This window comes from Nonomuraea sp. NPDC049504, from assembly GCF_040676845.1.
Lineage (GTDB): Bacteria > Actinomycetota > Actinomycetes > Streptosporangiales > Streptosporangiaceae > Nonomuraea > Nonomuraea salmonea.
This window is the reverse complement of sequence record NZ_JBFAPT010000011.1, coordinates 1-109364: the sequence shown is the minus strand read 5'-3', so window position 1 is coordinate 109364 and position 109364 is coordinate 1. Positions and strand designations below refer to the sequence as shown.

Sequence of the window (109364 nt, the reverse complement as noted above, 5' to 3'; positions counted from 1 at the left end):
CCGTGATGCGTGCGCACGGGGCGACGGTGACCGCCGGGGACGACGGCGCCCTGTCCGTCCGTGACCTGGACGCGGCCGAGATCGGCGTGCTGGCACTGTCCGCGGGGATCGCGCTGGCGGAGCTGTCTCCGCGCGGCGCGTCCCTGGAGGAGGCGTTCATGCGGCTCACCGAGGACGACACCGAGTACAGGACCGCGCCGAAGGAGGCTGCCCGATGATCGACGTGATCGCTTCCGAATGGCTGAAGCTCCGCACGCTCCGCTCGAACCTCTACCTGCTGGCCTGCTCGGTGGCGGCCGTCCTGGCCTGCGCCGGGATCGCCTTCATGATCGGCCGTGGCTTCGACGGCCAGACGATGGACGAGAGGATGGCCTTCCCTCCCAACGGGGACGGCATCGGCAACGGGATCGCGGTCGCCTACTTCGTGTTCGCCGTGCTGGGCGCCCTGGCGATCACCTCGGAGTACGGCACCAAGGCGATCCAGACGAGCCTGGTGGCCGTGCCGCGCCGGCAGGTGCTCCTGCTGGCCAAGGTTCCGGGCCTGGCTGCGGTCGCGCTGGTGGCGGGTCAGGCTCTGGCGTTCCTCATGCATGCGGCCTCCATGGCGGTGCTCGGCGACCGGGCCGGGCAGCTGCTGCGCGACGGGGTGACGCTGGGCACGTCGCTGTCGGAGCCTGGCATGCTCGCCTCGGTGGTCGTCGCCGGCCTGTCGATGGCCGCGGTCGCGCTGATCGGGCTCGGCGTCGGGGCCGCCGTCCGCTCCACCCCCGGCGCGCTGGTGGTGCTGACTCTGATCATCGTGGTGCTGCCGGTGGCGGCCAAGACGCTGCCCATGCCGCTGCGCGCGCAGGCCGGCTCCTTCATGATCGAGAACCTGCCGCTCCAGATCGCGGAGGTCGGCGGCGGGATCCTGCCGCCTGCCGCGGCGGCGGGGCTGCTGGTTGCGTACGTGGTCGCCGCGTTGACTGCGGGCGCCACGATGATCATGTTGCCCGGGCGCCGGATCAAGGTGCTGGCGGTCGGCGCGGCCGCGGTTGTCCTGGTTTCAGCGATGCCCGCCGCCGCGGCCGGCTCGCCCGGCTCCGGCCCGTCCACGCTGGCCTGGGCCGACTGCCCTGACCTCGTCAAGGAGATGCGCTGCGCCTCGATCACGGTGCCCCTGAACTGGGCCGAGCCGTCAGGACGGAAGATCGACCTGACCGTCGGCCTGCTGCCGGCCACCGGCGCTCAGCGCCGGATGGGCACGGTGTTCGCGATCCCCGGCGGGCCCGGCGGCTCGGGCTTGACGGCTCTGAGCAAGAACGCGGGCAGCTTCGCCGAGCTGCGCGGCCGTTTCGACGTGGTCAGCGTCGAGCCCCGCAACACCATCGACAAGGGTGTGCTGCCGTACGACTGCCTCGTCTCCGGGCCGTGGATCACCTGGCCCGACACCCGTGCCGAGTACGCCGAGCTGGGCAGGCGCAACCGGGCGGCGGCGGAGCGATGCCGCGCCGCCGATCCCGAGTTCTTCGACCACCTCGATTCGGCCTCCGTGGCGCGGGACATGGAGGCAATCCGCGTCGCGCTGGGAGAGGAGCGGCTGAGCTTCATCGCCAACTCCTACGGCGGCATGCCCGCGATCGCCTACTCCCGGCTGTTCCCCGGCCGCGTGCGCGCGATGGTGTTCGACGGCTCGGTCAACCCGTACGCGGACCGCGCGTGGAGCAGGCTCTCCCATGAGGAGTCCTTCACCCGCTTCGCCGCCTGGTGCGCGGCGAACACCACCTGCGCGTTGCACGGCCGGGACGTCGGCGAGGTCTGGCGGGCGCTGGTGGCCCGGGCCGACCGCGTCCCGGTGCCGGTCAAGGGCGAACCGCCGCACGCCGCCTACAGCGGGTTCGACATCAAGGAGGCCGCCGCACCCAGCATCATCGAGCCGGGTCCGGAGCCCGAGTTCCCCCGATGGACGGAGCTCGCCGAGGCGATCGAGCTTGCCGCCGATGGTGACGCCTCAGGGTTCGCTGACTACGTCCGGCGGAGCACGAAAAGCCCGAAGGTTCCGTCGTTCACCGGGATGAACATGACCCATTGCCTCGACGGCGTGGGATTCCGCGACTACGCGGAGTACCGGCAGAAGCGCCGTGAAGGTGAGCGCGTGCTGCCGAACCTCGCCGGGATCGAGCTCTGGCACCCGCTCGCCTGCGTCGGCTGGCCTGCTCCCGTCACCAACCCGCCCGCGCCCCTGCCCGCCGATGAGCTGCCGCCTTTCCTGGGGGTCGGCTCCTGGACCGACTTCCACGGGGTCGCGGACCTCGTACGCCGGGTGCCCGGCTCGGCCGCGGTCCAGTATCAATGGCACGGCCACGGCCTCTACAACAGCGGCAACTCCTGCATCATCTCCCACGTCAACCGCTATCTGATCACACTCCGCCTCCCCGCCCCCATCACCGTCTGCCCCAAAACCGCCCCCTAAGGATCCCCTTCTCAAAGAACGCCAGCCCATCCTCTCCTCCCCCTCAACAGACGCCCGCCCGGGCAGTGGCGCGGTCAGCGGCGCCCCGTTCGCGGTACGTACCCCTCTCCCCTTTCAAAGGACGCCCGCCCGGGCGGCGGCGGTGGCGGCGGCGAGGGCGGCGGTGGCGGCGCGGTCGGCGTCGTGAGCCCGGGGGCCTACACCTCCTCCTCGTTCATACCGCCACAGTTGGGGAGGTCGGGGATCTCGCCGAGCTGCCGCAGTCCCTCGGCCGGAGCGGAGGAGGGGATGGAGTAGCGGCCCAGGACGTTGAGATGGGCGTGGCCGACCGGGACAGCCGGGCGGCGTTCTCGTCCTTCACCGGGACGGCGTCGGCGCGCAGCTGGTCGATCGCGGCCGACAGGTGCTTGGAGTTCCACAGTGCGACCGCGTTGACGACCAGCCCCAGAGCGGTCAGAAGCCGAGCAGCTCCGGCCCGTCCGTGAGCCGCCCCAGCATGCCCGGCACCGCCGCCCGCACCGTGGCCATGCTCTCGGCGGGCAGGTCGAGGCGGACCTCGAAAACCGTCTCGGTCCGCAGGCGGTCGGCGGCCTGCGGGGTCAGCTCGGCCCGCAGCGTCGCACCGTCGAGGGTCAGCGAGCGCAGGCCGTCGTCGGTGGCGCCCGCCGGATGGCGCGCCAGGTAGTACGTCCCCTCGTGCACGGTCAGCACGACCACCCCGGCGTCGGGGTCGTCCGGCCGCTCGCCCAGCCAGAGCAGCCGCCGTCCCGGCACGGGCTCGGAGTCCTCGTGCCCGGCGACGCGGGCGGTCATGCCGGCGGCAGGGGCGTAGGACACCTCGCCGGTGATCGGCGGGGCCGGCCGGCGCTCGTCGAAAGGAGAGTGCCACGGCCGCTCGTCCAGCAGCGGAACGGGCAGCCCGAACGGCATGGCGGTCGGCAGCGCCGCGATCAGCCACTCCGGCGGCACGTCACGGGGGAACGTGGTCAGCTCCCCCAGCGCCGCCGCAGGCTCCACCAGCGCGAACGGCATCACCTCGCCGTCGGCCCGGCAGGCGTAACCACGGCTGCCCGCCGTGAACTCCAGCTCACAGCTGAACCAGGTGCCCTTCCCCTTGCGATAGGACAGCTCGCGCAGCCGTTCAAGAGGCTCGTCCAGGCCATCGACCGTGCAAGGCCGCCCGTCGCCCGTCACGGTCGTCACCCCGAACGCTCCCAGCTGGGCCCGCCGCACCGTCACCCGCGAGGCGTCCGGGACGGCGGCGCGCACCAGATCGCCGATGTGCATACGCGTGTCGTGCCCCTCGTCCATCTGACGGGGAAACCTGCGGTGCGCCATCATGCCCCTTCCCGAGCGACGTCCGCCGACGTGTCGGTGGTGAGCAGCGCGTGCAGGGCCCGCAGCTCGCTCAGCAACGCGCTGCTCCCCCTGCGCGCCGCCAGGTCGCGCACCCGCGGGATCTCCCCGCGCGCCCCGCACCACCCCGCGACGGTGCCGGCCAGCGCGACGAAGGCGGCCGACCCGTTGCGCGGCCGCGCCCCCGGCTCGGGCAGCACCACGGGCAGCGCCGCCGCCATGATCTCCCACACCTGCGCGTGCGCGCCCCGCTGCGCGGCGGTGTCGAGCGCGGCGATCATGTCGCTCATCTTGACCTCGCCGCTCGCCAGCAGCAGCCCGGCCTGCCTGCCGACCTCGGCCGCGGGTAACTCGCCGCGCACGGCCACCTCCAGCAGCACATCGACCGCCTCCGTCTCCCGCGGGCCGCCCAGCACCCGCGCCAGCACCGCCGCGAACGCCGCCCCGGCCGGCCCGCCGGCCCGCGCCAGCGCCCGCGCGTGCTCCGCCTGCACGTGCGGCCGGCCGTAGGAGTGCACGACGTAGGGGCCGAGGTGCGCCGCGGCCGTCTCCCGATGGAAGGGCAGCATGGCGGGCCACCAGTCGAGATGACGCACCTCGGCGTCGGAGGAGATGGCGGTCTCGAAGCGGTTGAGCAGGAAGTCGGCCAGCGGCTGCCCGGTGCGCGCCGCCCGGCGGACGAGCAGGTGCGGCGTGGTGTAGTGGTGGTGGTCGCGGGCGTGCCAGTCGTGCTCGGGCCCGTGGTCGCCGCACCGCCACTGCAGGCCCAGCTCGGTCTCCGGGTGCCGCCAGGCGGCCAGGATGCGCCCGGCCGGCGACGTCAGGTGACCCGCCTCGACCGGCTCATCGGGAGGCAGCCGCAGCAGCGCCTGCTGGAAGTCGGCGGCCAGCGGCTTGGCGCCCGCCGCCTCCAGCACCTCGAGCCGGCGCACCAGCTCGGCCGCCGCCACGTGCCCGGTGTCGTGGGTGGGGGTGGCCAGCAGCAGCGGCGGCAGCGTGCCCTCATCCAGGGCGCGCAGGATCTCGGCCGCGCGATGCAGCAGCACCCGGTGCGGGACGGCCAGCCGCCCCGGCGGCATCAGCCTGCGCCACGCTTGCTGCTCGGGGACGACGCCGACGACGTGCTTGACCGCGCCGCTGAACCAGTCGTCCACCGAGTCCCAGGACGAGGACTGGTATTGCCAGTGCCACCACGGCTGCCTGAGACCCTCCAGCCGGGCGGCCAGGCTCGCGCGGTCGCGGCCGGCCAGCGTGACGAACCCGGCCAGCAGGCGTTCCCACGTCTGCCACGTCCGGGACATGGACACCCACAGCGTCACCAGCTCGTCGGGAGTGGCGGGCGGCTCGTCGAAGGGCCGGGCCCGCTCGGGCACGGCGGGCAGCGGCGGCGGCACGAAGACCGGCTCGGCCACCGCCGCACCGCCGAAGGCCGCCGCGAGGCGGCCGCCCAGCCGGGGCGGCAGCAGCTCGATGGCCTCGCGCACGGTCGCGCGCCCCTCCTCGTCCATCGCCGCCGCGTGGGTCAGCGCCAGCTCGGCCGCCTTCTCCTGCAGCTCGGCCGACTCGGCGGCGAACGCCCTGGCCAGCGGCGCGGCCACCACGCCGGCCAGCTCGGGCTGGCGGCGCACCGCCGCCTGCAGCCACGACAGCCCGGCCCGCACCAGCTTGCGCTCCTGGCGGAACAGCAGCGACTCCCACGCCTCGGCCAGGTCGTCGGGCGTCGGCGCCGAGCAGTCGCGCAGGCGCTTGGCGGCCGATTCGGCGACCTGGCCGGGCGCCGCGGGCAGCAGCCGCAAGTAGTCGCGGGCACGGCTTTCCACTTCGTCGGGCCCCGGATCGAGAGCCTCGTGCAGGTGAACGAAGAAGCGCAGCTCGGCGGGGGCGCCGCCGAGCAGGAACCGGCGCAGGCAGCCGTCGAGGAGATCGGCCCGCCGCACCCGGCCGCTGTCGGCGAGGTCGAGCAGCGCGCCGAGCCAGCCCTGGTCGGGGTCGGTCTGCCACTGCAGCTCCCGCCCCACGCCCTGCGCCTCGAACAGCCGCGGCAGCAGGTGGTCGAGCAGCGGGTCGTCGGCCAGACCCTTGGGCGGCTCGGACACCCAGCCGGCCACCAGCACGTCGTGCGGCGGCGGCTCGATGCCGGTCTCGCGCAGCAGGGCCAGCGCCAGCCGCATGCCGCGGTCGTCGGCGGTGCGCAGCCGCAGCGTCAGCCGCTCGGCCAGGTCGGCCCGCCAGGCGGCGGGACGGTCGGCGATGACGGCCAGGACGAGATCGACGTCGTTGTCGGGGCCGGCCCACTGGGGCGCGAAGGCGCGGCGGTAGAGCCAGGACGCGACGGCCGCCGCGCCGCCCAGCGTGGCCGCGCCCGCCACGCGCAGCGCCGGGCCGAAGTCGGTCAGCCCGTCGCTCTCCCACCGGCTGAAGGTGGCCGTCAGCTCCTTCAGCAGCTGTGGCAGCTCGGCCGCGACCCGCTTGCGCGCGGGCTCGTCGAGGGCCTTGACGCGCTCGGCGAGCCGGTCGGCGTGGCGCTGCCAGATCAGCTTCCTGATCTCGTCCTCATGATCCATGGCGGGGACGGTAGCGGGCCACGCCGACAATTCTCCGGGTCAGGACTCCAGGAAGTGCAGGATCGCCAGGACGCGCCGGCTGTAGCCGGTGATGTGGGACAGGTCCAGCTTGTCGAACAGCGAGTTGACGTGCTTTTCCACCGCGCTCTGGGAGACGTGCAGGGCCTGGCCGATGGAGGCGTTGGTGAGCCCCTGGGCCATGAGCTCCAGCACCTCGCGTTCGCGGGCGGTGAGCCTGGACAGCGGGTCCTGCTGGGTGGTGCGGGCGAGCAGCTGGCGCACCACCTCGGGGTCGAAGGCGGCGCCGCCCGCGCCCACGCGTTCGAGCGCGTCGAGGAAGTCGCCGACCTGGCCGACGCGGTCTTTGAGCAGGTAGCCGACGCCTTCGACGTCGGAGCTCATCAGCTCGGTGGCGTAGCGCTTCTCGACGTACTGCGACAGCACGAGCACCTTGACCGACGGCCGGCGCTTGCGGATCTCCAGTGCCGCGCGCAGGCCCTCGTCGGTGTGGGTGGGCGGCATGCGCACGTCGACCACCACGATGTCGGGCTCGTGCTGCTCGACGGCCTCGATGAGCGCCTCGCCGTCGCTGACGGCGGCGGGGACCTCATGACCCTCCTCCAGCAGCAGGCGTACGAGGCCCTCGCGCAGCAGCGTGGAGTCCTCGGCCAGGATCACCCGCACGGCAGCACCGCCATGACCGTGGTGGGGCCGCCGGCGGGGCTGTCGACCTCGAAGTGGCCGTCCAGCGCCGCCACCCGCCTGGCCAGCCCCGACAGGCCGCCGCCCGTCGGGCGCGCGCCGCCCGAGCCGTCGTCGCGCACGCGTACGACCACCGCCGCTCCCTCCTTGTGCACCGCGACCGTGATGGCCGCCGCCCCGGCGTGCTTGGCGGCGTTGGTCACCGCCTCGCACACCACGAAGTACGCCGCCGTCTCCACCGCCATCGGGGGACGCTCCGGCAGCCGGCAATCTACCGTGACCGGCACGCTCGAGCGTTCCGCGACCCCGGCGAGCGCCTCGCCGAGGCCGAGCGAGTCGAGCCCGCTCGGGTAGACGCGCCAGGCCACCTCGCGCAGCTCGGCCAGCGCGTGCTGGGCTTCGGCGTGCGCCTGCTCCAGCAGCTCGGGACGGCCGCGGCGGGAGCGCCCGATGAGCATCGACAGCGCCACCAGGCGCTGCTGCAGCCCGTCGTGCAGGTCACGCTCGATGCGGCGGCGTTCGGAGTCGACCGCCGCGACGATGCCGGCGCGGCTCTCGGCCAGCTCGGTGATGCGGCGCTGCAGCTTCTCGGTCGGGTCGGGGCCGAGCAGGCGGACGGCCAGCCGGCGTTCGAGCGCGTGCACGCCCGCCACACCGGACAGGTCCAGGAAGAGCAGGACGAAACCCCCGGTCAGGATGTACGCCACCAGCGGCGGCGTCGGCTCCATCCCGTCGAACGGCCGGCCCGCGGTCCAGGCGGCCAGCAACGCCACCGCGACCTTCACCCCGGCGACCAGCAGCGCGATCACCAGCCCGCCGAGCACTCCGACGGGCACCCGCGCCGCCAGGTAGCGCGCGGCTCTGCCGCCCCGCGCCTCCTCCAGGGCGTCCAGGTGGGAGGTGTCCAGCCGCAGGCGGCGCGCCTCCAGGCGGGCCAGGCGGCGGGCTGAGGCAAGGACGTTCGGGTGGCCGAGGAACGGCAGCGTCAGCACCAGGAACACCAGCTCGGCGAGCGCGGTCACAGCCCCTGCCGTGACCGCGGCGGCCACCCGCAGACCCTCAGCGACGACTCGCATGCTTGCCCTTGCGCCGCTCGGCCAGGCGGACCCCGATGAACACCAGGATCGCCAGGACCACGACGGCGATCACCACGTTGGTGCCGACGCCGACGTAGGTCTCGACCAGCTCCCACTGCTCGCCGAGGAGATAGCCGGCCATGACGAAGAGCGTGTTCCAGATGGCGCTGCCGGCCGTGGTGAGCAGCGTGAACTTGATCAGCGGCATGCGCTCGACGCCGGCCGGGATGGAGATGAGGCTGCGGAAGATGGGGATCATGCGGCCGAAGAAGACGGTCTTGCCGCCGTGACGCTGGAAGAACGCCTCGGTCTTCTCGATGTCGGAGATCTTGATCAGGGGCAGCTTGCCGGCGATGGCCAGCGTGCGTTCCCTGCCCAGCAGCGCGCCCACCCCGTAGAGGGCCAGTGCGCCGATCACCGAGCCCAGCGTCGTCCAGACGAGCACGTCGAGCAGTTGCATCTTGCCCCTGCTCGCCGTGAAACCGGACAGTGGCAGGATCACCTCGCTCGGAAGAGGAGGAAAAAGGTTCTCCAGCGCGATGGCGAGACCGGCCCCGGGTGCTCCGAGGCGGTCCATGAGTCCTACCAACCAGTCAGTCATGCGGTCCAGGCTATGGAAGATCGGGCCGAGTGCGGAATGTGGTCGGTGCCCGTTCGGCACTGCGGTAAACCACACCCTCAGCGTACCGTACACTGTACGGCCGTGAGCTCTCAGACGGATCTGGCCCGGCACCCTGCGGTCTTCCAGCCCGGCGACCCGCCCAGGACCGGGCACATCGCCTTCCTCGACCCCGCGGGTGACAGTGTGCTGACCGTAGCAGAGGAACGCGACGAGGGCGTGGCCACGCGCGCCGTCCCCGCCACCCTCGTGCCCGTCGGCGAGGCCGTCGCCGCCCTCGCCAGAGCGCGCAAGGACCCCCACGCCCACCCGGCCGCCCGCTTCTGGGGCGCTGCCGCCCTCATCGCGCTGCAGCTCGTCACCCGGGGCCGCATCCTGCCCGGCGTGTCGGCGGGCGAGCACGACTCCTGGAGGGCCGGGCCCCTCGACGCCGACGACGCCCGCCGCGTCCGCGAACTGGCCGCCGCCATGCCCGCCACCGCCCGCGCCGTCCCCCTGCCCGCTGACGACGCCCTGTCCGCTGACGACGTCCTGCCGCCCGACGCCCTGCCGCCAGTCCCCCTGCTGCCCGACGCCGAGCCGCTCGTGCGGGCCTTTCTCGACGCCGTCGCCGACGCGATGCCCCGCTCGCCCGGCGCCGTACGCGCCACCGGCCTCACCGCCTACGCCGCCGCGAAGCCCGTCAAGGTGCCCCACCTGCGCGGCTGGGCCGAGGAGGTCTCCGCAGGGCTCGACGCGGGCCTGCGGCTGTCGCTGCGCATCGAGGCCGATGACCCCGTGGCCGCCGAGTTCCGCGCCGTCGCCCAGCTGCACAGCCTGGCCGACCCCTCGCTGGTCGTGGACGCCGCCGACCTGTGGCGCGGCGGCGAGGCCGGCTTCGGCCCCGGCGCCAGGATCGAGGCCACCCTCGCCGTACGAAGAGCCGCCCGCGCCTGGCCCCGCCTGGAGGAGCTGCTCGACAGCGCCGTGCCCGACGAGCTGACCCTGTCCGACGGCGACGTGGCGGCGCTGCTGGCCGGAGCCGCCGACCGGCTGGCCGCGGCGGGCGTGGACGTGCACTGGCCGCGCTCGTTCGTGCGCGGCCTCACCGCCCGCGCCGTCGTCGGCGACCGCGACCCCGCGCCGTCCGACCTGCCCTCCTTCCTCGGCGGCCACCACCTGACCAGCTTCGACTGGCAGCTCGCACTCGGCGGAGAACGCCTGACCGCCGCCGAGATGGACCAGCTCGCCGAGGCGCACCGCCCCGTCGTACGCCTGCGCGACCAGTGGGTGCTCATCGACCCCGACCTGGCGCGCAAGGCCCGTACGCGCGAGCTCAAACCGCTGACCGGCATCGAGGCGCTCGGCGCCGCGCTCACCGGGACGGTCGAGGTCGAGGACGAGCAGGTGCCCGTCGAGCCCACCGCCTGGCTCGACGAGCTGCGCCGCCGCCTGGCCGAGCCCGCCGACGTGCCGCCGCCGCCCGGCCTGGCCGCGACCCTGCGCGACTACCAGTACGCGGGGCTGCGCTGGCTGGCCAGGATGACCTCGCTCGGCCTCGGCGCCTGCCTGGCCGACGACATGGGCCTGGGCAAGACCGTCACGCTCATCGCGCTGCACCTGCACCGCGCCTCAGGGCCGACGCTCGTGGTCTGCCCCGCCTCCCTGCTGGGCAACTGGGAGCGCGAGATCACCAGGTTCGCGCCGGGCGTCCCGGTGCGCCGCTACCACGGCGGCAACCGCACGCTCGCCGACGAGGGTTTCGTGCTCACCACGTACGCCACCATGCGCCTCGACGCCGAACGCCTGGCCGCGCACCCGTGGGGCCTGCTGGTCGCCGACGAGGCCCAGCACGTCAAGAACCCGGCGTCCGGCACCGCCAAGGCGCTGCGCGAGATCCCCGCCGCCGCCCGCGTCGCCCTGACCGGCACCCCCGTCGAGAACAACCTGTCGGAGCTGTGGGCCATCCTCGACTGGACCACCCCCGGGCTGCTCGGCCCGCTGACCCGGTTCCGCGCCCGCTGGGCGAGGCCGGTCGAGTCCGGCGACACCGGCACGGCCGAACGCCTGTCGCGGCTGGTCGGGCCGTTCCTGCTGCGCCGCCGTAAGAGCGACCCCGGCATCGCGCCCGAGCTGCCGCCCAAGACCGAGACCGACCGTCCCGTCGCGCTCACCACCGAACAGGCCGGCCTGTACGAGGCCGTCGTCCGCGAGATCATGACCCAGATCGCCGACGCGCGCGGCATGGCCAGGCGCGGCCTCATCGTCAAGCTGCTCACCGGGCTCAAGCAGATCTGCAACCACCCCGCCCAGTACCTGCACGAGAGCGACCCGCGCCTGCCCGGCCGCTCCGGGAAGCTGGAGCTGCTGGACGAGCTGGTCGACACCATCACCGCCGAGGACGGCTCCGTGCTCGTCTTCACCCAGTACGTCGCCATGGCCCGCCTCCTGGAGCGCCACCTGACCGGCCGGGGCGTCGCCACCCAGCTCCTGCACGGCGGCACCCCCGTCGCCCGCCGCGAGGAGATGGTCAGGCGCTTCCAGGACGGCGAGGCCCCCGTCTTCCTGCTGTCGCTCAAGGCCGCCGGCACCGGCCTCAACCTCACCCGCGCCGACCACGTCATCCACTACGACCGCTGGTGGAACCCGGCCGTCGAGGACCAGGCCACCGACCGCGCCTACCGCATCGGCCAGACCAGGCCCGTCCAGGTGCACCGGCTCATCGCCGAGGGCACGATCGAGGACCGCATCGCGAAGATGCTCACCGCCAAACGGTCGCTCGCCGACGCCGTGCTCGCCTCCGGCGAAGCCGCCTTCACCGAACTGACCGACGCCGAACTCGCCGCCCTGGTCGAACTCCGATGACCACCCCGATCCTGGAGCCCCGATGACCCCCGCCCGCGGCTTCCCCGCCTTCCCTCGCCAGCGCGCCGGCGCCCGCTTCGCCACCTCCTGGTGGGGACGCGCCTGGATCCAGGCCATGGAGGACACCTCCCTCGACCACACCCTGCTGCGCAAGGGCCGCGCGTACGCCAAGACCGGGCAGCTCGGCCCGATCACCGTCAGCCCAGGGCGCCTGGCCGCGGTCGCCGAGCACGAGTACGACGTGGTCGTGAGCGTCGAGCAGCTCACCGACGACGCATGGGAACGCTTCCTCGACCAGGTCGCCGCCAAGGCCGGCCACATCGCCGCGCTGCTCGACGGCGACATGCCGCACGACCTGGTCGACGCGGCCGAGTACGCGGGCGTGCCGCTGCTGCCCGCCGTCGGCGACCTGGAGCCCGAGTGCTCCTGCCCCGACTGGGGCCACCCCTGCCAGCACGCCGCCGCCCTGTGCTACCAGGCGTCCTGGCTGCTGGACGCCGACCCGTTCGTCCTGCTGCTCCTGCGCGGCCGAGGCCAAAGCGACCTGGTCGAAGCCCTGCAGGCACGAAACGCGGCGGGGGCCGCCCCGCGTGCGGGGCGACCGGAGGATGCCGCCCGGCCGTCCGGCACGCCGGCGGCGGTCGCGTTCGCGGCCGGGGTGTCCCCGCTGCCCGACCCGCCGCCGTACGACGTCACCTACACCCCACCCGCCCTCGAGCCGGCGCCCGGCGTGGACGTGGCCGCCCTCGCGGTGCTCGCCGCCTCCGCCGCCGCCCGCGCCCGCGACCTGCTGCTGCACGAGCGCCTGCCGCACCTGACCGAGCACGAGGACCACGTACGGCTGCTCGCCGACCACATCCTCGACCAGCCAGACGACCGAGGCGAACAGGAGCTGGGGGCGGCCGTGGCCGCCTGGCGGCACGGCGGCGCCGACGGGCTCGCCGCGCTGGAGCACCCCTGGACGCCGCCCCGCCACGACCTGGCCAGAGCGCGCGCCCGGCTCGAAGCCGCCTGGGACGGCGCGGAACCCCCGCCCATGGAAGCCTGGCGCAACCGCTGGACGCTCGGAGAGCTCCAGCTCCGCTACGGCCGGGACGGCCGCTGGTACCCCTTCACCCGCCGCGACGACCGGTGGTGGCCCGCCGGCCCTCCGGACCGCGACCCCTCGGCCCTCATCGGCTGAGCCTCACGTCGCCACCGACACCACGTGACCCGCCGACGTGCCGTCCTCGATCAGCTTGAGCATGCAGTCGGCGAGGTCGGCGCGGGTGGTGGTGTGGCCGCCGCGGACGCTGAGGTCGCGGGCCGTGCGGTAGCGGTGCGTGCGGCCGGCGTCGGTGAGGCGGGCGGGCCGCACGATCGTCCAGTCCGTACGGGACTCGCGCACCAGCCGTTCGGCCACCGCCAGGTCCGCGTAGACGTGGCGGAGGAAGCGGCGGACGATCGGCTTGAGCGCGTACCGCGAGAAGAGGCCGTCACCGGCGTCGCTCTCCAGCCCGGCGGCGCTGACCATGAGCAGGCGCCGCGTCCCGGTGCGTTCCATGGCGGCCAGGATGGCGCGGGTGCTGCCGGAGCAGACGGTGGTGGGCCCCGTGCCGCGGGGGCCCATCGCGCTGAGCACCGCGTCGCGGCCCGCGACGGCGGAGGCGATGGCGTCGGGGTCCATCACGTCGGCCTGGACGACGTCTGCCCGCTCGCGCAGCTCGGCGGGCAGCCGGTCGGGGTCGCGGACCACGGCGGTGACCTCGTGGCCCAGGTCGAGGCCCTGGCGTACGAGCTCGAGCCCGCTGCCGCCGGTCGCACCGAGAACGGTGATCTTCATGGGGCTCCCTCCAAGGGGTGAGTGAGTACTCACTACCCTACTCGGAGGGGCCCGCGGGTCACTCGGGGGCGTAGAAGGCGGTGGTGGCGGCCACCGTCGCGGCCACCAGATCGGGCGAGCCGCCCGCCGCCCGGTGCGCCTCGCCCCACGCCTTGCTGCTGGTCACGATGCAGCGCCGGCCCTCGTCGGTCTCGTGGAAGGTGTCCGCGTCGGGCTTGACGCCGCCGGTCAGGTGCAGGGCCAGGCCCAGCAGCCCCAGGTCCCAGCCCACCCCCGTGGCGCCGGGGCCGAACTGCGCCCACATCTCCTCCGGCACCTCCGCCGTGTGCCGCAGCTCCAGCACCGTGCCGCCGTCCTTGGCGGTCAGGCTCACCTCGACCTCGGAGAAGCCGGGGGCGGGGCCGAACAGCCAGCTGATCGCGAACATGCTGGGCGGCTCGCAGCGCAGGATCTCGCCGTGGGCGTTGCCCTCCAGCTGGTAGTGGCCGCCCAGCCGCAGGTCGCCGGTGACCGGCAGGAACCAGCGGGCGATGCGGTCGGCGTCGGTGACGGCCTGCCAGACGTCCTCGATCTCGGCGTCGTAGTGGCGGCGCAGCACCTGCACCTTGCGCTCACCGTCGATCAGCTCGCGGTGCGTCTTGTTGATCTCGTCGACCATGTCCATCAGGAATCCTCTTTCTCTTTTGTGATGCGGCGTTCGCGCTTGCCCCGGGCCAGCTCCGTCGCCAGCGCGTCCAGGCGCTGGTCCCAGAAGGCGCGGAAGCGCTCCAGCCAGGCGTCGATCTCGCGCAGCGGGCCGGGCTCGACGGCGTAGAGGCGGCGGGTGCCCTCCGCCCGTACGCTCGCGAACCCGCTGTCGCGCAGCACCCGCAGGTGCTGCGAGACGGCCGGCTGCGAGATGCCGAACTCCTGCCGGATGACGGCGGTGACCTCGCCTGAGCTCAGCTCGCCGGTGGCCAGCAGCTCCAGGATCCGGCGGCGTACCGGATCGCCGAGGACGTCGAAGGCGTGCACCACCAGAGTGTTTCAGGACCTGCTTATATAAGTCAAATCTTAATCATCGTCGTCGAGCCCGCGGGCGCTCAGCGCCTCGCCCAGCGCGTCGGCGTGCCGCAGCGAGCTGACCACCAGCGGCACCGCGAACGCCCGCAGGCTGCGCTCGACGCCCCTGGCCCGCTGCGCCTCCCTGACCCGCGTGGCCAGCGACGCCACCACCGGCACGCTGCGAATGGTCAGCGACAGCAGCAACGACAGCCGGAACGGGTCCAGCCCCACGAACCTGACCGGCGACAGCAGCCGCTCCAGCGCCGCCATCATGGCCGCCGACCGGGTGGTCAGCGTCACCAGCCCGGCCAGTGCCACCGCCAGCACCACCCGCAACGTCGTGGCGGCGGCCGCGGCCGGCCCGGCGAAGACGAGCTGCACGCCGAACAGCATCACGGCGAACCAGCGCACCGGCTTGACCTGCGCCCACGCCGCCGCCGCGCCGACCCTGGCCAGCGCGTACAGGGCCGCCACCACGACCCCCGCCACGGCCAGCGCGAGCGGCGAGCGCAGCAGCACCAGCGCCGTGCAGGCCAGCGCCAGCGCGGCCAGCTTCGCGCCGGCCGGCAGCCGGTGCAGCGGCGAATCTCCGGGTACGTAGGCGCCGGTGAGGCTGTTCACGCCATCAGCTTCCTGTAGTGGGCGATGGCCTCGGCGGGCGTGCCGTCGGCGGCCACCCGGCCCCCGTCGATCACCAGCACCCGGTCGAACCCCGACAGCAGCGGCAGGTCATGAGTGACCAGGAACACCTGCTGCGGCATCTCCTCCAGCAGCTCCGCCACCTGGCGCGAGTGGCGCAGGTCGAGCAGCGTGGTGGGCTCGTCCATGACGAGGATCTCCGGCTCCAGCACCATCACCGAGCACAGCGCCAGCAGCTGCTTCTGCCCGCCGGACAGGTGGTGCGCGGGATGGTCGGCGTGGCCGGCCAGGCCGTAACGGCCGAGCACCTCGCCCACCCGCCGGTCCACCTCCTCGCGCGTCAGGCCCTTGCGGCGCAGCGAGAACGCGACGTCCTCGGCCACCGTCGGCATGACGATCTGCGCGTCGGGATCGGTGAACAGGAACCCCACACCGCGCCTGATCTTGGCGCCGTCGCGGCGGGTGTCCATGCCGAGCACGGTGACCTGGCCGGACGACGGCAGCGCCAGGCCGTTGACCAGCCGGGCGAGCGTGCTCTTGCCGGAGCCGTTGGCGCCCACCACGCCCACCCGGCGCTCGGGCAGCGCCGCGGTGATGCCGCGCAGCACGTCGCGCGTGCCCAGCCGGACGTGCACGTCAGTGAATTCGATCAACTCTCACACCACCTCGAACAGGGCTGCCACGCCCATCCCGCCGCCGACCGCGGCCGCCGCCAGGCCCAGCGTGCCCTTGGGAGCCGCGGCGCGGACGAGCCCGCCGAACAACCTGGTCACCACCACCGCGCCGGTCGCACCCCACGGATGCCCGAGCGCCAGCGCACCGCCGCCGGGACACACCCGCTCGTCGTCGGCGCCCAGCGGGTCGAACCCGAGCGCGTCGGTGACGGCCAGCACCTGCGCCGCGAACGCCTCCACGATCTCCACCACCGCGATCGACTCCATCGCCACCCCGGTACGCGCCAGCACCCGGCGGATCGCCGGCACCGGCCCCCACCCGGGCAACTCGGGATCGCACCCGGCCACGGCCCCGGCCAGCAGCCGCAGGCCCGGCCGGCCGTCGCGCAGCCCCTCCGGCACCAGGGCCACGGCGGCGGCGCCGTCGCTGTTCGGGGAGGAGTTGCCGGCCGTCACCGTGCCACCCGGCACGAACGCGGCCGGCAGCCGGGCCAGCGACGCCGCCCGCAGCGGGCGCGGACGCTGATCGTCGGTGCGGCCCGCGACGGGCACGATCTCCTCGGCGAACCGTCCCGCCGCGCGGGCGGCCAGGGCGCGGGCGTGGCTGCGGCAGGCGTAGGCGTCCTGCCTCTCCCGATCGACGCCCTTGGCCGCGGCCAGCGCCTCGGCCGCCGGCCCCATGTCCGGGTCGGGGCTGCCTTCCGGGGTGAACGGCGCCCGCTCGTACGGCGTCCCTGCCCCTCTGAACGTGCGCAGCGGCGCGGTCGAGGCGCTCTCCACGCCTCCGGCGATCACCAGGTCCGCCTCGCCCGCGCGGACGGCCTGACCGGCCAGCAGGATCGCGGCCAGGCCGCTGCCGCACTGCCGGTCCACCGTCACCCCTGGCACCTCGTGCCCGAGGCCGGCCGCCAGCGCGGAGACCCTGGCGATGTTCCCGCCGGGTCCCATGCAGTTGCCCAGCATCACGTCATCGACCGGCCGCCCCTTCAGGTCGCCTGCCACGGCGGCGATCACGGGGGCGGCCAGGTGTTCGGCGGTCAGCGACTTGTACGCGTGCCCGGCCGTGCCGATCGGCGTGCGCCGGGCCGACACCACCACGGGGGTCAGGTCCATGGTCACGTCAGCCGCCTGATGGCCGGGTCGCCGCTCGCCAGCCGGGCCGCCACCAGCGCCCGCGCCGGCTTGCCCGTGGGCGTGCGGGGCAGTTCGGGCACCGCGTACCAGCGGCGGGGCCGCTGCGCCCAGTCCAGCCCGCCGCGCGCGGTCTCCTCCAGCAGGGCGCGCGGGAGCGGCTCGGAGAACGGGGTCTCGATGACCGCCGTCACCACCGCGCCGAGGGAGGGGTGCGGCGAGCCCACCACCACGACGTCTTCCACACCGGGCACTTTGCGCAGCACCTCTTCGACGTCCTCGGGCACGACGGTGGCGCCGCCGGTCTGGATCGCGCCGTCGCCGCGCCCGCGTACGCGCAGCACGCCGCCAGCCCGGTACGGCTCGGCCACGTCGCCCACGCTCACCCAGCCGTCCTCGTCGCGCCGCAGCGGCCCGGCCGCCGCGCCCAGGTAGCCCTCGGCCAGCCACGGCGAGCGCACCCACACCTCGCCCAGCGGCCCCTCGCCGCGCACCTCGATCTCCACTTCGGGAAAGGGACGCAGCCCGCCCCCGTCGGTGTCGGCGGCCACGAACGACAGCTCGGTGGCGCCGTAGTAGGCCACCACGCGCACGCCGGCGCGTTCTGCGGCCTGGCGCGTGCCGGGGGCGAGGGCGGCGCCGCCGACCACGGCCACCCGCAGCGAACCCGGCCGTTCCAGCACGTCGGGCAGCCGGTGCGGCACCAGGTGCACCACGCTCGCCTCCGCCAGGTGATCGGCCAGGTCGCGGCCCGGCCAGCGTCCCGGCAGCAGGGCCGTGGCGCCGGTGGCCAGGGTGTGCAGGGCGGCGAACGCGTACAGGGAGGAGACCAGCGGGCCGGGCACGAGCACGACGTCGTCGGGGCCGATGCCGGTCAGCGCGTTCAGATGGTGGTAGGAGCCGGTCCAGGAGGCCCGGGTGCGGACGATCGCACGCGGCCGCCCGGTGCTCCCGGAGCTGAAACAGGCCCAGGCGGGATCGTCAGGCCGGGCGCGCCGCCGCGCGGGGGGCCCAGCCGGGTCGGGCGGGGGCGCAGCGCGCGGCGTCGTCGTCGTCAAGGAAGCGTCGATGGGGGCGGTCTGCACCGGAGCAATGACCGGGGACGCCGGCAGCGGCGTGCCGGTCGGTGATGTGGGCAGCGGTGTGGTGATGGGGACGGTCGGCAGGGGGACGGTGACGGTGGTCCAGCGGGTGTGGTCCCAGGTGTGCTCGCCCACCAGGGGTGTCGCACCGGCGAGGTCGGCGGCCAGGACGGCGACGAGCAGCTCCACCGGGTCGGCCAGGCCGATGGCCGCCGTCACGCCGGGGCCGACCCCGTTGCCCGCGAGGTGCCGGGCGGCGGCTTCGATGCGGTCGGCGAGCCGCGCGTAGGTCAGCTCGCCGCCGGGTCCGCGCACCGCGAGCCTGGAGGGCTGCTCGGCGGCGTGCGTCAGCACGTGTTCTGCTACGGGCATCGAGCGGTCAACGCCCCCCGCCGAGGCGTTCGCGGTGCACGGCGGGCACCGCGTCGGGGTAGGCCCGCTGGACGCCCCTGACCACCACCGCCGTCAGCGCCGCCTTGATCAGGTCGCCGGGCAGGAACAGGCCGGTGAAACCGGCCGCCGTGCTGAGGGAGACCCCGGTCACCAGGGCCTGCACCGGGATGCCGAACAGATAGATGACGCCCATGCCGCCCGCCACGGACGCCACGAACAACTGGAGCACGCTCGGGCTGCGTCCGGCCCGCTCGACCAGCCAGCCGGTGACGGCCGCGCCGGGCAGCCAGCCGATGAGGAACCCGGCCGACGGCCCGGTGAACACGCCCAGCCCGCCCCGCCCGCCGGCCAGCAGCGGCAGCCCGGCGGCGACCAGCACGTACAGGACCAGGACGGCGAGCGCGCCCCGCCACGCGCCGAGAACAGCGCCGGCCAGCATCACGCCCATGGTCTGCAGCGTGATCGGGACGGCGTTGCCGAAGACGTTCAGTGTGCCGGGCAGGCCCATGACCGCGATGAGCGCGGCGAAGACGGCCACCCGCGCCAGCGTGCCCGTCGCGAGCCTCCTGCGCTGTTTCCCTTCATCCTTCATGGCGTCGATCCCACACCAGAACGGGCGTGCTCAGGCATGGAGGTATCCCACAACATTCCCTCCGATCATCTGCTGGCGATCGATACCGCGCTCACGCGCCGTCCCTGCCGCACGGCGCGGCATCGAACGCGGCAGTTATCCCGTTTTGCTGGGCTTTCAGGTCGTCGGCGCTCAGTGTACGGTTCGGCAAGGTGAAGGTGACCGGCCGGGATGCCACCTTGAGGCTGACGCGGATCGTGTCGGGGGTCAGGGTCGTGCGGTCGGGATAGTGCAGGCGTACGCGGTAGTCGCGCACCTCGCCGCCGTCCTCCAGGCAGGCGCGCGCGCCGTTCTCCACCCGTTTCATCAGGCCCTGGTTGATCTGCCTGCCGCGCATGGGCACCAGGTTGTAGCGCATGCTCGCGCCGCGGAAGGAGGCGGCGATGAGGTGACCGCCCTGCCAGTCGCCGCTCCCGCCCCAGTCGCCGACCTTGCCCTCGCACGAGCCGCGCGGGGCGTCCCGGTCGACGAGCGTCTTGGCCACGGCTTCTGCGGGGCGCCCTGCGGCGTCGGTGGTGAAGGTGTGCTCGTAGGCGCGGTAGGTGGCCGACGCTTCGAGCAGTCGCGCACAGGGGGCGGCGTCGGGCTTGAGCACGGGGGCGGAGGCGGCGGCGGTGAGCAGGAGCGCGGTGGCGCTCGCGCCGCCCAGGACACGGCGAAGTCGGGTCGCGGGCACGGCGGGAGTCCTCTCGGAGCAGGGGGTCACCGCTCAGGAGAGGGGAGGCCGACGGCGTTGAACCGCCCGATCGGCCACCTGTCGGCTTTGTCGCGACTTTCCTGCCCGTGCGAACTTTCACATAACGTTACCGTTCCGCTACTTCACGTGGTTCTCGCAGGTAGGTCAGGCTGCGAGCCGCAAAGCCCTGGCCACCTCCCCGGTCGCCGCCGAGGTCTCGGTGGCGGTGTAACCGCCGCGCAGCGAGGCGTCGAGGTCCTTCAGGCCGTTGCCGCTCAGCGTGATCACCACCCGCAGGCCGGGCTCCAGCCCGCCCCTGGCGTGCAGGTCGAGCAGCCCCGCCACCCCGGCCGCCGACGCGGGCTCGGCGAAGACGCCGTCGCGGCGGGCGATCAGCCGGTACGCGGCGAAGATCTGCTCGTCGCTCACCGCGCCGATCAGCCCGCCCGACTCGTCCCTGGCCGCGATCGCGCCCTCCCACGTCGCCGGGTGCCCGACGTTGATCGCACTGGCCTCCGTACGCGGCTCGGACACGGGCGCGCCGTGCACCAGCGGAGCCGCCCCGGCCGCCTGGAAGCCCCACATGCGCGGTAGCTCGCCCGGGGAGTAGGCGCGGTAGCCGGTCCAGGTCGCGGTGATGTTGCCGCCGTTGCCGACCGGCAGGCAGTGCACGTCGGGCGCCGCGCCCAGGGCGTCGACGATCTCGTACGCGACCGTGCGCTGCCCGGCCAGGCGCAGCTCGTTGCCCACCGAGTTGACCAGCGCGACGGGGTGGTGGGCGGCCAGCTCGCGGGCGACGCGCAGGCAGTCGTCGAACGTGCCGCCGACCTCGACGATCTCGGCGCCGTACCGTACGGCCTGGGCCAGCTTGCCCAGCGCCACCCGCCCCTTGGGCACGAGCACGGCGGCGCGCAGCCCGGCGCGGGCGGCGTACGCGGCGGCCGAGGCGCTGGTGTTGCCGGTGGAGGCGCAGATCACGGTCGCGGCGCCGGCCTCGGCCGCCCGGCTGATCGCCACTGTCATGCCCCGGTCCTTGAACGATCCCGTCGGGTTCGCGCCCTCGACCTTCAGCCAGACCTCGCAGCCCGTCAGGTCGGACAGGTGGGCCGAGCGCAGCAGCGGCGTGTTGCCCTCGTTGAGCGAGATGGCCGGGGTGCCGGGGGTGACCGGCAGCCAGCGCCGGTAGGGACTGTCGATGAGGCCGTTCCAGGTAGTCATGCCCGAAACCGTAACATTCGTTTCGCTTCCTCGGAATGATGTAACATTCGTCAGCATGGAGAGCGACGCGATCGTGGCCAGGCTCAGCGCCGTCTACGCCGAGCTGCCGCCAGGTGAGCGGGCGGTGGTGCGGGTGCTGCTCGACGACCACCCGTTCGCGGCGCTCGGCTCGCTGCGCGCGCTGGCCGAGCGGGCCGGGGTGAGCCCGCCGACCGCGTCACGGCTGTTCGACCGGCTCGGCTACGCCGGCTTCGCCGACTTCCAGACGGCTGTACGCGACGGCGCCAGAGACCGCTCACGCCTGCTCGAATACGTCACCCGCCCCGAAGACGAGCCCCCGGGCGAGCTGGGCGAGGCGGCCGAGGAGCTGCGCGCCGGCCTCGACGGCACCCTGGCCGCCGTCCCCGCCCAGCTCTGCCATCGCGCCGCGGGAGTGCTGGCCGAGGCCAGGACCGTCTGGGCGCTCGGCGGGCCGCTGAGCGAGCTGGCCGCCGACTACCTCATCCGCCAGCTCGCGGGCCTGCGCCCCGGCGCGCACCGGGTGCCCGAGCCGGCCCACGCGCGCGCACGTACCGTGCTCGACCTGGGCGCGGCCGACCTGGTCGTGGCCTACGACTTCCGCCGCTACTCCCCCGCCACCGCCCGTTTCGTGCGGGCCGCGCGCGGTCGCGGCGCGCGGCTGATCCTCGTCACCGACACCTGGGGCTCGCCGCTGGCCGCCGAGGCGGAGCTGCTCATCGCGCTGCCGCGCGAGGCCGCGGGGCCGATCGCGCCGCTCACCCACGAGATCGCGGTCACCGAGCTGCTGCTCGTCGCCACCGCCGCCCGCCTGGCCCCGGCCGATCGGCTGGCCGACCTCGACGCGCTCACGCAGTCGCTGTGAGCCGCTTGTAGAAGAAGCTGCACTCGCGCAGCGTGCCGTCGGGCGAGCCGGCGTAGTCAGGGACGCTGCCGAAGCGGGTCCAGCCGCAGGTCAGATAGACGTGCTCGGCCGCGCTGCCGGTCTCGGTGTCGAGCATCAGCAGGTCGAGGCCGGCCGCCGACGCCTCCCGCTCGGCGACGGCGAGCAGGGCGCGCGCGTGGCCGCGGTTGCGCGCCTCGCGGTGCACGATGAGCTTGATGATCTCGCCGCGGTGGCGGGAGTTCGCCTTCGGCGAGGGGACGAGGCCGACAGTGCCCACGACGGCGCCGTCCTCGCGGCAGGCCCACACGATGAGCTCCCCGGCGGCGACGGCGGGGGCCTGCGCGCGCCACCAGGCGGCGGCGTCCTCGATGTCGAACGGCGTGACGAACCCCAGCGAGAAGCCGCCGTCCACGGCGTCGGCCAGCAGCGCGGCCAGCTCCTTGACGCAGGTCTCGAACGCGGCCGGGGACAGGCGGGTGATCGTGCGCATGCGGGCTCCTCCTAGGGCAGGACGACGAAGATCGCGTACCGGACCGGGCCGGGGCCGGGGCAGCGGAACCTGGACGGCCCCCACAGGCGGAAGCGCAGGCAGTCGCCGGCCTCCACGGCATGCGTACGGCCGTCGAAGGTGATCTCCACCGACCCCTCCAGCACCCAGATGTGCTGCTCAAGGCCAGGGACGGGCGGCGCGTCGTAGGCGATGTCGGCGCCCGGCCGCAGCCGCCCCTCTACGACCTCGCCGCGCAGCCCGGGGTGAGGCGGCGAGACGGAACGGCGCACGAACCCGGATGTTTCGTCCCGCCACACCTGCTGCGCCCCGGCCGCCACGACCTGCGGCGGCTCGGTTTCGACCTCGGCCAGCAGCCGCGACATCGTCCGCCCGTGCACCTCGCACAGCTTGCCGAGCAGCGCCGCCGTCGGGCTGATCTCGCCGCGCTCCAGCCGCGACAGCGTCGAGCGGCTGATGCCCGACCTGCTCGCCAGCTCCTCGAGCGACCAGTCACGCTCGATGCGCAGCTGGGCGAGGCGGTCGGCGAGCCGGCTCTCCACATCCTCTCTCATATCCGGGATGTTATCCCAGATCTGAGAATCAGCGCCGGCGGATCTTGATGTCGCGCATGTCCGTCACGCCGATGCGCAGCACCTCGTACGGCTGCCCGTACGCCTCCAGCGCCGTCATCGCCCCCAGCGCCGCCTCGTCATCGCCGTCCTCCGGCTCGGCCGGCACCTGGCAGCGGAAGGTGAACACCGACACGCTCTGATCGTGGGTGAAGGTGCCCGCCTCGGTGAACGCCGTCCCGGCCGCCGCCCGCACCGCCTCCCGCCCGGCGTCGTCGAGCCCCTGGAACTTCCCGCTGATCGTCACCCGGAACATCACGTCACTCCCCTCGTACGGCATAGGCCAGCACCTTCTCGCCGAGCACGCTCTCGGCCGCGTCCAGCAGCTCCAGCACGGCCTCGGCGATGGCGTCCGGCCGCTCGCCCGCGGCCGTGCGGCGGCCGATCTCGCTCAGCGCCAGCGCGTGCAGGCTGCCGATGTGCCAGGCGACCACGCGGGGCAGCGGATCATCCGACCCCTCGCCGCACTCCTCGGCCAGCAGACCGGCCAGCTCGCCGGTCATGCGCCGGCCCAGGTCCTCCAGCCGCGCGGTCAGCGTGGGCGCGGCCCGCATCATCTCCAGCACCCGCCCGAACCCCGGCGTCAGGCCCACCCGGCGCTCGCGCTCGCGCACCTCCTGCCGCAGCCGCGCCAGCACCGCCCCGGCCGCCGACTCCCCGGGCGCGCGCCCGGCCACGATGTCGGCCAGCCGGCGGGGCGAGGCCTCCTCCGGCGGCAGCACCAGGTCCTCTTTGGCCTGGAAGTAGTTGTAGACGGTGTTCACCGACACCTCGGCGGCGGCCGCGACCTCGGCGATCGTCACGTTGTCGAAACCGCGCTCGACGAACAGGCCGACGGCCACCTCGGAGATGTGCTGCCGCGTGCGGCGCTTCTTCCGCTCGCGCAGTCCTTCAGTCATGCCGCTGGAGCGTACTGTAAAGTTGCAATCCACTGCAATTTTCATCCGCGCACGCTGAAGGGGGCACGTGATCAGCGGTGAGAGAGGTCGGCTACGCCGAAAGCTGTGGCGCCGGGCCCGGACGCAACGTCAGCATACGTCCGGCGTGTCCCTCATGTCACAAGCGGCACGCCGGACGTCCGCGTCAGTTCAGCAGCGCGACGAGCTGCTGCTCCTCGTAGTCGAGATGGGCCTCCAGCTCCTTGGTGAGCCGGTCCACACCCGCGATCAGGTCGGCGGGCGCGACGTCGTCGGCCGACAGCAGTGACTTGAGCTCCTCCAGCAGCCGCGCCACCACCTCGTGCTCGGCCCGCAGCCGCCGCATCGCGGGAGCCAGCTCCGGATACTGCCGCTCCAGGCCGGGGAACAGGCCGTTGTCCTCGTGCGAGTGGTGCATGTGCAGCCCCGCGCACATGGTCAGGCAGTTGATCCGCAGCTGCGCTGCCAGGCGCGGCCCCGAGGCGGCGGCCTCCCTGCGGATCAGGGCCAGCTCGCGGCGGAAGGCGTCGTGGATGTCCTTGAGCGCGTCGCCCATGCGCCGCCCGGCCGGCGGCCCGAACTCGGCCTGCACCAGCGCCACCACCGGCAGCGTGCGGCCCGAGCGCTCCTCGTAGGCGGCCCAGCCAGGGTCCATCTCGACGGCGCGGGCGAACACGCGGTCGCGCTCCTCGCCCTCCAGGACCACGGCGTCGGCCGCGTACGTGAAGATGCCGTCCTCCACGGTGACCCGGGGGTCGGCGCGCAGGTTGTGGTACCAGGCCGGGTGCTTGGGCGAGCCGCCGGCCGAGGCGATGACGAGCACACGGTCCTCGTCGGGAAGGTAGCCGAGCGGGGTGGTGTGCGGGGCGCCGGACTTGGCGCCGACGGTGGTCAGCAGCAGTAGCCTGCCGCCCTCGAAGGGGCCGCCGACCTGGCCGCGGTTGGCTCGGAACTCGTCGATGACCTGCTGATTGAAGTTTTCCGGCATGCTGAAAGAAGGCTCCCTGATGATCGGTGTTTTGGACATGCTTCGACCCGCGCGGACATGCCGGCGCGCGGGTGCTTACGACACCGCAACAGGCATGGGAAGACGCACGGGTGCGGTGTGCTCAGGCACGACCGATGGTGTGAGTGTCCACGGCGTCATCCCCCTTGATTCGGCGCCTCCATGCCTCGACCGTCCTCCCGGCCGGCGACACGCGACGCGACCGCCATTACGCCCATATCGGCCGGAGTCTGTCAACCGATCCCGATCATCGGGAGCCTGAGTACAGTAATGAAAGTGAGTAAGACCGATCAGGACGAGCCGGCCTGCTCCATCGAGCGCAGCCTGCAGATCCTCGGCGAGCGGTGGACCCTGCTGATCCTGCGCGAGATCTTCCGCGGCAGGCACCGCTTCGCCGATATCAGAGACTCCCTGGGCATCGCGCCCAACCTGCTCAGCGCCCGGCTGAAGACGCTGGTCGCGGGCGGGGTGCTGCGGACGTACACCTATCAGGAGCCGGGCAGCAGGCAGCGCCGCAGCTACCACCTCACCCCGGCCGGCGCCGACCTGCGGGTGGTGCTGGGCGCGCTGCAGCAGTGGGGCGACGAGCACCGCCCGCGCCCGTCCGGGCCATCGGCCCTGCGCAGGCGACGCTCCACCGGCGAGCCGGTGCACGTCGCGTTCATCGACGGCGAAGGCCGCGAGGTGACCGGCGAGGACGTGGTGATCGACCTCCGGCCATGATCGGCGGCATGGCTTTGCCCGAGGTTGAGATACGGCGCGGCCCCACGGGGCAGGCCCACCCAGCACGCCTGCGGCCTCGGCGGGCCAGCGGAGAAAGGAAAGCGCCATGACCTCTGTGCGGGCCGACGCGTCCGGCCAGTTCACGATCGAGAACGTTCTTCCCGTCAACCGGCTCGGTTACGGCACCATGCAGCTCACCGGGAAAGGGGTGTGGGGGCCTCCGGCCGACGAGGACGAAGCCGTCCGCGTGCTGCGCCGCGCGGCCGAGCTCGGCGTCACGCTCTTCGACACCGCCGACTCCTACGGCCCGCTGGTCGCCGAGCCGCTGCTGCGACGGGCCCTCGCGCCGTACGACGAGAGCGTCGTCATCGCCACCAAGGCCGGGCTCACCCGCCAGGGCCCCGACCAGTGGACCCCCGTCGGCCGGCCCGCCTACCTGCGCCAGCAGTGCGAGATGAGCCTGCGCATACTCGGGCTCGAGCGCATCCCGCTGCTCCAGCTCCACCGCGTCGACCCCGAGGTGCCGCTCGAGGACCAGGTCGGCGAGCTCAAGGCGCTCCAGGACGAAGGCAAGATCGCCCACATCGGCCTGTCGGAGGTCAGCGTCGAGCAGATCGAGCAGGCCCGCGCCGTCGCCCCGATCGCCACCGTCCAGAACCTCTACAACCTGGCCGACCGCTCCGCCGAGAGCGTGCTCGACCACTGCGAGCGCAACCAGATCGGGTTCATCCCGTGGTTCCCGCTGGCCACCGGCGGGCTGGTCAAGCCGGGCGGGCCGCTCGACGCGATCGCCTCGCGGCTCTCGGCCACGCCGTCGCAGCTCGCGCTCGCGTGGCTGCTGCGCCGCTCCCCGGTGATGCTGCCGATCCCCGGCACCTCCTCGATCGCCCACCTGGAGGAGAACGTCGCCGCCGCCGGCCTCGAGCTGACCGACGACGACGTCGCCGAGCTGTCGGCCGCCGTCAGCTGACCGAGCCGATCCGGCCCGCACGTCCGGCGAGCACCGCCGCACAGGCGGCCACCGGCGCGGCCCTGGCCGCCCTCCCCCAGCCGCCCCAGCACGCGGTGGCCGCCGATGTGCGCCGGGTCACCGCGGCTCGGCACCGGAAGATCCTGCACGATCCGTCACCTCTCTCGAGCTCGGGCGGTGGCCTCGCGGCACCATCGGCCGGCGCGGCGGCGCCGGCCTGGGGTCGGGACGGTCATCGCGGGCTCCTCGGTAAGTCGCCTTCGACCCCTGATGTACTCTTCGACGGCCGGTAACAGCAACGTGACCAGGTCACTTACGGGTGACGCGGAAACGGGGGGCCGATGTCGCATCAGCGCGAAGCCGACAGGGTGCTGCGTTCGCGGGGCAAGGCGTGTCTCGACCACGATCCCGACGTGCTGCGGTCCGTCCTGGACCGGGTGGCCGATCGGTGGAGCCTGCTCCTGATCGGGCTGCTGGAGGAGAGGCCGATGCGCTTCACCGAGCTGCTGCGGGTCGCGCCCGGCATCTCGCGCCGCATGCTGTCGGTGACGCTGCGCGGCCTGGAGCGTGACGGGCTGGTCAAGCGAGTGGCCTATCCGGAGATCCCGCCCAGGGTCGAGTACGAGGTCACGCCGTTCGGGCGCAGCCTGTCGGAGCCGGTGCTGGCACTGGCCCGCTGGACGCTCGACAACCAGGACACCATCCGCGCCAACAGGGACGCCTTCGACGAGGCGACCGGCGACTGAGCCTGTTACGCCCGGGTGACCACGGTTCTGTTGAAGTAACCGATCACCGGCCTGTAGTCAGTAGTGCGAGGTCGGCGCGGCGCATGACGCCCACCTCGACCTGCGACGTCTCCCCCCGCCACCGCCCTGCCTCCAGGGCCGCTCCGGCTACGCCGCGTCACGGGCCGCTCGCACATCGGAACCTTCGAAAGGACCCCGTGATGACCCGTATCGGCATCATCCTCGGCAGCACCCGTCCCGGCCGCAACGGCGAGCAGGTGGCGCAGTGGGTGCTCGAGCACGCCTCCCGCCGCCCCGACGCCACCTTCGAGATCGTCGACCTGCTGCACTACCCGCTCCCCCACCTCGACGAGCCCATGCCACCGGCCTACGGCCAGTACCAGAACGAGCACACCAAGGCGTGGGCGGCCAAGATCCGCTCGTTCGACGGCTTCGTCATGGTGACGCCCGAGTACAACCACTCCACCTCGGGGGTGCTGAAGAACGCCATCGACTACCTGTTCGCCGAGTGGAACAACAAGGCGTTCGGCATCGTGTCGTACGGCAGTGTCGGCGGCGCCCGCGCGGCCGAGCACCTGCGGCTGATCGGCGGTGAGCTGAAGCTCGCCGACGTGCGGACCAACGTGACGCTGTCGCTGTTCGCCGACTTCGAGGGCTTCACCAAGCTCGCGGCGGGCGAGCACCAGGTGGCGGCCTTGTCGACCATGCTGGACGAGGTGCTGGCCTGGAGTCGCGCCCTCGCCCCGCTCCGCCAGGCCGCGCGACCTGCCGCCTGACCCGCTGTCCGCCCTGGCCGGGCCCCCGCCGGCCGGGGCGGGATGTGCAAAAGTGAATCATGAGCGATTCCACGTGGACGATCGACGATCACCTGGCCGGCAAGCCCGACGAGTCCGTGGCCTTATATCGCCGCTTCATCGACCTCGCGCAGGGCTTCGGGCCCTTCACCTACGCCGTCTCCAAGAGCATGATCACCCTCAAGGGCACCCGCCGCGGCTTCGCCGGTGCCCGTCCCGACGCCCGGGGGCTGCGTGGCTACATGGACCTGCAGCGCGTCGTCGAGGACCCGCGTTTCACCAGCGTGTCGCCGTACACGAAACGCCTGTTCGTCCATGCCTTCCGCATCACCGGGCCCGAGCAGCTGGACGAGGAGTTCGCCGGGTGGCTGCGGGAGGCGTACGACGTGGGGCAGGGTCGCCACCTGCTCACGTGAGGCACGTCAGGCGCGGCGAGGGAAACGTTCCCGCCCTCATCTGAGTTGCAGTTCTCAACTCAGCTCGCGGAGCGGACCATGGACGCCCTGCTCGCCGGCCGCGCCGAGGTGCCGGCCGGCGAGCGCGGCAGGAACGCCAAGGCCGCCCTGCCCCAGCCGGCCGGCGCCTGACCGGTTTCCGCCGGCCGGCCCTACGGCTCGTCCCTGTCGTTCAGCCACCCGGACGGCGACGGCTGGGTGCCGCAGGAGGTCACCACCCGGCTTCCCGGCCGGGTGCGACGGGCGCGCCGAACCAGCGCGCGAGGCAGTTGTCCAGGTCCCGCTGGTCGTCGCCGATCCAGGCGACGTGGCCGTCCGGGCGGAGCAGGACGCACGGGGCGTCCAGCGCCGCCCCCGGATCCGTGAGCTGATCGACGCGGTCCGACCAGGGGCCGGTGGTGAGGCGTTCCGTGCGGTCGAGCAGCAGGCCGCGGCCCTGACGCAGCAGGGGGTAGAGGCGGCCCCGCTTCAGCTCCAGATCGGGCAGGCGGCGGCCGAGCAGGCCGGGGCCGGGGCCGAAGTCGTAGCGGACGGCGAGGCCGGTGATCTTCTCGATGAGGTGACGGTTGACCTCGTCGAAGGCCACCAGCTCGGTGAGCAGCCGCCGCACGGCGCGCGGGCCGGGCTCTGGGGAGGCCAGCTCCGCCTGGGCGCGGGTGTTGTCCAGCACGTCGGCGGCCACCGGATGGCGTTCGGCGTGGTAGGTGTCGAGGAGCGGGTCCGGCGCCCAGCCGCGGATCCGCGCCGCCAGTTTCCAGCCGAGGTTGACCGCGTCCTGGACGCCCAGGTTGAGTCCCTGCCCGCCGAACGGCGGATGGATGTGCGCCGCGTCCCCGGCCAGCAGCACCCGCCCCACCCGGTAGCGGTCGGCGAGGCGGGTGGCGTCGCCGAAGCGGGACAACCAGCGCGGCGCGTGCACGCCGAAGTCGGTGCCCGCGACAGCACGCAACTGCCGCCGGAAGTCGTCGAGCGTGGGCGGTTCCGACCGGTCGCTGACGTCCGCCGCCGGGACGACGACGCTGTACGTCGCGCCGCCGCCGAAGGGCCTGATCCAGAAGGGCCGGTGGGACCCGGCGACCGCGGCGACCGTGGCGGCGATCTCCTCCTGCGGCACGCCGGCCTCCATCTCGCCCATGAGCGTGTCGTTGCGCGAGGGCTCGCCGGGGAAGGCGACGCCGAGCCGCTTGCGTACGGTGCTGCGCGCCCCGTCACAGCCGACGAGGTAGCGCGAGCGCACCCGCTCGCCGCCGGACAGCTCGACGGTCACGCCATCGTCGTCCTGCTCGAAGCCGGTCACCGCGCGCCCGTGCCTGACGTGGGCGCCCAGCGCGACGGCGTGCTCCTCCAGCAGGCGGTTGATGACCGGTTGCGGGATGCCGAGCAGGTAGGCGTACGGGGAGTCGAGGCCCTCGGGCTGGGGCGCGGGGATGGCGGCGAAGAAGCCGGCCGCCGGGCGGCGCCGGCCGTGCGGGAGCAGCCGGTGGAGCAGGCCCCGCATGGCCATCAGCTCCAGGCTGCGGATGTGCAGGCCGACGACGCGGACCATCGATCCGGGTTCGGTGTCCTGCTCCAGGACGAGGACCCGTACGTCGTGCAGCCGCAGCTCGGCGGCGAGCATCGCGCCGGTGGGCCCGCAGCCGGCGATGACGACGTCGTAGGGGGAAGCGTGCATGGGTGGTGCCTTTCGGGAGTGCCTTCGGGGCGGCGCTCCCGGCGGCACCTACGTCGGCCGCCCGACCGTGGCGGGAGGGCGGAGCGCCCACGTCGCTACAGCGTTCATGGGTCTCACCTCCTCCGGCCGGGTCACGGTCACCGGCACGCTACAAGCCAGGCAACCGGCCCGTCCAACGCTTTTCACGACAGCGGCCAGGTGCGCAGCGCGGCGTCGGCCATCGCCTGCAGCTCGTCGCGGCCGACGCCGCTCGCGGCCTGCACGGCGATGCCGAAGGCCAGGGCCGTGACATAGCGGGCGAGCACCGTGACATCGGTCTCCGGCGGCAGGTCGCCCTCCTCGACGGCGCGCTGGAACCGGTCGCGCACGCGGCAGCAGCCGTCCTCGCGCCAGGCGACCAGCAGCTCGCGCACCTCGCGCCCCGAGTCGCTCGCCGCCAGAGCGCCCTGGACACCGAGGCAGCCCGGCGGGCCGGCGGAGCGGGTGGTGGTGCGGACGGTGCCGGCCAGGATCGAGGTGGCGACGCCGAGCGCGGTCGGCTCCTCCAGCGCGCGGGTGAGGTAGCCGCCGGGGCCCTCGGTGTAGCGCTCCAGCGCCTTGCGGAACAGCTCCTCCTTGTTGCCGAAGGCGGCGTACATGCTGGTGGTGGAGATGCCCATCGCCTCGGTCAGCCTGCTGAGGCTGGCCCCCTCGTAGCCGTGCTCCCAGAACACGAGCATGGCCCGCTCGAGTGCTTCGTCGGCGTCGAACGCGCGTGGCCGGCCGATGGGGCCGCTCTGCCTGGTCTCCACACGAGCAGTCTACCCCTTTTGTATCGATCGCTTCAGAAGTGCTACCGTGCGAGTTCCGCATCGATTGATGCGGAAGTATGAGGAGGTCATAGGCATGAAACTGCTTGAAGGCAAGACCGCGCTCGTCACCGGCGGCAGCACCGGCATCGGACGGGCCACCGCCGTCCGGATGGCGGCCGAGGGCGCCCACGTGTTCGTCACCGGCCGCCGCAAGGCCGAGCTTGACGCCGCCGTCGCCGAGATCGGCGACGCCACCGGAGTGGTCGGCGACATCGCGAACCTTGCCGACCTTGACCGGCTCTACGAGGCGGTCCGCGCGCGGGGACGCGGCCTGGACGTGCTGTTCGCCAACGCGTCGGTGGCCGAGTTCGTCACGCTTGAGCAGACCACGGAGGAGCATTTCGACCACATCTTCGGCATCAACGTCCGGGGTATGGTGTTCACCGTCCGCAAGGCGCTGCCCGTGCTCAACGACGGCGCCACGGTGATCCTGAACGGCTCGACCAACGCGGACTCGGGCGCGGCGGCGTTCGGCGCGTACGCGGCCAGCAAGGCCGCCACCCGCTCCTTCGCCCGCACCTGGGCCAACGAGCTGAAGGAGCGCGGCATCCGGGTCAACACCGTCACGCCGGGCCCGATCCTCACGCCGGGCCTGTCGGGGCTGACCGACGACCCGGAGGGGTTCGAGCGGAACATGGCGGCGCAGGTGCCGCTGGGCCGGCTCGGCAGCCCGGACGAGGTCGCCGCCGCCGTGCTCTTCCTGGCCAGCGGGCAGAGCAGCTTCGTCACCGGATCCAACCTGTACGTCGACGGCGGCCTCAACCAGATCTGAGCTTGACCTTGACGCCACGTCAACGTCTTAACTAGGGGGTATGCGGATCGGAGAGCTGGCCGCGCTGCTCGGGGTGACCACCCGGACGGTGCGCCATTACCACCACCAGGGCGTCCTGCCGGAGCCGCCGCGCCTGGCCAACGGCTACCGCGAGTACGGCATGCGCGACGCCATCGCCCTGGCCCGCGTACGCCGGCTGGTGGGGCTCGGGCTCAGCCTCGACGAGATCCGCGACGTCATGGCCGAGGAGCGCTCCAGGGAGCTGCCCGAGATCCTCGCCGAGATCGACGCCGACCTGGCCGCGCAGGAACGCGACATCCGCCTGCGGCGGGCCAGGCTGGCGGAGGTGCTGCGCCGGGCCGAGGATGGCACACTCGGCCCGGACGACACCGCGTCCCCCGACCTGGTGTCGTTCCTCAAGGTCATCGACGTGCCGGCCTCGGCGTCGGCGGCCTGGGACCGCGACCTGCTGGTGCTGGTCGACAGCGCCTCCAAGACGCCGGACGGGCGCGCGTTCACCGTGCTCGACGCGCTGGCCGCCGACCCCGAGCTGACGGCGCGCGGCCACGACTTCTACCGCAGGCTGGACGAGCTGGCCGGCGCGGAGCCCGACGACCCGCGGGTGGGGCCGATGGCCGAGGAGCTGGCCGCGTTCAGCCTGGACCACGTGCTGGCAGGCCAGACGCGGGACGGCTGGCGCGCCGACGCGGTCGAGCCGTTCCTGGACGGCCTGGCCCCGGCCCAGGCGGAGGTGATCCGCCGCGCCATCCGCCTCATCGGCGACCGCCTGCCCCGCTGAAGGCGTTCCGGTACGCCGACGGCGACGTGCGCATGATGGCGGCGAAGTGGTGGCGGTAGGTGACGGCCGTGTCGGAGCCCACCGCCCTGGCGACCTTCTCGATCGGCGTGGCCGTCGTCTCCAGGAGGGCGAGGCTCGCCTGGACGCGCTGCTGGATCAGCCACCGGATCGGGGTGGTGCCGGTGGCACGGGCGAAGTGCCGCGGGTAGGTGCGGGCGGACATGTGGGCCTGCCCGTACCTAGCCGCTCGACGGTGATCGCCTCGCCGACTGCTGAGGGTCAGGCCGTGTGCGCCCGCAGCCCGGTCAGGTCAGGGGCCACCTCCGGCCGGAGCACGAGGTTCCCGTCGTAGTCGCCGCCGTTCTGCGTCCGGTACGGGATCGGCTCGGTCTCCGGGATGGCGAGCAGGCGTTCGGTCAGCTCCTTGGCCGCCGTCCGGCCCTCGCCGGGCGTGAACCGGTCGGCGCCGAAGATCAGCACCGGGGGCAGCACCTGCGCGCCCGCGTAGAACAGGGTCCCGTGCTGCAGCGGGAACAGCAGTTCGTCGACGGCGCCGTGGATGCCCCGCGCGCCGTAGAACCAGCCGGGCCCGCCCATGGTCACCACCGCCATCGCGCGCTTGCCCGCGAGGAAACCGTCGCCGTAGCCGATCCACTCGCCGTCCGGGCCGCGCAGCCCGTACGCGTAGCCCTGGTGCCAGACCCGGTCGAACCAGCCCTTGAGGATGGCGGGCATCCCGAACCACCACATCGGGAACTGGACGACGAGCGTGTCGGCCCGGTCGATCTTCTCCTGCTCGGCACGGATGTCGGGGCTCAGCGCGCCGCTCTCGTACGCCTGCTTCGCGGCGGCGGCGACCTGGAACCGCTCGGCCGGGTCGTGGGCGTAGCCGGCGGGGTCGACGACGGGGTTCCACCCCATCGCGTACAGGTCCGACACCTCGACGCGGTGGCCTTCCGCGCGGAGGGCGCGCTGCCCCTCTGCGGCAAGGTGGCCGTTGAGCGAGCGAGGTTCGGGGTGGGCGAGGATCCAGAGGACGTTCATGGCGTCCATGCTGGTCGTGCGGCGCCCGCCCGCACGACTGGCCTGATGGACAACATGTGCGAAGATCGGGCCATGTCCGTTTTCTCCGGAGATGGGCGGCACCGGGTGGCCGTGCTGGCCCGTGACCGGGCGCTCTCCTTCGAGCTCGGCATCGTCCACCGGCTCTTCGGCCAGGCGCGCTCGGCCGAAGGCGTCGCGCTGTACGAGGTCGTGACCTGCGCGGCCGAGCCCGGCGAGCTGCGTACCGACGGAGACTTCACCCTCACCGTCGCGCACGGCCTCGAAGCGCTGGCCGAGGCCGGCACCGTCGTCGTGCCGGCCTCCCTGAACGACTTCGAGCACGACGACTTCGAGAACGACTTCGAGAACGACTTCGAGCGCCCGGACGAGCCGCTCGATCCCGCGATCGTCGCCGCGCTGGAGCGGATCCGGCCCGGCACCCGCGTCGCGGCCATCTGCACGGGTGCGTTCGTGCTCGCCGCGGCCGGTCTGCTGGCCGGGCGGCGGGCGACCACGCACTGGCGCTCGTCCGCCCGGCTTCGCGAGCGTTTCCCCGACGTCGTCGTCGACCCCGACGTGCTCTACACCGACGACGACGGCGTCCTCACCTCGGCGGGCGGGGCGTCGGGCGTCGACCTGTGCCTGCACATGATCCGCACCGACCACGGCGCGGCCGTCGCCAACGACGTGGCGCGGGGCTCCGTCGTCCCGCCGCACCGCGAGGGCGGGCAGGCGCAGTACGTGCGGCGGCCGATGCCGGACCCGAAGATCTCCTCGACCGGCCGGGCGCGCCGCTGGGCGCTGACCAACCTGCACCGGCCCATCACGCTGCGCGAGCTGGCCGCCCAGGAGGCGACGAGCACGCGCACCTTCACCCGGCGCTTCCGCGACGAGATCGGCACCTCGCCGGGGCGGTGGCTCACCCGGCAGCGCGTCGAGCGGGCCTGCTCGCTGCTGGAACGCACCGACCTGCCCGTCGACGAGATCGCCGTCGCCGCGGGCTTCGGCACCGCCGGCTCACTGCGCCTGCACATGAAGGCCGAGCTGGGCGTCTCCCCCACCGCCTACCGCGCCACCTTCCGCGGCCCCTGACCGGTGCTCACGGCGCGCCCGCCAGAGCACGTGCCAGGGCCCGCGGTTACTCGCCGACCCGTTCGAGCCAGGACCCGCTCCTGCGGGCTCGCGTGCGAAGGGCGCGCTGGTCCCTAGCCGCTGAGGCCGTTCAGGCGGGTGAGGTCGTCGGCGGTGAGGCGCAGAGCCCCGGCCGCCACGTTCTCGGCCAGGTGGTCGAGGTCGCCGGTGCCGGGGATGGCGAGGACGTGCGGGCCCTGGGCGAGCGTCCAGGCCAGGCGGACCTGGGCGGGTGACGCGCCGTGGGCGCGGGCGACCTCCTCCACGGCCTCGTGCTCGCTCGTCCCCGTCCCCGACTCGCGGCCGGAGCCGGCGATCGCGAAGAAGGGCACGTACGCGATGCCCTGCTCGCCGCAGCCGCGCAGCAGCTCGCGCTCCTGTGCGGGGGCGCCGACGCCGAAGGCGTTCTGCACGCACACCACCGGCGCGATGGCCAGGGCCTCGGCGAGTTGCTCCGCCGTGACGTTGGAGACGCCCAGGTGCCGGATGAGCCCGGCGTCGCGCAGCTCGGCCAGCGCGCCGAAGTGCTCGGCGATCGAGCCGTCCTGCGCGCTCGGGGGTACGCGCAGGTTCACCACGTCGAGCCGGTCGCGGCCGAGCGCCCGCAGGTTGTCCTCCACCTGGCCACGCAGCTGCTCGGGCGTGGCCCACCACCATTTGCCGTCCGGGTGGCGGGCCGGCCAGACCTTGGTGGTGATGACGAGATCGTCCGGGTACGGGGCCAAGGCTTCCCTGATCAGGTCGTTGGCCGCGAGGTCGCCGGTGAAGTAGAAGGCCGCGGTGTCGATGTGGTTCACGCCGAGCTCGACGGCCCGCCGCAGCACCGCGATCGCCTGGTCACGCCCGCGCTGGTCGGACCCGAAGGCGACCCGCCCGGCCAGGCGCATCGCCCCGAAACCGATCCTGTTCACGGTCAGGTCGCCGAGCCGCCACGTCGCACTCATCTCAATCTCCATCAGAGAGGGTTCGCCCGGTTTCCGGGCACAAAAAAAGCCTCCTCGCGGCGGGCGAGGAGGCTGACAGGTGCTTGATCAGCATACCAGTCCCCCAGGGGCCGGTGGCGCGTCCCGTGGGTTCCATGCCACACTCACTGTTATAGAACTCTCGGAGGAGTTCTATAACGAGAGGAGTTCGGCATGGACGACGTGCTGCCCTGGAGAGACCCGGCCCCGCCCGGCACGACGATGAAAGAGCCCCAGGAACGCGGCAGGTTCGGCGCGTACGGCGGCAGGTACGCCCCGGAGTCCCTGGTGGAGGCCTGCCGCGAGGTGGACGAGGCGTTCCGCGCCGCCTGGGCCGACCCCGGCTTCCGCAACGCGCTGGCCACACTGCTGGCCGTGCACGCCGGCCGCCCCACCCCGCTCACCCCCGCCGCCCGTCTGTCGGACGAGCTGGGCGTGCGGCTCTACCTCAAGCGCGAGGACCTCACCCACACCGGCTCTCACAAGATCAACAACGTGCTGGGCCAGGCGCTGCTGGCCACCCGCATGGGCAAGACCAGGCTGATCGCCGAGACCGGCGCGGGCCAGCACGGCGTGGCCACCGCCACCGCCGCCGCGCTGCTCGGGCTGCGCGCCACGGTGTTCATGGGCGCCCGCGACATCGAACGCCAGGAGCTGAACGTCTTCCGCATGCGCGTACTCGGCGCCGAGGTGGTGCCGGTGACCACGGGCAGCCGTACGCTCAAGGACGCCACCAGCGAGGCCATGCGCCACTGGGTGGGCACCACCGGCGACTCCCACTACTGCATCGGCTCGGTCGTCGGGCCCGACCCGTACCCGTATCTGGTCAGGGAGCTGCAGCGGGTCATCGGCGACGAGGCGCGCGCCCAGTGCGCCGCCGAGCTGCCCACCGGCGTCCCCGAGCACGTGGTGGCCTGCGTCGGCGGCGGCTCGAACGCGGCCGGCACGTTCGCCGGGTTCGCCGACACCTCGGCGCGGCTGGTCGGCGTGGAGGCCGAGGGCGGCGCGGGAGCCGCGCGCGGCCGGCTCGGCGTGCTGCACGGCGCCCGCTCGCTGTTCCTCCAGGACGGCGACGGGCAGATCACTGAGGCGCACTCCATCGCCGCCGGGCTCGACTACCCCGGCGTCGGCCCCGAGCACGCCCACCTGCGCGACCTGGGCAGGGCCCGCTACGTCACGGTGACCGACGAGGAGGCGGTCGCCGCCGCCGTACGGCTGGCGCGCACCGAGGGCATCCTGCCCGCGCTCGAATCGGCGCACGCCCTCGCCTGGATCATCCGCGCGGCCGCCGACGGCGACCTGCCGGCCGGATCGACGGTGCTGATGACGCTGTCCGGGCGCGGCGACAAGGACATGGCGACGTTGAAGGAGCTGCTGTGAACGACTCCGTCCTGGTCTCCGGAGCGGTCGAACGCCACCTGCGGGCCGCCCGTGACACCGGCCGCGGCCTGCTCATGCCGTACGTCACCGCCGGCATCACACCTGACTGGACCGACTACCTGCACGCCTTCGCCGAAGCGGGGGCGGACGCGATCGAGGTCGGCCTGCCCTTCTCCGACCCCACGCTGGACGGCCCCACCATCCAGCAGGCGAGCCAGACCGCGCTGGCCAGAGGCGCGAACACCCGCGGCATCCTCGCCGTGATGCCCGACGTGGGCGTGCCCCTGGTCGTCAGCACCTACTACAACCTGGTGCTGAACGCCGGTCCCGAGCCGTTCTGCGCCGCGCTGCGCCAGGCGGGCGTCGCCGGCCTGATCGTGCCCGACCTGCCGGTGCACGAGGTGGACGAGCTGACCGACGCAGCTACGGCGACCGGCATCGAGCCCGCCCTGCTCGCCTCGCCGACCACGCCGGAGCCGAGACTGGCCGAGATCGGCGCCCGCAGCCGCGGCTTCGTCTACGCCGTGTCGCTCATGGGCACCACCGGTGAGCGGGCCACGCTCGCCGGCTCGGCGGAGCGGCTCGCCGCGCGGCTCAGGCGGGTCACCGACCTGCCGGTCTTGCTAGGATTCGGCATCTCCACCCCGGACCAGGCCCGCGAGGCCCGCCGGCACGCCGACGGCGTGGTGGTCGGCGCCGCCGTCATGCGGCGGGTGCTCGACGGTGCGGGGCCGGATGACCTGCGGGCCTTCGTCACGAGCCTGCGGGAGGCCCTCGACCAGGAGTGATGCACCACGATGACCGCCGAAGCCGGGCACGAGGCGAGATACCGCGCCATCGCCGCCGACCTCGCCGCGAAGATCCGGTCCGGCCACTACGCCCCTGGCGAGGCGCTGCCGCCGCAGCGCGAGCTGAGCGCCTCCTACGGGGTCACCCTGATGACGCTGCGCCAGGCGTTGCGGCAGCTCAGCGACGAGCGGCTGATCGTGCAGCGGCCTGGCAAGGGCACGTTCGTCGCGCCGCCGCATCTGGCCTACCAGCTCGACTCGCTCCGCAGCCTGGCCGACGACCTGCGCAAGCAGGGCCACGACGTACGCACCGTCGTCGTGGGCCGGGCGGTACGCCGCGCTCCCGCCAGGATCGCCGCCGAGCTGCGGCTGCCGCCCGGCGAGAGCGCGCTGCGTCTTGAGCGGGTCCGCGAGTTCGCCGGCCGCCCGGCCGTCCACCAGGTCTCCTGGGTACGCCGGCCGATGGCCGACCACATCCGCGACCGCGACTTCACCGAGGTCTCCCTCTACACCGCGCTCGCCGACGCGGGCGTGGCGGTCGCCCGCGCGTCGGAGGTGGTGCGGCCCGGCCTGCTCGACGCCGCGGCCGCCCGTCACCTGCTCGAGCCGGAGGGCAGCCCGGTGCTGATCAGCACCCGCGTCACCGCGACGCTCGACGCCACGCCCGTGGTGTCCGACCACGCCACGATCCTGGGCAGCATGATGGAGATCCGCACCGAACGCGCCGCCACCGGCCTGTCCCTCACCTGGGGCGCCACCACCTGACCTGCGCTCCTGCGTAGGCTTGCCGAGTTGTCAAAATATGAAGACCGGTCTACTTTTTCTGGCATGGGACGTAAAGGCGCGGAGACGCGCGGACGGCTGCTCGACACCACCCAGGAGCTGATCGAGGCAGGCGGCTACTTCGGTGCCGGGCTCAACCAGGTGATCGCGGCCAGCGGGATGCCCCGGGGCTCGCTCTACTTCCACTTCCCCGGCGGCAAGGACGAGCTGGTCGCCGAGGCGCTGCGGCGGGCCGGGCGAGAGATCGCCGCCGCCGTGGACGGGCTCGCCGCCACGGCGCCCGACACGACGGCCCTGCTCACCGGCATGATTACGCTGCTCGGTGACCGGCTGGAGGCGTCCGGGTGGCGCAAGGGCTGCCCGGTCGCCACCGTCGCGCTGGAGCTGGCGGCCACTCATGACGTGCTCCAGCAGGTGTGCGCCGAGGTCTACGCCTCCTGGGAGCGCATCCTGGCCGACCGGCTCGCCGCCGACGGCCACCCCGACGCCGACGACACCGCCACGACCGTGCTCGCCCTGATCGAGGGCGCGCTCCTGCTGGCCAGAGCCCGCCGCTCCCGCCGCCCCCTCGACGCCGCATCCCGCCGCGCCACCCTTCTGCTCACCACCCACTGAGGAGAACCCCCGTGCCCTCCGACTCTCCCAGCCCTCTCGACCAGCCCGACTTCTCCGGCCCCTTTGATCTGCCCAGCTCTGCCAGCCCTCTTGATCCGTCCGCTGGATCGCCGGACTCCGTCGTCTTTGGTGCGGGCGGTTTCATCGGCCGTTTCGTGGTCGCCGAGCTGCTGCGCCGTGGGCGGCGGGTCGCCGCCGCCGTTCGCGGCGACGCCGACCGGCTTACCTCCTGGCTGGCGGGTCAGGACGTGCCGCTCGGCGGGCTGAGCGTCATCCGCGCCGACATCACCCGGAGCGGCCTCGGCCTGCCGCCCACCGGCCTGGACGGCGTGCGCGACGTCTACAACTGCGCGGCCCGCTTCGCGTTCGGGCTGAGCGTGGCCGAGGCGCGGGCGGCGAACGTGACCGGCGCGCTCAACGTCCTCGACTGGGCCGCCGGACTGCCGGCCCTGCGGCGCGTCGTGCACGTCAGCGGGTACCGCGTCAGCGCGGACGGCTCTGCGGACGGCTCTGCGGACAGCTCTGCGCCCGACTACCGGCGGCTGGGGGCGTACGAGGCGTCGAAGAAGGAGGGTGACGCGGCGGTGCGGGCCCGCGCCCGCGCGCGTGGCATCCCGCTCACCATCGCCAACCCCTCCACCGCCGTCGGGCCCGGCCAGTACGTCGGGTTGGCGTCGGTGGTGGCGGACCTGTGGCACGGCCGCCTGCCCGCCTTGCCGGGCGGGCGCGAGGTGTTCGTGCCGGTCGTGGACGTCGGCTATCTCGCGGCGTTCATGACCCGGCTGCCCGAGCACGAGGAGACGGCCGGCCGGGCGTACTGGATCCTCGACGACCGCACCCCCGTCCTGCCGGACCTCATAGCGCTGCTGGCCCGTCACATGGGCGTGCGAGCGCCCCGGCGCTCGGTCCTGGTCGGCCTGCTGCGCCGCCTCCCCCGGGCGCTGACCGGTGTGAACCCCGAGACGCTGTCGTTCCTGTCGGCCGACCGCTACGACACCGCGCCCGCGCGGGCCTTCGCCGAAAAGGCCGGCCTCAGCCAGCCACCCACCGAGACCGTGCTCACGACCTGGGCCGACGCCCTGGTGGCGGCCCGCTTCGGCACCGCCTCGCCAGCCACCGCCCGCTACGGCTATCAGGACGTGGCAGGCGTCCGCACCTGGCTGACCGGCGACCGGGAGCGACCCGGCCACGTCCTGCTCCACGGCCTCCCCCTGGACGCCGGCTCCTGGACCCAGGTCACCGCCCGCCTCGACACCCCGGCCCTGACCGCCGACCTCCCGGGTCACGGCAGATCCGCCATACCGCCAAATCCCGCGGCGGGCCAGGCTCAGGAAGAGGGAGCCGGCCAAAGGGCAACGGTGGGCCAAGCTCGGGCAGAGCAGGCGGCCCCGAGTTCAACGGCGAGCCGGGCTCGGGCAGAGCAGGCCAGTCCGAGGGTAACGGCGGGTCGGCCTCGGGCCGGGCGGACCGACCCAGGGGCAACGGTGGGCCAAGCTCGGGCAGGGCGAGTCGGCGCGAGGGCGTTGGATCCGGGCGCGTTGGAGGGGTGGATGGCCGAGCTGTTGGGGCCGGTGACGACGCGGCCGGTGCTGGTGGCGCACTCGTTCGCCTGCGGCCCCGCACTCCGCTACGCCGTTGCCCACCCCGGCGCGATCTCCCGTCTGGTGCTGGTGGCTCCTGCGTTCCTGCAGAACCCCGCCTCCCGGCTGCTGCGGTCGTGGGCGGCGGTGCCGCTGCTGCGCCACTTGCCCGCCGCCCGCCTGGCCAGGACGCTGGGTGTCCCGGAGGGCAGCACGGCCGACCTGGCCCGCCCCGGCCGCGCCCGTGCCGTCGTCGCCGCCCTGCGTGCCGCCCACGCCCAGCGCGACGAGCTGCGCCGCCTCCTGGAGCGCGTCGACGTGCCCGTGGAGATCGTCGTCGGCTCGGCCGATCCGCTGACCACCGCGGTGGACGTCCCCGTGACCACGATCGACGGCGCCGGCCACTACCCGCAGCTCACCCACCCCACGGAACTCGCCACCCACCTCGAAGCCAAGGTGGGCTCGCGCTGATCCATACGCCTGCGGACATCACGTCATCGACCCGGGCGCCTTGGACGTATCGCCCCTGGTCCTCCCGGTCCCCGAGGACATCGAGCGGCTGCGCGGGGTGGACGCCGGTGCCGCCAAACCTGGCGGCATGCGGTCCGCGACGTGCTGGGCGGCCGCCCCGCTGCCGATGCGCCGGGCCGCGTCCAGGCCGGCGGTGAGCTCGCCGAGCCCGCGCCGGGCGGCGGGCAGGAGTTGACGCCCGGCGGCGGTGCGGGCCACCGTGCTGGGCCCCTTGGTGAACAGCGGGTGCCCGACCTTCGTCGACGTATTAGACATATAACGGCTGGTTGTCTACCTTTTCGCCCCATGACGGAACGACGCGTGATCCTCAGCGGGTCCACCTTCGAAGAGCAGATCGGTTACGCGCGGGCGGTGATCGACGGCGACCGGGTGCACGTGTCCGGGACGACCGGGTTCGACTACGCGACCATGACGATCTCCGACGACGTGGTCGAGCAGGCCGAGCAGTGCCTGCGCAACGTGGAGTGGGCGCTGGCCGAGGCGGGCTGCTCGTTCGCCGACGTCGTGAGGGTCCGCTACCTGCTGCCCGCTCGCGCTGACTTCGAGCCGTGCTGGCCGGTGCTGCGCCGCCGCTTCGGCGACGTACGGCCGGCCGCGACGATGATGGTGTGCGGACTGTCCGATCCCCGCATGAAGATCGAGATCGAGGTGGACGCACGACGGCCCGGCTGATGAGGTGGGCACGTGGCTGCTCGGCGGCGCCGCGAAGCTGGTGACGCGCCGCCACGAGGTCGCCGCCGCCCTGGGCTCGGGCTGATCCTGGGTGGCGGCGTCGCCAACGCGTCGCTGCTGCCGATGCAGCTGGTCACCAGGTGACGGGCAGCTCGTGCATGCCGTAGACCGCGGCCTCCTCCTTGAACGACAGCTCCTCGGCCGGGACGGCCAGCCGCAGGGTCGGCACCCGGCGGAACAGCGTGCTGAAGAAGATCTCCAGCTCCACCCGCGCCAGGTTCTGGCCCAGGCACTGGTGGGCGCCGTAGCCGAAGGCGAGGTGGTTGCGGGCGCCGCGTTCGATGTCGAACCGCTCGGGGTCCTCGAACACCTCGGGGTCGCGGTTGCCGGCGTTGGCCAGCATGAGCACGCCCGACCCGGCCGGGATCACGGTGCCGCTCAGCTCGACGTCCTCCAGCGTGACCCGCGCCATCGCGAACTCGGCGATCGTGAAGTAGCGCAGCAGCTCCTCGACGGCGTGCTCGGCCTTCTCGGGGTGCTCGCGCAGCGCGGCCGCCGCCTCGGGATGCTCTTGGAGCAGCAGGTACGTGCCCAGCGAGATCATGTTCGCGGTCGTCTCGTGACCGCCGATGAGCAGCAGGAACGCCAGGCTGATGAGCGCCTGGTGGTCCACCGTGCCGGTTTCGCGCTGCTTGACGATCTGGCGGCCGAGCAGGTCGTCGGTGGGCTGCTGCTCCTTGGCGGTGATCAGCTTGTCGAGGTAGATGGCCAGCTCCAGCACGGCGTGCTGGCGTTCCTGCTCGCTGGCGCGCCGGTTGAGCAGCTGCGCGGAGTTGGTCTGGAAGAAGTCGTGATCGTCGTACGGCACGCCGAGCAGCTCACAGATCACCAGCGACGGCACCGGCAGCGCCACGGCGTGCACGAGGTCGGCCGGGCGCGGACCCGCCAGCATGGCGTCCAGGTGCTCGTCCACGATCTGCTGGATGCGCGGCCGCATGGCGGCGATGCGCCGCAGCGTGAACTCGCCGACCACGGCCCGGCGGACGGGTCCGTGCTCGGGCGGGTCCATCTCCAGCATCATCTTCGGCAGCGGCGAGGACGCGGGCTGCTCGCTGCCGTCGTTGACCAGGCGCGGCGCGGCGGGATGGCGGCGGTTCGCGCTGAAGCGCGGGTCGCTCAGAACCGTCCTGATGTCCTCGTAGCGGGTGGCCACCCAGGCGTCGCGGCCCGTGGGCAGCTTGACCTTGGCGACGGGCCGCTCGCGCAACAGCCGCACGTGCTGCTCGGGCGGGGCGAACGGGCACCCGCGCGCGGTCTGCAGCGTCTCAGCGGACTCAGCGGAGTCAATGGTCAAGACTCTCCCCCTTCATCACGGCTCATCGATGTGACGGAAGCGGCGCTCACGGCCTGGGCAGCAGCGCGTCCACGGCCTTGCGCAGCGGTCCGGCCAGGTCCTCGTCCGAGGCTGTGGCCAGGGGCCGCAGCCCGGTGGAGACCCGCAGCGTGGCCACCCCGACCGACAGGGCCAGAACCAGCTGGGCGCGCAGCATCAGCTGCTCACCCTCCGGCGCGTCGGGCCGCCATCCTGCCGCGGCGGCCAGGTCCTCGCTGGTGGACCTCAGCAGCCCGACGCGCATCCGCTCGGTGCGCTCGTCACCGGACGTGCGCAGCAGGAGCAGCAGCACGTCGGTCAGCCGCCCCTCGCCGGTCGCGGTGATGACGTGCCTGATGGCGTCAGGGATGGGGGCGTGGTCGGCGATGCGGCGCAGCTCCTCGGACGCGGCCTCCAGACACGCCTCGAACAACCCTTCCTTCGACTGGAAGTAGCGGTTGACGAGGGCGACGTTGACACCGGCGTCGTCGGTGATGTCGCGGACGGTCGTCGCGGCGTAGCCGTCGTGCGCGAAGCGTTTGAGCGCCGCGTCGAGCAGCCGCTGCCGGGTCCTGGCCGCGTCGCGGCGCCGGACGACCTCGGTGCCGCCTCCGGTCATCGATGTCCCTTTCCGTTTACTCCGGCAGGATAGCGGCGGCCGGCCACGGATGTAAATCGCTGTTGACTTATCGGTGCGCGTAGTCGGGGCCGAGGACGTTCAGCAGCGCCAGGGCCTCGGCGTCGGCTGATCCTGGAGGCGCGCTGTAGAGGATGAGGTGCTGGTCGCAGTCGGTGAGCGCGAGCGAGTCGCAGTCCACGGTGACGGAACCGACGACCGGGTGGTGGAAGGTCTTGGAGAGCGTGGGCGCGGGCTGCACGTCGTGCCGCTCCCAGAGGCGGGCGAACTCGGGGCTGCCGGTACGCAGCTCCTCGACCAGCTCGGCGATCTCGGGGTCGGACGGGTAGCGGGCCTGGGTGCGGCGCAGCTCCATGACGACGTGCTGGCGGAAGACGCCGGCGTCGGAGATCCCGTACGGGCGGGGCCCCTCCAGTGTCCAGGGCAGGAAGGCCCGGCGCGCGACGTTGCGATCCTTCGGGGCGAGCTTGCCGAAGTCCTCCATGAGCGCGGTGGCCAGGTGGTTCCATGCGAGCACCTCGAACGCGGCAGAGGTGACGAAGGCGGCCGTCTGCGGCAGCCGCTCCAGCAGCGCGAGGATGCTCGGGCGCACGTCGCGCGGATGCAGCCCGGTACGGCTCTCCGCGGTGCCCGCCAGCACGTGGAGGTGGCGGGACTCGGCGTCGGTGAGCCGCAGCGCGGCGGCGATCCCGGCCAGGACCTCACCCGACGGGCGCGGCGCCCGGCCCTGCTCCAGGCGGACGTAGTACTCGGTGGAGATGTGCGCGAGCACCGCCACCTCCTCGCGGCGCAAGCCGGGTGTCCGGCGGCGCGGCCCCGAAGGCAGGCCGACGTCATCCGGGCGGAGCCGCTCCCGCCTGCTGCGCAGAAAGGCCCCAAGTTCCTGTTTGTCCATATCTCCAGTGTGCCTGTCGCGAGGCCGCGTAGCCTGGTACCGGTTGTGCCTGCATCCGCTCCGGCTGCCCGGCTGACACTGGTCGCATGACCAACACCACTGTTTCCGCCCCTGTCGGCCTGCTCACCGGCAAGGTGACGCTCATCACCGGCGCCAGCCGCGGCATCGGCGAGGCCGCTGCCCGGCTCTTCGCCCGCGAGGGCGCCGCCGTCGTGCTCGCCGCCCGCAGCGCCGGCGTACTGGACAAGATCGTGGCCGAGATCCGCGAGGACGGCGGCGTCGCCGACGCCGTGGCCGTGGACCTGGCCGACCGGGCGAGCGTCCGCGCGGCGGTCGAGCGGGTCGAGGAGCTGCACGGGCGGCTGGACGGCGCGTTCAACAACGGCGCGGCGATCCAGCAGCCCGGGCCGCTCGACACCACCAGCGACGAGGACATCGACCGGCAGTTCGCGGTGAACTTCCGCGGGCACTGGACGGCCATGACCGCCGAGGCCGCGCTGATGCGGCGCGGCGGTGGCGGCGCCATCGTCAACACCTCCAGCATCGGCAGCCGCCGCGCCAACCCCGCGCTGCCGGCGTACGGGGCGATGAAGCGGGCGCTCAACAGCATCACCGAGACCGCCGCGGTGAGCTGGGCGTCCGACGGCATCCGGGTGAACGGCATCACCCCCGGCGCCACCGTCACCAAGATGATGGACGAATGGGAGGCCAAGACGCCCGGCGTCCAGAAGCAAGCGACCGCCATGACCCCGCTCGGCCGGATGGCCGAGCCCCGTGAGGTCGCCGAGGTGGCGGCGTGGCTGCTCAGCGACCGCGCCTCGATGGTGACCGGCGCGATCGTCCCGGTGGACGGCGGCGCCGGCGCCTGACCCGCGCGGGTTTCCGACCCGCACGCGGCCCGGCCCGCGCGAGGGTCGAAGCAGCCTGATCCCGGCTTGCTCGGGCGGTCAGAGGAGGCGTCGCTGGACGATGTCGGCGATCACCGTGCTGACCATGGCCGCCACCGCCTGCTCCTCGGGCGGCCCGGCCGCACGGTCGGCGAACAGCAGGTGCCCGGCCCCGATCAGGGTCAGCGCGTGCGTCGCCGCGTCGGTGTCGGCGGCGACCCGGCCCAGCTCGCACTCGCGGGCGAGGTAGGCGCGCAACATGGCGGCCCCCTCGGCCAGCAGCGGGACCCCGGACGGCGTGGACTCGCGCAGGCGGGCGCGCAGCTCGTCGCGGAAGATGATCAGGCCGGCGATCGACACGGTGACCGGGTCGAACAGCTCGATCAGCGCGGCGGTGAGGTTGCCCGCGACCGTGCCGGTGCCCGCGGCGGCGACGAGCGCGGCGGCCTGGGCGTCGAGGCGGGCGACGCGGTCGCGTACCAGCTCGACGAGGAACGCGTCGAAGTCCGCGAAGTGGCGGTGCAGCACCCCCTTGGCGACCCCCGCCTCCGCGGTGACCGCCCGGCTGGTCAGGCCCTCGGGCCCGGCCCGCAGCAGCACCCGCTCGGCCGCCCCGAACAGCTGCGCGCGGACATCGCGGATGGCAATGCCGGTCGGCATCGTCCGTCTCCCTCTCGATGTGCGGTGAGACCGGCGGGTCTCACAGGTCGGCCACGAAGTCCAGCGCGATCGCCCAGGCGCGCTCGGCCGCCTCGGCGTCGTAGTCGGGCAGGTCGGGGTCGGTGAACAGGTGGCCGGCGCCCGCGTAGCGGAACACCTCGACGTCGGCCCGCGCCCTGCGCATCTGGATGTACCAGGCGTTGAGCCAGTCGGCGGGCTCGCTGGTGTCGGGGTCGGCGACGTGGAGCTGCACCGGCAGGTCGTCGGCCGCCACACCGTCGGCCATGTCGGAGGTGCCGTGCATGAGCAGCAGGCCGCGCGAGCGCTCGTCGCCCAGGGCGAGGTTCTGTGCCAGCGCGGCGCCGAGCGAGAAGCCGGCGTAGACCAGGCCGTGCTCCGACAGGGGGGCCGCGGCGGTCACGGCTCGCTTGAGCAGCTCGTCGCGGCCGATCTCCTCTTTGATCGCGATGCCCTCCTCAGAGGTGCCGACCACCCGGCCGTCGTAGAGATCGGGCACGTGCACCTCGTGTCCGGCCGTCCGCAACCTGTCGGCGGCCTGGTGGACGGCGGGCCGCAGGCCGTACATCGAGTGCAAGAGGAGAATCCGTGCCATGCGCGCAGCTTAGCCGCCCCGGCGGGGCGGCTCACGCGGGCGCGGGGGCGGCGGCGCGCAGCCACTGCTCGACCGCCGCGCTCATCCGCGCGCCGGCCTCCAGCGCCGCCGCCTTGCCCGCCACCGGGTTGGTGCCGGCCGCCTGGCCGAGGATCACGCCCAGCACCAGGCGGCCTTCCACCCGGGAGGCCCACATCAGGTTGCCGCCCGCCGCCGTCCCGGAGCCGGTCTTGACGCCGATGACGCCGTGCCTGCCCAGCAGCGTGTTGGTGCTGGGCAGCCGCCCGGAGTCGCCCGGCACGGCGGTGTCCTTCTGTGCCACCACCGCGCGGAAGACCGGGTCGCGCATGGCCGCCCCGGCCAGCTTGAGCTGGTCGGACGCGGTGCTGACCGTGCTGTCCTCGATGCCGCTGGCCCCCGTGTACGTGGTGGCGCTCATGCCGAGGCGGCGGGCGGCGGCGTTCATGCGGACGGCGAAGCGCTCCTCCGAGCCGGCGTCCCACCGGGCCAGCAGCCGGGCCGCGTTGTTGCCGGACGGCACCAGCATCAGCTCGAGCAGCCGCCGCAGCCGGATCCGCCGCCCCTCGACCAGCGGGACGGTGGACTCCTGCGGCAGGAAGGACTCCTCGGCCGCCGTCCGATCCACGGTGATCAACGGGCCCTGGCCGGACAGCTTGAGCGGGTGGCGGCGCAGCAGCACGTACGCGGTCATCACCTTCGTCACGCTCGCGATCGGCACCGGCTCGGCGCCCCCGCTGGAACCCAGCCTGCCCACGCCCACCACCTCCACCGCGGCCTGCCCCTCGTCCGGCCACGGCAGAGGCACGTCCGTCCCGGAGGCGACCCCGCACCCGGACAGCGCGCACACCAGCACAAGCATCACGATTCTCCGCATGCCGGCCAGCGTGCGGCACCGATGTCTCCAGCCCGCGATGAGCGCGTCTCCGCCGGGCGGCGACCGTGCGTCAGGTGTGTAGCAACGGCCTCAGCCCGGACGGCGAAGGGTGCGGCGCACGGCCAGCCCGCCGAGTGCCGCCGAGGCCAGCGTCAGGATCGCCGCCTCCGTCCATTGGAAGCGCCAGAACCGGGACGGCGGGTGGTAGTACACGGCGTAGCGGTAGCCCTTGCCGAACAGGCACGCCTGCCACGCCTCGGCGTTCCTGCTGCTCTGCCCCGCGTCCAGGCGGCGCGGGCAGCCGGTGTTCGAAGGGTCGTCCACCTCTTCGCCCGACGGCTCGACCCAGGTGCCGCGCACCAGCCGGGCGTCCTGGTCGGGCAGCACCACCGTGCCGGCCAGCTCGGCGCGGGCCGGCTCGGCGTAGTGGTCGCTCAGCTGGAACAGCGTGAACATGGTCACCACCACACCGGCCACGACCAGCGCCATCGCGGGCAGCGTCCGCCGGAACATGGTCCCGGCGAGCGTGCCGAGCGCGTACGCGTACAGCCACCACGCCGCCGGCACCACGCCGACCATGTTGAACACGCCGATGTTGCCGAACGCGGAGTCGATCCCCGTCCTGAACACCGGCCGCCACAGGCTCACCATGAGGGAGAGCAGCAGCCCGCCCGCCACGACCGCCCCGCCCAGCACCGACAGTTTGATCGCCAGCCACCGGCCCACGGACACGGACTGGGTCCAGGCCAGGCGGTGGGTGCCGCGCTCGTACTCGCGGCCGAGCAGCGGCGCGCCCCAGAACGCGCCGATCAGCGCGGGAGCGACCAGAGGCATCCAGCCGAACACCGAGTACACCGCGTCGTAGCGCTGCCCGAGCGCCACGGCCAGGTCGCCGCAGGCCACGGCGGGGCCCGGGCAGCCGGGCGGTGCGTGCTCGGCGACGTACCGGCCGGCCTCCACCCCCGAGCCGAGCAGCAGCACGCCGAGCACTGCCAGGAAGCCCGCCGTCACGAGGATCTGCGCCCGGTGCTGGCGCCACGTCACCCAGATCACGCGCGCACCCCCGCGAGTCCCGGCAGCGCCGCCGACTCAGGGCTGCGCAGGTAGCCCATGACCAGCTCGCCCAGCCCTGGACGGCGCGCCTGCCAGCGCGGGTCGGGCGGTAGGGCGCCCCTGACCAGCAGGCTGACCTGCCTGCCGGTACGGCTCGCGGTCACCACGTGGGTGCCCGCCGTGGACGCCTCCTCCGGCCCGGTGAGCACGAAATGCCCGTCGAGCAGGTCCTCGATGTCGCCGCTCACCTGCAGGCTGCCGCCGTTGAGCACGATCAGCCAGTCGCATGTCTCCTCCAGGTCGGAGACGACGTGGGAGGACAGCAGCACGGTCAGCTCGCGCCCGGCCACCTCCGCCATGATCGAGCGCATCACGTCGTGGCGGGCCAGCGGGTCGAGGTTGGCCAGCGGCTCGTCCAGCACGAGCAGGTCGGGCCGGCTCGCCAGCGCCAAGGTGACCGCCACCTGCGCCTGCTGGCCGCCCGACAGCCGGCCGGCCTTGCGATCCAGCGGGATGCCCAGCGCGGCGAGCCGGTCTCTCGCGGCGGCGTCGTCCCAGTGCCGGTTCATGCGGCGGCCGAAGGTGAGCATCTCGGCGACGGTGAAGCCGTCGTACAGCGGCTTGTCCTGGGCCACGAACGCCACCTCGCCGGCCACCCGCACGCCGCCCAGCGCGGGCCGCAGCAGGCCGACGGCCGCGTGCATGAGCGTCGTCTTGCCGGCGCCGTTGGGGCCGACGAGCGCCGCCACGCGGCCTGCGGGCAGCGACAGCGAGCAGTCGCGCAGCGCCCACGCACGGCGGTAGCGGACGCCCAGCCCGGTCGCCTCCAGCGCGGGTTTCATGCCGCGCCCTCCTTCGCGACGTCGGCCACGACCACGGTGAACAGCGCCCGCAGGTCCTCCTCGTCGAGCCCCGCCGCGCGGGCGTCGCGCACCCACGACTCCAGGGATCGCCGCAGCCGCGTGTGGTCGGCGAGCGTCGCGCCCGCGATGCCCTGCCGGACGAACGTCCCCATCCCGGGCCGCCCCTCGACCAGCCCTTCGCGCTCCAGCTCCCGGTACGCCTTGAGCACGGTGTTGGGGTTGATGGCCAGGCGCTCGACCACCTCTCGGGCGGTCGGCAGCTGGTCGCCGGGCCGCAGCGTGCCGAGCCGGAGGGCCTGTTTCACCTGGTGCACGAGCTGCAGGTAGGTCGAGACCCCTGAGCCGCGATCCAGGTTGAACTCGATCAAACCAGAATCACCCTTTCACTATTTAAGTAGTGAAAGGGTGATGGAGGAGATCGCTGGTTGTCAACTCGTACGGGTCAGGAGGCGGAGGCGTCGAGGTCGGTGCCGGCGACCGTCAGCACGCCGTCGATGTCCATGAGCGTGCTCGCCAGGTCGCTGATCGACCCCGGGCCCTGCACCACGAGCCAGATCGACACGCCGCCCTGCTCCCGGCGTTCGCGGTCGATAGTCAGCTCCGCGATCACGAACCCCTTGTCCGTGCACGCCGACAGCACCCGCCGCAGCGCGCCCCGCCCGTCCAGGTACGTCAGGCGCAGCGGGGTCTGCGCGTACTTCGAGCGCGGCAGCAGGCCGGTCAGCGGGGTGAACGCGAACACCACCAGGAAGTGCCCGACCGTCACGGCGATCGCCAGCACCCACAGCCCGGCCCCGGCCGCCATGCCGACCGCGCAGGTCAGCCACACCACCGCGGCGGTCGTCAGGCCGCGCACCGCGTCGCGGCGGACGAAGATCAGGCCGCCGCCGATGAAGCCGATGCCGGACACGATCTGCGCGGCCACCCGGGACGGGTCGAGGGCGACGTTGTCGCCCAGCACGTCCGCGAAGCCGTACTTGGAGACCAGCATGATCAGCGCAGAGGCGAAGCCGACCAGCGTGTGCGTCCGCAGCCCCGCGCTCTTCTGCCGGATCTCGCGCTCCAGCCCGATCGCGGCGGACAGCAGTAACGCCAGCCCCAGATCCCCGAGTTGTCCCCATCCCTGACCGTCGAACACCCCAGCCGTCAACGCAACTTGCATTCCGCTGACCCTGCCCGCTCTCCCGCGTCCGCACACCTGCGGTGAGCTGGGCTCTCACGGTCGGCTCACGCGTCCTGCCGGACCCTGGCGGCACGTTTCCAGGCAGTTCACCAGGAGGGGAAGCAGCATGCGACACTCGTACAAACTCGCCGCCGCGCTCGCTCTGACGGCGGCCGTGGCCGTGCCGGCCGTGCCGGCGGCGCAGGCGGCCACGGCGACGTCGTCGTGCCGGGTGGAGTTCTACGACCTCGACGCGATCGAGGTGGCCGAGTCGGACGGGAAGGACGAGATCCGGGTGCGGCTGCTTCCGTACCTGTATCCCGCGGGCTGGGTGAACATGCGCGCCGGCGACGACGCGGACCCCGCCGACTTCAACATCCCGGACATCACCATCAGCGGCAACACCATCAAGTCCTACAGCCTGCGCGAGGTCACCCCGCCGCTGGTCGGGGCCGGTGTCGAGCTGGGCGCGATCGAGGTCTACGGAGGGACGTGCGGGACGCTCGACCCCGGCGAGGTCTACACCTACACGAAGAACATCGTCGGCACGTACGAGGAGTCGTTCTGGTACGTGATGAAGGTCCGCATGATCGGCCAGTGACGGCTCAGCCGGCCACCCAGTCCATGTGGTCGACCCAGTGCTCGAACAGCGCCCGGTCGCCCTGCACGTCGAGCGCGGGCGCCGCGTCGAGGGCGCGGCGCCTGGTGATCACGAGCAGGAGGTCGGTGACCGGGCCGCTGACCGTGACGTCGGCCTTGTCGCCGCCCTGCTCCAGGACGACGCCGTCCTGCTCGCGGCGGGCCAGCCAGTCGGCGCCCGGCGCGTCGGTGGCCTGGAAGCGCAGGGTCTGACCGTTACCGCGCATCGCCTCGGCGAAGCGCGGGACGTTGTCCCAGTAGCCGCGCGAGGTCATCGTGGCCAGCCAGTCGGCCAGGGCCGCGACGGCGAGGTCGGGCGCCAGCTCGTAGGGCAGGCCGAGCGCCGCCGCCGCGTCGGCGCGGTGCACGCAGACCTCGCCGAACACCCGGCGTGCCCAGAACGGCACGCCCGCGGCGGCGCCCGACGGATCCCACACCGGCGTCTCGTCGGTCACCGCGGAGTAGGCCTGCCGCACCTCGTCAGCGCAGCCGGTCAGCCAGGCACGCCACTCGGCCGGGTCGGCGGGGCCTGGAGCGACGGCGAACGCCGGGGTCGGGTCGAGCAGCCGGTCACGGACCAGCGTGGTCACCATCTGCTGCACGCCGCCGACGTGGTCGACGAGGTCGGACAGCGCCCACTCCGGGCAGGTCGGCACCCGGGTCGCCGCGTCCTTGCCGTCGACCCAGCCGGCGAGGACGCCGGTCTGCTCGACGGCGGCCTTCACGTATGCGGATGTGTCCATCGCCCCTACTCCAGGTGCTCGGTTGTCGTCGGTCAGACCGTACCGGCCTGGTCCGACATTTCGCCGGGAGATCGCCGAGTCGTGAGGAACGCGCGGACTGCCGGATCAGTGGTGAGTTCGACGGCCTGCGCGTACGCCGCCGCCGCGTCCTCGTGCCGCCCGAGCCTGGCCAGCAGGTCACCCCGTACGGCGTGGTACGGCTGGAACCGCTCCCGCTCGGGCGGGAGGGCTTCGAGCAGGTCCAGCGCGTGCCGCGGAGAGTCCGTCCGTCCGGTGACGGCCGCGTGCGCGACCCGGCCGCCCAGGCTGGGCGCGACGGCGACCAGCGCCGTGTAGAGGGTGCGCAGCGCGGGCCAGTCCGTCGTGCCGGTCCTGGCGCGGTCGCAGTGGACGGCCTGGATCGCCGCCTCCAGATGGAACCGGCCGGGCGCCTGGCCAGGGCGTCCGGCCCTGGCCAGGTAGTGCTCGCCCTCCGCGATCAGGCCGCTGTCCCAGCCTGACGGGTCCTGCTCCTCCAGCGGCAGGTACGGCCCGCCGGGACGCCCCGCCCGTGCCGCGTCCAGGGTGAGCAGCGCGGCCAGGCCCCACGCCTCCGGCTGGGTTCCGAGCAGGCGGGCCACCGTGATCGCGAGGTAGCGGGCCTCGCCGGCCAGGGACCCGGCGTCGCCCCGGTCCGGCCAGGCCAGGGCGTAGCAGCCGTACACCGCCTCCAGCACCGGCGCCAGCCGCTCGTTCATCGACTCGCGGCCGGGGACGGCGAACGGGATGCGGGCGTCGCGGATCCGCCGCTTGGCGCGTACCAGGCGCTGCGACATCGCGCCCGCGGGCACCGCGAACGCCCGCGCGATCTCGGCGGAGTCGAACCCGAGCACGGTCTGCAACATCAGCGGCGTACGGACGTTCGCGGCGATCGCCGGATGCGCGCAGACGAACAGCAGCGCCAGCCGCCGGTCGGGGGCGGCGTCCTCGTCCAGCCCGACCAGGGGCGCACTCCCCTGGTCGGCGGCGTCTTCCAGCGGGGCCGACCGGCGGTGCGCGGCGGACTTCCAGAAGTCCCGCTGCCGGTTGCGCGCCACCGTGAGCAGCCAGCCCTCCGGGTTGCCCGGCACGCCGTCGCGCGGCCACGTGACCAGCGCCTGCTCGAACGCCTGCGCCAGCGTGTCCTCGGCGAGTTGCAGGTCCCCGGTGGAGGCGGCCAGCAACGCGACCAGCCGCCCGAACGACTCCCGCGCCGCCCGCTCCGCTACCCTCGCCGCCTCGCCGGGTGGGTGGGAGGTCACGAGGGGACCCAGGCGCCGTCCTCGATGTGCACCGCGCCGGGACGGATCTCGACCGTGCCCCAGGCGGCCGGTGGTGCCTGGCGGGCCCAGGTCAGGGCGGTGTCGAGGTCGGGGACGTCGATGACGACCACGCCGCCGAGCTGCTCCTTGGTGTCGGCGTACGGGCCGTCCTGGATGCGGGGCTCGCCGCCGGTCGCGGTGAGCGTGGTCGTGACCGTGGACGACTGCAGGATCTGGCTGCTCACCAGGATCCCGGCCTGCTCCAGCGTGGCGGCATAGGCCGCCATCGCCCGCCGGCCCTCGGCGAGGGCCTCGGCCCCGAGGGTCTCCTCGCTCTCCTCGCTGTAGTGGAACAACAGCATGTATCGCATGATGGGATCCTTTCTCATCTCATGGAACAACGCGCGATGACGACGCCGGCACGATCGGGTGGATCAGCAGGACGTACTCGTCCACGAGCCCGACCCGGTGCGGCGACCGGACCAGCTCACCGCTCCCGAGCACGGTGATCACCCCGTCCAGGGTGACGGCCTCGAAGACGCTGATGGTGCCCAATGTGTCGCTCCTTGCCATCGACTAGCGGTCCGGCATGGAGATGACGAGGACGGAAGACTCAGACAGACACCCGGGACTGAGGAATCGTGGCGTACAGCAGATCACGCAGGCCGGGCAGCGATTCGCGGTCGCCGCGCCAGACCAGCCGCAGCCCCAGGTCGGGCACGGCGACGTCCAGCCGCACGAGCGTGCCGGCCCGCAGCGCGGCGGAAACGGCGAACTCTGGCAGCAACGCGATGCCGAGCCCCTGTTCGGCCCACGCCCGCATCACCTGCACCCCACCCGCCTGCACGCGTTCCATCGCCGGCCCGAAGGCCCGGTCGGCGGCCAGGTGGAAGGAGCAGGTGGGCACGTTGACCAGCAGCCGCTCGCCGGACAGCTCGCTCAGAGCGGGTGCGGGACGCCCGTGCAGCCGATGACCGGGCGCCGCGACGAGCACGAGAGGCACGGTGTCGATGTCGAGGAAGCTCAGCGGCGGCGCGGTGAAGCCGAGGTCGCCGAGGGTGTCGCCGGTGTCGAGGAGCAGCGCCGCCTCCAGCCGTCCCGTGGCGACGTCGGCGAGCAGGTCGTCGCGCCGCATGCTGGGCAGGACGTCCACGCGCAGGCCGGGGCGGCGCCCGGTGAGCGTGGTGAGGACGCGCGGCGCGTGGGTGGCGGCGATGGTCTCCAGCGCGCCCAGCCGCAGCCGCTCCGCCTCGCCGCGGACCTCGCGCCGCGCCTGTTCGGCCTGGTCGAGCAGGCGGCGTGACCAGGTGAGCAGGCGTTCGCCCTGCGGGGTGAGGCGCATGCCCTTGGTCGTGCGCGCGAACAGGTCCACGCCGAGCGACCGCTCCAGGGCGCGGATCTGCGCCGAGACGCTGGAGGGCGCCAGGTCGAGGGCGACGGCGGCGTCGGTGACCGTACGGTGACGGACCACGGCTTCGAAGATCCTCAACTGGCGCAGCTCCATGTGGTGACGCAACCAGGAGGTGCGTTCGGACATTCCGAACGCGGCGTGCGGATCCGCTGGTGGAGCGGCCGGTACCGGCGGTCCGAAGGTGTGGCGCATGACTTTCGCGCGAACCACGCCCGCGACGCGCCGGACGGCGGCGCTGGTGGGCATCTCTTTCGGATATTTCATGGTGTTGCTGGACATGACGGTCCTGTCGGTGGCCGAGCCGGACCTGGCCGCTTCGCTGCGCACCTCCATGGCCGGGCTGCAATGGGCGACTACGGGCTACACGGTGGTGTTCGGCGCGCTGCTGCTGTCGGCGGGCGCGGTCGCCGACCGGTACGGCGCGCACCGGGTCTTCCGCGCCGGGGTGCTGACGTTCGGGCTCGGCTCGCTGCTGTCGGCCCTGGCTCCGACGCTGGCCGTCCTGGTCGGGCTGCGGGTGGTGCTCGGCGCCGCCGGAGCGGCCTGCGTACCGGCGTCGATGGCGATGATCGCGCGCCTCTACCCGGAGCCGGCGGCGCGCGGGCGGGCGGTCGCGACCTGGGCGGCGATCAGCGGCGCGGCGGTGGCGGCGGGTCCGCTGATCGGCGGAGTCCTGGTCGACTGGGCCGGCTGGCGGGCGATCTTCCTCGTCAACGTGCCGATCGCGCTGCTGGTGCTCGCGCTGACGCTCGGGCGGGCGGCCGACACCCCGCGTGGTGACCGCAGGATCGACTGGCGGGCGCAGGCGGCGGCCTGCGCGGTGCTGGCCCTGCTGACCGACGCGCTGGTCGCGGCGGGTGCGCGGGCCTGGCTGCACGCGGCCGGGTCGGGCATCGCCACGGTGCTGGCCGCCGTGGCGTTCGCGGTGCTGGAACGGCGCAGCGACACGCCCGTACTGAACCCGGCGCTGCTGGGCAGCCGTGGCGTCCTGGCCGGGCTCGCGGTGGGCGCGGCGGTGAACTTCGCGCTCAACGGCACCCTGTTCGTGCTGCCCCTGCTGTTCCAGCAGGACCTCAGGCTCGGGGCCGCCGCCACGGGGCTGGCCTTCCTGCCGCTCACCCTGCCGTTCGTGCTCAACCCGCCGCTCGTCGGCCGGCTCGCCGCCCGGGTCGGCCCGCGCCCGCCGATCCTGCTCGGGCTGACGCTGCTGGCGGCGGGCGGCGTCGCGCTCGGGGCGGCGATCCAGGCGGAAGCCGGGTACCTCTGGCTGGCGATCGGGCTGCTGGGCTGCGGTCTCGGCGTGTCGTTCGTGCTGCCGGCGCTGGTCTCGGCGGTCATCGGGGCCGCGCCCGCGCAGGCGGCAGGTGCGGCGGGAGGGCTGCTCAACGCCGTACGGCAGGCCGGAGCCACGCTCGGCGTCGCCGTCATGGGCGGCGTGGCGGGGCCGGCGGCCGCGATGGTGCTCGCGGCGGTCGTGTGCGCGGCGGCGGGGATCTGGTTCGCCGCCACCCCACAGCGATAATCGACACATTGACGAGAAAAATCGACATAGTGTAGATTTTGTGCTGTGGGGAGCCGGTCGGGCTCCTCCCAGAGCCCTTGGGGGGGACATGCAGCAACAGAAGTGGCTCATCACCGGCGCCAGCTCGGGCCTCGGCCGGGCCATCGCCCAGGCAGCGCTGGCCGCCGGGCACATCGTCACCGGGACCGTCCGGTCCGAGGCGGACCTGCGGGCGTTCGAGCAGCTGGAGCCGGGCCGCGCGCACGGCCGCATCCTCGACGTGACCGACGACGAGGCGGTCACCCGGGTGTTGGACGACGTCGAGCAGAACGTCGGCCCGCTCGACGTCGTCATCGCCAACGCCGGTTACGGCCTCGAGGGCACGTTCGAGGAGACCCCGCTGGCGGAGGTGCGGCGGCAGTTCGAGGTCAACGTCTTCGGGGCGGTGGCCACGCTGCGAGCGGCGCTCCCCTACATGCGGCAGCGCCGCAGCGGCCACCTGATGGCCGTCACCTCCATGGCCGGGATGATGACCGTGCCCGGCATGTCCGCCTACTGCGGTAGCAAGTGGGCCATGGAGGGCATCCTCGCGTCGCTGGCTCAGGAGGTCGAGCAGTTCGGCATCGACGTGACGGCGATCGAGCCGGGCTCGTTCCGTACGGACTGGTCGGGGCGGTCCATGACGCGCGCCGAGCACTTCATCGAGGACTACGACGAGCTGTTCATGCCCATCCGCCAGAAGCGGCTCAAGGCGAGCGGCAACCAGCTGGGCAATCCGGCCAAGGCCGGGGAGGCCGTCGTCCACATCGCCTCGGTCGAGGAGCCGCCGGCCCACCTGGTGCTGGGCTCCGACGCGCTGCGCCTGATCGCCGCCCAGCGCGCCGCCGTGGAGGAGGAGATCCGCGCATGGGAGCAGCTCTCCCGTACGACGGACTTCCCCGAGGGCGCACAGCTCTGATGCCCGGCACCCAGCCCGCGCGGCGCCGGCGCGCCACGGAGCGCAAGGGTGATCTGCGGGAGCGGGCGATCCTCGACACCTGCGAGTCGCTGCTGGCCGAGAAGGGCTACGAGGCGATGACGGTCGGCGACATCGCCCAGGGCGCCGGCATCACCCGCGGCGCGCTCTACTTCTACTTCGGCTCGAAGCAGGAGGTGGTCACGGCGCTCGTGGCGCAAACCGTCGAGCATCTGTGGGAGCGCTCGCGGGCCACGGCCGAGAGCGACGACCCGCGCCAGGCCATCGCGGCGGCCATGCGGCGCACGATCGAGCTGTGGAACGAGCACGGCCTCGTCATGCGCACCGCGATCGACCTGTCGCTGACCGTGCCGGAGATCGGGCAGCTGTGGAGCCACACGGCCGACCTGTTCACCGGAGCCATCGCCGCCGTGCTGCAGCGGGCGGGCGTGCCGGCCGGCGGCGCGCCCGACCAGGCGGCGGCGATGGCCCGCGCGCTGTGCTGGATGATCGAGCGGAGCTTCTACCACGCCTCGCAGGAGTCCCCAGGGAGCCTGGAGCTGGCGTCGGCGGCGTGCGAGCACATCTGGCTGACGTGTGCCGGGCTGACCGGGCAGGGGTGAAACGGTCAGTATTGGAGAAGCCCTCGTCGCGGGCGCGTACCTAACCTGAGTCGCATGCACGGCCGCCGCCCCAGAGCGCGGTGGAAACCGACATACTGCTCATACTGCCCGACCAGCGGCAGCGCCCATAAGACAGATGGAGACTCCGACAGCATGGCCACGAGCACGGACACCCAGTCGCCCGCGCCCCACGCCGCCGACACCCACGACCTCATCCGCGTGCACGGCGCCCGCGTCAACAACCTCAAGGACGTCAGCGTCGAGATCCCGAAGCGCCGGCTGACGGTGTTCACGGGGGTGTCGGGGTCGGGCAAGAGCTCGCTGGTCTTCGGCACGATCGCCGCCGAGTCACAGCGGATGATCAACGAGACGTACAGCACGTTCGTCCAGGGCTTCATGCCGACGCTGGCGCGGCCCGAGGTGGACGTGCTCGACGGGCTCACCACCGCGATCATCGTCGACCAGCAGCGCATGGGCGCCGACCCGCGCTCCACGGTCGGCACCGCCACCGACGCCAACGCGATGCTGCGCATCCTGTTCAGCCGGTTGGGACAGCCGCACATCGGCTCGCCCAACGCGTTCTCCTTCAACGTGCCCACCGTGCGGGCCAGCGGCGCGATCACGGTCGAGCGCGGCGAGAAGAAGAAGCCGGTCAAGGCGACCTACACCCGCACCGGCGGCATGTGCCCGCGCTGCGAGGGCCGCGGCATGGTCAACGACCTCGACCTCACCCAGCTCTACGACGACTCCAAGTCGATCTCCGAGGGCGCCATCACCGTGCCCGGCTACAAGGTCGACAGCTTCTGGACCGTCCGCGTCTTCACGGCCTCCGGCCTCGTCGATCCCGACAAGCCGATCCGCGACTTCACCAAGAAGGAGCTCAACGACTTCCTGTACGGGGAGCCGATGAAGGTCAAGGTCGACGGCGTCAACCTCACGTACGAGGGGCTGATCCCGAAGATCCGCAAGTCGTTCCTGTCGAAGGACCCCGAGGCGATGCAGCCGCACATCAGGGCGTTCGTGGAGCGGGCGGTCACGTTCACCGCCTGCCCCGAGTGCGACGGCACCCGCCTCAGCGAACTCGCCCGCTCCTCGCGCATCCGCGGCGTCAACATCGCCGACGCCTGCTCGATGCAGATCAGCGACCTGGCCGAATGGGTACGCGGCCTCGACGAGCCCTCGGTGGCCCCGCTGCTCGGCAAGCTGGCGCACACGCTCGACTCGTTCGTCCAGATCGGGCTCGGCTACCTGTCGCTCGACCGGCCCGCGGGCACCCTGTCGGGCGGCGAGGCGCAGCGCGTCAAGATGATCCGCCACCTCGGCTCCTCACTCACCGACGTCACCTACGTCTTCGACGAGCCCACCGCCGGCCTGCACCCGCACGACATCCAGCGCATGAACGACCTGCTGCTGCGGCTGCGCGACAAGGGCAACACGGTGCTGGTCGTGGAGCACAAGCCGGAGACGATCGCGATCGCCGACCACGTGGTGGACCTCGGGCCCGGCGCCGGTTCGGGGGGCGGCGAGATCTGCTACGAGGGCACCCTCGAAGGGCTGCGGGCGGCCGGCACCATCACCGGGCGCCACCTCGACGACCGCGCCGCGCTGAAGGACACCGTGCGCGAGCCGGCCGGCGTCCTGGAGATCCGCGGCGCCACCGCCAACAACCTGCGGAACGTGGACGTCGACGTCCCGCTCGGCGTGCTGACCGTCGTCACCGGCGTGGCCGGATCGGGCAAGAGCTCGCTCATCCACGGCTCGATCCCGGCCCGCGCCGGCGTGGTGTCGATCGACCAGAGCCCCATCCGCGGCTCCCGGCGCAGCAACCCGGCCACCTACACCGGCCTGCTCGACCCGATCCGCAAGGCGTTCGCCAAGGCCAACGGCGTCAAGCCGGCGCTGTTCAGCGCCAATTCCGAGGGCGCCTGCCCCGACTGCAACGGCGCCGGCGTCGTCGAGACCGAGCTGGGCTTCATGGCCAGCGTCACCACCGTCTGCGAGGAGTGCGAGGGCAAGCGGTTCCACCCGTCGGTCCTGGAGCACAAGCTCGGCGGACGCGACATCAGCGAGGTGCTGGCCATGCCGGTGGCCGAGGCCGTGGAGTTCTTCGGCGCGGGCGAGGCCCGTACGCCGGCCGCGCACGCCATCCTCACCCGCCTCGCCGATGTCGGGCTCGGCTACCTGACGCTGGGCCAGCCGCTCACCACGCTGTCCGGCGGCGAGCGGCAGCGGCTCAAGCTGGCCACCCACATGGCCGAGCAGGGCGGCGTGTACGTCCTGGACGAGCCGACCTCCGGCCTGCACCTGGCCGACGTCCAGCAGCTGCTCGGCCTGCTCGACCGGCTCGTGGACAGCGGCAAGTCGGTCATCGTCATCGAGCACCACCAGGCGGTCATGGCGCACGCCGACTGGATCATCGACCTGGGCCCCGGCGCCGGTCACGACGGCGGCCGGGTGGTCTTCGAGGGCACGCCGGCCGAGCTGGTCAAGGCCCGCTCGACGCTGACGGGCGAGCACCTGGCCGCGTACGTCGGGGCGTGATCGGCTCCGGCCTCCTCAGCCTGGGCAGCACCGGGACGGCCGCCAGGAGCAGCCCGGTCAGCGCGGCCACGCCGAGGAACGCCCGCTGCACGCCGCCGGCGTCGGCGAGCAGGCCGAAGTAGGCCGGGCCTGCCAGGAAGCCCAGGTAGGCGACCGTCGAGATGGCCGACGTGGCCCGGCCCCTGAACGCGTCGGGGACGGGCCGCAGCCCGTACGACAGGAGGGTGGGGAAGAGCGTCGCGGTGCCCAGCGCCGCGGCGACGACGCCCGCCAGGGCGAGCGGCAGCGACGGGGCGAACGCCGTCAGCACGCCGCCCGCCGTCGCGATCAGGCCCGCGGTGACCAGCGTGGCGATCGGGCGGCGCAGCATGACGGGGCCGCCCGCCAGCCTGGCCAGCGCGGCCGTCGTGGCGAACGCGGCAGGGGCGACGGCGGCCAGCGCGGGCGAGGCCGCGAACGCGTCGGTCAGCAGCACCGCGGCCCAGGTCTGGAACGCGTTCTCCGCCGCGAACGCCAACGCCCCCACGCCCCCGACCACCAGCAGCATCCCCCGCCCCGGCAACCGCCCGCCACCCTCTCGCCGCACCGCCGCGCCGTCGGCCTGCTCGTCCCGGTGGCCCGCCGCCTCCTGCACGGCTGCGGCCTGGTCGCCGTCGGGCGCGGCGCCGTCCCGTACCGTGATCGATCGGGTGGCGGCGGCCACGACCGTGCCGAGCGCGACCACGACGACGGCGGCGGCGGTGAAGGCGGCGAGCAGGCTGCCGGTCGCGGCGGCCAGCGCGCCCGCTCCCAGGCTGCTCGCCGCGACGGTGGCGGAGAACGCGGCGTGCGAGCGTGCCACGACAGGCCGGCCGGTCCGCTTCTCCGCGGTGGCGGCGAGCGTGTTGATGGCCACGTCCGTAGCTCCTGAGCCGGCCCCCACGGCGAGGATGCCCGCGCACAACCCGACATAGCCGGACGAGACCGCGCACAGCACCACGCCCGCGACGCCCAGCAGCGCGAGCAGCATCCCGGCCACCCGCAGGCCGACGGCGTCCACGAGCCGCCCGGTCAGCAGCATGGCGGGCAGCGCCCCCGCCCCCACCAGCAGCAGCGCGACGCCGAACCGCGCGTCACCCACCCCGGCGTTTGCACGCAGCAGGGGCAGGCAGGCACCCCACACCCCCCAGAACACCCCGAAACCCGCGAACCCCAGAAACGGCGCGGCACGACCCGACACGCTGGCTCTCATCATATGTGTAACGCTACACAACTAGGATGGCGGCGTGTCCACCAACCGCAGACGCGTGACGCTCAAGGACGTGGCGGCCCGAGCGGGCGTCTCGCTGATGACCGCCTCCTACACCTTCACCCGCCCCGCCCGCGTCGCCGACGCCACCCGCGAGCGCGTCCACCGCGCGGCCGGCGAGCTGGGCTACCACCCCGACGCCGTGGGCCGCGCGCTGAAGTCCGGCCGCACCAGGCAGCTCGGCGTGGTCTTCAGCGAGCACCTGGTCTACGCCTTCGACGACCCGCAGGCGGCCCGGTTCCTCGCGGGCGTGGCCGAGGTGTGCGTCGAGGAGGGGCAGGGGCTGACGTTCATCCCGACGCGGGGCGACGCCGACGACGCCGACCGGGTGCTGTCGGCCGCCGTGGACGCGTTCGTGCTGTGGACCACCACCGAGGACGATCCGGTGCTCGCGGCCGTCGCGGGCGATCCGCGGCCCGCCGTCATCCAGGGCGGTCCCGTGCGCGATGGCATCGCCTGCGTCACCCAGGACGACCGCGCGGCCGCCCGCGCCATCGCCGCCAGGGCGCTGCGCGAGGGCCGTGCCCCCGCCGTCATCTCGTTCCCGCTCGACCGCGCCCGCGCGGCGATGACGACCACGGGCGCCGGCCTGCCGCCGCACGTCCCGTTCCCCGTCACCGACGCCCGCCTGCGCGGCTACCGCGACGCCGTCGAGGAGGCCGGCCTGAGCTGGGACGGCACGCCGGTCGCGGTCATCGCCCGCAACACCCGCGCCGACGGCGCCGCCGCCGCCCGCGACCTCGCCTCCCGTCTGCCCGCGGACGCGCTGGTCATCGCCATGAGCGACGAGCTCGCGATCGGCGCCCGCCAGGCACTCGAAGACTCCCACCCCGGCGGCGTCTACCTCGGGTGGGACGCCTCACCTGCAGCTCAGCAGCTCGGCATCATCTCCGTCACCAACCCGCTGCGCGACCAGGGACGCCGCTGCGCGCAGCTCGCGCTCGACCCGGGTGACGCCGGTGAGCGGGAGATCCCGTGGAGCATCACCGGGTAAGCCGGTTGTCCGGCCTCGTGACCGGCCGCTACGGTGTGGGCGCGTGGATGCCTTCGAACGTTCCTGGGCGGCGTTGCGCGCCGCGGTCGCCGACCTGCCCGACGACGTCTTCGCCGAGCCGTCGGGCTGTGCCGGGTGGCTCGTGCGCGACCTGGTCTGCCACCTGGTCATCGACGCCCAAGACGTCCTGATCACCCTCGTCACCCCGACCGACGAGCCGCCGACCCGCGACGCGATCACCTACTGGGAGGTCACCGGCACTCCCCCGACCGGTGACGACCCGCTCGACGCGCTCACCGTCCGGCTGGCCGCCGCCTACGAGGACCCGTACCTGCTGAAGTTCCACCTCGACGACGTCGGCTCCGCCGCGGGACGGGCCGCCGCGCTGGCCGACCCCGCGATGCGGGTGGGCACGCGGGACGAGGTGCTCACGGCGGGCGACTACCTCACGGCGTACGTGCTCGAATGGACCCTGCACCACCTCGACCTGATCGCCCACCTGCCCGGCGTGCCCGGCCCGCCCGCCGAAGGGCTGGCCCTGTCGCGGGAGATGCTGGAGAAGATCGCCGGGGCCGCGTTCCCCGCGTCGTTCTCCGACGAGGCCGCGCTGCTCGTCGGCACCGGCCGCCGCGGCCCGACCCCGGTAGAGCGGGACGAGCTGGGCGACCTGGCCGGCCGGCTGCCGTTCGTCGTGGGCTGACCTAGCGCCCCGCGTCCATCATGCGGCTCTCCCAGGCCCAGGCCGCGATCTCGACCCTGTTGCGGGCGCCGAGCTTGGCCTGGACGCCCGCCACGTGCCCTTTGACCGTGCTCACCGCGATGAACAGATCGTCGGCGATCTCCTGGTTGCTGCACCCCCTGGCGACCGCCCGGGCGATCTCGGTCTCCCGCGCGGTCAGGGGCTGCGCGGGCGCGCGGGCCGCGCTCCCGGCTCCCCGGTCGGCGAGCCGGCGCAGCAACCGCAGCGTGATCGACGGGGAGATGAGCGCGTCGCCCGCGTGGGCGGCCCTTACGGCCTCGACCAGCAGCGCGGGGCCCGCGTCCTTCAGCACGAACCCGGCCGCGCCGCAGTGCAGCGCGCCGTGGACGTATTCGTCCAGGTCGAACGTGGTGACCATGACCACCCGGGTCGGGGCGTCGGCCAGCGCGCGGGCCACCTCGATCCCGTCGAGGCGGGGCATCTGGACGTCCACCAGGCACACGTCAGGACGTTTCCGGCGGGCCTGCTCGATCGCCTCGTCGCCGTCGCCCGCCTCGGCGATCACGACGATGTCGGGCTGGTCCTCCAAAATGATGCGCAGACTGGCCCTGATCATCGCCTGGTCGTCGGCCAGCAGCACCCGGATGGGCGGCGTCATCGGCGTTCCCCGGCGGGGACGGTGGCGCGCACGATCCAGCCCGCGCCAGGGCCGGGGCCGGCGGTGAGAGTTCCGCCCAGGGCGTCGAGGCGTTCTCCCATGCCGATGAGGCCGTAGCCGGCGCGGCGCGGGCGGGCGTTCGCGTGCGGGGCGTCGTCCTCCACCACGACCGTGACGGCCTGCTCGTCCTGGGTGATGCCGACGGTGACCACGCGGGCGTGCCCGGCGTGCTTGGCGACGTTGGTCAGCGACTCGCGGACGACGCGGTACACGGTGCTGCGCACCTCGGCCGGCCAGCCGTCGGGCTCGGCGGTCAGCCGCAGCCGCGCCGATCGGCCGTGGCCGTCGAAGCGTCCGACCAGTTCGGCGAGCTCCCGATGACCCGTCACGCCCGGGGCGCTCTCGCGCATCAGGCCGACCACGCGGCGGGTCGCGGCCAGCGCCTCGTGGCCCGCGGCCTCGATGCCGGCGAGCGAGGCGGCCGTCCTGTCCGGGTGCTTGGCGGTGACGAGCTGGGCGGCCTGCGCCTGGAGCACGATGCTGGTGACGTGGTGGGCCACGACGTCGTGCAGTTCCCTGGCCAGCTCGCGGCGCTCGGCACGGCGTACGCGCTCGGTGGCGGCGCGGCGGCGGGCGGCCAGCCATCGGGGGACGAGCCCGCCTCCAAGGGCGGCGAGCCAGATCAGGCCGCCCTGCACCGGCACGGGCGAGCCGGAGCCGGTCAGCAGGCCGCCCGTCATGACGACCGCCCCCGCGGCGGCCACCGCGCAGGCCCGGACGGCGGGCAGCCTCCTGACCGCGGAGCCGACGAGCACCGCCAGGCCGAGCGCGGTGGCGGGGCCCGGCTCCGCCGGCAGGTGGAGGAGGTGAGCGGGCAGGACGGCGAGCCCGGCCACGGTCAGGCCGGCCACGGCGGTCCACAGCCGGGCGGCGCGGCGTGCCACGGCGAGCACCGCCACCACCGCGCCGACGCAGGCGCCGGGCACCCAATAGCCGTCACCCCAGCTGGCGGCGAGGCGGGTGGCCTGGTAGGCGATGGCCAGCGCGAGCACGACGCCGAGTCCGATCTCGGCCGCCACCTCGAGCCGAACGGGAGCACGCACGGCGTTCACGCTAGGGCACGGGTCCCATGGGCTTGTACCGGCCGAAAGTACTGTTTCGTTCCCACTGCCGGCGGCCCACTGCCGGCGGCCCACTGCCGGCGGCCCACTGCCGGCGGCCCACTGCCGGCGGCCCACTGGTGGGTGCCCCGCTGGTGGGTGGCCCGCTGGTGGGCGGGCCGCCGCCGTCCTCCTCGTCCGACGCTTCGGGGCCGATGGAGTGATCGGGCCCGCCCGTCCCGCTCAGCGGCTCACCGGGGTCTCCTCGTACACGCGCGACAGCTTCTCCGGATTGCGTACCGCGTACACGCCCCTGATCAGGCCGCCCTCGACCCGCACCGTGATGACGGCGTCGATCCCGCCGTCGATGCGGAGCACCAGGGCCGGATGGCCGTTGACGTGGGCCGGCTGCAGCGCGCCGGCGCCGAACCTGGACAGCGCGACGGCCAGCGGGGCGATCCGCTCGGCCCCCACGAGCGGCTCCAGCAGCGCCTCCACGACTCCGCCGCCGTCGCTGAGGAAGACGGCGTCGGGCGCGAGGACGGCGAGCAGACCTTGCAGGTCGCCGGTCTCCGCCGCCCGCCGGAAGGCGTCGAGCGCGTCACGGATCTCGGCCTGCGAGACGCCCGCGCGCGGCCGGCGGGCGGCGACGTGCGAGCGGGCCCGGTGGGCGATCTGGCGGACCGCGGCCTGGCTCTTGTCCACGGCCTCGGCGATCTCGTCGTAGCCGAGGGCGAACACCTCGCGCAGCACGAACACCGCCCGCTCGGCCGGCGTGAGCGTCTCCAGCACCAGCAGCATGGCCATGGAGACGCTCTCGGCCAGCTCGACGTCCTCGGCCACGTCGGGCGTGGTCAGCAGCGGCTCGGGCAGCCACGGGCCGACGTACGACTCCTTGCGGCGGCCGAGCGTGCGCAGCCGCATCAGCGCCTGCCGCGTCACGATCCTGATCAGGTACGCCCGCCGATCCCGCACCGTGCCGAGATCGACGCCCACCCACTTCAGCCAGGTCTCCTGCAGCACGTCCTCGGCGTCGGCGGCCGAGCCGAGCAGCTCGTACGCCACGGTGAACAGCAGGTTCCTGTGGGCCACGAAGTCCTCGGTGGCCGGGTCCATCCGGTTCATGGGCGGACGTTGTGGTTGCGGGAGAACAGGTTGCGGGGGTCGTGCCGGCGCTTGACCGCCGCGAGCCGCCCGAGGGTCGGCGGCGGGTAGACCGCGGCCACGTCGTCCGGCGTGGCGGAGGTGAGGAAGTTGGCGTACGCCCCGCTGACGTGGGGCGCGAGCCTGGCCCAGATCGCCTCCAGAGCCGGGCGGGCCGCCTCGACGATCGGCTCCGGCCCGGCTGCGGTGGTCACGAACATCAGCTCCGCCTGGCGGTGAGCGTAGGCGGTGGCATCGTCGGGGACCCGGGCGACCGCGCCTCCGACGCTGCGGACGGAGATGAACGGTGAGCCCTGCGCCGCCCCGATCTCCGCCAGCAGCTCCAGGACCTGGCGCACCGACCCCGCCTCGACGAACGCGCTGCGGGTGAGCAGCCGGATGCCGGGCGGCGCGGCCTGGCCCTCCTCCAGGATGTCCGCGTACGGCTGGAGCGTGACGTCGTCGCTCAGCACCGTGCCGAGAGCGCGGATCGGGTCGATGGCCTTCGCGGCCGCCTCGGGGTCGTCGCCGTCGAAGGCGACCTGGATCTTCACCGGCGCTTCGTGGCCGCCCTCGAAGGGGTTGGCGAAGCTCGCGATGGAGGTCAGCTCGTCCGGGGCCGTTCGCAGGTAGGCCGCCCAGCCCTGGAGTACTTCGGCGAGTTCCGCGGCAGGGAAGGTGACCGCGCCGAAGAAGACGTCCGTCGTCGGGTGCGCCGCCAGCTCGAAGGCGGTCACCACGCCGAGGTTGCCGCCGCCTCCGCGCAGTGCCCAGAACAGCTCGGGGTTCTCCTCCGCACTAGCGCGCAGCACCGCACCGGAGGCGGTGACGACCTCGGCGGCGACCAGGCTGTCCAGGGTCAGGCCGTGCTTTCTGACCTTCCAGCCGATGCCGCCGCTCAACGTCAGCCCGCCGACGCCCACGCTCCTGGTGTCTCCCGAGGAGATCGCCAGGCCCAGCGGAGCCAGGGCGTCCGCGACCCGACCCCAGGTGGCGCCGCCGCCCACGCGGACGATGTGGCGTTCCTCGTCGATGACCTCGACGTGGGCGAGCCTGGCGAGGTCGAGGACGACGCCGCCGTCGTTGGTGCCGAAACCGGCGAAGGCGTGGCCGCCGCCGCGTACCGACAGCACCAGACCCGCGTCGGCGGCGAACCGGACAGCGGCCTGCACGTCCGCCACGCTCGCCGGCCGCAGGACGTAGGCCGGGCTGCCGGGGACCAGCATCGTGCGAGCGGCCTCCCCGTAGCCGGCCGTGCCAGGCTCGATGACGTCGCCGCCGAAAGTGGTGGCCAAGAGGGCGTTCATGGTGCTCCTTCCACACACCGGGGTTGTTCCCGGTCGAGCAGAAGATGCCGGCGGCCCGCTCGTTGTGACATGGCGGCGGCGTGACCTACGCCACGCCGCACAGCCACTCCAGGCCGGCTTCGGCGTGGGTGACGACGGTGAAGTGGCTGTCGCCGGGGAGCAGCCGCAGGTCGGCTGAACTCGCAGTCGTAGGCGAAGTTCGCGCCGGGCGAACCTGCCGATGCCGAGCGCGTCCGCGACCGCCGCCGCGTCACCGGCGACGGACGCCACGGCCCGCCCCGGCGCCACATGACCGGCAACCGCACGCCGTCGCCTGGAGCGGTGTCGTAGACGTGCAGCGTGCGGGCCCCATCCACGTGAACGTCCAGCTCGATCATCATGTCCTCGACGCTACCGCTCCGTCGGGGGACGGAAGCCGCCGATCTCCTGCTCCAGCAGCTCGGCCAGCCGCAGCGGGGTGCGGTCCTCGAACATCGGGCCGATGAGCTGCACGCCCACCGGCAGCCCTTCGGGGGATCCGCCCGCCGGGACGGCGGTGGCGGGCAGGCCGGGCATGGTGGCCAGGCCGGCCCAGACGAGCTGGTCGAAGTACGGGTACTCGGTGCCGTCGATGTCGATGCGCCGCCGCATCGGGTCGGGGCTGTGGTCGTGCGGGAACGCCGGCGTCGGCGTCACCGGGCAGACCACGGCGTCGAACTCGGCGAACAACGCCCGCCAGCCGTGCCGATGGGCCTCGCGGCGGTTGTTCACCTTCAGCCAGTCGCGGTGGCTGAAGGTCAGGGCGCGCAGCCGTACGGACTCGAGGCTCTGGTCGTCCGGGTGCTGCTCGTGCGGTTCCATGGGAAACCGCGCGACCGAACCCGAGATCAGCAGCTGCATGTAGAGCCTCGCGGCCTCCGCCAGGTCAGGCAGCAGCGGGCTGTGCCACTCGACGCGGGCGCCTGCGTCGGTGAGCGCGGTGGCCACCCGGTGCACGCCCGCCCGCACGGCGGAGCCGGTCGGGAGCAGCGGATGTTCGTCGAGGACCAGGACCCGGAAGTCGCCGAGCCGGTCGTGGCGGGCGGGCGGCAGCTTCAGCTCGTACGCCAGGCCGTGCGTCAGCGGGTCGGGCCCCGCCATGACGTCGAGCAGGAGCGCGAGGTCGCGGGCGGTACGCGCCATCGGCCCGACGACCGCCAGGTCGAGCTCCGCCGGCAGCTCCTTCGGCAGGGCCATGCCGCGGGTCGCCGCCAGCCCGAGCGTCGGCTTGTGCGCGTAGACGCCGCAGAAGTGGGCGGGCGTACGCAGCGAACCGGCCAGGTCGGAGCCGATCGACAGCGCCCCGAACCCGCACGCCAGCGCCGCCGCCGAACCGCCGGACGACCCGCCCGGCGTGCGGTCGCGGTCCCAGGGGTTGGTGGTGGTGCCGTAGAGGTCGTTGAAGGTCTGGATGTCCTGCAGGCCCAGCGGCACGTTGGTCTTGCCGAGCACCACCGCGCCCGCCTCCTTGAGCCGCCGCACCTGGACCGCGTCCTCGGCCGGCATGAAGGCGCGGTGCTGCGGCATGCCCCAGGTCGTGGCCATCCCTTCGACGTCGTACGACTCCTTGACCGTCACCGGGACGCCCAGCAGCGGCCGCTCCGCACCGCGGGCGCGCACCCGGTCGGCGTCTCGCGCGGCTGCTCTCGCCCGGTCGAAGTCCGGTACGCAGATCGCGTTGGTCACCTCGTCGTCCCGCTCGATCCGGGCGATCGCGTCGTCCGTCAGCTCTGCTGAGCTCACTTCCCCGGCCCGCAAAGCGATCGCCAGCTCTTCGGCCGACTGGTATTTCGTATCCATGGCGGAGGACTCTATTGGCTTGCCATGAATGCTGATCCCGACACGTGTCGTCGGCGTTTTCCGGAGAAGCGGAAATGGCCGCCTGGCAGCTTCGTTGAAAGTGGCTTCGCCGCAGGTCAGCAGGGCTTTGGGTGGCGCTTTGGCTCTGGCGAGGGCATGAAACTCCGCTGCATTCAACGAGAGAGACATCTCAATTCTCGTCAGAACGGACCGCCCATCGCGTCACGGGCCACAATTCGCAGAATTTGTCCAGTCGGCAGAGGGAGAGTGTTTCTTGCTTATGGGCTCGGCCATTGGAGCAGGGCCAGGTCGGCGACCCGGCGAAGTTCGTCGCGAGGGGTGCCGCCGGCGGCCTGGACGGCGATGCCGTTGGCGACGGCCATGAGGTAGCGGGCGAGCAGCTCGGGGTCGTGGCCGGCAGGCAGGTCGCCCTCGTCGGCGGCGCGCTGGAGGCGTTCGGCGAGGAGGGCGACGCCGTCGTCGCGCCAGGCCGCGAGCGTGTCGCGGATGCCCCGGCTGGGCTCCCCCGCCGCCAGTGACCCCTGGACGCCGAGGCAGCCGGCGGGCGCGCCGGGAGTGGTGGTGGCCAGGGCCGCGCCGTGCAGGAACGCGGTGGCCACCTCGCGCGCAGTCGGCTCCTGGACGGCCCGCCGCCCATAGGAGGCCGGACCATCGGTGTAGCGCCGTAGCACCAGGTTGAACAGATCTTCCTTGCTGCCGAACGCGGCGTACATGCTGGTGCGGCTGATGCCCATGGCCTTGGTCAGGTCGGTGAGGCTGGCGCCGTCGTAGCCCTGCTCCCAGAAGACCCGCATGGCCCGATCGAGCGCTTTCTCGGCGTCGAACCCGCGCGGGCGGCCGACCGGCGCCTTCCCCTGGCTTTGCACGACTTCGATCCTACCGTTGTGTACTGATCGGTGCGGAAGTGCTATCGTCACCATTAAGTACCGATTGGTACAGATTTCTCATGAGGTGAAAGCCATGAAGCTGTTCGAAGGCAAGACCGCGGTAGTGACGGGCGGCGGCACCGGCATCGGCCTGGCCACCACCAGGCGGCTGGCAGCCGAGGGCGCCCACGTGTTCATCACGGGACGCAGAAAGGTCGTCCTGGACGAGGTGGTGGCGAGCATCGGCCCGGCATCGGTGACCGCCGTCCAGGGCGACATCTCCAACCTGACTGATCTCGACGACCTCTACACCGCCGTACGAGAGCGCGGCCAGGGCCTGGACATCCTGTTCGCGAACGCCGCCGCCGCCTCGTTCGCGACTTTGGAGCAGGTCACCGAGGACCACTTCGACGACATCATCGGCACCAACGTCAAGGGCACCCTCTTCACGGTGCAGAAGGCCCTCCCGCTCCTGAATGACGGCGCCTCGGTGATCCTCAACTCCTCAGTACGCGCAGGAGACGGCGTCGTGGCCTTCGGCGTCTACGCGGCCTCGAAGGCGGCCATCCGCTCCTTCGCGCGCACCTGGGCCAACGAACTCAAGGACCGCACCATCCGCGTGAACGCCATCTCCCCCGGCACCATCGACACCCCGGGCCTGGACGGCGCCGTGGCCGACAAGAACAGCCCAGTCACCAGGGAGTACTTCACCACGGGCATCCCGATCGGCCGAGTGGGCCGCCCGGAGGAAGTCGCCGACGCAGTGGCCTTCCTCGCCTCCGACCAGTCAAGCTTCATCCTGGGCGCCGACTTGGTGGTGGACGGCGGCGAAGTCCACATCTAGTCCGCACCGAACGGCCCTCGAAGTTCGAGCGTCCACCACCACCACCGGAACGCACCGTACCGGGCTCAGCTCAGGCGATCAGCGGCGCTCGCCCGGAGGCAGCAAACCCGCCACCGATCGGCGAGCCACCGACGCTCCCTGCCCGGGTCGGCCAGTGGGCCGCAGCTCATGCGAGCCACCGGCGATCTTGCGGACTCGCGACGATCCCGCCACAGCGGTGGGCAGGTCGCGGAGGTGCATCTGGAACGGCGGCGAGCCCACCGCGCACTGTGCAGGTCACCGACACTCATACCTGCTCGGTGACCAGCTCGGGCGACTGAGCAGGACGTGCCCGTTCGGGCCGGGCCCTTCGGGCTGGGTAGGGTCGAGCCTTTTTGGGCCGGGTAGGGCCGGGCCCCTTTGGGCTGGGCAGGTCGTTGATGACCGTCTCGGACCATGACCCGCCTCCTGAAACCGGCTGTGTCACGGTGCCCGCCCGGGGTGGTGGTGTGTGCGCCTCCGAAGCGTGCTGGTCATTGGTGGTCGTCCGGGACGGTGACGAGGCCGGCTTCGTAGGCTGCGATGACCAGGTGGGCGCGGTCGCGGGCGTGCAGTTTGGACAGCAGGCGGCCGACATGGGTCTTGACCGTGCCGACGGTGAGGTGCAGGTGCTCGGCGATCTCGGTGTTGGACAGGCCGCTGCCTATCAGGGTGAGCACCTCGCGTTCGCGTTGGGTGGTGTTGCCCAGGTCGCGCACGGCTGGGGTGGAGCGGGAGCCGCGCAGGAAGTCGGCGATGAGGCGTCGGGTCACCGAGGGCGCGAGCAGGGCCTCGCCGGCGGCGACGACTCTGATGGCGGCCAGGAGCTCCTCCGCTGTGGCGTTCTTGACGAGGAAGCCGCTCGCTCCCGCTCGGAGCGCGCCGTACACGTATTCGTCCAGGTCGAAGGTGGTGAGGACGAGGACGCGGACGTCGGCGCCGTCGGGGTGGGCGCAGATGCGGCTGGTCGCTTCGATGCCGTCCATATCGGGCATGCGGATGTCCATGAGGACGACGTCGGGGCGCAGCCGGCGGGCCAGGCGCACGGCCTCGGCACCGGTGCCCGCCTCGCCCACGGTGGCCAGCCCTGGAGTGGTGTCGATGAGGACCTTGAGGCTGTCACGCACCAGCACCTGGTCCTCGGCGAGCAGGACCCGGATGGTCGGTGACGACTCGTGCGGAACGGCGTCACCGGTCATGCCGCCGCCGATCGTTTCGCCATCGGTCATGTCGCCACCGATCGTTTCGCCACCGATCGTTTCGTCGCCACCCACGTCGCGCCCCCCAAATCGTCGCCGTCCATGTCACCTTTGGTCGTGCGATCCCCAGCCATGTGGTCGCCGTCCGCGTCATCGTTGATCGTGCCGTCGCCGGCCATATCGCTGCTGGAGGTGTTGTGCCGGTCATGTCGCGGTCGGGTTCTCGTCGTACGGGAGGCGGGCTGCCACGCGGAAGCCACCCTCCGGCCTGGGGCCCGCGCTGAAGGTGCCTCCGTACAGTTTGACTCGTTCACGCATGCCGATCAGGCCGTGTCCGCCGGGGCCGGTGCGGGGTGGGCGGCCGTGACGGGGGCCGTCGTCGAGGACCTCGATCGTGGTTTCTCGGGGGTTGATGTGCACGCTTACCGAGCAGTGGGTGGGTGCGGCGTGGGTGATGACGTTGGTCAGGGCTTGTTGGACGATGCGGTAGATCGACATCGCCACCGCGGCTGGGAGTTCGGCTTCTTCGTGGACGGTGAGGTCCACCTCCACTCCGGCGGAGCGGGCGTGGTCGGCGAGCCCGGGTAGGTCTGCCACGCCGGGGACGGGCAGGTGCGTCTCCTCCTGGGTCAGCCGGGGGTCGCCGTCGGAGCGGAGGAGGCCGAGCACTCGGTGTATCTCGGCCAGCGTGCTCCTGCTCGTCTGCTCGATGATGGCCAGCGCGGCGCGGGCCTCTTGCGGGCGGGCGTCGGCGACGTGGTTGGCCACGGTGGCCTTGACGGCGATCAGGCTCATGCTGTGGCCGATGACGTCGTGCAGCTCCCGGGCGATGCGGCGGCGCTCGTCGGCCACGACCGCTTCGGAGAGGTGGCGGACGAGGCGGGCGGTCGTCTCCCGTTTCCAGTGGACGGCCGCTCCGACGGCCCCCGCGGTGATCAGGAGCACCGAGATCACCCCGATCTCGATCGGCCACGCGGGTGGCAGCTCGCTCGGCCCTGCCGCGGGCTCGAGACCGGGGAACACCTGCTCGTAGAAGATCAGCACCGCCGTGACCGCGCCGGCCACGCATGCCGCCAGGTATGCCGCCGACCAGGCCAGCGAGGTCGTGGAGGCCACGAGGTACAGGACGAGCGCGGTCGGCACGTACGTCACCCAGATCGCGCCCGCCGCCACGGCACCGGTCACGGTCGCCAGCACGCCCGTGACGGCCGCGAAGGCGAGCACGGCACGCGACGTGCGCCGCCGTAGGGCGATCGGCAGGGCGAGGACCGCCCCGACCGGCCACGCCGCCCACGCCGGCCACCACGACGACGGCCCCGGAGGATCGGCGACGGCGTATCTGATGATCAGCGCCACGACGATCGCCGTCACCACGTCGGTGACGATCCACCCATCGAGCCGCTGCCCGCCCCACTTCATGCCCGGACCGTATCGCCCCCGCACCGGGCCCGGCATCTGACCACGGTCGGACTTTCCGCATCCGACCGTGGTCCGACCACCGGTCACCTGTGCGGTGCGACCTCTCGCGTCCATACGGGTTCGGCTGGAACCATGACGGGGGTCTCACGTCTGACCGGGGTCGTAGCGCCGGCTTGTGAACGGCGGAAAAGATGCGACCTGGGGCAGACGCGCGCACCTCGCCCTGCTCGCGACGATGCTGCTGGACCCGGCCGTTCGTGCCGGGAGGCAGCGACAGGACGGGTGGGAATCGAATGGTGTCCGACATCCAACGGCGTGTGGCGCGATGGCGGCGAAGCGATGGGGAACGGCGGGAGGCCAACGCCGAGGCCAACCTGGGCAGGCAGCACCCGTTCCCTGGGCGGTGGGTCAGTGCGGTGTCGCTGATCGGCGGGCCTCTACTGATCATGGCGGGGACGCTGCTGCGTTCGCCGTTTCACTTCTTCGTCCCGCAGCAGCTCATCGCCTACAGTCAGCACCCTGCGCTCATCACCGCCGCCTACACCTGCTTCGCGGCCGGGTTCATCATGCTGTGGCCGGGGGTCGTGACGCTGGCGCAGCGGATCGCCGCCACCAGTCCGCTATGGGGCATGTGGGGCGGATGTCTGGTGCTCGTGGGTCTGTTCACCAGAATCTTCCAGTTCGGGACCGATCACCTGGCCTTTCATCTCACCGACAGTCTCGGTCTGCGGACGATGCTCGACGGTGTCGACGCCTACTACACGGCTTGGGGCGAGACGCGGTGGCATCCGTTCAGGGCCATCTCGGGGCCGGCGTTCTTCGGCTGGGTCGTGCTGGCCGTCGGCGCCTATCGGTCCGGTGCCCTGGGGCTGGGGCGGTCGGTGGCGCTCGGTCTGATGGCGATGCTCGCGCTCGGGCCGCTCAAAGGCACCCAGATCCCGCAGTCCTTCCTCGCCGTGGGCGGTCTCTGCGTCGCCTTCATCCCCCTGGGGTTCTCGCTGCTGCGGGCCGGGCCGCCGCCGACCAGGCGTGCTCTGGTCTGGATCGCAGTTCTCGCTGTCGTGTACGTCCTCATGACGGCTTACGGGCCGAAGGGGTGATGGTCGGCGAACAGGTCCGGGCGCTGGAGGGGGATGCCGTGGCCGCAGTCCGGTACGGTGATCAGCCGGCTGCCGGGGGCGGCGGAGTGGATGGCACGGGCGGAGGCGTGCATCAACCCGCGCTCGCGCTCCCCCACCATCACCAGCGCCGGATTCTTGAACTCGGACCATCCGGCGGGAAGGGTGAAGCGGATGTTCTCGCCGACGCTCGCGAGCAGGGTCGCCCGGCTCGTACGCGCGCTGTCACGGACGTAGTCGGCCAGCAGCTCGTCCGGGATGAACAACTGCTTGGCCTGCAGCTTCGTGAACCACTCCTGCCTGGCGAGCGGCGCGGTGGCGGCGAGGAGCCCCAGCGTCGCCCCGGGGAACCGCAGCGGCTTCGCCTGCGCGCTCACCACGAGGGCACTGGTGACGAGGTCGGGACGGGTCGCGGCGAGCAGGATCGTGAGCTGCGCGCCCAGGGAGAAGCCGGCGACCGTGGCGCCGTGCGGAGCGCGTTCCTCCAGGACTTTCACCAGGGCCTGAGCGGTGGACTCGTGTGACCGGTACGGCTCTGCCGCGCTGTTCCCATGGCCGGGAAGGTCGGGGACGATGATGCGGGCCTTCGCGCCGAGCCGCTCCGCCACGGGCCGCCACATCCATCCCGCGACCCCGCCGCCGTGCAGTAACAGAAGGGGCGGTGCCTGCGCGTTTCCGACCTCATCGACGTACATGTCCCCATCCTTTCACCGACGAGGAACCCGTACTGTGGAGCGATGACTCACGCCCTGGCCCCGTTCGTGGTGGCGTTGAGCCCGTACGAGCTGGGCCCGAGCGCGCACCGCGGGCTGCCCTCGTCCACGATCACCGTCACCATCCCGGAGTCGGACGCGGTCGAGATCGCCTGGCTAGAGCGGCCGCAACCACCGCAGCGGTTCAGCGCCGCCGTCGCCGGGCTGCACCTGGACGCCGCCGAGCTGCGGCAGCAGGGCGGCACGCGTGGCGTCTGGCTCACGCTCAGCCCGCTGGGAGCCGGAGCACTGCTGGGCGTACCGGCGTCGGAGCTGAGCGGGCAGATCGCGGACCTCGCGGACGTGTCCCCGGCGATGGCGCACCTGCCCGAGCAACTGGCCGCCTGCCGCTCGTGGCCGCAACGCCGCACCCTGGTAGAGAACGCCCTGCTCACCGGCTGGGCCCGGCACCAAAGGCACGCCGACGGGCGGGATCTAGCCGCGCTGAAGGCGCTGTCCAGCACCGCGAGGGTGGAAGAGGCAGCCGGCCTCCTGGGATGCTCCCGCCGCCACCTGAGCAGTACGGTCCGCGCCGCTCTGGGTGTGACGCCGAAGGAGTACCAACGGCTCCTGCGCTTCGAAACCGCACGCGGCGCGCTCGCAACGGCCGCCCGCACTGAAACGATCAGCCTGGCGACGATCGCCGCGTAGTCAGGCTTCGCCGACCAGGCACACTTCACGCGGGAGTGGCGCGCCATGGCCGGATGCACCCCGACGGAGTGGCTCCGCACCGAAGGCTTGGCCGCCTGACGATGCACCAGCCCTACCAGGTCCGCGGAAGGCGGGTTCGCCGAGGAGCGTTCCCAAATCTTCAAGACCCTGATCCGGACCGCGAGGACGATGGACGCATGATGCTCTCTCCACGTCTCATCGTCCCCGACCCCGTTCGTGCCTCCGCCTTCTACCAGGCGGCCCTGGGGGCGGAGCAGGTGTTCGCCGCTCCCCCGGCCGAGGACGGCCGGCCGAGCATGATCGAGCACCGCGTCAAGGGGGGATCGTTTCGGGTGTCGCCGGCCGTGCGGGCCTGGGGGTGGCGATCACCCGAAGACCTCGGCGGCTCGCCGGTTCTCATTGAGGTCGAGATCGAGGATGCGGACGCCGTGGGCGAGCGGATGATCGCTCACGGCGCCGAGGTGGTCGTTCCGATCGAGAATCGCCCCTACGGGAAACGGTCGGGCCGGATCCGGGACCCGTTCGGGCATCTGTGGATCATCACCGGTCACCTACGCTGAGCCGGCCGTGGCGGTGGCCAGGGCGGCGCACACCTCGGTCGCCATCACTGCGCTGAGCTGCGCCGACAGGGAGACCTTGGGCCCGGGTGGCCGGTTCCAGTCCTGACTGGCCAGCAGGAGCCCGTCGCGGACGCACGAGCCCCACAACCGTTCGGTGCTGTCCAGCAGGAAGTCGCGGACGTCGGGTACGTCGTGCACCGAGACCAGCAGGTGGGCGTACCGGTAATAGATGCCCTTGAACAGGCCCTCGTCGCCGCCGTCCCCCTCGTCGGCGAAGACGCCGTCGGAGGCCAGCTCGGTGATCGCGGTCTCGGCCGTGCGGGCGGCGCGGGCGAGGTGGTCGTCCTTGTCGAGGGCCTGGGCGAGCTCGACGCACGCGCCGACGTACAGACCCTGGTTGTACGTGAAGCGCCAGTGCACGTCGATGGCGTGGTCCTCCTGCCGGTTGACGCCGTCCTCGACGAACCCGTCGGGCCGCACCAGCGCGCCCTCCAGCCAGTCCATCGTCCTGACCGCCCACTCGAGGTAGCGGGCCTCGCCGGTGGCGCGGTGCAGCCGGGCCGACAGGATGACGAACGGCGCGTTGGCGGGTGTGTTCTTGTAGTACGGCTGCTGGACGCGCCAGGCGATGCCGCCGCCCTCGTGGTCGTTCCAGCCGTGGTCGAGCACGTGCTGCCAGATCATGACGGCGTCCCCGCGCAGGTCGGCGGAGCCGGTGGCCTCGGCGAGGCGGAGGGTGGCGAGCGCGAGCCAGAGCATGTCGTCGAAGTAGTCGTTGAACAGCGCGCCGCCGTTGCGGCGGCGGAGGCCGGCCAGGATGGCGGTGGCCTGGTCGAGCCGGGCCGGGTCCGACGAGCGACGGTAGGCGTCGATCCGGACGTCCATGGCGTGCGCGAGCCACCAGTAGTTGAAGACGTCGTCGTCGCCCGGCTCCAGCGGGTGCCAGTTGTGGAAGAGCTGGTCGCCGGGAGCGGCGAAGTAGTGGTCGAGGCTGCGCTGAGCCAGCTCGGCGCGGTCGTTCCAGAGGGCAGGGGGCGTCACAGGTCCTCCGTGGTTCAGCTGGGCTCGACGATCGAGAAGGGGACGATGGAGCGCGGCGGTACCGGCTCGCCGCGCATCTGGGCGAGCAGCAGGTCCACCGCCTGCCGGCCCATCTCCCGCTGGTCCTGGCGTACGTGCAGGAATTCCGGCCCGGCGATCGGGTCGAGCGGCGAGTCGAAGCAGGCGATCAGGGGGCGCGGCGAGGCGCCGGCGATGGCCCGGCTCATGACGCGGGCCAGGTTGTACTCGCACACGACGAACGCGGTCACCTCGGGCTCGCCGGCCTGGAAGGCGCGGATGCGTTCGACGTCGGCGAGCACGTTCTCCTGGGTGAACGCGCCGGGCAGCGTGCTGGACAGGCCGGTCAGCTGGCGCGCGTTGTCGAGGGACAGGCCGCGTCCGGCGAAGGCGGCGCGGAAGCCTTCGAGCCGTTCTTCGATGCTGGAGGTGTTCTCCGGCGGCGGCGAGACGAACGCGACCTGCCGGTGCCCCTGGTCGAGCACGCGCTCGGTCAGCGCCCGCGCGGCGGCCACGTTGTCGGTGTGCACGGCGCACACCTGGATGCCGGCGAGATAGCGGTCGACGAGGACGAGCGGGTAGCCGTCGAGGATGGTACGCAGCAGCCCGGCGTTGTAGTACTCCCCGTGCACGGGAAAGACGATCAGCCCTTCGGCGAGCCCGGCGTCGACCATCGACTCGATGGCCTTCTCCTCCTCTTCCTGGCTGCCGCGGGTGCGCTTGATGACCAGCGTGATGCCGCGCTCGGCGCAGCGCTCCTCCACCGCGCAGAGCAACTCGAGCCCGTACGCCTCGGACGCGTCCGGATAGATCATGGCGATCGTCCCCGGCACCCGCTCGCCTTCCTGGACCGCCGCGCCGGCCGGGGAGAGCACCAGGGCGTCGAGGTCGGGCGGCTGCTGGGCCACGAACGAGCCCTTGCCGCGGATCCGGTGCACGACACCGGCCTGGCGCAGCACCTCCAGCGCCTTTTTCGAGGTGATCCGGCTGACCTCGAACCGCTCGGCCAGCTCCATCTCCGAGGGGACGCGGTCGCCGGGAGCCAGGGCTCCCCGCCGGAGCTCGTCCAGGAGGTAATCGATGATCCGCTCGTACAGGAGCGGGCCTCTCGCAGCCACTCTTCCCCTTCACCACTTGGTATGTCACCGTGTCTAGGTATATATCATCTTATAGATTGATACATCAAACATATTGACTTATGACAACTTGATTCCTACGTTTCCCTCAGATGACATCTCACGCACCTCACGAAGGGAAACGCGTGAACGCCGTCCCCACTGTGCTGCTCGACGTCGCCGACCAGGTACGCACGCTGCTGGCGCCCCGGTTCCCCGATGCCGCCGCCATGTTCCGGCAGTGCTTCCTCAACACGCTGGAGACCACGGTCAAACGGCTCCCTGACGGGACCACGTTCGTGCTGACCGGCGACATCCCGGCCATGTGGCTGCGCGACTCGGCCGCCCAGATCGAGCCGTACGTCCGGCACGCCGCCGCGGACGACGACCTGCGGGCCATGGTCCGCGGGGTGATCCGCAGGCACGCACGCTACGTCGCGCTCGACCCGTACGCCAACGCCTTCAACGAGACCCCCGACGGCCAGGGCCACCAGGACGACCACACCGAGCTGACGCCCTGGGTCTGGGAGCGCAAGTGGGAGCTCGACTCCCTGTGCCACCCGCTCAGGCTGCTGCACCTCTACTGGACGGCCACCGGCGACACCGAGGTCTTCGACGAGGACGTGCACCGCATGCTCGCCGTCGCGGTCGCCACCATGCGCGCCGAGCAGCACCCCGACAGTTCCCCCTACAGCTTCGAACGCCCGCACCCCGAGCAGCCCACGGACACGCTCGTCAACGAAGGACGCGGCCCCGCGTGCGGCTACACGGGCATGGTCCGCTCGGCGTTCCGGCCCAGCGACGACGCCTGCACCCACGGCTTCCTCGTCCCGGCCAACATGTTCGCGGTCGCCGTGCTCGGCCACGTCGCGGCCTTCGCCCGCGACTTCTACGCCGACCAGGCACTCGCCGACGACGCCGCCGCGCTGCGCGCCCAGATCGAGGACGGCATCCGCCGGTACGCGATCGTCGACCATCCGCGCCACGGCCCGATCTACGCGTACGAGACCGACGGCCTCGGCAACCACCTGCTGATGGACGACGCGAACGTCCCGAGCCTGCTGTCCATCCCCTACCTGGGCTACCGCCCGGCCACGGACCCGACGTACCGCAACACCAGGGCCTTCGTGCTCAGCGCGGGCAACCCGTACTACAGCGAGGGCCGGCACGCCCGCGGCGTCGGCAGCCCGCACACCAAGCCAGGCCAGGTCTGGCCGATGTCGCTGGCCATGCAGGGCCTGACCAGCACCGACGCGGCCGAGCAGGCGGAGCTGCTGACCATGCTCGCCGCCACCACGGCCGGCACCGGCTACATCCACGAGAGCTTCGACCCCGACGACCCCGGCGTGTTCACCCGCCCCTGGTTCGGCTGGGCCAACAGCCTGTACGCGCAGTTCGCCATGGAGGTGGCGTTGCCATGACCCAGACGCTCGCCGGCCCGCCCGCGGTCGGCGGCCGGGCCTCCCCCGGCCACGCCAAGCCCGGGCGCTCGCTGCTGTCGCGGCACCAGGCGCGGGCCGGGATCCTGTTCGCGACGCCGCCGATGGTGCTGTTCGTCATCTTCACCGTGCTGCCCGTGGCCGGCGCGCTCGGCCTGAGCTTCACCAGCTACGACGTGTTCACGCCGCCGTCGTGGGCCGGCCTGGAGAACTACGCCAGGCTGATGGAGGACACCACGTTCTTCGTCACGCTCAAGAACATCCTGTTCTACTGCGTGATGTTCGTGCCGCTGATGATCGCCGCCTCGCTGCTGCTCGCGGTGGCGCTCAACAGCAGGCTGCCGGCGATGGGCGTCTTCCGCACCATCTACTACATCCCCGTCGTGACCTCGCCGGTGGCCGCCGCGACCGTGTGGACGTGGATGCTCAACAGCCACTACGGCCCGATCAACGAGATCCTCGGCTTCTTCGGCATCCAGGGCCCGGCGTGGGTGGGCGACAGCAGCACGGCCATGGTCTCGATCGTGCTGGTCACGCTCTGGCAGGGCGTCGGCTCCAACATGCTGATCTACCTCGCCGGGCTGCAGAACATCCCGGCCCACCTGTACGAGGCCGCCGCACTCGACGGCGCCGGCCGGTGGGCGACGTTCGCCCACGTCACCTGGCCGCAGCTGCGGCTGACCACGCTGTTCGTCACGACGCTGTCGCTGATCGGCGCCTTCCAGCTGTTCGACCAGGCGTACGTGATGACCAAGGGCGGCCCCGGCAACTCGACGCTCACACCCGTCTACCAGATCTACGAGACCGCCTTCAACCGGCTGCAGATGGGCTACGCCTCGGCGCAGGCGTTCACGCTGTTCCTCATCATCGTGGCGGTCACCGTGATCAACATGCGGATCAACCGGAGTGACGAGACATGACCATCACCAGGCGGATCAGGATCGCCCTGTTCTACGGGGTGCTCACCGTGGTCGGGGCGTTCATGCTGCTGCCGTTCCTGTGGTCGCTGAGCACGTCGCTCAAGCCGGACGACGAGATCATCGCGCTGCCGATCAAGTGGCTGCCCAGCTCGATCACCTTCGAGCACTACTGGACGGCGTTCACCGCGGTGCCGTTCGCCCGGCACTTCGCCAACTCGATGCTGCTGGCCGTGGCGGGAGTGGTCACCAACCTGCTGCTCGGGGCGATGGCCGGGTACGCCTTCGCGCGGCTGCCGTTCCGTGGCAGCAAGGTGCTGTTCCGGCTGCTGCTGGGGTCGATGATGGTGCCGGCCGTGGTGACGCTGGTGCCGTCGTTCGTCATCGTCCGCAGCATGCCGCTCGCGGGCGGCAACGACCTCGCCGGGCAGGGCGGCATCGGGCTGCTCAACACGTACTGGGCGGTGATCCTGCCGGGCGCGGTCGGCGCGTTCGCGGTGTTCATGATGCGGCAGTTCTTCCTGTCCCTGCCCAAGGACCTCGGCGAGGCGGCCCGCGTGGACGGCTGCCCCGAGTTCCGCATCTTCTGGAAGATCTACCTGCCGCTGTGCCGGCCCGCGCTGGCCACGCTCGCGGTGTTCACGTTCGTCGCGGGCTGGAACGGCTTCCTCTGGCCGCTGATCGTGCTCAACGACCCCGACATGAACACCATCCAGATGAGCCTGGCCGCCTTCTCCTTCAACCGGCAGACCGACTACGGGCCGCTCATGGCCGGATCCATCGTCGCGATGGCGCCCACGCTCCTGCTGTTCGCCTTCGCGCAGCGCCACCTCACCCGGGGTCTGGCCTTCACCGGCTCCGGCCTGCAATGACATGACTCTCACGAAAGGAATGAGCCGCCGATGCACGCGACCCTGACCAGGCGGCTGGCGGCCGCCGCCCTCGCCGTCGCGACGGTGATCACCACCGGCTGCGCCTCCTCCGGCACCACCTCCTCCTCAGCGGACGGCGTCATCAAGCTGAAGTTCTGGGGCGACTGGTCGGGGGAAGGCGAGCAGCAGTTCAGGACGATGACCGCGGCCTTCAACAAGACCCACCCCAAGATTCAGGTCGAGTACGTCGTCCAGGAGGACATCCTCACCAAGTTCCTCACCGCCTCCACCTCGGGCCAGGCCCCCGACGTGATGTTCTGGGACCGCTGGCGCACCGCGAGCTACGCACCCAAGAACGTGCTGCTCCCGCTCGACGACCTGCTCAAGAAGGACGGCATCCCCAAGGAGCGCTTCTATGGCGAGGCCGTGCGCGAGCTCACCCACGACGGCAAGCTGTACGGCCTGCCGCTCACGGTCGACGCCCGCGCGCTGTTCTACAACAAGGCCCATCTCAAGGAGGCCGGCATCGAGCCGCCGCGCACCTGGGACGAGCTGGAGAAGGCCGCGGTCAAGCTGACCAGGCGCGAGGACGGCAAGCTCGTACGGGCCGGGCTGTCCATGGACGACACCGGCCTGTTCAGCATGTACCTGCGCCAGGCCGGCGGCCAGATGGTCACCGACGACTGCTCCAGCACCGCCTTCAACGGCCCCCAGGGCCTGCGGACGCTCGACCTGTGGAGCCGGATGATCAAGGCGGGCGTCTACCAGAGCGGCTTCGAGAAGGGGCTCGGCGAGGGCACCGACGCCTTCGCCACCGGCAAGGTCTCCATGATCCTGACCGGGCCGTGGAACATCACCACGTACAAGAAGTACGGCAAGGACCTCGACTTCGGCATCGTGCCGCCGCCCAGCGGCCCGCAGGGCGACCAGGCCAGCCTCATGGGCGGCTTCGGCCTGGTGATCCCGCGCGCCGGCAAGCAGCAGGACGCGGCATGGGAGTTCGTCAAGTGGTGGACGGCCGAGAAGGACAACGCCATGTTGTGGGCCAAGACCAGCCTGAACATCCCCGGCAACGTCGAGGCCGCGCAGGATCCGTTCTTCTCCGGCGACCCGTTCTGGAAGCCCGTCATCGACACGCTGCAGTACGCCAAGATCCGTCCCGCATGCGCCGGCTACCCGCCGATGGAGGAGGAGGCGGTCATCCCGAACCTCCAGCTCTTCATGGAGGGCAAGGTCAGCGCACAACAGGCCCTCGCCCAGGCACAGCAGCAGGGCGACCGGGTCCTGAAGGACAACAACCTCAACTAAGGAAGCGCCGGTGAGATCACGACTCGCGGCTGCCTGTGTCCTGTTGTCGGCAGCTCTCGTCCAACCCGTCCTGCCCGCTCAAGCCGCCGTCCGGCACGTCCCCGCGGACGCCGACGCCGCCATGCGGGCCTTCGTCACGACCTTCTGGGACCCGGCGAAGAAATACTTCTACACCAACAGCGACCGCCGCATCCACGAGCACGCGCACGGGCCGGAGGGCGGCCTCTACACCGACTTCTGGTGGGAGGCGCAACTGTGGGAGCTGGTGATGGACGCCTACGAGCGGACCCGCAGCGCCGAGTACCGCCGCATGATCGACGACGTCTACGCCGGTTTCGTCGCCGCCTATCCGGAGTTCGAGAACGACTTCAACGACGATCTCGGCTGGTGGGCGCTGGCGAGCGCGCGGGCGTACGAGATCACCCGCGACGCCAGGTACCTCAACCGGTCGCGGGAGCTGTTCGACCGCATCTGGGCCTTCCACGACTCGACGTACGGCGGCGGCATCTGGTGGCGCAGGAGCGTGCGCGACCAGAAGAACGTCGCCACCAACGCCCCCGCCGCGCTCACCGCCACCAAGCTCTACGCCGCCACCGGCGACGCGAGCTACCTGGAGCGGGCGCGCGGCCTGTTCGCCTGGATCAAGGCCAACCTCCAGGACAACGGCCACGTGTACGACCACCTGGAGGGCTCCGGCACCCTCGTCAAATGGGACTTCAGCTACAACTTCGGCACCTACATCAGCGCCGCCGCCGCGCTGCACAAGGCGACCGGCGCCGCGTCCTACCTGGCCGACGCCCGCGCGGCGGCCGACTGGGTCACCACTTACCTCACCAACGGCGGCACGGTGATGCAGGAGGGCGTCAACGACGGCGGCGGGTTCAAGGCGCGGCTGATCCGCGGGCTCAACACGCTCGTCAAGGAGCACGGCCAGCGCCGGTACCTGCCGTTCCTGCAGCGCAACGCCACCCAGGCGTGGCAGCACCGCCGCAGGTCGGACAACCTGGTGGGGCCTGACTGGTCGGCGCCGGCGCCGAGCACGTACCTGCAGAGCCTGACCGCGGCCGCCGCCGTCAGCACGCTGCAGATCGTCCAGCCGGACGGCAACGCCGGGCTCCAGCCGGAGAACGGCGTCTACGAGGCCGAGAACGCGGTGCCGGCCGGCATCGGCGGCGAGAGCAGCCAGCCCGGCTACAGCGGCCGCGGCTACCTGGCCGGCTGGAACAGCTCAGGACAGACGCTCACCTTCCACGTGAACGTCGCCTCCGCCGGGGCGCACAAGCTGACCTTCCGGTACGCCGCGGGGGCGGGCGACGCCACCCGCCGCGTCCTCGTGAACGGCGCTCAGGTCGCCGCCGGCCAGCCGTTCCCGTCCACCGGCGGCTGGGGTACGTGGAGCACGGCCGTGCTGGACGGCGTCACCCTCGCGCGGGGATACAACCTGATCCGGCTCGAGATGGGCTCGAACTTCCTCAACCTCGACCGGCTCGACCTCTCCGGGCCGACCTCGTGAAAGACGGTCACGCGCCCGGCGTCGCGCTCGGGGCGACGATTCATTCGGGGGGGCAGGTGGTGCCCGGCTTGGCCGGCCTCAGGTCGGTCAGGTACGCGGTGGCGTGCTGGATGGGGCACTTCTTGCCCGACAGGTACATGACATGGCCGGGCCCGTCGTAGCCGACGGTCACTGATCCCGGGATCATCCTGGTGAAGCTCTCGGTCAGTACGTAGTCGCCCCACGTGCTGCCGACTCCCAGGAACGGCGGCAGGCCGCGAGTCGGCAGCGGGCGGGACGGGTTGGCGACCGGTAGCGGCCAACCGGTGCATCCGAGCGCGTCGAATGCGGCTCCCCCGAAGTTCGGCGAGATCTTCCGCGCCTGACGGCGGAACTTCTGCAGCTGCGCGTAGCTGCGGTAGCCACGGTCATCCGCGCAGGTCATCGCCAGCGCTCCGGGCGCGGCCCAGATCCGCGCGTTGCCGAGAGCGAAATCGGCGAAACCGGACCCGTCCCCGTTTTGAGCCTTGTCGACCGCCGCGGCGAAGGCGAGCCACCGCGAGCTGTCCGGTCCGGGGTCGCCGATGAAGCCGAAACTCCGCAGATGCCATCCGGTCAGCTTCCCCTTGCCGAACTCGGACGACGTGACCGGGATCGGCCTGCGATCGGCGTCTCGAATGAGCTTGTGCCAGACGGCCCCGGCGTCCTGTCCGTGCAACGCGCAGGCGGGGGTGTCCGCACACCATGTGGTGAATCGGGTGAAGACACGTTCCAGGACGGGCAGGGTCCGTAGCGTCTGGTCGGGCCAGCCGTCGACCTGGTTGATCGTGCCGTCGAGGTACATGGCGCGGATGCGCTGCGGGAACAGCCGGGCATAGGCGCCGGCGGCCACTCCTCCGTAGGAGCTGGCCATGAAGCTCAGCTTCTTCTCGTCCAGGGCCTCGCGAACCGCTTCCATGTCCCTGGCCACCGACAGAGAGTCCATGTGGGCGAACAGGCCGGTCTTGTCCGCGCTCTGGCAGGCTTCGAAGGCTTTGGTCATCGCTGCGGCCAAGGCCTCGTACTGCTTGCGGCTCTGGGGCTCGAACAGTGACGTTCCAGGCTGCATGCAGGATGAGGGCATCTGATCACGCCACACGGTGGTGCGCGGCTTGTAGGCGACGAGGTCGAACCTGCGCCGCAGTTCGGTGAGGTCGGCCGCGGCGCGCTTCAGGTCCTCGATCCCGCTGACCCCGGGACCGCCGGGGATGCCCAGCACGCTGCCGATCCGGTGCGCGGGCTCTGTGGCCGGCAGCCGGGCCAGGTCCAGTTCGACCTTCGGCCCGTCCGGCTTGGCCCAGTTCACGGGTACCTCGATCGCAGCGCACTGCATGCCCGCCGGTATGCCCTGGCCGGCGCAGTCCCGCCAGGTCGGCCGCGCGTCCTGAGCGGCGGAGGCCGCCGGGGTGATTCCCGCGAGCGCCGCCACCATCACACCGATGACCAGCCCTCTGGTCCTGCCGCGTCTGCGCCGCTGTTTGGTCGTCATCATGGTGATGACTCTGTGACACCGGCCCGATGCCCACCACCGGGACGTCCTCCGTGTTGGTTTCGGGATGTCCCCCACGGGCTGTCCGGGTGTTCTCGCGCGAGTGTGTCCGTCAGGCTGGACGGCGTGCGGCGTCTGGCGAGGAGGAGCGTGGACAGGCAAGCAGGGAGGTGGCGTGTGCTGATCGCTGCTCCGGTGCGGGAGCGGTCGCAGCGTGAGCTCGCCTATGTGCTGATGGTGCCGTTCATGGTGGGAGCCGGCCTGGTCCATCTCGTTCTCGTGCTGCTGAGCGTCATCCTGACGGTGAATGTCGTCGGAGTGCCGATGCTGGCCCTGAGCGTGATGGCGGCCAGAGGGCTCGGCACGGCCAATCGACGGCTGGCACGAGCGTGGGCCGGGGTGCGGGTGCCCGATCCAGGCCCGTTCCGTGCCGGCCCGGGCCTGCTGAACCGGCTCGGCGCGGCGCTCGGTGACGTGACGGGATGGCGCGCCGTCATCCATGGCCTGCTCCGGCTGCCGGCGGCCGGGCTCGCCTGCGCGGCTGCCGCCGGGTTGTGGGGAGGCGGACTGCTCCTGCTCGGCTGTCCCCTGTGGGGGCAGTTCTCCGCCTGGGCGCACCTGTCGCCCCCCGGGTGGCCGGTTGCGGCGCCGGCGAGCGCCGCCGGACTGGCGCTGCTGCTCCTCGCCCCAAAGGGCGTCCACCTCGCCCTGGCTCCCGAGCGCATGCTCGCCCGTACGCTGCTCGGGCCCGCGCCGGGCGAGACCCGGATCCGCCGGCTGGAGCAGGCACGGGCGCTGGCCGCAGAGGACGCGATGGCCAGGCTCCGCCGGATTGAGCGAGACCTGCACGACGGGACGGCGGCACGGCTGGTGACGCTGGCCATGAGCCTGGGCATGGCTCAGGACGAGCTCGAGCAGGCCGATGAGTCCGAACGGCTCCAGCGTGCCCGCGTCCTTGTCGACAGCGCGCACCGCAGCGCCAAGGAGACCGTGGCCGAGCTGCGTGACCTGATCCGCGGCATCCACCCGCCGGCACTCGACCAAGGGCTGGAGGTCGCCCTGGCCACGCTCACCGCACGCAGCCCGATCCCCGCCCGGTTCGAAGCCGACCTGGCCGAGCGGCCGGCTCCGGTCATCGAGGCCATCGCCTACTTCTGCACGACGGAACTGCTCGCCAACGTGGTCAAACACAGCGGCGCCAGCCACGCCGCCGTCGAGGCACGGGCGCACGATGGACTGCTGACCCTGCGGGTACGCGACGACGGCACCGGCGGCGCGGCGATCGGCACCGGATCCGGACTGGGCGGACTGGCCGCCCGGGTCCAGACGTTGGACGGCGTGATCGACATCCACAGCCCGGCCGGAGGACCTACGGTGATCACCGTCGAACTCCCCCTGCACATCTGAACGGAGCAGTGCATGCGCATCGTGATCGCCGAGGACGCCGTGATGCTCCGGGAGGGCCTGTGCATGCTGCTCACCTCCCGCGACCACGAGGTGGTGGCCGCCGTGGGCGATGGCGACGCGCTGCTGGCCGCCGTGGCGGAACACGGTCCCGACATCGCCGTGGTCGACGTACGCATGCCGCCTTCCCACACCGACGAGGGCCTGCGGGCCGCGATCCAGATTCGCCGCGCTCACCCAGAGGTGGGCGTGCTGGTGTTCTCCCAGTACATCGAGACGCGTTACGCGACGCAGTTGCTCGCCGGCGGCGCCCATGGCGTGGGATACCTGCTGAAGGAGCGCGTGGCCGACGTCAAGGACTTCCTGGCCGCGCTCGACCAGATCGCGGCCGCACAGACCGTCCTCGATCCCGAGGTCGTCACCCAGATCATGGGCGCCAGCCGCCGCGCGGCGACCCTGGACGCGCTCACCCCGAGGGAACGCGAGGTGCTGGCCATGATGGCGGAGGGACGTTCCAACAACTCCATCGCCGCCGCGCTGTTCCTGTCGTACGGCTCGGTGGAGAAGCACGTGACGCAGATCTTCACCAAACTCGGCCTGTCCCCGTCGGACAACGACCACCGCCGGGTACTTGCCGTCCTGCGTTACCTGCAGGCCTGACCATCCCACCCGCGGCTTGGCGGGCATACTCCGCGCATACCGGCGATCTTTAGCCTTTCAGGCGTTGTTCCGCGCAGCGGAGCACCGCACTTTCACATCGACTGGCAAAGGATCACTCATGCCGAAGTTCTCCGCCCCGAAGGCGCTCGTCACGGTCATCGGGGTCGCCGCCGCCCTCAGCGTCATGGCGCCCGCGACGACCGCCTCAGCCGCCTCGGCCGGGTGCCGCATCGCGTCGGGCAAGATCAGCACCAAGGACGGCAACGTCAGCTACCGGCTGGAGCTCTGCACCAACGGCTTCGGCAAGGGAAGCGGCACCGTGCGGGACACCAAGAGCGACATCTGGACGTCCGTCGTCGAGGTCTCCTTCAAGAAGAAGAACGGCGACGAGATCGACGGCGGCTACAAGGAGGCCGGGCGGAAGAAGGGCACGAAGGACTTCAGCTTCTCCACCAGCCGCACCAACCTCGACCGCATCACCATCAGGGCCAAGCGCTGCATGCCGAGCACGATCGTCTGCAACAACACCAAGACCTTCACGCTCTACCCCTGAGCTGAGCCCCCGGTCCCGTGGCTGCCGACGGGGCCGGGCCGCACGCTCTGACGCCGCCGGTCACGTGCCGGGACGCACCAGGCCGCTCTCGTAGGCGAGGATGACCAGCTGGACCCGGTCGCGGACGTTCAGCTTGGCGATGGCCCTGGTGATGTGGGTCTTGGCGGTGAGCGGGCTGATGACGAGGCGTTCGGCGATCTCGCCGTTGGACAGGCCGAGCGCCACGAGCCTGACCGCCTCCAGCTCCCGCGAGGTCAGAGCGGCCAGCCGCCGGTCCGCGCCGGGCGCCGCGACCTGCCGGTGGGCGAACTGCTCGATGACGCGCCGCGTCACGCCCGGCGACAGCAGCGCGTCTCCCCCGGCGACGGCGGCCACCGCGCGGCGCAGGTCGGCGGGCTCGACCTCTTTGGTGAGGAAGCCGCTGGCCCCGGCGCGCAGGGCGGCGAAGACGTGCTCGTCGGTGTCGAACGTGGTGAGGATGATGACCCGGCAGCCCGACGTGGCCGGGTCGGTGACGATGCGGCGGGTGGCCGTGATGCCGTCGGTGCCCGGCATGCGGATGTCCATGAGGATCACATCGGGGCGGGTGCGCGCGGCCAGGCGTACGGTCTCCTCGCCGTCCTGGGCCTCGCCGACGACCGTGATGTCCCGCGAACGGGCCAGCAGGCTGCGGAAACCGGCCCGTACGAGGGCCTGGTCGTCGGCGAGCAGCACCGTGATCGTCATGCCGTCGAGCCTGCCACAGGAAGCTCGGCCCGTACGGCGAAGCCGCCCCCGGGGACGGGCCCGGCGGTGAGCGCGCCCCCGAGTGCGCTCACCCGCTCGCGCATGCCGGCCAGGCCGTGGCCTTCGGCGATCTCGGCGCCGTCCGGGACGCCGCGGCCGTCGTCGGCGACCTCGACGGTGATCGCGTGCGGCCGGTAGCCGATCGTCACCGTGGCCGAGCCCGCCTCCGCGTGCTTGAGGGTGTTGGCGAGCGACTCCTGCACGATGCGGTGCACGGCGATGGCGGTCACGGCGGGGACGTCCGTACGGTCACCGTCCTCGTCGAGACGCACGTCGAGCCCGCCCGCGCGGGCGTCGGCGATGAGCAGGTCCAGGGAGGCCAGGTCCGCCTGGGGCGCGGTGCCCTCCGGGCTGTCGCGCAGGATCGTGATGAGGGAGCGCAGGTCGGCCATCGCCCGGTTCCTGACGTCCTTGGCCACGCGCAGCGCGGCGGCGGCCTCCTCCGGGTCCTCCTCCAGGACGTCGGCGGCGACGTTGAGCTGCACGCCGACGACGGCCAGCGTGTGCGCGATGACGTCGTGGACCTCGTGCGAGACGCGCAGCCGTTCCTCGGCGGCGTGCGCGCGGCGGTCGGTCTCGCGCAGCCGCTCGCGCCAGCGCAGCGCGGCGGCGTAGGTGAGGCCCGCGGCGATGAGCAGCGCCAGCAGTACTCCTTCGCCCGCGACGTGGATGACGTAGCGGGCCAGGTTCCGGTCGATGATGACGCGCGCGTCGAACGCCGAGTACGCCAGCTGGGCCACGCCGACGGCGGCCACCCAGCGGACGCGGGGCGTGGTGGCGGCGGTGAAGTACGCGACCGCGGCCGGCCAGATCCACCCGGCGGGCGGCCAGTGCCCGGTGAGGTGATAGGCGAAGATACCGGCGACCGACAGCAGCAGCACGGTCATCGGCCATCGGCGCCTGACCAGGAGGAGCCCTCCGAGGAACAGGCCGAGCGGGATCGTGCCGTCCCAGGGGTCGCGCACCCCGGTGGCCAGGGCCACGGCGACGAAGAAGACCAGGGTGAGGACGGCGAGCGTGGTGTCGGTGATGCCGGCGAGGTGCCGGAGGGGCGCGGGTTCGCGGCGCGGGGGCGGCTCGGCCATGTGGGGGCTCATTCTCGAAGGTGACGGGTGAGCCGGCCGGCGACGACCGGCTCCGGACGTGTCTACCAGTCCCGGGTCAGACGTGGGTGACGAGCAGGGTCACGCCGGCCTCGCCGCCGCAGTCGACGAACACGGGACCGACCCCGTTGCCGATCTTGGAGTCGAGCTTCGCCTTGGCCACGAACCCCTTCGGGTCGTCCTTGACGATGCGGATGTTCCGCAGCACCGGGTTCTTCCTGTCGAGCCCGGCGAGCACGCCCTTGAGCCCCTTGCCGCCGCCGCAGTGGCCGGTGATCGTCACCTCCTGGCCGCGCTCGGTGGTGGGGTTGGGGCTGACCTGGACCACGGCCCGCGCGCCCTTCGGCGGCTTCGGCGCGGCGGCCACGCCCGCCTGGGCGCCGGCCGGTGCGCCGGCCACGGCCAGGAGACCCGCCGTCAGGCTCAGCCCGGCGATGGCGGTGGTCATTTTCCTGTTCATGCTGGTTCCTCCGGGTTCTCGGCCGATCAACTCGACGAGCAACGCTAGGCCGGGCGGCGGTGGGAGCGCGTCATCCGTTGATCGTCACTTGGCCGTGCTCCGTTCGCCGTACGCGCTACTCCGATCGGAGTAGTTCGCGACGGCGGAGGCGGACACGAGCGTCGCGCCGGCGAGGCCGCCCCAGAGCGCGGCCGGGCCGTGGGCGGCGAGCGCGGTGATGACCGCCGGGGAGACGGCGAGGCCGAAGCCCGTGGAGAGCTGGAAGCGGGCCAGCGCGCGCCCCACGACCTGCGCGGGAGCGGTCGCGGCGACGAGCGCGGTGGCGCTGCCGGCGTACAGGATCTCGCCGATCGTGCAGACCACGGACACGAGGACGACGGCCGGCGCGCCCCAGCCGGATCCCAGCGAGGTCGCCGCGAGAAAGCCCAGGTAGGACGCGGCGAGCAGCACCCCGGACAGCGCCAGCACGGTACGCCGGGACAAGCGCGACATCAGGACCGTGACCGGCACCTGCAACGTGATCACCAGCACCGTGTTGGTCACGTAGATGACGGCAGGCCACACCGGCGAGGCGTGCACCTGGGTGACGAGGACCAGCGGGAGCGCGATCTCGGGGATGTTGAGGCAGAAGGCGTAGACCACGTTGGCGGCCAGCAGGGCGGCCATCCGGGGTGCGGGCTCGTCGTTCTCGTCCGTGGATTCGGCCGGCTCGGCGCGTACGTGCACCGACCACGCCAGCGCCGCCGCGGCGAGGTACGCGAGCCCCGTGACCACCGCCAGCACCTGCAACGCGGCGACGCCGCCCGCCAGGAACGCGGTCGCGATGAGCGCACCGGCGCCCAGACCGGCGTTGCGCAGGGAGCGGCCCGCCGCGAGGGCGGCGTCGCGGACCCGGCCGCGCGCGACGGTCGTGATGAGGGCCGCGTGGGCGGCCGGCCACGCCTGGTTGCCGATGCCGAGGAACAGCGCCGCCGCCCCGAACAGCCAGGCGTTCCCCGCAGGCGTGGCCGTCAGCAGCGCCACGCCCAGCACCCGTACCAGCATCGACGCCGCCACGACCGTGCTGCGCGCGCCCCGGTCCAGCCACCGGCCGACCCCGGGCATGCACACCAGGCCCATGACGGTGCCGGCCGTCATGGCGACGCCCGTCGCCGCCGCCGGCAGCTCCAGCACCAGCACCCCGTACAGCAGCAGGAAGGGCCGCAGCAGGCCGGTGCCGAGCGCGTCCACGGCAAGGGCGACGGCGTAGCGCGGGCCTCCCGAGGCGCGGATGAGGTCGCGCGGCTTGATCGTGGTGGTGGTCGCCATGGCGTCCACGGTGCGTCCCGCCGCCGGGCCGGCCCGCGACGATTGACGGAAACCGTCAACCGGTGCGGGCCGGAGCGGGGCGACCGGCGATGATGAGGGGATGACAGTGCGGATCGACATCAGCGGCCTGCCTGCGGAGCGGCTGCGGTTCGCGGCCTCCCCGCTGGCCGAGCTGACCGCGATGCTGCACGTGCTCGCCGAGCCCGGGCACCATCCGCAGCTCGCCGGCCGGGCCGCGGACGTCTGGGCCGGGCTGCGGCCCGAGCTGGCCGAGCGGTTGAGGGAGGCGGAGTTCCTGTGGCGGTCCTCGCGTGCCGACTTCCTCGTCCCCGCCCGGCCACGGCCGACGCTCGCCGAGGAGCTCGACGACGTGGACCTGATCGACGACGAGACGTACGTGACCGCGGCGCTCGTCACCACCTGCGGCAGCAACCGGGTGCATTTCGGCGCGCCGTCGCCGCTCACCGACGCGACCGCCCGCGAGCGGGCACTCGACCTGGCCCAGGCCCGCGGCGCGCTCCAGGAGGCCTTCGCGGAACGGCTGCTCGCGGACCCGGCCGCCGTCCGTGCCCGGGTGCGGCAGACCCTGGAGCAGTGCGCGGACGCCTTCTTCGACGCCGCCTGGGCGGACGTCGCCGTGCGACTCGCCACCGACCTGCGCCTGAAGAACGACCTGCTCAGGCGCCAGGGCATCGCGGCGGCGCTCGCCTCGGTCTCCGAAGCCCTCACCCTGGCGCCCGGCGGCGACCGCATCGAGGTGGACAAGCTGCAGGACAACGCGACCACCGCGCGCGGCGGGCTCACCTTCCTGCCCACCGTCTTCGGCCACCCGCACCTCGTGGTGATCCACGCCCCGGGGTGGCAGCCGGTGGTCCAATACCCCGTGGCGCGCACGACGCAGCCGGTCCCGCTGGACACGGTCACCCAGCGGCTGGAGGCGCTCGCTCATCCCGTACGCCTGCGGCTGCTGCGCACCCTGGCCCGCGGCCCCCATACGACCGGCGAGCTGGCCGACGCCTGGGCGCTCACGCCTCCCGAGGTCTCCCGTCACCTTGCCGTGCTGCGCCGCGCCGGCCTGCTGACGTCCCGGCGCGACGGCCGTTACGTCCGCTACACCGTGAACGTCCCCGACCTCACGGCCCTCGGCAGCGACCTGCTCACGGCCGTGCTGCGCTGAGCGGCCTGCGGCGGGCGAGCAGCGCCAGCAGGATCAGCACGAGCAGGCCCAGTGCCGACAGCTCCAGCTTGTCGGCGAGGGTGGCGGCGTTGGCGACCACGCCGAAGGCGGTGTGGCCGGTCAACGCCCGCCGAAGGGGAACAGCAGCGCCAGGTAGCCGAACCCGGCCACCAGCCCGAGCGCTCCGGCCGCCCAGGGCACGGGGACGGGCGTTTGCGTTCGTACGCCGGCCGGCACCCGCAGCGCCACCACCGCCAGCAGCAACGCGGCACGCCGGCCGCCCTTCGGTTCGTCCATGAGGCCGGCGTGGCGGGCGGCCGGGCGGCTGAGCGAGCGGGAGCGCGAGGTGGCATTGGCGGTCGGCCAGGGGAAGCCGAACGCGGTGATCGCCGGTGAGCTGCATCCGCGCGGGGACGTTCAGGATCGGACCTGGTCGGCGGCCGCGTCGTAGCTGAAGAGTGGCGGAGGTGGTCAGGGGCGCAACTTTCTGCGTACCGACAGCATCCGATAGATCATGAAATATCGGACGTCACTCGCGGCACTCACCGTCACCGCACTCGCGGCAACCGCCCAGCCCGCACTCGCCGAGGCGCCGGCCACCATCGCCTACGCGCAGCGCGCGAAGGGCTGGGAAGTGGTGCTGACCAGCGGCAAGGTGGTGAAGGTGCCGCAGGCGCTGACCGAGGCGCCCAAGGACGCGGTCCACGAGGGGGCGCGGGCGCCGTTCCTCGTCAGCGGCGACGGGCGGCACCTGTTCTACTACCGCAAGAAGGACGGCCTGTTCGTGCAGCGGACCGTCCACGGCAAGGAGCGGGTGGTCGCCAAGAGCATCAAGGCGTACGCGATCGGCGAGGAATGGCCGGTCGTGGCCCCTGACGGGAGCTATGTGATCATGCAGACCTCGGGGCCCGGCCTGAGCGACTTCACGGACCTGCGCACGCGCAAGACCATGGGGCCGCCGGAGAAGACGGACGCGTGGGCCCTGCTCGGGTTCAGCCCGGACGGCAAGCGGCTGCTGCTGAGCGCCGAGCGGGTGGTCGTGTTCGACCGCGAGCTGCGCTCCCGCCTGCGGCTCAAGACGCGGCTGTCGCCGAGCGCGCTCGCGGGCGACCACACCACCGCGGCCGTCCTGGTCGGCAAGCCCGAGAAGTACCGGCAGCTGCGCCTGCTGAACCTGCGCACCGGTCGCGCCGGCGCGGTGGTGAACGTGAAGCTGCCGCGCGGCCAGTACATCGACGACGTCGACTTCGACCGCTCCGAGCGACTGGTCGTGCGGTCGAAGACCGCGACGGGCGTGGCGGTCTACCAGGTCTCGCGCAAGACGGGCGCGGTGCAGCCGCTGAAGAAGATCAAGCGGCCGAACGTGGCGACGTGGGTGCTCCCCGGCGACGAGACCTACGAACGGTGGACGGAGAAGCGCTCTTAGTGCCAGGACCACCCTCGATCCTCGCCCGTCCGCCCGTGCGCACGCCGGCCCGCGCCGGTTGGATCTTCAGCATGACGAACGAGGGTTTTCCCGGCAGGTGGATCGAAGGCGTCGGCTTGGTCGCGGGGCCTGCACTGGTGATGGGCGGGGTGCTGCTGAAACTCGGGTACGACGCGTTCTTCCCCGAGCAGCTCGCCGCCTTCGCCGGCAGCCCCGGCCGGCTGACGGCCGCCTACAGCTGCTTCGCCGCCGGAGTCGTGCTGCTGGCGGCCGCCGTCCTGGGCCTGGCAAGGCGGATCGCCGCCACCCACCCGCTGCTCGCCCAGTGGGGCATGGCCCTCACCCTGGCGGGGCTCTTCGCCCGCGCCTTCCACGCCGGCGTCTCCCATCTGGCCTTCCAGCTGGTGGACGTCCAAGGTCTGCGGACGGCCCAGCAGGCGATCAGCGAGCAGTACGGCTCCTTCCACGTCTTCCAGACGATCAACCTGGCCACCATGGCAGGCTGGGTCGTCCTCGCCGCTGGCACGTGGCGCTCGGGCGCGCTCGGACGGGTGCAGTCGGTGGCCTTGGCGCTGATGGCGGCCATGCCGGTCGGGGTGCTCAAGGGCACCGGCGTGACGTCGATCATCGCCGCGGCCGGACTGTGCGTCGCGCTCATCCCTCTCGGCGTCAAGGTGCTCGCGCGGGGACCGGCGCCCAAGTGGTGGACGTACCCCCTGGCCGCCGTCATCGTCGCCGGCGCCACCCTGATCAGCCTCGCGGGATAAATGACTCGCCGCCCGGGCGCAATGCCGATGTAATCCTTGCCATGCGCATCACCTCGGACACCGTGACCGACGGCATCCGCGAGCAGTCGTTCACCATCGGCGAGATCCCCGGGGTGCTGTGGACGCCCGCCGGCGCCTCAGGGCCCCGTCCGCTGGTCCTGATCGGGCACGGCGGCGGGCAGCACAAGAAGGGGTGGGAGGTCGTCTCCCGCGCCTTCCCCTACGTCACCACCTGCGGCTTCGCGGTCGCCGCGATCGACGCCCCTGGCACCGGCGACCGGCCCGAGCATCCGGAGATCCGGCGGCTCGTCGCGGAGATCCAGGAACGCGAGGCTGCCGGTCTGCCCTTCGGCCCGGCTTGGCCCGCACTGAACGAGACCGTGGCGGCGCAGCTCATCCCCGACTGGCGGACCACCCTGGACGCGCTGCGGAAGCTGGACCACGTCGGCGACCGCCGTCCGGTCGGCTATTACGGCCTGTCAGCGGCCGGCGAGATGGGCATCCGCCTCGTCGCCGCCGAGCCCCGCATCACCGCCGCCGTCCTCGGCCTCGTCGGCAGCGACTGGCTCATCGACACCGCGGCACGGATCACGATCCCGGTCGAGTTCCTGCTCCAGTGGGACGACGACGGCAATCCGCGCGCGTCGGTCATGAGGCTGTTCGAGGCGCTCGGCTCCGCCGAGAAGACCCTGCACGCCAACCCGGGCGGTCACTTCCGGGTGCCGGCCTTCGAGATCGACAGCTCGATCCGGTTCTTCACCCGGCACCTGACCTAGCGATGGACGGCCCGGCGGGCCTCGTACCAGGTCTCGCCGACCGGTTCGCCCGCCATGTTCCAGCTCCACGAGATCGTGGGCGTGATGCGCAGGTAGTGGCCGGGCCCGACCATGCCCACCCGCTCCACCGGCCCGTCCGCCTCCCCATAGACGCGCACGCCCCGCGCCACGAACGGGTCGAAGGACACCATGTCGTCCACGACGAGGGAGACCTTCGTACGGCCCTGGCCGACGTTGCGGAACTTGCGGGTGTGCAGGACGGACTCCCCCGAACCTCCCACCCAGAACAGGCTCCCGTCGAACTCGAAGGCCACCGGAACCACGTCCGGCTGATCATCGGCTGAGACGGTGGCGAGCCTGGCGAGCGGCTGCGACCGCAGGAAAGCGATCTCTTCCTCGGTGAACGACACGACCTATCCCCTCGGACTGCGCAGGATCACGCCAGGTTAGCCGAGCCCTCTGACGATCCTGGCGCGCAAGGAGTGCAGGGCCTGGCGGAGTTCGGCCGGCTCGATGTCGGTGAGGTCGGCGTCGAAGGTGAGCAGCAGGCCGGCGATGCCCGGCCAGGACCAGGCGCCCAGGGCGAGGCGGCAGGTGGTCTCCGTGACGGAGGTGACGATCGACCCGCCGGGAGCGTAGCGGGCGACGGTGGCGGCGGGCAGCGCGAGGGTGGCCGAGCCCCGGCACGGCCAGTCGGCGAGGGCGTCGCCCCGGTCGGGCGCGGTCATGACGAAGGCGACCGGATCGCCGTGCGGGATGTCGCGCCGGTCGAAGGGGGTGTGCGTGGGAGCGTGCGCCTGGATGCGGTCCATGCGCATGGCCCGCCAGCGGCTGCCTTTCAGGTCGAAGGCGACCAGGTACCAGCGTGCCGCCCACACCACGAGGTCGTGGGGTTCGAGCGTGAGCGCGACGGGCCGCTCGCCGTCGCCGGTGTAGTCGACGCGTACGAGGTGCCGCCGGTTGATCGCGCTGCCCACCGCGCGGACGGTCTCGGCGTCGATCGGCGGAGCGGGGAACTCCCAGTAATTACGGGCCGATGAGACGGTGAACGCCTCGGCGTGCAGGCGGCTGCGCGCCGGCATCGCCTGGTGCAGCGTGGCGAGCGCGCGGGCCGCGTTCTCCCTGATGCCGGACAGCACCGCGGGGACGGTCTGCAAAGCGACCGCCGTCGCGACGGCCTGCTCCTCGTCGAACACGACCGGCGGCAGCCGCGCGTCGGGGCCGAGCCGGTAACCGCCGCCCGTGCCGCGCACGGCCTCGATCTCGTACCCGAGCTCCCTGAGCGTGTCGATGTCGCGGCGCACGGTCCGCACCGACGTGCCGAGCCGGGTGGCGAGCTGCTGGGCGGTCAGGGTCGCGCCGATCCCGAAGATGGACAGCAGTTTGAGCGTACGCGCGGAGGTGGCAGCCATGGTTCTCCGATTCTCTCCCCAGTAGTTGCCACTCGGCGGCAACTAGGTCCGCCATGGTTCCGGGTCATGACTGCTCATCGGACTTCGTACGTACCCATGGCGGCGCTGCTCGTGGTGCTGTTCGGGTCCTTCATGGACCTGCTCGACGCGACGATCGTCACCGTCGCCGCGCCGGCGATCTCGCGGGACCTCGGCGCCGACGACGCCCAGATCCAGTGGACGATCGCCGCCTACACCCTCGCCCTGGGCGCGGGCCTGATCACCGGCGGCCGGCTCGGCGACCAGTACGGCCGCAAACGGCTGTTCCTCATCGGCCTGGCCGGGTTCATGGTCACCTCGGCGCTGTGCGCGCTGGCCGCCGACCCGGCGATGCTCATCGGCATGCGGGCCGCGCAAGGACTCACCGGCGGCATCATGGTGCCGCAGGTGTTCGGGATCATCCGGGCCTCGTTCCCTCCGGAGCAGCGGGCCAAGGCGTTCGGCGCGTACGGGGCCGTCCAGGGTCTCGCCTCGGTCGCGGGGCCGCTGCTCGGCGGGCTGCTCGTCGAGGCCGACCTGTTCGGGCTGGGCTGGCGGACGATCTTCTGGATCAACGTGCCCGTCTCCGTCGTGGCCCTCGTCGTCGGCGCGAAGGTGCTGCCCGAGTCCCGCTCCGCCTCGACCGCGCGCCTTGACCTGGCGGGCGCGCTCCTGGCCGCCGCGGGCATCCTGCTCCTGCTGCTGCCGATCATCCAGTCCGAGACGTGGAGCTGGGGCTCCTACGCGCTCCTGGCGGCCGGGGTCGTCGTGCTCGCGATCTTCCTCGCGTACGAGCGCCGCCTCACCGCCCGCGGCGCCGAGCCCGTCTTCGACCCCGCCCTGCTGCGCATCCGCGCCTTCGCCGTCGGCCTGGCCGCTTCCGTGCTGTTCTTCGGCGGCATCGGGCCGTACTTCCTGACCCTCTCGGTCTACCTGCAGAACGGCACCGGCCGCACCGCCCTGGAGGCCGGCCTGGTGATCCTGCCGTACGCGCTCGGCTCGATGGTCACCTCCGGCCTCGGCGTCGCGCTGGCCGCCAGGGCCGGCAGAACGCTGCTGGTCGCCGGCTCGCTCACGATCGCGGCCTCGCACCTCGTCCTGTGGTACGTCGTCAAGGACGGCGACGACCCCGGCTACTGGCTGCTCGCCCTGGCCCTGTTCATCGGCGGTCTCGGGCTCGGGCTGGCCGCACCGATCCTCGTCAACGTCGTCCTGGCCGGCGTCCCAGGCCGCAACGCGGGCGCGGCGGGCGGCGTCCTGTCCACCGTCACCCAGCTCGGCGGCGCCGCCGGCATCGCCGTCCTCGGCACGGTCTTCTTCACCGCGGCCGCCGGCCCGGACGGCTTCAGCCACGCCCTCGCCGTCGTCCTGCTCGCCTCAGCCGCGCTCTACCTGATCACGGCCGTGGTGATGCTGGCACTCCCGAAGACCGCTTAGAGGCCGCCGCCCTCGGTTGGTCGGTCGCCCGCATGCGCTCGATCAAGGCGTGCGGCCGTTGGGCGGCGCGGAAGCTCGGGGTCGCAACCTCGCCGCCGCCCTCGACGGCCTGCGCCCGTCATCGTCCAGCACCGCATGACGCGTCGTCGAAAGCCGGCACGCCTGAGCGCTTCAGCTCCTGGTGGCCGTCAGCCAGCGGCGTACGTCGGACATGGCGGTGCCGTCGCTGTCGGCGTCGATGTCGGCGGCCAGGTCGGCGATGGAGATCTCGGCGAGTGCGCGTGACCAGGCGTCCTGGGCGGCGGCCATGGCGCGGGCGATCGCACACGGTCGTGAGCACTGTTCGGCGGGGATGCCGAGCGGGCCGCGCTGCCTGATCTCGGCGCATCGGTACGCGGGCTCGTCCCCGTCGATGGCCCGCACCACCTCCAGGGCGCTGATCTCCGCGGCGGGCCTGGTGAGGGTGTAGCCGCCGACCTGCCCCATGGTGGAGCGGACGATCCCGGCCCGCGACAGCGCCTGCAGGTGCTTGGCCGTGTACGCCGGCGGCGTGCCGTGGAGCTCGGCCAGTCGTGCCGCCGGCACCGGTTCGTGGCTTTGGCTGAGCGTGACGCAGCTGTGCAACGCCCACTCCACCCCGCTCGACATCTTCATGTCCCCCACCCTACCCATCCCGGACAACAGATATCCGAGTTGTGATATGAACTCGGATAGCAAATATCCGAGAAGAAGGGGCGGAGTAGCCCATGACGCAGACAGCACGGCAATCCAGCCGCACCTCGCTGGGAGTGGCGGCCTTGGCGTTGTTCGTCGCGGCGGCGAACCTGCGACCGGCCATCGCGGCCGTCTCGCCGCTCGTCGACCAGATCCGCGCCGACCTGGATCTGTCGGCGACCGGGGTGTCGCTGCTGACCACCGTCCCGACGCTGGCCATGGGCGTGTGCGCGCCGCTGGCCGCATACGCGGGCCGCCGGTACGGCCTGCAGTCCGGCGTGCTCGCCGGGCTCGTGATCATCGCCCTCGCCACGGCGGCGCGCCTGCTCGGCGAGTCCACCTGGCTCCAGCTGAGCAGCGCGGCCATCGTCGGAGCGGGGATCGCCATCGCCCAGACCCTGCTGCCCGCCGTGGTCAAGACACGCTTCGCCGCCCGCGCAGGGCTGGTCACCGGCCTCTACACCGCCGGGCTCGGCCTGGGCGGCGCGGTGGCGGCCGGAGTGAGCGCGCCGCTGGCCGGCGCCCTCGGCTCCTGGCCGGGAGCGCTCGCGTCGTGGGCGGTGCTCGCGCTGGCGGGCATCGCGCTGTGGTCGGCCGCCAAGGGGCCCCTGGGCCTGGACGACGCCCCCGCCCCCGCCGGGCCCGTGACCCGGCAGATGCCCTGGCGCAGCGGCGTGGCCTGGCACATCACCATGTTGTCGGCCGTCAACTCCGCCCTGTACTACTGCGAGCTGGCCTGGGTGACGCCGCTGCTGCACGACGACGCCGGTCGCGACGCGGCATCCGCCGGAGGCATGCTGACCGTGATGATCTCCATTCAGGTCGTGGCGATGCTGGCCGTACCGGCGCTGCTGGGAGAACGCCAGGGCCCATGGGCGGGCCTGGCGCTCACGATGACGCTGACCGCCGCCGGCTTCCTGGGGCTGGCGTACGCGCCGGACACCGCGACGTGGGTGTGGATCGCGGCGCTCGGCGTGGGACACGGCGGGCTGTTCACGCTGGTGCTGACCCTGCCCGTGCTGGCCGGCCGCGACCCCGGCGAGGCCGGACGGATCAGCGCGATGGCGTTCTTCGTCGGCTACGGCTGCGCCGCGCTGGCCCCCCTTCTGGTGGGCGCGCTGCGCGACGCCACGGGCGACTTCACCCTCGCCTTCAGCGCGCTGGGCGTGCTCGGCCTGCTCATGCTCGTCCCCATAGCCCGCCTGCGCAGCACCGTGGGACGCTGACATGCAGGCCGACCGCGTGACCCTCGAACGTCTCACCGGCCAGGAGACCCTGGCCCGCACCTCCCACCTGGCGAACATCTACCGGGCCGCGTTCGGCGGCCCGCCCTGGCACGAGGACGAGCGCGCCGCCGCCGCCTTCACCGCACGCCTGACAGCCGATGCGCGCCGCCCCGGATTCGCGGCGGTGCTGGCCAGGGATGACGGCGAACCCGTTGGTTTCGGTACGGCATGGCGCACCCCCAGGCCCTTCCCCACGGGCCGCGCCTACGACCTCGTCCGTGCCGAACTCGGTGACGCCGTGGAAACGCTGCTGGTCGGCGCGGTGGAGGTGGACGAACTGGCGGTGAGCCCGCACGCGCGCGGACAGGGCCTCGCGAGAGGAATCCTCGACCTCCTGTGCGGCCGTACCGACCCTTGCTGGCTGCTGACCGCCCCGCACGCGACCGACGCGATCAGGCTCTACGAACGGCTCGGCTGGCGCCGCCTGACCGGGCCGAGGGCGACCATCGTGGTGTTCCTGCGTTCGCCGTGAACGCACTCCTGCCGAGCCTCCCGCCGGGGCCTCGGCTCAGGCTGCCGACCGGAGCCCGGCGGGACGACGCCGGAGAGCGGGGTCGAGCAACGCCGGGGGCTTGTACTCCTGGTCGAGCGCGGTGACGTCGGTGCCCGGCGGGACGATCTTGTCGATCCGGTCGAGGAGGTCGTCGGACAGCTCGACGTCGGCCCCTGCCAGAAGGTCGTCGAGGTGCTCCATGGTGCGCGGGCCGAGGAGCGCGGCGGTGACACCCGGGTGGGCGATGGCGAACGCCATGGCCAGGTGCGTCATGGGCAGGCCGGCCTCCTCGGCGAGCGGGATGAGCTGTTCGACGACGTCGATGCGGCGCTCGTCCGACAGGTGGCGGGAGAACTGGACGCGTTTGAGGTCGTTCGCACCGCCCTTGCGCACCCGGCCGGTCAGCAGGCCCTGGCCGAACGGGCCCCACACCATGACGCCCATACCGTACTCCTGCGCCAGCGGCAGCACCTCCCGCTCGATCCCGCGGTTCAGGATCGAGTACGGCGGCTGCTCGGTGCGGAACCGCTGCAGCCCGGCGCGTTCTGCCGTCCACTGCGCCTGGACGATCATCGAGGCGGGCGCCGTCGAGGTACCGATCACGCGCACCTTGCCCGCCCTGACGAGGTCGGTCAGCACGGAAAGGGTCTCCTCCAGGTCGGTGTCCGGGTCGGGCCGCTGGAGCTGATAGATGTCGATGTAGTCGGTGCCGAGCCGGCGCAGGGAGTTCTCGACGGCTGTGGTGATCCAGCGGCGGGAGGCGCCCTGCTGGTTCGGGCCCTTACCCATCGGCATGCCGACCTTCGTGGCCAGGACCACCTCGTCACGGCGGCCCTTCAAGGCTCTTCCGACGATGTCCTCGGAGTCGCCATATCGGTCGGCGGTGTCGATGAGGTTGATCCCGGCATCCATCGCCTTGTGGATGATCCGGACCGACTCGTCCGGATCATTGCCCATCAGGCTGGCGAACATCAACGTGCCAAGCGCGTAAGGGCTGACCTTGATCCCGGTCCGGCCGAGGTTGCGATACTTCATGAACGTGCTCCTTGGGTCCCGGCGGCGAGTGGTCCCCGCCGGCCGGCACGTCCACCTTCCGCGGACGCGCGGACATCAACCAGTGCCCGCCGCAACCGGTGGACCGGGAGTACCACGACGGGACGCCGGCGGTTGCCCGATACTGGGGAAATGACCGGATCAACGAATCTTGGCAGGGCCCTGCACGCTTGGCGGGATCGTACGAAACCGGCCGAGGTCGGCCTGCCGGACGAGGGAGGCCGGCACGCGCCGGGCCTGCGGGGTGAGGAGCTCGCCCAGCTCACCGGCTTGTCCGTCGACTACATCGTGCAGCTCGAACAGGGCAGGGCGACGAATCCGTCCCCCCAGGTACTGTCCGCGCTGGCTCGGGCGTTGCGGCTGACGGCGGCGGAGCGTGAGCACCTCTTCGTACTCGCCGGTCAGGCGGTGCCGGGCCCCGGGCAGATCTCCGACCATGTGCCGGCCGGCGTCCAGCGCCTGCTGGACCGGCTGACCGGCACCCCGCTGAGCGTGTACGACGCCGCATGGAACCTCATCACGTGGAACCGGTTGTGGGCACTGCTGTTCGGCGACCCGCCCGCGGCACGCGGCTTCGCGAGGAACACGGTGTGGTGGTCCTTTGTGGAACCGCCTGCCGGCTACCCGCAGGCCGTGAGCAGAGAGACAGGCCACCGCACCGCCTTCGTCTCCGACCTGAGAGCGGCGTCGGCCCGCTACCCGAAGGACGCCGGACTGGCCACACTGATCGACGAGCTCCATACCCGAAGCGGCGACTTCACGGCGCTGTGGGACTCCGGCGTGGTAGGCGTGCACGAACCCCTGACCAAGACGGTCCGTCACGCCGGCGTCGGCGAACTCACCCTCGACTGCGACATCCTCGCGGCGCTCGGCGCCGACCTGCGGATCATGGCCTTCAGCGTGGCGGAGGGCAGCGAAACCGCCGAACGCCTGCGCCTCCTGGAGGTCGTCGGCGTCCAGCCCTGACGAACGTGGCCGCGTCCGGAACGGACAGGCGCTTGAGGTCGGGCAGATCAGGCCCTGACGCCCGGCGGTCCCTACCCCCCAAGGAATGTGGATCATGCGACGATCGGAACGGTTATGGCACCTGCTCTACGAGTACGGGTGGACGGAACACTTCAGCGGCGTGTGGGTGACCGAGCTGGACCTGCCCGGTCTGGGGCGTCGTCTGGGGGTGAAGGCCGGTGATGCGCGGCTGTGCGATCGCGCGGCACTCTCGCAGATCCTGCTCGACTCCTATGGTGATGGCGCGACCATCATCTGGGCCGATCGCCTGAACGACGACTGGCTGCAGATCATCGAGCCTCAGGGTGCCGCGTGCAGCACGGCCATGGCGGAGTTGTCCGGCGATGGCGGGCGCGCCGTAGGGGTGGCCTGGGGTCCGGGCGGCGTACGGAATCATGATATGCGGTGGACGGCGAGGAGATCACCAGGTTCAGCGTCACCATCCCCGATCGGCGGTCCGGCCGCGTCCCTGACGCCCTGGACGCTGCCGCCCAGGGTCTGCTCTTCGACCTGGACGACTCAGGTTGGCCTACGGACCCGGAGTTGCCGCCGGCTTGGACCGCCTTCGAGGGGTGGTTCATCGCCCTCCAGGAAGGCGGGGGCGTGGAGGGCGACCTGGAAGGCCAGGAACCGCTCCCACCGGAATTCGCCACCCTCTATGCGTGGTCGCTCAACGGTTACCATCCCGCCCTGGCGACCAGCATCACCTCAACACTGACACTCATCGGCAGGATCACCGGCAACGAGATCGACCGCGAGTGGCTGGACGGCAGCCACCCCTGCATGTCCATCCCTTGGAAGAAGTGAGGCTCGTGGCGGCGCCCTTGCGCCGGCGGCCACGACCCACCGCCTACGCGGCACCGCCGGTACCTGGTCCGTCTCCCCTTGTGCACGTGAAGACGCGGAAGAGGATGGTGTCGGCTATGTGGCGATGTGCTCCGGACGGACGCCCATGCCGATGAAACGTCCCAGGAGGTGGCGCAGCGGCGGCAGCGTTCGAAACGCTGTGAAGATCGGGGGCGCGTGCTGGGTGGTGTCGTCGCCCAGGTCCTTGGGATAGAGGTCGCGCAGGATGCCGAGCTGGAAGGCCTGGGTGATCCTCGCGGCGCGTTCTCTTCGTGCCTGCACCCGGGCCAGGTCGGCGTCTTGTGGTTCGCCGCCCCGGCCGAGAAGCGGGCCCAGCAGGTTGGCGGTGGCCACCGCGTCCTGCACGGCCAGGTTGATGCCCACGCCACCTGCGGGCGACATGGCGTGGGCGGCGTCACCGATGCAGAGCAGCCCTGGCCGGTGCCAGCGTGTCAGCCGGTCCACCCGGACGCTCAGGTGGTGCACCGCCTCCCAGTCTTGGAGATGTTCCACGCGGTCGCGCAGGGCGGGCGCCAGGTGCGCCACCCGCTCCTGGAACGCCGGCAGTCCTGCGGCCTTGAGCTCCCCGAAGGCGTTCGCCGGGATCGCGTAGGCCATCTGCCAGTAGTCGCCACGGTCGATGGAGATCAGTGCCCCCTTGCCGCCCTGGAAGAAGGGCACTCGGTCCTGTGGGCGGCGGGGCAGGTGGAACCACAGCACGTCCATGGGGGGTGAAGAGCTGACGGGGGTGAGGCCGGCGCGGGCTCGTACGGTGGAGTGGCGGCCGTCGGCCCCGATCACCAGGTCGGCCCGCACCTCCACGGGGCCGTCCTCGGTGTCGGCCAGGACGCCGGTCACCCGCCCCTGGTCGGTGAGCAGCTCCGTGGCCCGGGTACGGCGCAGCAGCCGGAAGGACGGATACGCGGTGGCCTTGCCGGCCAGAAAGTCCAGCACGTCCCACTGCGGCATGAACGCGATGTAGGGGCAGCGCACCTTTAACCGGCTGAAGTCGGCGAAGGTGACGTCCCGGCCGCCCATGTTGACCGACACCTGCGGCAGCTTGGTGTGCGGCAGGTTCAGGAACTCCTCGATCCAGCCCAGCTCCGCGATCAGTTCCAGGGTGGAGGGATGGACGGTGTCGCCGCGGAAGTCACGCAGGAAGTCCGCGTGCTTCTCCAGTACGATCACCTCCACGCCGTGACGGGCCAGCAGCAGCCCGGCCATCATGCCCGCGGGGCCGCCCCCGACGACACAACACTGTGCGCGCATCTCATCCTTCTTCCGGAAAAAGCAGCCCGACCAGGGCCGCAACGTTGACGGGGGTGCCCAGCCGCCGGTTGACGGCGACGGTGGCGAACAGGGTCCTGGCGGCCGTGACCGTGTCGTGCGGGCGCAGCTCGCCGGCATCGATCCGTTCGGCAAGGAAATCGCCGATGAGCCGCTGGCCCTCACCGACCAGCGCCGCCAGCGGCGCGCGGGCCTGGGCGGAGCTGAAGAACACGGCCATCAGCTCGGCGTTGTCGGCCAGCAGCCGATCGAACGCCTCCAGCAGCTCGGCCAGCACCACGACAGCCGGCCGGGTGTCGTGGTGCTGTACCCGCAGCTCCCGCAGCCGTGGCAGGAAGCCCCGCTCGGACAGCAGCGTCTCCACCATCGCCTCCTTGCTGTCGAAGTAGCGATACAGCAGGCCCGGTGTCACCTCGGCGGCCTGGGCCACATCCTTGATCGTGGCCCCGTCCACACCCTTGTCGGCGAACACCCGCAAGGCCGCGTCCAGCAGTTGCTCCCGGCGCCATACCGCCTGCTCGCTTCGAGTCCTTGCCACTATCCGCTCCCATTGAGTAAACGTTTATTCAACGTATCACGCAATTCGTCCTGTCGTACGGCACCGGACGCTCGCGCGTTCGCGTGGTCACCACCTCGGGCGCGGCCTCCAGCCAGGATCAGCCCCATCCCCGGCGGGCCAGGGACGTGAACGGCACGGAGCCACCATGGTCATCTAGCTCGTCAACGTTCGATGGGCCGGGGCGTTCCTGGAGGGGGACTGTAAAACTAACGGCGGATCTGATGATCAAGGAAGAGACGCGTGATGTCCGAGACCGCCGTGGAGTCGCTGTCCATGAACGAACTGCCTGCCGAGCCGGACCGATCGATGACGGACGAGCAGCTGATCTCGATGCTCGTGACCCGGGCCCGTAGTGAGGGGCTGCAGCTGACCGGTGAGGGCGGGCTGCTGCAGCAGCTGACCAAACGGGTGCTGGAGTCGGCTCTGGAAGGCGAGATCACCGATCACCTCGGCTATGACCGGCACGACCCGGCCGGGAAGAACAGCGGCAACAGCCGCAACGGCAGCCGCACCAAGACCGTGGTGACCGACGTCGGCCCGGTCGAGGTGCGGGTGCCGCGTGATGTGGCGGGCACCTTCGAGCCGCAGCTGGTGCGCAAGCGGCAGCGCCGGCTGTCCGGCGTGGACGAGATGGTCCTGTCCCTGTCGGCCAAGGGGCTCACCCATGGGGAGATCTCCGCTCACCTGGCGGAGGTGTACGGGGCGAACGTGTCCAAGCAGACCATCTCCACCATCACCGACAAGGTCATGGACGGCATGGCCGAATGGCAGAACCGGCCGCTCGATCGCGTGTACCCGGTCCTGTTCGTGGACGCGATCAACGTGAAGATCAGGGATGGTCACGTCGCCAACCGGCCCATCTACCTGGTCATGGCGGTCACCGTCGAAGGGCACCGTGACATCCTGGGCATCTGGGCCGGCGACGGCGGCGAGGGCGCCAAGCACTGGCCGGCGGTGCTGACCGAGCTGAAGAACCGCGGCGTGGACGATGTGCTCATGCTGGTCTGCGACGGGCTCAAGGGCCTGCCGCAAGCGGTGGAGACGGTCTGGCCTCGCACGATCGTGCAGACCTGCGTGATCCATCTGCTGCGCAACTCGTTCCGCTACGCCGCCCGGCAGGACTGGGACAAGATCGCACGCGCTCTCAAGCCCGTCTACACCGCCCCGACCGAAGACTCGGCGCTGGAGCGGTTCTATGAGTTCTGCGAGACCTGGGGGAAGAAGTACCCGGCGATCGTGCGCCTGTGGGAGACCAGCTGGGCCGAGTTCGTGCCCTTCCTGGCCTTCGACGTCGAGATCCGCAAGGTCATCTGCTCCACCAACGCCATCGAAAGTGTCAACGCCCGCATCCGCAAGGCCGTGCGAGCCCGTGGCCACTTCCCCAACGAGACCGCCGCCCTGAAGTGCGTGTTCATGGCCCTGATGAGCCTCGATCCCACCGGGCAGGGCCGCAAGAGATGGACCATGCGCTGGAAAGCGCCCTTGAACGCCTTCCAGATCGCCTTCGAAGGCCGCCTCACTCCTGCCAACCTCTGACCACTTCAACAACCAAGATCAGCCGTTAAGTTGACACTCCCTCAGGCGCCCTGGCCGAGCAGCGCAACTTCGAAATCCGCGGTGGCCCACGCCAACAGGCCAAGGTCAACCACGGACGCCCACTGCTGTCCGACGCCGACAAGGTCCTGATCGCCATCGTCTATCTCCGCCAGATCTGCTCCCAGCGCGTCCTGTCGGAGATGCTCGAGATCAGCCAGCCCTCG

The 109364-nt window shown here is 72.3% G+C and carries 120 protein-coding genes (1 of these 120 running past the window's edge); 51 read left to right on the top strand and 69 right to left on the bottom strand.

What is annotated here, in order from left to right; genetic code table 11:
• Positions 1-218, top strand: partial view of an ATP-binding cassette domain-containing protein gene (locus AB0K28_RS22015; protein ID WP_364372853.1) — the 3' portion only. The gene continues 700 nt to the left of window position 1, outside the view; only the last 218 of its 918 coding nucleotides appear in the window; the start codon falls outside the window, past its left edge; it ends in the stop codon at positions 216-218.
• The gene (locus AB0K28_RS22010; protein ID WP_364372851.1) at positions 215-2452 is read left to right on the top strand and encodes an alpha/beta fold hydrolase; all 2238 of its coding nucleotides are present in this window, start codon (positions 215-217) and stop codon (positions 2450-2452) included. The genes AB0K28_RS22015 and AB0K28_RS22010 overlap by 4 nt, the downstream gene beginning before the upstream one ends.
• Before the next feature lie 214 nt (positions 2453-2666).
• On the opposite strand, the gene AB0K28_RS22005 is transcribed toward AB0K28_RS22010, so the two are convergent.
• Genes AB0K28_RS22005 through AB0K28_RS21980 form a run of 6 tightly spaced genes read right to left on the bottom strand, consistent with a single transcriptional unit; the run spans position 2667 to position 8751 of the window.
• Positions 2667-2873, bottom strand: a complete 207-nt coding sequence (locus AB0K28_RS22005) for a hypothetical protein (RefSeq protein WP_364373302.1) — start codon at positions 2871-2873, stop codon at positions 2667-2669.
• A 32-nt stretch (positions 2874-2905) separates the two neighbouring features.
• Positions 2906-3739: a hypothetical protein gene (locus tag AB0K28_RS22000; RefSeq protein WP_364372848.1), complete on the bottom strand. Its 834-nt coding sequence runs from the start codon at positions 3737-3739 to the stop codon at positions 2906-2908.
• A 50-nt stretch (positions 3740-3789) separates the two neighbouring features.
• Positions 3790-6372, bottom strand: a complete 2583-nt coding sequence (locus AB0K28_RS21995) for a DUF6493 family protein (RefSeq protein WP_364372845.1) — start codon at positions 6370-6372, stop codon at positions 3790-3792.
• A 39-nt stretch (positions 6373-6411) separates the two neighbouring features.
• Positions 6412-7056: a response regulator transcription factor gene (locus AB0K28_RS21990; RefSeq protein WP_364372842.1), complete on the bottom strand. Its 645-nt coding sequence runs from the start codon at positions 7054-7056 to the stop codon at positions 6412-6414.
• Positions 7047-8150, bottom strand: coding sequence for a histidine kinase (locus AB0K28_RS21985; RefSeq protein ID WP_364372839.1), 1104 nt, complete (start codon positions 8148-8150; stop codon positions 7047-7049). The genes AB0K28_RS21990 and AB0K28_RS21985 overlap by 10 nt, the downstream gene beginning before the upstream one ends.
• Positions 8134-8751: a DedA family protein gene (locus AB0K28_RS21980; RefSeq protein WP_364372836.1), complete on the bottom strand. Its 618-nt coding sequence runs from the start codon at positions 8749-8751 to the stop codon at positions 8134-8136. Before AB0K28_RS21980 ends, AB0K28_RS21985 begins: the two co-directional genes overlap by 17 nt.
• 102 nt (positions 8752-8853) lie before the next feature.
• Here AB0K28_RS21980 and AB0K28_RS21975 point away from each other — a divergent pair, with 102 nt between their 5' ends.
• Together AB0K28_RS21975 and AB0K28_RS21970 are read left to right on the top strand one after the other, a co-directional pair.
• Complete coding sequence (locus AB0K28_RS21975; RefSeq protein ID WP_364372833.1) at positions 8854-11613, top strand: DEAD/DEAH box helicase; 2760 nt, start codon at positions 8854-8856, stop codon at positions 11611-11613.
• 22 nt (positions 11614-11635) lie between these two features.
• Positions 11636-12796: an SWIM zinc finger family protein gene (locus tag AB0K28_RS21970; protein ID WP_364372830.1), complete on the top strand. Its 1161-nt coding sequence runs from the start codon at positions 11636-11638 to the stop codon at positions 12794-12796.
• A 3-nt stretch (positions 12797-12799) separates the two neighbouring features.
• Here AB0K28_RS21970 and AB0K28_RS21965 read toward each other — a convergent pair whose 3' ends face one another.
• The 10 genes from AB0K28_RS21965 to thrC all read right to left on the bottom strand — a co-directional run bounded on the left by AB0K28_RS21965 (position 12800) and on the right by thrC (position 20923).
• Positions 12800-13435 carry an SDR family oxidoreductase gene (locus tag AB0K28_RS21965; protein WP_364372827.1) on the bottom strand — a complete coding sequence of 212 codons (636 nt, stop codon included), beginning with the start codon at positions 13433-13435 and terminating at the stop codon, positions 12800-12802.
• A gap of 58 nt (positions 13436-13493) precedes the next feature.
• Positions 13494-14099: an SRPBCC family protein gene (locus tag AB0K28_RS21960; RefSeq protein ID WP_364372824.1), complete on the bottom strand. Its 606-nt coding sequence runs from the start codon at positions 14097-14099 to the stop codon at positions 13494-13496.
• A complete protein-coding gene (locus AB0K28_RS21955; protein ID WP_364372821.1) occupies positions 14099-14449 on the bottom strand; it encodes a metalloregulator ArsR/SmtB family transcription factor in 351 nt (116 codons plus the stop codon). The genes AB0K28_RS21960 and AB0K28_RS21955 overlap by 1 nt, the downstream gene beginning before the upstream one ends.
• Before the next feature lie 39 nt (positions 14450-14488).
• On the bottom strand, positions 14489-15100 hold the full coding sequence (locus AB0K28_RS21950; protein ID WP_364372818.1) for an energy-coupling factor transporter transmembrane component T: 612 nt from the start codon (positions 15098-15100) through the stop codon (positions 14489-14491).
• Positions 15097-15771, bottom strand: coding sequence for an ABC transporter ATP-binding protein (locus AB0K28_RS21945; RefSeq protein ID WP_364372815.1), 675 nt, complete (start codon positions 15769-15771; stop codon positions 15097-15099). The genes AB0K28_RS21950 and AB0K28_RS21945 overlap by 4 nt, the downstream gene beginning before the upstream one ends.
• A 3-nt stretch (positions 15772-15774) precedes the next feature.
• Positions 15775-16905, bottom strand: coding sequence for a thiolase family protein (locus AB0K28_RS21940; RefSeq protein WP_364373299.1), 1131 nt, complete (start codon positions 16903-16905; stop codon positions 15775-15777).
• A 2-nt stretch (positions 16906-16907) separates the two neighbouring features.
• Positions 16908-18377 carry a class I adenylate-forming enzyme family protein gene (locus AB0K28_RS21935; RefSeq protein WP_364372812.1) on the bottom strand — a complete coding sequence of 490 codons (1470 nt, stop codon included), beginning with the start codon at positions 18375-18377 and terminating at the stop codon, positions 16908-16910.
• Positions 18378-18384: 7 nt separating this feature from the next.
• Positions 18385-18990 carry a biotin transporter BioY gene (locus tag AB0K28_RS21930; RefSeq protein WP_364372809.1) on the bottom strand — a complete coding sequence of 202 codons (606 nt, stop codon included), beginning with the start codon at positions 18988-18990 and terminating at the stop codon, positions 18385-18387.
• A 91-nt stretch (positions 18991-19081) separates the two neighbouring features.
• Complete coding sequence (locus AB0K28_RS21925; protein WP_364372806.1) at positions 19082-19705, bottom strand: DNA/RNA non-specific endonuclease; 624 nt, start codon at positions 19703-19705, stop codon at positions 19082-19084.
• Between the two features lie 165 nt (positions 19706-19870).
• On the bottom strand, positions 19871-20923 hold the full coding sequence (gene thrC / locus AB0K28_RS21920; RefSeq protein ID WP_364372803.1) for a threonine synthase: 1053 nt from the start codon (positions 20921-20923) through the stop codon (positions 19871-19873).
• Positions 20924-20978: 55 nt separating this feature from the next.
• On the opposite strand from thrC, the gene AB0K28_RS21915 reads away from it, so the two are divergent.
• Positions 20979-21806 (top strand): MurR/RpiR family transcriptional regulator, encoded by an 828-nt coding sequence (locus AB0K28_RS21915; RefSeq protein WP_364372800.1) that lies wholly within the window; start codon positions 20979-20981, stop codon positions 21804-21806.
• Here the strand turns inward: AB0K28_RS21915 and AB0K28_RS21910 are convergent.
• The 5 genes from AB0K28_RS21910 to AB0K28_RS21890 all read right to left on the bottom strand — a co-directional run bounded on the left by AB0K28_RS21910 (position 21790) and on the right by AB0K28_RS21890 (position 24851).
• Entirely contained in the window at positions 21790-22317 is a 528-nt protein-coding gene (locus tag AB0K28_RS21910; RefSeq protein ID WP_364372797.1) for a GNAT family N-acetyltransferase, read from the bottom strand. The genes AB0K28_RS21915 and AB0K28_RS21910 overlap by 17 nt on opposite strands.
• Before the next feature lie 11 nt (positions 22318-22328).
• A complete protein-coding gene (locus AB0K28_RS21905) occupies positions 22329-22889 on the bottom strand; it encodes an XRE family transcriptional regulator (RefSeq protein ID WP_364372794.1) in 561 nt (186 codons plus the stop codon).
• 28 nt (positions 22890-22917) lie between these two features.
• The gene (locus AB0K28_RS21900) at positions 22918-23226 is read right to left on the bottom strand and encodes a DUF6204 family protein (RefSeq protein ID WP_364372791.1); all 309 of its coding nucleotides are present in this window, start codon (positions 23224-23226) and stop codon (positions 22918-22920) included.
• Entirely contained in the window at positions 23207-23845 is a 639-nt protein-coding gene (locus AB0K28_RS21895; RefSeq protein ID WP_364372788.1) for a TetR/AcrR family transcriptional regulator, read from the bottom strand. Before AB0K28_RS21895 ends, AB0K28_RS21900 begins: the two co-directional genes overlap by 20 nt.
• A gap of 184 nt (positions 23846-24029) precedes the next feature.
• A complete protein-coding gene (locus tag AB0K28_RS21890) occupies positions 24030-24851 on the bottom strand; it encodes a nitroreductase/quinone reductase family protein (RefSeq protein WP_345407018.1) in 822 nt (273 codons plus the stop codon).
• A gap of 294 nt (positions 24852-25145) precedes the next feature.
• Here AB0K28_RS21890 and AB0K28_RS21885 point away from each other — a divergent pair, with 294 nt between their 5' ends.
• Both AB0K28_RS21885 and AB0K28_RS21880 read left to right on the top strand, forming a co-directional pair.
• Positions 25146-25592 carry a helix-turn-helix domain-containing protein gene (locus tag AB0K28_RS21885; protein WP_364372784.1) on the top strand — a complete coding sequence of 149 codons (447 nt, stop codon included), beginning with the start codon at positions 25146-25148 and terminating at the stop codon, positions 25590-25592.
• A 106-nt stretch (positions 25593-25698) separates the two neighbouring features.
• Positions 25699-26562 carry an aldo/keto reductase gene (locus tag AB0K28_RS21880; RefSeq protein ID WP_364372781.1) on the top strand — a complete coding sequence of 288 codons (864 nt, stop codon included), beginning with the start codon at positions 25699-25701 and terminating at the stop codon, positions 26560-26562.
• On the opposite strand, the gene AB0K28_RS21875 is transcribed toward AB0K28_RS21880, so the two are convergent.
• Positions 26555-26683, bottom strand: a complete 129-nt coding sequence (locus AB0K28_RS21875) for a hypothetical protein (RefSeq protein ID WP_364372778.1) — start codon at positions 26681-26683, stop codon at positions 26555-26557. The genes AB0K28_RS21880 and AB0K28_RS21875 overlap by 8 nt on opposite strands.
• Before the next feature lie 220 nt (positions 26684-26903).
• Between AB0K28_RS21875 and AB0K28_RS21870 the strand changes: the two genes are divergently transcribed.
• The 3 genes from AB0K28_RS21870 to AB0K28_RS21860 all read left to right on the top strand — a co-directional run bounded on the left by AB0K28_RS21870 (position 26904) and on the right by AB0K28_RS21860 (position 28518).
• Entirely contained in the window at positions 26904-27308 is a 405-nt protein-coding gene (locus tag AB0K28_RS21870) for a helix-turn-helix domain-containing protein (RefSeq protein WP_345407009.1), read from the top strand.
• A gap of 200 nt (positions 27309-27508) precedes the next feature.
• Positions 27509-28084 carry an NAD(P)H-dependent oxidoreductase gene (locus AB0K28_RS21865; protein WP_364372775.1) on the top strand — a complete coding sequence of 192 codons (576 nt, stop codon included), beginning with the start codon at positions 27509-27511 and terminating at the stop codon, positions 28082-28084.
• A gap of 59 nt (positions 28085-28143) precedes the next feature.
• Positions 28144-28518: a DUF5655 domain-containing protein gene (locus AB0K28_RS21860; protein WP_345407000.1), complete on the top strand. Its 375-nt coding sequence runs from the start codon at positions 28144-28146 to the stop codon at positions 28516-28518.
• Between the two features lie 250 nt (positions 28519-28768).
• On the opposite strand, the gene AB0K28_RS21855 is transcribed toward AB0K28_RS21860, so the two are convergent.
• Positions 28769-30229, bottom strand: coding sequence for an FAD-dependent monooxygenase (locus AB0K28_RS21855; protein WP_364372771.1), 1461 nt, complete (start codon positions 30227-30229; stop codon positions 28769-28771).
• Positions 30230-30411: 182 nt separating this feature from the next.
• Entirely contained in the window at positions 30412-31020 is a 609-nt protein-coding gene (locus AB0K28_RS21850) for a TetR/AcrR family transcriptional regulator (protein WP_364372768.1), read from the bottom strand.
• Positions 31021-31114: 94 nt separating this feature from the next.
• On the opposite strand from AB0K28_RS21850, the gene AB0K28_RS21845 reads away from it, so the two are divergent.
• Together AB0K28_RS21845 and AB0K28_RS21840 are read left to right on the top strand one after the other, a co-directional pair.
• A complete protein-coding gene (locus tag AB0K28_RS21845; protein WP_364372765.1) occupies positions 31115-31852 on the top strand; it encodes an SDR family oxidoreductase in 738 nt (245 codons plus the stop codon).
• A 40-nt stretch (positions 31853-31892) separates the two neighbouring features.
• A complete protein-coding gene (locus AB0K28_RS21840; protein WP_364372762.1) occupies positions 31893-32651 on the top strand; it encodes a MerR family transcriptional regulator in 759 nt (252 codons plus the stop codon).
• Here AB0K28_RS21840 and AB0K28_RS21835 read toward each other — a convergent pair.
• Both AB0K28_RS21835 and AB0K28_RS21830 read right to left on the bottom strand, forming a co-directional pair.
• Entirely contained in the window at positions 32626-32874 is a 249-nt protein-coding gene (locus AB0K28_RS21835) for a helix-turn-helix domain-containing protein (RefSeq protein WP_364372759.1), read from the bottom strand. The genes AB0K28_RS21840 and AB0K28_RS21835 overlap by 26 nt on opposite strands.
• Before the next feature lie 56 nt (positions 32875-32930).
• The gene (locus AB0K28_RS21830) at positions 32931-33695 is read right to left on the bottom strand and encodes an NAD(P)H-dependent oxidoreductase (RefSeq protein WP_345406973.1); all 765 of its coding nucleotides are present in this window, start codon (positions 33693-33695) and stop codon (positions 32931-32933) included.
• Between the two features lie 72 nt (positions 33696-33767).
• Here AB0K28_RS21830 and AB0K28_RS21825 point away from each other — a divergent pair, with 72 nt between their 5' ends.
• Positions 33768-34787: a helix-turn-helix domain-containing protein gene (locus tag AB0K28_RS21825; RefSeq protein WP_364372756.1), complete on the top strand. Its 1020-nt coding sequence runs from the start codon at positions 33768-33770 to the stop codon at positions 34785-34787.
• Positions 34788-34900: 113 nt separating this feature from the next.
• Here the strand turns inward: AB0K28_RS21825 and AB0K28_RS21820 are convergent, their stop codons facing one another.
• The gene (locus AB0K28_RS21820; protein WP_364372753.1) at positions 34901-35770 is read right to left on the bottom strand and encodes an oxidoreductase; all 870 of its coding nucleotides are present in this window, start codon (positions 35768-35770) and stop codon (positions 34901-34903) included.
• A 240-nt stretch (positions 35771-36010) separates the two neighbouring features.
• On the opposite strand from AB0K28_RS21820, the gene trpB reads away from it, so the two are divergent.
• The 5 genes from trpB to AB0K28_RS21795 all read left to right on the top strand — a co-directional run bounded on the left by trpB (position 36011) and on the right by AB0K28_RS21795 (position 41405).
• On the top strand, positions 36011-37168 hold the full coding sequence (trpB, locus tag AB0K28_RS21815) for a tryptophan synthase subunit beta (RefSeq protein ID WP_364373296.1): 1158 nt from the start codon (positions 36011-36013) through the stop codon (positions 37166-37168).
• Positions 37165-37956, top strand: a complete 792-nt coding sequence (gene trpA / locus AB0K28_RS21810; RefSeq protein WP_364372750.1) for a tryptophan synthase subunit alpha — start codon at positions 37165-37167, stop codon at positions 37954-37956. The genes trpB and trpA overlap by 4 nt, the downstream gene beginning before the upstream one ends.
• Before the next feature lie 9 nt (positions 37957-37965).
• Positions 37966-38721, top strand: coding sequence for a GntR family transcriptional regulator (locus tag AB0K28_RS21805; RefSeq protein WP_364372747.1), 756 nt, complete (start codon positions 37966-37968; stop codon positions 38719-38721).
• A 63-nt stretch (positions 38722-38784) separates the two neighbouring features.
• Positions 38785-39354, top strand: coding sequence for a TetR/AcrR family transcriptional regulator (locus AB0K28_RS21800; RefSeq protein ID WP_364372744.1), 570 nt, complete (start codon positions 38785-38787; stop codon positions 39352-39354).
• An 11-nt stretch (positions 39355-39365) separates the two neighbouring features.
• On the top strand, positions 39366-41405 hold the full coding sequence (locus AB0K28_RS21795; protein WP_364372741.1) for an alpha/beta fold hydrolase: 2040 nt from the start codon (positions 39366-39368) through the stop codon (positions 41403-41405).
• An 18-nt stretch (positions 41406-41423) separates the two neighbouring features.
• Here the strand turns inward: AB0K28_RS21795 and AB0K28_RS21790 are convergent, their stop codons facing one another.
• Positions 41424-41720, bottom strand: a complete 297-nt coding sequence (locus AB0K28_RS21790) for a hypothetical protein (protein ID WP_364372738.1) — start codon at positions 41718-41720, stop codon at positions 41424-41426.
• 30 nt (positions 41721-41750) lie between these two features.
• Here AB0K28_RS21790 and AB0K28_RS21785 point away from each other — a divergent pair, with 30 nt between their 5' ends.
• Positions 41751-42137 (top strand): RidA family protein, encoded by a 387-nt coding sequence (locus tag AB0K28_RS21785; protein WP_345406944.1) that lies wholly within the window; start codon positions 41751-41753, stop codon positions 42135-42137.
• Between the two features lie 12 nt (positions 42138-42149).
• A complete protein-coding gene (locus AB0K28_RS21780) occupies positions 42150-42281 on the top strand; it encodes a hypothetical protein (RefSeq protein ID WP_364372735.1) in 132 nt (43 codons plus the stop codon).
• Here the strand turns inward: AB0K28_RS21780 and AB0K28_RS21775 are convergent.
• From AB0K28_RS21775 to AB0K28_RS21765, 3 genes are all read right to left on the bottom strand, one after another.
• On the bottom strand, positions 42271-43491 hold the full coding sequence (locus AB0K28_RS21775; protein ID WP_345406941.1) for a cytochrome P450: 1221 nt from the start codon (positions 43489-43491) through the stop codon (positions 42271-42273). The genes AB0K28_RS21780 and AB0K28_RS21775 overlap by 11 nt on opposite strands.
• A 46-nt stretch (positions 43492-43537) precedes the next feature.
• Positions 43538-44128, bottom strand: coding sequence for a TetR family transcriptional regulator (locus AB0K28_RS21770; RefSeq protein ID WP_364372730.1), 591 nt, complete (start codon positions 44126-44128; stop codon positions 43538-43540).
• Between the two features lie 67 nt (positions 44129-44195).
• A complete protein-coding gene (locus AB0K28_RS21765; RefSeq protein ID WP_345406932.1) occupies positions 44196-45041 on the bottom strand; it encodes a helix-turn-helix transcriptional regulator in 846 nt (281 codons plus the stop codon).
• Between the two features lie 86 nt (positions 45042-45127).
• On the opposite strand from AB0K28_RS21765, the gene AB0K28_RS21760 reads away from it, so the two are divergent.
• Complete coding sequence (locus tag AB0K28_RS21760; protein ID WP_345406929.1) at positions 45128-45910, top strand: SDR family oxidoreductase; 783 nt, start codon at positions 45128-45130, stop codon at positions 45908-45910.
• Positions 45911-45988: 78 nt separating this feature from the next.
• Here AB0K28_RS21760 and AB0K28_RS21755 read toward each other — a convergent pair whose 3' ends face one another.
• The 7 genes from AB0K28_RS21755 to AB0K28_RS21725 all read right to left on the bottom strand — a co-directional run bounded on the left by AB0K28_RS21755 (position 45989) and on the right by AB0K28_RS21725 (position 51174).
• Positions 45989-46588 carry a TetR/AcrR family transcriptional regulator gene (locus AB0K28_RS21755; RefSeq protein WP_345406926.1) on the bottom strand — a complete coding sequence of 200 codons (600 nt, stop codon included), beginning with the start codon at positions 46586-46588 and terminating at the stop codon, positions 45989-45991.
• Positions 46589-46628: 40 nt separating this feature from the next.
• Positions 46629-47201: a dienelactone hydrolase family protein gene (locus AB0K28_RS21750; RefSeq protein WP_345406923.1), complete on the bottom strand. Its 573-nt coding sequence runs from the start codon at positions 47199-47201 to the stop codon at positions 46629-46631.
• Positions 47202-47232: 31 nt separating this feature from the next.
• A complete protein-coding gene (locus tag AB0K28_RS21745; RefSeq protein WP_364372725.1) occupies positions 47233-48096 on the bottom strand; it encodes a serine hydrolase in 864 nt (287 codons plus the stop codon).
• 90 nt (positions 48097-48186) lie between these two features.
• Positions 48187-49149 (bottom strand): hypothetical protein, encoded by a 963-nt coding sequence (locus tag AB0K28_RS21740; protein ID WP_345410048.1) that lies wholly within the window; start codon positions 49147-49149, stop codon positions 48187-48189.
• On the bottom strand, positions 49146-49991 hold the full coding sequence (locus AB0K28_RS21735) for an ABC transporter ATP-binding protein (protein ID WP_364372722.1): 846 nt from the start codon (positions 49989-49991) through the stop codon (positions 49146-49148). The genes AB0K28_RS21740 and AB0K28_RS21735 overlap by 4 nt, the downstream gene beginning before the upstream one ends.
• Positions 49988-50380: a GntR family transcriptional regulator gene (locus AB0K28_RS21730; RefSeq protein WP_345406917.1), complete on the bottom strand. Its 393-nt coding sequence runs from the start codon at positions 50378-50380 to the stop codon at positions 49988-49990. Before AB0K28_RS21730 ends, AB0K28_RS21735 begins: the two co-directional genes overlap by 4 nt.
• 74 nt (positions 50381-50454) lie before the next feature.
• On the bottom strand, positions 50455-51174 hold the full coding sequence (locus tag AB0K28_RS21725) for an MgtC/SapB family protein (RefSeq protein ID WP_364372718.1): 720 nt from the start codon (positions 51172-51174) through the stop codon (positions 50455-50457).
• A 127-nt stretch (positions 51175-51301) separates the two neighbouring features.
• Here AB0K28_RS21725 and AB0K28_RS21720 point away from each other — a divergent pair, with 127 nt between their 5' ends.
• Positions 51302-51775: a hypothetical protein gene (locus AB0K28_RS21720; protein ID WP_364372715.1), complete on the top strand. Its 474-nt coding sequence runs from the start codon at positions 51302-51304 to the stop codon at positions 51773-51775.
• A gap of 4 nt (positions 51776-51779) precedes the next feature.
• On the opposite strand, the gene AB0K28_RS21715 is transcribed toward AB0K28_RS21720, so the two are convergent.
• Genes AB0K28_RS21715 through AB0K28_RS21695 form a run of 5 tightly spaced genes read right to left on the bottom strand, consistent with a single transcriptional unit; the run spans position 51780 to position 55325 of the window.
• Positions 51780-52556: a maleylpyruvate isomerase family mycothiol-dependent enzyme gene (locus AB0K28_RS21715; RefSeq protein WP_345406908.1), complete on the bottom strand. Its 777-nt coding sequence runs from the start codon at positions 52554-52556 to the stop codon at positions 51780-51782.
• Between the two features lie 32 nt (positions 52557-52588).
• Entirely contained in the window at positions 52589-53836 is a 1248-nt protein-coding gene (locus tag AB0K28_RS21710) for a DUF6596 domain-containing protein (RefSeq protein ID WP_364372712.1), read from the bottom strand.
• A complete protein-coding gene (locus AB0K28_RS21705; RefSeq protein WP_364372709.1) occupies positions 53833-54207 on the bottom strand; it encodes a YciI family protein in 375 nt (124 codons plus the stop codon). Before AB0K28_RS21705 ends, AB0K28_RS21710 begins: the two co-directional genes overlap by 4 nt.
• Before the next feature lie 19 nt (positions 54208-54226).
• The gene (locus AB0K28_RS21700; RefSeq protein WP_364372706.1) at positions 54227-54391 is read right to left on the bottom strand and encodes a hypothetical protein; all 165 of its coding nucleotides are present in this window, start codon (positions 54389-54391) and stop codon (positions 54227-54229) included.
• Positions 54392-54449: 58 nt separating this feature from the next.
• Positions 54450-55325 carry a LysR family transcriptional regulator gene (locus tag AB0K28_RS21695; protein ID WP_364372703.1) on the bottom strand — a complete coding sequence of 292 codons (876 nt, stop codon included), beginning with the start codon at positions 55323-55325 and terminating at the stop codon, positions 54450-54452.
• A gap of 112 nt (positions 55326-55437) precedes the next feature.
• On the opposite strand from AB0K28_RS21695, the gene AB0K28_RS21690 reads away from it, so the two are divergent.
• The 4 genes from AB0K28_RS21690 (at position 55438) to AB0K28_RS21675 (ending at position 60867) form a co-directional block, all read left to right on the top strand.
• On the top strand, positions 55438-56769 hold the full coding sequence (locus AB0K28_RS21690) for an MFS transporter (protein WP_364372700.1): 1332 nt from the start codon (positions 55438-55440) through the stop codon (positions 56767-56769).
• Between the two features lie 88 nt (positions 56770-56857).
• A complete protein-coding gene (locus AB0K28_RS21685; protein ID WP_364372697.1) occupies positions 56858-57706 on the top strand; it encodes an oxidoreductase in 849 nt (282 codons plus the stop codon).
• Complete coding sequence (locus tag AB0K28_RS21680; RefSeq protein ID WP_364372694.1) at positions 57706-58326, top strand: TetR/AcrR family transcriptional regulator; 621 nt, start codon at positions 57706-57708, stop codon at positions 58324-58326. The genes AB0K28_RS21685 and AB0K28_RS21680 overlap by 1 nt, the downstream gene beginning before the upstream one ends.
• Positions 58327-58479: 153 nt before the next feature.
• A complete protein-coding gene (locus AB0K28_RS21675; protein ID WP_364372691.1) occupies positions 58480-60867 on the top strand; it encodes an excinuclease ABC subunit UvrA in 2388 nt (795 codons plus the stop codon).
• Here the strand turns inward: AB0K28_RS21675 and AB0K28_RS21670 are convergent.
• Entirely contained in the window at positions 60812-62101 is a 1290-nt protein-coding gene (locus AB0K28_RS21670) for an MFS transporter (RefSeq protein ID WP_364372688.1), read from the bottom strand. The two genes, AB0K28_RS21675 and AB0K28_RS21670, sit on opposite strands and share 56 nt — an antisense overlap.
• 31 nt (positions 62102-62132) lie before the next feature.
• On the opposite strand from AB0K28_RS21670, the gene AB0K28_RS21665 reads away from it, so the two are divergent.
• Positions 62133-63149 (top strand): LacI family DNA-binding transcriptional regulator, encoded by a 1017-nt coding sequence (locus AB0K28_RS21665; protein ID WP_364372685.1) that lies wholly within the window; start codon positions 62133-62135, stop codon positions 63147-63149.
• Positions 63150-63192: 43 nt separating this feature from the next.
• Positions 63193-63849 carry a maleylpyruvate isomerase N-terminal domain-containing protein gene (locus tag AB0K28_RS21660; protein ID WP_364372682.1) on the top strand — a complete coding sequence of 219 codons (657 nt, stop codon included), beginning with the start codon at positions 63193-63195 and terminating at the stop codon, positions 63847-63849.
• A 1-nt stretch (position 63850) separates the two neighbouring features.
• Here AB0K28_RS21660 and AB0K28_RS21655 read toward each other — a convergent pair whose 3' ends face one another.
• From AB0K28_RS21655 to AB0K28_RS21630, 6 genes are all read right to left on the bottom strand, one after another.
• Entirely contained in the window at positions 63851-64507 is a 657-nt protein-coding gene (locus tag AB0K28_RS21655; RefSeq protein WP_364372679.1) for a response regulator transcription factor, read from the bottom strand.
• On the bottom strand, positions 64504-65610 hold the full coding sequence (locus AB0K28_RS21650; protein WP_364372676.1) for a histidine kinase: 1107 nt from the start codon (positions 65608-65610) through the stop codon (positions 64504-64506). The genes AB0K28_RS21655 and AB0K28_RS21650 overlap by 4 nt, the downstream gene beginning before the upstream one ends.
• A gap of 240 nt (positions 65611-65850) precedes the next feature.
• Positions 65851-66732, bottom strand: coding sequence for an RNA polymerase sigma-70 factor (locus tag AB0K28_RS21645; RefSeq protein WP_364372673.1), 882 nt, complete (start codon positions 66730-66732; stop codon positions 65851-65853).
• A complete protein-coding gene (locus AB0K28_RS21640) occupies positions 66729-68057 on the bottom strand; it encodes an FAD-binding oxidoreductase (RefSeq protein ID WP_364372670.1) in 1329 nt (442 codons plus the stop codon). Before AB0K28_RS21640 ends, AB0K28_RS21645 begins: the two co-directional genes overlap by 4 nt.
• 390 nt (positions 68058-68447) lie before the next feature.
• On the bottom strand, positions 68448-69875 hold the full coding sequence (locus AB0K28_RS21635) for an amidase (protein WP_364372667.1): 1428 nt from the start codon (positions 69873-69875) through the stop codon (positions 68448-68450).
• A 278-nt stretch (positions 69876-70153) separates the two neighbouring features.
• Positions 70154-70762, bottom strand: a complete 609-nt coding sequence (locus AB0K28_RS21630; protein ID WP_364372664.1) for a TetR/AcrR family transcriptional regulator — start codon at positions 70760-70762, stop codon at positions 70154-70156.
• 94 nt (positions 70763-70856) lie between these two features.
• Between AB0K28_RS21630 and AB0K28_RS21625 the strand changes: the two genes are divergently transcribed.
• Entirely contained in the window at positions 70857-71606 is a 750-nt protein-coding gene (locus AB0K28_RS21625) for an SDR family oxidoreductase (RefSeq protein ID WP_345406856.1), read from the top strand.
• Positions 71607-72118: 512 nt separating this feature from the next.
• Here the strand turns inward: AB0K28_RS21625 and AB0K28_RS21620 are convergent.
• Complete coding sequence (locus AB0K28_RS21620; protein ID WP_364373293.1) at positions 72119-72823, bottom strand: response regulator transcription factor; 705 nt, start codon at positions 72821-72823, stop codon at positions 72119-72121.
• 204 nt (positions 72824-73027) lie between these two features.
• Positions 73028-74242, bottom strand: a complete 1215-nt coding sequence (locus tag AB0K28_RS21615; RefSeq protein ID WP_364372660.1) for a sensor histidine kinase — start codon at positions 74240-74242, stop codon at positions 73028-73030.
• Between the two features lie 416 nt (positions 74243-74658).
• Between AB0K28_RS21615 and AB0K28_RS21610 the strand changes: the two genes are divergently transcribed.
• Positions 74659-75342, top strand: a complete 684-nt coding sequence (locus tag AB0K28_RS21610) for a hypothetical protein (RefSeq protein WP_364372657.1) — start codon at positions 74659-74661, stop codon at positions 75340-75342.
• On the opposite strand, the gene AB0K28_RS21605 is transcribed toward AB0K28_RS21610, so the two are convergent.
• Positions 75324-76055 carry an alpha/beta hydrolase gene (locus tag AB0K28_RS21605; RefSeq protein ID WP_364372654.1) on the bottom strand — a complete coding sequence of 244 codons (732 nt, stop codon included), beginning with the start codon at positions 76053-76055 and terminating at the stop codon, positions 75324-75326. The genes AB0K28_RS21610 and AB0K28_RS21605 overlap by 19 nt on opposite strands.
• A gap of 42 nt (positions 76056-76097) precedes the next feature.
• Between AB0K28_RS21605 and AB0K28_RS21600 the strand changes: the two genes are divergently transcribed.
• Entirely contained in the window at positions 76098-76763 is a 666-nt protein-coding gene (locus tag AB0K28_RS21600; RefSeq protein WP_364372651.1) for an AraC family transcriptional regulator, read from the top strand.
• A gap of 101 nt (positions 76764-76864) precedes the next feature.
• Positions 76865-77344 (top strand): VOC family protein, encoded by a 480-nt coding sequence (locus AB0K28_RS21595; protein ID WP_364372648.1) that lies wholly within the window; start codon positions 76865-76867, stop codon positions 77342-77344.
• Here the strand turns inward: AB0K28_RS21595 and AB0K28_RS21590 are convergent.
• Together AB0K28_RS21590 and AB0K28_RS21585 are read right to left on the bottom strand one after the other, a co-directional pair.
• The gene (locus AB0K28_RS21590; protein ID WP_345406835.1) at positions 77336-78385 is read right to left on the bottom strand and encodes a glycoside hydrolase family 76 protein; all 1050 of its coding nucleotides are present in this window, start codon (positions 78383-78385) and stop codon (positions 77336-77338) included. The two genes, AB0K28_RS21595 and AB0K28_RS21590, sit on opposite strands and share 9 nt — an antisense overlap.
• A gap of 14 nt (positions 78386-78399) precedes the next feature.
• A complete protein-coding gene (locus AB0K28_RS21585; RefSeq protein WP_364372645.1) occupies positions 78400-79521 on the bottom strand; it encodes a substrate-binding domain-containing protein in 1122 nt (373 codons plus the stop codon).
• A 143-nt stretch (positions 79522-79664) separates the two neighbouring features.
• Between AB0K28_RS21585 and AB0K28_RS21580 the strand changes: the two genes are divergently transcribed.
• Genes AB0K28_RS21580 through AB0K28_RS21560 form a run of 5 tightly spaced genes read left to right on the top strand, consistent with a single transcriptional unit; the run spans position 79665 to position 85567 of the window.
• Positions 79665-80939, top strand: coding sequence for a glycoside hydrolase family 125 protein (locus tag AB0K28_RS21580; protein WP_364372642.1), 1275 nt, complete (start codon positions 79665-79667; stop codon positions 80937-80939).
• Positions 80936-81877, top strand: coding sequence for a sugar ABC transporter permease (locus AB0K28_RS21575; RefSeq protein ID WP_364372639.1), 942 nt, complete (start codon positions 80936-80938; stop codon positions 81875-81877). The genes AB0K28_RS21580 and AB0K28_RS21575 overlap by 4 nt, the downstream gene beginning before the upstream one ends.
• Positions 81874-82746 (top strand): carbohydrate ABC transporter permease, encoded by an 873-nt coding sequence (locus AB0K28_RS21570; protein ID WP_345406826.1) that lies wholly within the window; start codon positions 81874-81876, stop codon positions 82744-82746. The genes AB0K28_RS21575 and AB0K28_RS21570 overlap by 4 nt, the downstream gene beginning before the upstream one ends.
• A gap of 30 nt (positions 82747-82776) precedes the next feature.
• The gene (locus AB0K28_RS21565) at positions 82777-84054 is read left to right on the top strand and encodes an ABC transporter substrate-binding protein (RefSeq protein WP_364372635.1); all 1278 of its coding nucleotides are present in this window, start codon (positions 82777-82779) and stop codon (positions 84052-84054) included.
• 10 nt (positions 84055-84064) lie between these two features.
• Positions 84065-85567 carry a glycoside hydrolase family 76 protein gene (locus AB0K28_RS21560; RefSeq protein ID WP_364372632.1) on the top strand — a complete coding sequence of 501 codons (1503 nt, stop codon included), beginning with the start codon at positions 84065-84067 and terminating at the stop codon, positions 85565-85567.
• Between the two features lie 40 nt (positions 85568-85607).
• Here the strand turns inward: AB0K28_RS21560 and AB0K28_RS21555 are convergent, their stop codons facing one another.
• Positions 85608-87017 carry an alpha/beta fold hydrolase gene (locus AB0K28_RS21555; protein WP_364372629.1) on the bottom strand — a complete coding sequence of 470 codons (1410 nt, stop codon included), beginning with the start codon at positions 87015-87017 and terminating at the stop codon, positions 85608-85610.
• Positions 87018-87251: 234 nt separating this feature from the next.
• On the opposite strand from AB0K28_RS21555, the gene AB0K28_RS21550 reads away from it, so the two are divergent.
• The 3 genes from AB0K28_RS21550 (at position 87252) to AB0K28_RS21540 (ending at position 89691) form a co-directional block, all read left to right on the top strand.
• Positions 87252-88481 (top strand): sensor domain-containing protein, encoded by a 1230-nt coding sequence (locus AB0K28_RS21550; protein ID WP_364372626.1) that lies wholly within the window; start codon positions 87252-87254, stop codon positions 88479-88481.
• 12 nt (positions 88482-88493) lie between these two features.
• Positions 88494-89138: a response regulator transcription factor gene (locus AB0K28_RS21545; RefSeq protein WP_364372623.1), complete on the top strand. Its 645-nt coding sequence runs from the start codon at positions 88494-88496 to the stop codon at positions 89136-89138.
• Positions 89139-89256: 118 nt separating this feature from the next.
• Complete coding sequence (locus AB0K28_RS21540) at positions 89257-89691, top strand: hypothetical protein (RefSeq protein ID WP_345406802.1); 435 nt, start codon at positions 89257-89259, stop codon at positions 89689-89691.
• A 60-nt stretch (positions 89692-89751) separates the two neighbouring features.
• Here the strand turns inward: AB0K28_RS21540 and AB0K28_RS21535 are convergent, their stop codons facing one another.
• From AB0K28_RS21535 to AB0K28_RS21520, 4 genes are all read right to left on the bottom strand, one after another.
• Entirely contained in the window at positions 89752-90417 is a 666-nt protein-coding gene (locus tag AB0K28_RS21535; protein ID WP_345406800.1) for a response regulator transcription factor, read from the bottom strand.
• On the bottom strand, positions 90414-91562 hold the full coding sequence (locus AB0K28_RS21530; protein ID WP_364372619.1) for a histidine kinase: 1149 nt from the start codon (positions 91560-91562) through the stop codon (positions 90414-90416). Before AB0K28_RS21530 ends, AB0K28_RS21535 begins: the two co-directional genes overlap by 4 nt.
• A 76-nt stretch (positions 91563-91638) precedes the next feature.
• A complete protein-coding gene (locus AB0K28_RS21525) occupies positions 91639-92040 on the bottom strand; it encodes a hypothetical protein (protein ID WP_364372616.1) in 402 nt (133 codons plus the stop codon).
• Positions 92041-92124: 84 nt separating this feature from the next.
• Entirely contained in the window at positions 92125-93348 is a 1224-nt protein-coding gene (locus AB0K28_RS21520; RefSeq protein ID WP_345406794.1) for an MFS transporter, read from the bottom strand.
• 100 nt (positions 93349-93448) lie between these two features.
• Here AB0K28_RS21520 and AB0K28_RS21515 point away from each other — a divergent pair, with 100 nt between their 5' ends.
• Complete coding sequence (locus AB0K28_RS21515) at positions 93449-94525, top strand: DUF5937 family protein (RefSeq protein WP_364372613.1); 1077 nt, start codon at positions 93449-93451, stop codon at positions 94523-94525.
• Here AB0K28_RS21515 and AB0K28_RS21510 read toward each other — a convergent pair.
• Positions 94506-94649 carry a hypothetical protein gene (locus AB0K28_RS21510; protein ID WP_364372610.1) on the bottom strand — a complete coding sequence of 48 codons (144 nt, stop codon included), beginning with the start codon at positions 94647-94649 and terminating at the stop codon, positions 94506-94508. The genes AB0K28_RS21515 and AB0K28_RS21510 overlap by 20 nt on opposite strands.
• Entirely contained in the window at positions 94646-94822 is a 177-nt protein-coding gene (locus AB0K28_RS21505; RefSeq protein ID WP_364372607.1) for a hypothetical protein, read from the bottom strand. Before AB0K28_RS21505 ends, AB0K28_RS21510 begins: the two co-directional genes overlap by 4 nt.
• On the opposite strand from AB0K28_RS21505, the gene AB0K28_RS21500 reads away from it, so the two are divergent.
• The 4 genes from AB0K28_RS21500 (at position 94821) to AB0K28_RS21485 (ending at position 97494) form a co-directional block, all read left to right on the top strand.
• Positions 94821-94976: a hypothetical protein gene (locus AB0K28_RS21500; protein WP_345406791.1), complete on the top strand. Its 156-nt coding sequence runs from the start codon at positions 94821-94823 to the stop codon at positions 94974-94976. The genes AB0K28_RS21505 and AB0K28_RS21500 overlap by 2 nt on opposite strands.
• Positions 94977-95039: 63 nt before the next feature.
• Positions 95040-95951 (top strand): hypothetical protein, encoded by a 912-nt coding sequence (locus AB0K28_RS21495; RefSeq protein WP_364372604.1) that lies wholly within the window; start codon positions 95040-95042, stop codon positions 95949-95951.
• 71 nt (positions 95952-96022) lie between these two features.
• The gene (locus tag AB0K28_RS21490; RefSeq protein ID WP_364372601.1) at positions 96023-96718 is read left to right on the top strand and encodes a hypothetical protein; all 696 of its coding nucleotides are present in this window, start codon (positions 96023-96025) and stop codon (positions 96716-96718) included.
• 41 nt (positions 96719-96759) lie between these two features.
• Entirely contained in the window at positions 96760-97494 is a 735-nt protein-coding gene (locus AB0K28_RS21485) for an alpha/beta hydrolase (protein ID WP_364372599.1), read from the top strand.
• Here AB0K28_RS21485 and AB0K28_RS21480 read toward each other — a convergent pair.
• A complete protein-coding gene (locus AB0K28_RS21480; RefSeq protein WP_345406776.1) occupies positions 97491-97904 on the bottom strand; it encodes a PPOX class F420-dependent oxidoreductase in 414 nt (137 codons plus the stop codon). The two genes, AB0K28_RS21485 and AB0K28_RS21480, sit on opposite strands and share 4 nt — an antisense overlap.
• Before the next feature lie 36 nt (positions 97905-97940).
• Complete coding sequence (locus AB0K28_RS21475) at positions 97941-98906, bottom strand: WYL domain-containing protein (RefSeq protein ID WP_364372596.1); 966 nt, start codon at positions 98904-98906, stop codon at positions 97941-97943.
• Between the two features lie 66 nt (positions 98907-98972).
• Here AB0K28_RS21475 and AB0K28_RS21470 point away from each other — a divergent pair, with 66 nt between their 5' ends.
• Positions 98973-100361, top strand: a complete 1389-nt coding sequence (locus AB0K28_RS21470) for an MFS transporter (RefSeq protein WP_364372593.1) — start codon at positions 98973-98975, stop codon at positions 100359-100361.
• Positions 100362-100532: 171 nt separating this feature from the next.
• Here the strand turns inward: AB0K28_RS21470 and AB0K28_RS21465 are convergent, their stop codons facing one another.
• A complete protein-coding gene (locus AB0K28_RS21465) occupies positions 100533-101015 on the bottom strand; it encodes an Rrf2 family transcriptional regulator (RefSeq protein WP_345406767.1) in 483 nt (160 codons plus the stop codon).
• Between the two features lie 92 nt (positions 101016-101107).
• Between AB0K28_RS21465 and AB0K28_RS21460 the strand changes: the two genes are divergently transcribed.
• Positions 101108-102301 carry an MFS transporter gene (locus AB0K28_RS21460; protein WP_364372589.1) on the top strand — a complete coding sequence of 398 codons (1194 nt, stop codon included), beginning with the start codon at positions 101108-101110 and terminating at the stop codon, positions 102299-102301.
• A 1-nt stretch (position 102302) separates the two neighbouring features.
• Positions 102303-102833, top strand: a complete 531-nt coding sequence (locus AB0K28_RS21455; protein WP_364372586.1) for a GNAT family N-acetyltransferase — start codon at positions 102303-102305, stop codon at positions 102831-102833.
• A gap of 36 nt (positions 102834-102869) precedes the next feature.
• On the opposite strand, the gene AB0K28_RS21450 is transcribed toward AB0K28_RS21455, so the two are convergent.
• Entirely contained in the window at positions 102870-103889 is a 1020-nt protein-coding gene (locus AB0K28_RS21450; RefSeq protein WP_364372583.1) for an aldo/keto reductase, read from the bottom strand.
• A 150-nt stretch (positions 103890-104039) separates the two neighbouring features.
• On the opposite strand from AB0K28_RS21450, the gene AB0K28_RS21445 reads away from it, so the two are divergent.
• Both AB0K28_RS21445 and AB0K28_RS21440 read left to right on the top strand, forming a co-directional pair.
• Positions 104040-104873 (top strand): helix-turn-helix transcriptional regulator, encoded by an 834-nt coding sequence (locus AB0K28_RS21445; protein WP_364372580.1) that lies wholly within the window; start codon positions 104040-104042, stop codon positions 104871-104873.
• A gap of 444 nt (positions 104874-105317) precedes the next feature.
• Positions 105318-105719 (top strand): hypothetical protein, encoded by a 402-nt coding sequence (locus tag AB0K28_RS21440; RefSeq protein ID WP_364372577.1) that lies wholly within the window; start codon positions 105318-105320, stop codon positions 105717-105719.
• Positions 105720-105833: 114 nt separating this feature from the next.
• Here AB0K28_RS21440 and AB0K28_RS21435 read toward each other — a convergent pair whose 3' ends face one another.
• Both AB0K28_RS21435 and AB0K28_RS21430 read right to left on the bottom strand, forming a co-directional pair.
• Complete coding sequence (locus AB0K28_RS21435) at positions 105834-107027, bottom strand: FAD-dependent oxidoreductase (protein WP_364372574.1); 1194 nt, start codon at positions 107025-107027, stop codon at positions 105834-105836.
• Position 107028: 1 nt separating this feature from the next.
• Complete coding sequence (locus tag AB0K28_RS21430) at positions 107029-107583, bottom strand: helix-turn-helix domain-containing protein (protein WP_364372571.1); 555 nt, start codon at positions 107581-107583, stop codon at positions 107029-107031.
• 327 nt (positions 107584-107910) lie between these two features.
• Between AB0K28_RS21430 and AB0K28_RS21425 the strand changes: the two genes are divergently transcribed.
• Positions 107911-109140, top strand: coding sequence for an IS256 family transposase (locus AB0K28_RS21425; RefSeq protein ID WP_364373290.1), 1230 nt, complete (start codon positions 107911-107913; stop codon positions 109138-109140).
• 41 nt (positions 109141-109181) lie between these two features.
• On the opposite strand, the gene AB0K28_RS21420 is transcribed toward AB0K28_RS21425, so the two are convergent.
• Positions 109182-109364, bottom strand: a 183-nt coding sequence (locus AB0K28_RS21420; RefSeq protein ID WP_364372568.1) for a hypothetical protein, incomplete at its 5' end; no start/stop codon positions are given.

Coding starts and splice junctions, on each gene's coding strand:
- AB0K28_RS22010 (WP_364372851.1), top strand. CDS start 215: ATGATCGACGTGATCGCTTCCGAATGGCTGAAGCTCCGCACGCTCCGC.
- AB0K28_RS21735 (WP_364372722.1), bottom strand. CDS start 49,991: ATGAAACCCGCGCTGGAGGCGACCGGGCTGGGCGTCCGCTACCGCCGT.
- AB0K28_RS21720 (WP_364372715.1), top strand. CDS start 51,302: ATGCGACACTCGTACAAACTCGCCGCCGCGCTCGCTCTGACGGCGGCC.
- AB0K28_RS21915 (WP_364372800.1), top strand. CDS start 20,979: ATGGAGAGCGACGCGATCGTGGCCAGGCTCAGCGCCGTCTACGCCGAG.
- AB0K28_RS21785 (WP_345406944.1), top strand. CDS start 41,751: ATGACGGAACGACGCGTGATCCTCAGCGGGTCCACCTTCGAAGAGCAG.
- AB0K28_RS21805 (WP_364372747.1), top strand. CDS start 37,966: ATGACCGCCGAAGCCGGGCACGAGGCGAGATACCGCGCCATCGCCGCC.
- AB0K28_RS21770 (WP_364372730.1), bottom strand. CDS start 44,128: ATGACCGGAGGCGGCACCGAGGTCGTCCGGCGCCGCGACGCGGCCAGG.
- AB0K28_RS21935 (WP_364372812.1), bottom strand. CDS start 18,377: ATGCCCGTAGCAGAACACGTGCTGACGCACGCCGCCGAGCAGCCCTCC.
- AB0K28_RS21445 (WP_364372580.1), top strand. CDS start 104,040: ATGACCGGATCAACGAATCTTGGCAGGGCCCTGCACGCTTGGCGGGAT.
- AB0K28_RS21820 (WP_364372753.1), bottom strand. CDS start 35,770: ATGAGTGCGACGTGGCGGCTCGGCGACCTGACCGTGAACAGGATCGGT.
- AB0K28_RS21530 (WP_364372619.1), bottom strand. CDS start 91,562: ATGGCCGAGCCGCCCCCGCGCCGCGAACCCGCGCCCCTCCGGCACCTC.
- AB0K28_RS21835 (WP_364372759.1), bottom strand. CDS start 32,874: ATGTCCGCCCGCACCTACCCGCGGCACTTCGCCCGTGCCACCGGCACC.
- AB0K28_RS21575 (WP_364372639.1), top strand. CDS start 80,936: ATGACCCAGACGCTCGCCGGCCCGCCCGCGGTCGGCGGCCGGGCCTCC.
- AB0K28_RS21600 (WP_364372651.1), top strand. CDS start 76,098: ATGACTCACGCCCTGGCCCCGTTCGTGGTGGCGTTGAGCCCGTACGAG.
- AB0K28_RS21605 (WP_364372654.1), bottom strand. CDS start 76,055: ATGTACGTCGATGAGGTCGGAAACGCGCAGGCACCGCCCCTTCTGTTA.
- AB0K28_RS21825 (WP_364372756.1), top strand. CDS start 33,768: ATGTCCGTTTTCTCCGGAGATGGGCGGCACCGGGTGGCCGTGCTGGCC.
- AB0K28_RS21900 (WP_364372791.1), bottom strand. CDS start 23,226: ATGCCGTACGAGGGGAGTGACGTGATGTTCCGGGTGACGATCAGCGGG.
- AB0K28_RS21520 (WP_345406794.1), bottom strand. CDS start 93,348: ATGGCGACCACCACCACGATCAAGCCGCGCGACCTCATCCGCGCCTCG.
- AB0K28_RS21895 (WP_364372788.1), bottom strand. CDS start 23,845: ATGACTGAAGGACTGCGCGAGCGGAAGAAGCGCCGCACGCGGCAGCAC.
- AB0K28_RS21425 (WP_364373290.1), top strand. CDS start 107,911: ATGACGGACGAGCAGCTGATCTCGATGCTCGTGACCCGGGCCCGTAGT.
- AB0K28_RS21725 (WP_364372718.1), bottom strand. CDS start 51,174: ATGCAAGTTGCGTTGACGGCTGGGGTGTTCGACGGTCAGGGATGGGGA.
- AB0K28_RS21750 (WP_345406923.1), bottom strand. CDS start 47,201: ATGGCACGGATTCTCCTCTTGCACTCGATGTACGGCCTGCGGCCCGCC.
- AB0K28_RS21545 (WP_364372623.1), top strand. CDS start 88,494: ATGCGCATCGTGATCGCCGAGGACGCCGTGATGCTCCGGGAGGGCCTG.
- AB0K28_RS21970 (WP_364372830.1), top strand. CDS start 11,636: ATGACCCCCGCCCGCGGCTTCCCCGCCTTCCCTCGCCAGCGCGCCGGC.
- AB0K28_RS21455 (WP_364372586.1), top strand. CDS start 102,303: ATGCAGGCCGACCGCGTGACCCTCGAACGTCTCACCGGCCAGGAGACC.
- AB0K28_RS21705 (WP_364372709.1), bottom strand. CDS start 54,207: ATGCGATACATGCTGTTGTTCCACTACAGCGAGGAGAGCGAGGAGACC.
- AB0K28_RS21745 (WP_364372725.1), bottom strand. CDS start 48,096: ATGCGGAGAATCGTGATGCTTGTGCTGGTGTGCGCGCTGTCCGGGTGC.
- AB0K28_RS21840 (WP_364372762.1), top strand. CDS start 31,893: ATGCGGATCGGAGAGCTGGCCGCGCTGCTCGGGGTGACCACCCGGACG.
- AB0K28_RS21640 (WP_364372670.1), bottom strand. CDS start 68,057: ATGAACGCCCTCTTGGCCACCACTTTCGGCGGCGACGTCATCGAGCCT.
- AB0K28_RS21765 (WP_345406932.1), bottom strand. CDS start 45,041: ATGGACAAACAGGAACTTGGGGCCTTTCTGCGCAGCAGGCGGGAGCGG.
- AB0K28_RS21670 (WP_364372688.1), bottom strand. CDS start 62,101: ATGATGAGAGCCAGCGTGTCGGGTCGTGCCGCGCCGTTTCTGGGGTTC.
- AB0K28_RS21565 (WP_364372635.1), top strand. CDS start 82,777: ATGCACGCGACCCTGACCAGGCGGCTGGCGGCCGCCGCCCTCGCCGTC.
- AB0K28_RS21495 (WP_364372604.1), top strand. CDS start 95,040: ATGAAATATCGGACGTCACTCGCGGCACTCACCGTCACCGCACTCGCG.
- AB0K28_RS21680 (WP_364372694.1), top strand. CDS start 57,706: ATGCCCGGCACCCAGCCCGCGCGGCGCCGGCGCGCCACGGAGCGCAAG.
- AB0K28_RS21645 (WP_364372673.1), bottom strand. CDS start 66,732: ATGAACCGGATGGACCCGGCCACCGAGGACTTCGTGGCCCACAGGAAC.
- AB0K28_RS21490 (WP_364372601.1), top strand. CDS start 96,023: ATGACGAACGAGGGTTTTCCCGGCAGGTGGATCGAAGGCGTCGGCTTG.
- AB0K28_RS21930 (WP_364372809.1), bottom strand. CDS start 18,990: ATGAAGGATGAAGGGAAACAGCGCAGGAGGCTCGCGACGGGCACGCTG.
- AB0K28_RS21830 (WP_345406973.1), bottom strand. CDS start 33,695: ATGAACGTCCTCTGGATCCTCGCCCACCCCGAACCTCGCTCGCTCAAC.
- AB0K28_RS21470 (WP_364372593.1), top strand. CDS start 98,973: ATGACTGCTCATCGGACTTCGTACGTACCCATGGCGGCGCTGCTCGTG.
- trpB (WP_364373296.1), top strand. CDS start 36,011: ATGAAAGAGCCCCAGGAACGCGGCAGGTTCGGCGCGTACGGCGGCAGG.
- AB0K28_RS21690 (WP_364372700.1), top strand. CDS start 55,438: ATGACTTTCGCGCGAACCACGCCCGCGACGCGCCGGACGGCGGCGCTG.
- AB0K28_RS21960 (WP_364372824.1), bottom strand. CDS start 14,099: ATGGACATGGTCGACGAGATCAACAAGACGCACCGCGAGCTGATCGAC.
- AB0K28_RS21570 (WP_345406826.1), top strand. CDS start 81,874: ATGACCATCACCAGGCGGATCAGGATCGCCCTGTTCTACGGGGTGCTC.
- AB0K28_RS21855 (WP_364372771.1), bottom strand. CDS start 30,229: ATGCACGCTTCCCCCTACGACGTCGTCATCGCCGGCTGCGGGCCCACC.
- AB0K28_RS21595 (WP_364372648.1), top strand. CDS start 76,865: ATGCACCAGCCCTACCAGGTCCGCGGAAGGCGGGTTCGCCGAGGAGCG.
- AB0K28_RS21845 (WP_364372765.1), top strand. CDS start 31,115: ATGAAACTGCTTGAAGGCAAGACCGCGCTCGTCACCGGCGGCAGCACC.
- AB0K28_RS21880 (WP_364372781.1), top strand. CDS start 25,699: ATGACCTCTGTGCGGGCCGACGCGTCCGGCCAGTTCACGATCGAGAAC.
- AB0K28_RS21870 (WP_345407009.1), top strand. CDS start 26,904: ATGTCGCATCAGCGCGAAGCCGACAGGGTGCTGCGTTCGCGGGGCAAG.
- AB0K28_RS21505 (WP_364372607.1), bottom strand. CDS start 94,822: ATGGACGAACCGAAGGGCGGCCGGCGTGCCGCGTTGCTGCTGGCGGTG.
- AB0K28_RS21890 (WP_345407018.1), bottom strand. CDS start 24,851: ATGCCGGAAAACTTCAATCAGCAGGTCATCGACGAGTTCCGAGCCAAC.
- AB0K28_RS21715 (WP_345406908.1), bottom strand. CDS start 52,556: ATGGACACATCCGCATACGTGAAGGCCGCCGTCGAGCAGACCGGCGTC.
- AB0K28_RS21905 (WP_364372794.1), bottom strand. CDS start 22,889: ATGAGAGAGGATGTGGAGAGCCGGCTCGCCGACCGCCTCGCCCAGCTG.
- AB0K28_RS21985 (WP_364372839.1), bottom strand. CDS start 8,150: ATGCGAGTCGTCGCTGAGGGTCTGCGGGTGGCCGCCGCGGTCACGGCA.
- AB0K28_RS21980 (WP_364372836.1), bottom strand. CDS start 8,751: ATGACTGACTGGTTGGTAGGACTCATGGACCGCCTCGGAGCACCCGGG.
- AB0K28_RS21485 (WP_364372599.1), top strand. CDS start 96,760: ATGCGCATCACCTCGGACACCGTGACCGACGGCATCCGCGAGCAGTCG.
- AB0K28_RS22000 (WP_364372848.1), bottom strand. CDS start 3,739: ATGCACATCGGCGATCTGGTGCGCGCCGCCGTCCCGGACGCCTCGCGG.
- AB0K28_RS21940 (WP_364373299.1), bottom strand. CDS start 16,905: ATGGACCTGACCCCCGTGGTGGTGTCGGCCCGGCGCACGCCGATCGGC.
- AB0K28_RS21655 (WP_364372679.1), bottom strand. CDS start 64,507: ATGACGCCGCCCATCCGGGTGCTGCTGGCCGACGACCAGGCGATGATC.
- AB0K28_RS21535 (WP_345406800.1), bottom strand. CDS start 90,417: ATGACGATCACGGTGCTGCTCGCCGACGACCAGGCCCTCGTACGGGCC.
- AB0K28_RS21685 (WP_364372697.1), top strand. CDS start 56,858: ATGCAGCAACAGAAGTGGCTCATCACCGGCGCCAGCTCGGGCCTCGGC.
- AB0K28_RS21540 (WP_345406802.1), top strand. CDS start 89,257: ATGCCGAAGTTCTCCGCCCCGAAGGCGCTCGTCACGGTCATCGGGGTC.
- AB0K28_RS21755 (WP_345406926.1), bottom strand. CDS start 46,588: ATGCCGACCGGCATTGCCATCCGCGATGTCCGCGCGCAGCTGTTCGGG.
- AB0K28_RS21500 (WP_345406791.1), top strand. CDS start 94,821: ATGAGGCCGGCGTGGCGGGCGGCCGGGCGGCTGAGCGAGCGGGAGCGC.
- AB0K28_RS21615 (WP_364372660.1), bottom strand. CDS start 74,242: ATGAAGTGGGGCGGGCAGCGGCTCGATGGGTGGATCGTCACCGACGTG.
- AB0K28_RS21475 (WP_364372596.1), bottom strand. CDS start 98,906: ATGGCTGCCACCTCCGCGCGTACGCTCAAACTGCTGTCCATCTTCGGG.
- AB0K28_RS21625 (WP_345406856.1), top strand. CDS start 70,857: ATGAAGCTGTTCGAAGGCAAGACCGCGGTAGTGACGGGCGGCGGCACC.
- AB0K28_RS21965 (WP_364372827.1), bottom strand. CDS start 13,435: ATGAAGATCACCGTTCTCGGTGCGACCGGCGGCAGCGGGCTCGAGCTC.
- AB0K28_RS21995 (WP_364372845.1), bottom strand. CDS start 6,372: ATGGATCATGAGGACGAGATCAGGAAGCTGATCTGGCAGCGCCACGCC.
- AB0K28_RS21800 (WP_364372744.1), top strand. CDS start 38,785: ATGGGACGTAAAGGCGCGGAGACGCGCGGACGGCTGCTCGACACCACC.
- thrC (WP_364372803.1), bottom strand. CDS start 20,923: ATGACTACCTGGAACGGCCTCATCGACAGTCCCTACCGGCGCTGGCTG.
- AB0K28_RS21450 (WP_364372583.1), bottom strand. CDS start 103,889: ATGAAGTATCGCAACCTCGGCCGGACCGGGATCAAGGTCAGCCCTTAC.
- AB0K28_RS21865 (WP_364372775.1), top strand. CDS start 27,509: ATGACCCGTATCGGCATCATCCTCGGCAGCACCCGTCCCGGCCGCAAC.
- AB0K28_RS21525 (WP_364372616.1), bottom strand. CDS start 92,040: ATGAACAGGAAAATGACCACCGCCATCGCCGGGCTGAGCCTGACGGCG.
- AB0K28_RS21465 (WP_345406767.1), bottom strand. CDS start 101,015: ATGAAGATGTCGAGCGGGGTGGAGTGGGCGTTGCACAGCTGCGTCACG.
- AB0K28_RS21860 (WP_345407000.1), top strand. CDS start 28,144: ATGAGCGATTCCACGTGGACGATCGACGATCACCTGGCCGGCAAGCCC.
- AB0K28_RS21515 (WP_364372613.1), top strand. CDS start 93,449: ATGACAGTGCGGATCGACATCAGCGGCCTGCCTGCGGAGCGGCTGCGG.
- AB0K28_RS21760 (WP_345406929.1), top strand. CDS start 45,128: ATGACCAACACCACTGTTTCCGCCCCTGTCGGCCTGCTCACCGGCAAG.
- AB0K28_RS21435 (WP_364372574.1), bottom strand. CDS start 107,027: ATGCGCGCACAGTGTTGTGTCGTCGGGGGCGGCCCCGCGGGCATGATG.
- AB0K28_RS21555 (WP_364372629.1), bottom strand. CDS start 87,017: ATGGTGGCGGCGCTCGCGGGAATCACCCCGGCGGCCTCCGCCGCTCAG.
- AB0K28_RS21790 (WP_364372738.1), bottom strand. CDS start 41,720: ATGTCTAATACGTCGACGAAGGTCGGGCACCCGCTGTTCACCAAGGGG.
- AB0K28_RS21635 (WP_364372667.1), bottom strand. CDS start 69,875: ATGGATACGAAATACCAGTCGGCCGAAGAGCTGGCGATCGCTTTGCGG.
- AB0K28_RS21620 (WP_364373293.1), bottom strand. CDS start 72,823: ATGACCGGTGACGCCGTTCCGCACGAGTCGTCACCGACCATCCGGGTC.
- AB0K28_RS21675 (WP_364372691.1), top strand. CDS start 58,480: ATGGCCACGAGCACGGACACCCAGTCGCCCGCGCCCCACGCCGCCGAC.
- AB0K28_RS21460 (WP_364372589.1), top strand. CDS start 101,108: ATGACGCAGACAGCACGGCAATCCAGCCGCACCTCGCTGGGAGTGGCG.
- AB0K28_RS21910 (WP_364372797.1), bottom strand. CDS start 22,317: ATGCGCACGATCACCCGCCTGTCCCCGGCCGCGTTCGAGACCTGCGTC.